The 115,343-nt window shown below is 41.4% G+C and carries 96 protein-coding genes, 1 tRNA gene and 2 pseudogenes (2 of these 99 running past the window's edge); 33 read left to right on the top strand and 66 right to left on the bottom strand.

What is annotated here, in order from left to right:
- Positions 1–2,124, top strand: the 3' portion of a protein-coding gene (lacZ, locus tag GKD17_RS00905) for a beta-galactosidase, LacZ type (RefSeq protein ID WP_007834651.1). It extends 1,053 nt beyond the left edge of the window; the window shows 2,124 of its 3,177 coding nt (coding positions 1,054–3,177); the start codon falls outside the window, past its left edge; its stop codon occupies positions 2,122–2,124.
- 120 nt (positions 2,125–2,244) lie between these two features.
- Positions 2,245–4,179, top strand: coding sequence for an MGH1-like glycoside hydrolase domain-containing protein (locus GKD17_RS00900; protein WP_007834647.1), 1,935 nt, complete (start codon positions 2,245–2,247; stop codon positions 4,177–4,179).
- Positions 4,180–4,580: 401 nt separating this feature from the next.
- Here the strand turns inward: GKD17_RS00900 and GKD17_RS00895 are convergent, their stop codons facing one another.
- The 9 genes from GKD17_RS00895 to rimP form a co-directional block, all read right to left on the bottom strand.
- Positions 4,581–5,042 (bottom strand): hypothetical protein, encoded by a 462-nt coding sequence (locus tag GKD17_RS00895; protein WP_227414143.1) that lies wholly within the window; start codon positions 5,040–5,042, stop codon positions 4,581–4,583.
- A gap of 47 nt (positions 5,043–5,089) precedes the next feature.
- The gene (locus tag GKD17_RS00890) at positions 5,090–6,304 is read right to left on the bottom strand and encodes an aminotransferase class V-fold PLP-dependent enzyme (RefSeq protein ID WP_007834642.1); all 1,215 of its coding nucleotides are present in this window, start codon (positions 6,302–6,304) and stop codon (positions 5,090–5,092) included.
- A gap of 6 nt (positions 6,305–6,310) precedes the next feature.
- Complete coding sequence (gene sufD / locus GKD17_RS00885; RefSeq protein WP_007834641.1) at positions 6,311–7,654, bottom strand: Fe-S cluster assembly protein SufD; 1,344 nt, start codon at positions 7,652–7,654, stop codon at positions 6,311–6,313.
- 28 nt (positions 7,655–7,682) lie between these two features.
- On the bottom strand, positions 7,683–8,435 hold the full coding sequence (sufC, locus tag GKD17_RS00880) for a Fe-S cluster assembly ATPase SufC (RefSeq protein WP_007834640.1): 753 nt from the start codon (positions 8,433–8,435) through the stop codon (positions 7,683–7,685).
- Between the two features lie 27 nt (positions 8,436–8,462).
- Positions 8,463–9,914 carry a Fe-S cluster assembly protein SufB gene (gene sufB, locus GKD17_RS00875; RefSeq protein ID WP_005838858.1) on the bottom strand — a complete coding sequence of 484 codons (1,452 nt, stop codon included), beginning with the start codon at positions 9,912–9,914 and terminating at the stop codon, positions 8,463–8,465.
- Between the two features lie 7 nt (positions 9,915–9,921).
- Positions 9,922–10,425, bottom strand: coding sequence for a CvpA family protein (locus GKD17_RS00870; protein ID WP_032936000.1), 504 nt, complete (start codon positions 10,423–10,425; stop codon positions 9,922–9,924).
- A 138-nt stretch (positions 10,426–10,563) separates the two neighbouring features.
- Complete coding sequence (gene infB / locus GKD17_RS00865) at positions 10,564–13,575, bottom strand: translation initiation factor IF-2 (RefSeq protein ID WP_007834638.1); 3,012 nt, start codon at positions 13,573–13,575, stop codon at positions 10,564–10,566.
- Between the two features lie 41 nt (positions 13,576–13,616).
- Positions 13,617–14,873, bottom strand: a complete 1,257-nt coding sequence (gene nusA / locus GKD17_RS00860) for a transcription termination factor NusA (protein ID WP_005838852.1) — start codon at positions 14,871–14,873, stop codon at positions 13,617–13,619.
- A gap of 2 nt (positions 14,874–14,875) precedes the next feature.
- Complete coding sequence (rimP, locus tag GKD17_RS00855; RefSeq protein ID WP_005838850.1) at positions 14,876–15,343, bottom strand: ribosome assembly cofactor RimP; 468 nt, start codon at positions 15,341–15,343, stop codon at positions 14,876–14,878.
- A 138-nt stretch (positions 15,344–15,481) separates the two neighbouring features.
- Here rimP and GKD17_RS00850 point away from each other — a divergent pair, with 138 nt between their 5' ends.
- Positions 15,482–15,901 (top strand): hypothetical protein, encoded by a 420-nt coding sequence (locus tag GKD17_RS00850; protein WP_005838848.1) that lies wholly within the window; start codon positions 15,482–15,484, stop codon positions 15,899–15,901.
- Here GKD17_RS00850 and araJ read toward each other — a convergent pair.
- The 11 genes from araJ to GKD17_RS00795 all read right to left on the bottom strand — a co-directional run bounded on the left by araJ (position 15,862) and on the right by GKD17_RS00795 (position 27,299).
- Positions 15,862–17,022, bottom strand: coding sequence for an MFS transporter AraJ (araJ, locus tag GKD17_RS00845; RefSeq protein ID WP_008655497.1), 1,161 nt, complete (start codon positions 17,020–17,022; stop codon positions 15,862–15,864). The genes GKD17_RS00850 and araJ overlap by 40 nt on opposite strands.
- Positions 17,023–17,234: 212 nt before the next feature.
- A complete protein-coding gene (locus tag GKD17_RS00840) occupies positions 17,235–17,483 on the bottom strand; it encodes a hypothetical protein (protein WP_007841950.1) in 249 nt (82 codons plus the stop codon).
- 2 nt (positions 17,484–17,485) lie between these two features.
- A complete protein-coding gene (locus GKD17_RS00835) occupies positions 17,486–18,574 on the bottom strand; it encodes a radical SAM protein (RefSeq protein WP_007834635.1) in 1,089 nt (362 codons plus the stop codon).
- Positions 18,571–19,527: a hypothetical protein gene (locus GKD17_RS00830; protein WP_007834633.1), complete on the bottom strand. Its 957-nt coding sequence runs from the start codon at positions 19,525–19,527 to the stop codon at positions 18,571–18,573. The genes GKD17_RS00835 and GKD17_RS00830 overlap by 4 nt, the downstream gene beginning before the upstream one ends.
- Positions 19,517–19,678 carry a hypothetical protein gene (locus tag GKD17_RS00825; protein ID WP_005849674.1) on the bottom strand — a complete coding sequence of 54 codons (162 nt, stop codon included), beginning with the start codon at positions 19,676–19,678 and terminating at the stop codon, positions 19,517–19,519. Before GKD17_RS00825 ends, GKD17_RS00830 begins: the two co-directional genes overlap by 11 nt.
- A 217-nt stretch (positions 19,679–19,895) precedes the next feature.
- Complete coding sequence (locus GKD17_RS00820; RefSeq protein ID WP_007834629.1) at positions 19,896–22,907, bottom strand: PL29 family lyase N-terminal domain-containing protein; 3,012 nt, start codon at positions 22,905–22,907, stop codon at positions 19,896–19,898.
- 66 nt (positions 22,908–22,973) lie between these two features.
- Positions 22,974–23,474, bottom strand: a complete 501-nt coding sequence (locus GKD17_RS00815) for a helix-turn-helix domain-containing protein (RefSeq protein WP_032936083.1) — start codon at positions 23,472–23,474, stop codon at positions 22,974–22,976.
- Between the two features lie 608 nt (positions 23,475–24,082).
- Positions 24,083–24,364: a PD-(D/E)XK nuclease family transposase gene (locus tag GKD17_RS00810; RefSeq protein ID WP_080549524.1), complete on the bottom strand. Its 282-nt coding sequence runs from the start codon at positions 24,362–24,364 to the stop codon at positions 24,083–24,085.
- Between the two features lie 144 nt (positions 24,365–24,508).
- Positions 24,509–25,159, bottom strand: coding sequence for a YbjN domain-containing protein (locus GKD17_RS00805; RefSeq protein WP_007834623.1), 651 nt, complete (start codon positions 25,157–25,159; stop codon positions 24,509–24,511).
- A gap of 104 nt (positions 25,160–25,263) precedes the next feature.
- Positions 25,264–26,574 carry an acetylxylan esterase gene (locus tag GKD17_RS00800; protein WP_007834621.1) on the bottom strand — a complete coding sequence of 437 codons (1,311 nt, stop codon included), beginning with the start codon at positions 26,572–26,574 and terminating at the stop codon, positions 25,264–25,266.
- Between the two features lie 20 nt (positions 26,575–26,594).
- Entirely contained in the window at positions 26,595–27,299 is a 705-nt protein-coding gene (locus GKD17_RS00795) for a M48 family metallopeptidase (RefSeq protein ID WP_007834620.1), read from the bottom strand.
- Positions 27,300–27,405: 106 nt separating this feature from the next.
- Between GKD17_RS00795 and GKD17_RS00790 the strand changes: the two genes are divergently transcribed.
- Positions 27,406–28,137: a head GIN domain-containing protein gene (locus GKD17_RS00790; RefSeq protein ID WP_007834619.1), complete on the top strand. Its 732-nt coding sequence runs from the start codon at positions 27,406–27,408 to the stop codon at positions 28,135–28,137.
- Positions 28,138–28,334: 197 nt separating this feature from the next.
- On the opposite strand, the gene GKD17_RS00785 is transcribed toward GKD17_RS00790, so the two are convergent.
- From GKD17_RS00785 to GKD17_RS00745, 9 genes are all read right to left on the bottom strand, one after another.
- Complete coding sequence (locus tag GKD17_RS00785) at positions 28,335–28,808, bottom strand: hypothetical protein (protein ID WP_007834618.1); 474 nt, start codon at positions 28,806–28,808, stop codon at positions 28,335–28,337.
- On the bottom strand, positions 28,798–29,307 hold the full coding sequence (locus GKD17_RS00780) for an RNA polymerase sigma factor (RefSeq protein WP_007834617.1): 510 nt from the start codon (positions 29,305–29,307) through the stop codon (positions 28,798–28,800). Before GKD17_RS00780 ends, GKD17_RS00785 begins: the two co-directional genes overlap by 11 nt.
- Before the next feature lie 62 nt (positions 29,308–29,369).
- Positions 29,370–30,143: an acetylglutamate kinase gene (gene argB / locus GKD17_RS00775; protein ID WP_007834611.1), complete on the bottom strand. Its 774-nt coding sequence runs from the start codon at positions 30,141–30,143 to the stop codon at positions 29,370–29,372.
- A gap of 4 nt (positions 30,144–30,147) precedes the next feature.
- Entirely contained in the window at positions 30,148–32,040 is a 1,893-nt protein-coding gene (speA, locus tag GKD17_RS00770) for a biosynthetic arginine decarboxylase (protein ID WP_005838815.1), read from the bottom strand.
- 40 nt (positions 32,041–32,080) lie between these two features.
- Positions 32,081–32,608 carry a shikimate kinase gene (locus tag GKD17_RS00765; protein WP_007834609.1) on the bottom strand — a complete coding sequence of 176 codons (528 nt, stop codon included), beginning with the start codon at positions 32,606–32,608 and terminating at the stop codon, positions 32,081–32,083.
- The gene (gene topA, locus GKD17_RS00760; protein ID WP_007834608.1) at positions 32,605–35,043 is read right to left on the bottom strand and encodes a type I DNA topoisomerase; all 2,439 of its coding nucleotides are present in this window, start codon (positions 35,041–35,043) and stop codon (positions 32,605–32,607) included. The genes GKD17_RS00765 and topA overlap by 4 nt, the downstream gene beginning before the upstream one ends.
- Before the next feature lie 121 nt (positions 35,044–35,164).
- Positions 35,165–36,862 carry a TonB-dependent receptor gene (locus tag GKD17_RS00755; protein WP_007834607.1) on the bottom strand — a complete coding sequence of 566 codons (1,698 nt, stop codon included), beginning with the start codon at positions 36,860–36,862 and terminating at the stop codon, positions 35,165–35,167.
- Positions 36,863–36,885: 23 nt separating this feature from the next.
- Positions 36,886–39,789, bottom strand: coding sequence for a tetratricopeptide repeat protein (locus tag GKD17_RS00750; protein ID WP_007834606.1), 2,904 nt, complete (start codon positions 39,787–39,789; stop codon positions 36,886–36,888).
- 9 nt (positions 39,790–39,798) lie between these two features.
- A complete protein-coding gene (locus GKD17_RS00745) occupies positions 39,799–40,323 on the bottom strand; it encodes an NUDIX domain-containing protein (protein WP_007834605.1) in 525 nt (174 codons plus the stop codon).
- Positions 40,324–40,457: 134 nt separating this feature from the next.
- Between GKD17_RS00745 and GKD17_RS00740 the strand changes: the two genes are divergently transcribed.
- From GKD17_RS00740 to GKD17_RS00720, 5 genes are all read left to right on the top strand, one after another.
- Complete coding sequence (locus tag GKD17_RS00740; RefSeq protein WP_007834604.1) at positions 40,458–41,744, top strand: hemolysin family protein; 1,287 nt, start codon at positions 40,458–40,460, stop codon at positions 41,742–41,744.
- Positions 41,745–41,766: 22 nt separating this feature from the next.
- The gene (locus GKD17_RS00735; protein WP_005838801.1) at positions 41,767–42,150 is read left to right on the top strand and encodes a hypothetical protein; all 384 of its coding nucleotides are present in this window, start codon (positions 41,767–41,769) and stop codon (positions 42,148–42,150) included.
- Between the two features lie 116 nt (positions 42,151–42,266).
- Positions 42,267–42,725: an Lrp/AsnC family transcriptional regulator gene (locus tag GKD17_RS00730; protein ID WP_005838800.1), complete on the top strand. Its 459-nt coding sequence runs from the start codon at positions 42,267–42,269 to the stop codon at positions 42,723–42,725.
- Positions 42,726–42,731: 6 nt separating this feature from the next.
- Complete coding sequence (locus GKD17_RS00725) at positions 42,732–43,046, top strand: DUF4491 family protein (protein WP_005838797.1); 315 nt, start codon at positions 42,732–42,734, stop codon at positions 43,044–43,046.
- A 169-nt stretch (positions 43,047–43,215) separates the two neighbouring features.
- Positions 43,216–45,216 carry an outer membrane beta-barrel family protein gene (locus GKD17_RS00720; protein WP_007834595.1) on the top strand — a complete coding sequence of 667 codons (2,001 nt, stop codon included), beginning with the start codon at positions 43,216–43,218 and terminating at the stop codon, positions 45,214–45,216.
- Between the two features lie 119 nt (positions 45,217–45,335).
- Here GKD17_RS00720 and GKD17_RS00715 read toward each other — a convergent pair whose 3' ends face one another.
- Positions 45,336–46,550: an IS256 family transposase gene (locus tag GKD17_RS00715; RefSeq protein ID WP_007839275.1), complete on the bottom strand. Its 1,215-nt coding sequence runs from the start codon at positions 46,548–46,550 to the stop codon at positions 45,336–45,338.
- A gap of 171 nt (positions 46,551–46,721) precedes the next feature.
- On the opposite strand from GKD17_RS00715, the gene GKD17_RS00710 reads away from it, so the two are divergent.
- The gene (locus GKD17_RS00710; protein WP_007834593.1) at positions 46,722–47,120 is read left to right on the top strand and encodes a hypothetical protein; all 399 of its coding nucleotides are present in this window, start codon (positions 46,722–46,724) and stop codon (positions 47,118–47,120) included.
- Positions 47,121–47,957: 837 nt separating this feature from the next.
- Positions 47,958–49,208, top strand: a complete 1,251-nt coding sequence (locus tag GKD17_RS00705; protein ID WP_007834587.1) for a DUF3874 domain-containing protein — start codon at positions 47,958–47,960, stop codon at positions 49,206–49,208.
- Between the two features lie 137 nt (positions 49,209–49,345).
- Here the strand turns inward: GKD17_RS00705 and buk are convergent, their stop codons facing one another.
- Both buk and GKD17_RS00695 read right to left on the bottom strand, forming a co-directional pair.
- On the bottom strand, positions 49,346–50,410 hold the full coding sequence (buk, locus tag GKD17_RS00700; protein WP_007834585.1) for a butyrate kinase: 1,065 nt from the start codon (positions 50,408–50,410) through the stop codon (positions 49,346–49,348).
- A gap of 12 nt (positions 50,411–50,422) precedes the next feature.
- On the bottom strand, positions 50,423–51,331 hold the full coding sequence (locus tag GKD17_RS00695; protein ID WP_007854935.1) for a phosphate acyltransferase: 909 nt from the start codon (positions 51,329–51,331) through the stop codon (positions 50,423–50,425).
- Positions 51,332–51,413: 82 nt separating this feature from the next.
- Here GKD17_RS00695 and GKD17_RS00690 point away from each other — a divergent pair, with 82 nt between their 5' ends.
- From GKD17_RS00690 to GKD17_RS00680, 3 genes are all read left to right on the top strand, one after another.
- Positions 51,414–53,171, top strand: coding sequence for a gamma-glutamyl-gamma-aminobutyrate hydrolase family protein (locus GKD17_RS00690; RefSeq protein ID WP_007834581.1), 1,758 nt, complete (start codon positions 51,414–51,416; stop codon positions 53,169–53,171).
- A 75-nt stretch (positions 53,172–53,246) separates the two neighbouring features.
- Entirely contained in the window at positions 53,247–54,251 is a 1,005-nt protein-coding gene (locus GKD17_RS00685) for a M20 family metallopeptidase (protein WP_007834579.1), read from the top strand.
- 11 nt (positions 54,252–54,262) lie between these two features.
- Entirely contained in the window at positions 54,263–54,691 is a 429-nt protein-coding gene (locus tag GKD17_RS00680; RefSeq protein WP_007834577.1) for a SufE family protein, read from the top strand.
- Between the two features lie 36 nt (positions 54,692–54,727).
- Here the strand turns inward: GKD17_RS00680 and GKD17_RS00675 are convergent, their stop codons facing one another.
- On the bottom strand, positions 54,728–56,800 hold the full coding sequence (locus GKD17_RS00675; RefSeq protein ID WP_007834575.1) for an outer membrane beta-barrel family protein: 2,073 nt from the start codon (positions 56,798–56,800) through the stop codon (positions 54,728–54,730).
- A 51-nt stretch (positions 56,801–56,851) separates the two neighbouring features.
- Here GKD17_RS00675 and GKD17_RS00670 point away from each other — a divergent pair, with 51 nt between their 5' ends.
- Both GKD17_RS00670 and GKD17_RS00665 read left to right on the top strand, forming a co-directional pair.
- Positions 56,852–58,390, top strand: coding sequence for a sensor histidine kinase (locus GKD17_RS00670; RefSeq protein WP_032935997.1), 1,539 nt, complete (start codon positions 56,852–56,854; stop codon positions 58,388–58,390).
- Between the two features lie 4 nt (positions 58,391–58,394).
- Positions 58,395–59,078, top strand: a complete 684-nt coding sequence (locus tag GKD17_RS00665) for a response regulator transcription factor (protein WP_007834572.1) — start codon at positions 58,395–58,397, stop codon at positions 59,076–59,078.
- On the opposite strand, the gene GKD17_RS00660 is transcribed toward GKD17_RS00665, so the two are convergent.
- From GKD17_RS00660 to GKD17_RS00640, 5 genes are read right to left on the bottom strand one after another with little or no spacing between them, the layout of a single operon-like run.
- Complete coding sequence (locus GKD17_RS00660) at positions 59,075–60,259, bottom strand: class I SAM-dependent methyltransferase (protein WP_007834566.1); 1,185 nt, start codon at positions 60,257–60,259, stop codon at positions 59,075–59,077. The genes GKD17_RS00665 and GKD17_RS00660 overlap by 4 nt on opposite strands.
- 3 nt (positions 60,260–60,262) lie before the next feature.
- On the bottom strand, positions 60,263–60,928 hold the full coding sequence (locus GKD17_RS00655) for a M15 family metallopeptidase (protein WP_007834564.1): 666 nt from the start codon (positions 60,926–60,928) through the stop codon (positions 60,263–60,265).
- Positions 60,929–60,951: 23 nt separating this feature from the next.
- A complete protein-coding gene (locus GKD17_RS00650; RefSeq protein WP_007834563.1) occupies positions 60,952–61,299 on the bottom strand; it encodes a winged helix DNA-binding protein in 348 nt (115 codons plus the stop codon).
- Between the two features lie 38 nt (positions 61,300–61,337).
- Entirely contained in the window at positions 61,338–61,817 is a 480-nt protein-coding gene (gene trxA, locus GKD17_RS00645) for a thioredoxin (protein ID WP_007834561.1), read from the bottom strand.
- A 2-nt stretch (positions 61,818–61,819) separates the two neighbouring features.
- Complete coding sequence (locus GKD17_RS00640) at positions 61,820–62,038, bottom strand: DUF6132 family protein (protein WP_007834555.1); 219 nt, start codon at positions 62,036–62,038, stop codon at positions 61,820–61,822.
- Positions 62,039–62,394: 356 nt separating this feature from the next.
- On the opposite strand from GKD17_RS00640, the gene GKD17_RS00635 reads away from it, so the two are divergent.
- Entirely contained in the window at positions 62,395–63,042 is a 648-nt protein-coding gene (locus tag GKD17_RS00635) for an outer membrane beta-barrel protein (protein WP_022185134.1), read from the top strand.
- 12 nt (positions 63,043–63,054) lie between these two features.
- Complete coding sequence (locus GKD17_RS00630; RefSeq protein WP_007854916.1) at positions 63,055–63,552, top strand: hypothetical protein; 498 nt, start codon at positions 63,055–63,057, stop codon at positions 63,550–63,552.
- Between the two features lie 144 nt (positions 63,553–63,696).
- On the opposite strand, the gene GKD17_RS00625 is transcribed toward GKD17_RS00630, so the two are convergent.
- The 3 genes from GKD17_RS00625 to GKD17_RS00615 form a co-directional block, all read right to left on the bottom strand.
- Positions 63,697–64,995 (bottom strand): glycoside hydrolase family 88/105 protein, encoded by a 1,299-nt coding sequence (locus GKD17_RS00625; protein WP_007834547.1) that lies wholly within the window; start codon positions 64,993–64,995, stop codon positions 63,697–63,699.
- Between the two features lie 622 nt (positions 64,996–65,617).
- On the bottom strand, positions 65,618–66,733 hold the full coding sequence (locus GKD17_RS00620) for a HigA family addiction module antitoxin (RefSeq protein WP_007834545.1): 1,116 nt from the start codon (positions 66,731–66,733) through the stop codon (positions 65,618–65,620).
- Entirely contained in the window at positions 66,723–67,046 is a 324-nt protein-coding gene (locus GKD17_RS00615; protein ID WP_007834544.1) for a type II toxin-antitoxin system RelE/ParE family toxin, read from the bottom strand. The genes GKD17_RS00620 and GKD17_RS00615 overlap by 11 nt, the downstream gene beginning before the upstream one ends.
- Positions 67,047–67,448: 402 nt before the next feature.
- Here GKD17_RS00615 and GKD17_RS00610 point away from each other — a divergent pair.
- Positions 67,449–68,671 (top strand): annotated as a pseudogene (locus GKD17_RS00610) (tyrosine-type recombinase/integrase).
- A gap of 759 nt (positions 68,672–69,430) precedes the next feature.
- Positions 69,431–69,610, top strand: coding sequence for a hypothetical protein (locus GKD17_RS23670; protein WP_080549523.1), 180 nt, complete (start codon positions 69,431–69,433; stop codon positions 69,608–69,610).
- A gap of 547 nt (positions 69,611–70,157) precedes the next feature.
- Here GKD17_RS23670 and GKD17_RS00595 read toward each other — a convergent pair.
- Positions 70,158–73,862: a hypothetical protein gene (locus GKD17_RS00595; RefSeq protein WP_007834536.1), complete on the bottom strand. Its 3,705-nt coding sequence runs from the start codon at positions 73,860–73,862 to the stop codon at positions 70,158–70,160.
- Between the two features lie 272 nt (positions 73,863–74,134).
- On the opposite strand from GKD17_RS00595, the gene GKD17_RS00590 reads away from it, so the two are divergent.
- Both GKD17_RS00590 and GKD17_RS00585 read left to right on the top strand, forming a co-directional pair.
- The gene (locus tag GKD17_RS00590) at positions 74,135–74,350 is read left to right on the top strand and encodes a helix-turn-helix transcriptional regulator (RefSeq protein WP_008767280.1); all 216 of its coding nucleotides are present in this window, start codon (positions 74,135–74,137) and stop codon (positions 74,348–74,350) included.
- Positions 74,347–76,014 (top strand): RNA-binding domain-containing protein, encoded by a 1,668-nt coding sequence (locus tag GKD17_RS00585; protein ID WP_007834534.1) that lies wholly within the window; start codon positions 74,347–74,349, stop codon positions 76,012–76,014. Before GKD17_RS00590 ends, GKD17_RS00585 begins: the two co-directional genes overlap by 4 nt.
- A gap of 73 nt (positions 76,015–76,087) precedes the next feature.
- Here GKD17_RS00585 and GKD17_RS00580 read toward each other — a convergent pair whose 3' ends face one another.
- The 19 genes and pseudogenes from GKD17_RS00580 to GKD17_RS00495 all read right to left on the bottom strand — a co-directional run bounded on the left by GKD17_RS00580 (position 76,088) and on the right by GKD17_RS00495 (position 97,092).
- Positions 76,088–78,154, bottom strand: a complete 2,067-nt coding sequence (locus GKD17_RS00580; protein WP_007834533.1) for an AAA family ATPase — start codon at positions 78,152–78,154, stop codon at positions 76,088–76,090.
- 3 nt (positions 78,155–78,157) lie between these two features.
- Positions 78,158–78,664 carry a hypothetical protein gene (locus tag GKD17_RS00575; RefSeq protein WP_007834529.1) on the bottom strand — a complete coding sequence of 169 codons (507 nt, stop codon included), beginning with the start codon at positions 78,662–78,664 and terminating at the stop codon, positions 78,158–78,160.
- Between the two features lie 56 nt (positions 78,665–78,720).
- Positions 78,721–79,164 carry a hypothetical protein gene (locus GKD17_RS00570; protein WP_007834528.1) on the bottom strand — a complete coding sequence of 148 codons (444 nt, stop codon included), beginning with the start codon at positions 79,162–79,164 and terminating at the stop codon, positions 78,721–78,723.
- 185 nt (positions 79,165–79,349) lie between these two features.
- Positions 79,350–79,766, bottom strand: coding sequence for a hypothetical protein (locus GKD17_RS00565; protein WP_007834526.1), 417 nt, complete (start codon positions 79,764–79,766; stop codon positions 79,350–79,352).
- Positions 79,767–79,917: 151 nt separating this feature from the next.
- A complete protein-coding gene (locus tag GKD17_RS00560) occupies positions 79,918–81,021 on the bottom strand; it encodes a helix-turn-helix transcriptional regulator (RefSeq protein ID WP_007834524.1) in 1,104 nt (367 codons plus the stop codon).
- Between the two features lie 2 nt (positions 81,022–81,023).
- On the bottom strand, positions 81,024–82,661 hold the full coding sequence (locus GKD17_RS00555) for an ATP-binding protein (RefSeq protein ID WP_007834517.1): 1,638 nt from the start codon (positions 82,659–82,661) through the stop codon (positions 81,024–81,026).
- Complete coding sequence (locus tag GKD17_RS00550; RefSeq protein ID WP_007834515.1) at positions 82,643–87,748, bottom strand: ATP-binding protein; 5,106 nt, start codon at positions 87,746–87,748, stop codon at positions 82,643–82,645. The genes GKD17_RS00555 and GKD17_RS00550 overlap by 19 nt, the downstream gene beginning before the upstream one ends.
- A gap of 27 nt (positions 87,749–87,775) precedes the next feature.
- Positions 87,776–87,982: a helix-turn-helix transcriptional regulator gene (locus GKD17_RS00545; RefSeq protein ID WP_007834513.1), complete on the bottom strand. Its 207-nt coding sequence runs from the start codon at positions 87,980–87,982 to the stop codon at positions 87,776–87,778.
- A gap of 214 nt (positions 87,983–88,196) precedes the next feature.
- Positions 88,197–88,738, bottom strand: a pseudogene (locus GKD17_RS00540) (hypothetical protein).
- A gap of 24 nt (positions 88,739–88,762) precedes the next feature.
- A complete protein-coding gene (locus tag GKD17_RS00535) occupies positions 88,763–89,956 on the bottom strand; it encodes a relaxase/mobilization nuclease domain-containing protein (protein WP_007834510.1) in 1,194 nt (397 codons plus the stop codon).
- A gap of 15 nt (positions 89,957–89,971) precedes the next feature.
- The gene (locus GKD17_RS00530) at positions 89,972–90,370 is read right to left on the bottom strand and encodes a plasmid mobilization protein (RefSeq protein WP_007834508.1); all 399 of its coding nucleotides are present in this window, start codon (positions 90,368–90,370) and stop codon (positions 89,972–89,974) included.
- Between the two features lie 174 nt (positions 90,371–90,544).
- Positions 90,545–90,673 (bottom strand): hypothetical protein, encoded by a 129-nt coding sequence (locus GKD17_RS23110; protein ID WP_007834506.1) that lies wholly within the window; start codon positions 90,671–90,673, stop codon positions 90,545–90,547.
- 33 nt (positions 90,674–90,706) lie between these two features.
- On the bottom strand, positions 90,707–91,240 hold the full coding sequence (locus GKD17_RS00525; protein WP_007834505.1) for a hypothetical protein: 534 nt from the start codon (positions 91,238–91,240) through the stop codon (positions 90,707–90,709).
- A gap of 51 nt (positions 91,241–91,291) precedes the next feature.
- Complete coding sequence (locus GKD17_RS00520) at positions 91,292–91,639, bottom strand: hypothetical protein (RefSeq protein ID WP_007834502.1); 348 nt, start codon at positions 91,637–91,639, stop codon at positions 91,292–91,294.
- 133 nt (positions 91,640–91,772) lie between these two features.
- Positions 91,773–93,149, bottom strand: a complete 1,377-nt coding sequence (locus GKD17_RS00515) for a virulence-associated E family protein (RefSeq protein WP_007834500.1) — start codon at positions 93,147–93,149, stop codon at positions 91,773–91,775.
- A gap of 4 nt (positions 93,150–93,153) precedes the next feature.
- Complete coding sequence (locus GKD17_RS00510; RefSeq protein ID WP_007834499.1) at positions 93,154–93,471, bottom strand: DUF3853 family protein; 318 nt, start codon at positions 93,469–93,471, stop codon at positions 93,154–93,156.
- A 176-nt stretch (positions 93,472–93,647) separates the two neighbouring features.
- Entirely contained in the window at positions 93,648–94,892 is a 1,245-nt protein-coding gene (locus tag GKD17_RS00505; protein ID WP_032936077.1) for a DUF6043 family protein, read from the bottom strand.
- Positions 94,893–94,904: 12 nt separating this feature from the next.
- A complete protein-coding gene (locus tag GKD17_RS00500; protein WP_170272821.1) occupies positions 94,905–96,398 on the bottom strand; it encodes a tyrosine-type recombinase/integrase in 1,494 nt (497 codons plus the stop codon).
- Positions 96,399–97,018: 620 nt separating this feature from the next.
- Positions 97,019–97,092 (bottom strand) — tRNA-Ile (locus GKD17_RS00495).
- Between the two features lie 156 nt (positions 97,093–97,248).
- On the opposite strand from GKD17_RS00495, the gene GKD17_RS00490 reads away from it, so the two are divergent.
- The 10 genes from GKD17_RS00490 (at position 97,249) to GKD17_RS00445 (ending at position 107,086) form a co-directional block, all read left to right on the top strand.
- Positions 97,249–99,879, top strand: coding sequence for a calcium-translocating P-type ATPase, PMCA-type (locus GKD17_RS00490; protein WP_007834495.1), 2,631 nt, complete (start codon positions 97,249–97,251; stop codon positions 99,877–99,879).
- Between the two features lie 27 nt (positions 99,880–99,906).
- A complete protein-coding gene (locus GKD17_RS00485; RefSeq protein WP_007834493.1) occupies positions 99,907–100,521 on the top strand; it encodes an HAD family hydrolase in 615 nt (204 codons plus the stop codon).
- Positions 100,521–101,441, top strand: coding sequence for a bifunctional riboflavin kinase/FAD synthetase (locus tag GKD17_RS00480; protein ID WP_007834490.1), 921 nt, complete (start codon positions 100,521–100,523; stop codon positions 101,439–101,441). Before GKD17_RS00485 ends, GKD17_RS00480 begins: the two co-directional genes overlap by 1 nt.
- Positions 101,442–101,737: 296 nt before the next feature.
- The gene (locus tag GKD17_RS00475) at positions 101,738–102,160 is read left to right on the top strand and encodes a DUF3836 domain-containing protein (protein ID WP_007834486.1); all 423 of its coding nucleotides are present in this window, start codon (positions 101,738–101,740) and stop codon (positions 102,158–102,160) included.
- Positions 102,160–102,447, top strand: coding sequence for a hypothetical protein (locus tag GKD17_RS00470; RefSeq protein WP_007834485.1), 288 nt, complete (start codon positions 102,160–102,162; stop codon positions 102,445–102,447). Before GKD17_RS00475 ends, GKD17_RS00470 begins: the two co-directional genes overlap by 1 nt.
- Before the next feature lie 28 nt (positions 102,448–102,475).
- A complete protein-coding gene (locus tag GKD17_RS00465; protein WP_007834484.1) occupies positions 102,476–104,371 on the top strand; it encodes a S9 family peptidase in 1,896 nt (631 codons plus the stop codon).
- Between the two features lie 90 nt (positions 104,372–104,461).
- Complete coding sequence (locus GKD17_RS00460; RefSeq protein WP_007834483.1) at positions 104,462–105,289, top strand: CPBP family intramembrane glutamic endopeptidase; 828 nt, start codon at positions 104,462–104,464, stop codon at positions 105,287–105,289.
- A gap of 15 nt (positions 105,290–105,304) precedes the next feature.
- The gene (locus tag GKD17_RS00455; RefSeq protein WP_007834482.1) at positions 105,305–105,952 is read left to right on the top strand and encodes a DUF2975 domain-containing protein; all 648 of its coding nucleotides are present in this window, start codon (positions 105,305–105,307) and stop codon (positions 105,950–105,952) included.
- A gap of 12 nt (positions 105,953–105,964) precedes the next feature.
- Positions 105,965–106,600, top strand: coding sequence for a DUF2975 domain-containing protein (locus tag GKD17_RS00450; RefSeq protein ID WP_007834481.1), 636 nt, complete (start codon positions 105,965–105,967; stop codon positions 106,598–106,600).
- 273 nt (positions 106,601–106,873) lie between these two features.
- Positions 106,874–107,086 carry a helix-turn-helix domain-containing protein gene (locus tag GKD17_RS00445; protein ID WP_007834480.1) on the top strand — a complete coding sequence of 71 codons (213 nt, stop codon included), beginning with the start codon at positions 106,874–106,876 and terminating at the stop codon, positions 107,084–107,086.
- Positions 107,087–107,384: 298 nt separating this feature from the next.
- On the opposite strand, the gene GKD17_RS00440 is transcribed toward GKD17_RS00445, so the two are convergent.
- The 3 genes from GKD17_RS00440 to GKD17_RS00430 all read right to left on the bottom strand — a co-directional run bounded on the left by GKD17_RS00440 (position 107,385) and on the right by GKD17_RS00430 (position 110,505).
- Positions 107,385–107,750, bottom strand: coding sequence for a cation transporter (locus tag GKD17_RS00440; protein WP_007834478.1), 366 nt, complete (start codon positions 107,748–107,750; stop codon positions 107,385–107,387).
- A 28-nt stretch (positions 107,751–107,778) separates the two neighbouring features.
- Positions 107,779–110,010: a TonB-dependent receptor gene (locus GKD17_RS00435; protein ID WP_007834476.1), complete on the bottom strand. Its 2,232-nt coding sequence runs from the start codon at positions 110,008–110,010 to the stop codon at positions 107,779–107,781.
- A 72-nt stretch (positions 110,011–110,082) separates the two neighbouring features.
- Complete coding sequence (locus GKD17_RS00430; protein ID WP_229037604.1) at positions 110,083–110,505, bottom strand: hypothetical protein; 423 nt, start codon at positions 110,503–110,505, stop codon at positions 110,083–110,085.
- A gap of 250 nt (positions 110,506–110,755) precedes the next feature.
- Here GKD17_RS00430 and GKD17_RS00425 point away from each other — a divergent pair, with 250 nt between their 5' ends.
- Complete coding sequence (locus tag GKD17_RS00425; protein WP_007834472.1) at positions 110,756–112,630, top strand: DEAD/DEAH box helicase; 1,875 nt, start codon at positions 110,756–110,758, stop codon at positions 112,628–112,630.
- A gap of 289 nt (positions 112,631–112,919) precedes the next feature.
- Here GKD17_RS00425 and GKD17_RS00420 read toward each other — a convergent pair whose 3' ends face one another.
- Together GKD17_RS00420 and GKD17_RS00415 are read right to left on the bottom strand one after the other, a co-directional pair.
- Positions 112,920–115,046 carry a S46 family peptidase gene (locus tag GKD17_RS00420; protein ID WP_007834470.1) on the bottom strand — a complete coding sequence of 709 codons (2,127 nt, stop codon included), beginning with the start codon at positions 115,044–115,046 and terminating at the stop codon, positions 112,920–112,922.
- 4 nt (positions 115,047–115,050) lie between these two features.
- Positions 115,051–115,343 carry the 3' end of a TIGR00341 family protein gene (locus GKD17_RS00415; protein ID WP_007834468.1) on the bottom strand. It continues 1,072 nt past the right edge of the window, so 293 of the gene's 1,365 nt are visible here — the last part of the coding sequence; its start codon lies off the right edge, out of view — the gene reads right to left on this strand; its stop codon occupies positions 115,051–115,053.

Here is a 115,343-nt window from a genome sequence, read left to right as displayed (position 1 = left end):
ATGCGTAACGGCATGCAACTGATAAATGGGGTAGCCGTATTGTTTAAAGGAGTAAACCGCCATGAACACGATCCGCATCATGGGCGTACCATCACCGTAGAGAGCATGATAAAAGACATTCAGTTGATGAAACAATTCAACCTGAATGCTGTACGCACTTGCCATTACCCCAACCGCTATGAATGGTATGCATTGTGTAACGAATACGGTTTGTATCTGGTAGATGAAGCAAACATTGAAAGCCATGGTATGCAGGCGCATAAAGATGGCACACTGGCTAATAATCCCGATTGGGAAGTACCGTTTATGCAACGCATGAGCCGCATGGTGCTGCGAGACCGCAATATCACCGCCATTGTCACTTGGTCAATGGGAAATGAGTCCGGCTACGGAAAACACTTTGAAACGTTATATGACTGGACCAAGAAGTTCGATCCTACTCGCCCTGTACAATATGAGGGAGGTGGTTATGATGCCAAATCTGACATCTACTGTCCGATGTATGCACGCATCTGGTCCCTGCGCCGCCATGTAAACCAGCGTGATGCCCGCCCGATGATTCTATGTGAATATGCCCACGCTATGGGTAACAGTGTAGGTAATCTACAAGACTATTGGGATTTGATTTATAAATATGACCAGCTGCAAGGTGGCTTCATATGGGACTGGGTTGACGCCACCTTTGATATCAAAGACAAGAACGGTAATAAGATTTGGGCTTACGGAGGCGACATGGGCTTTGTAGGTGTCCCTAATGACTCCAACTTCTGTGCCAACGGACTGGTAGCTGCAGACCGTTCACTTCATCCACACATCTGGGAAGTAAAAAAAGTATATCAATACATTCATTTTGAGCCGGTTGCCTTTACCACCAAGCAAATCAAAGTGACTAACTGGCATGATTTTATCGGTTTGGAAGATTACAAACTACACTGGACTGTAGAAACAGACGGAAAAGCTGTACAAAGCGGTGAAATGGATTTCCCGACAATGACTGCCCGTTCTTCTGCCTTCATCACTATCCCGATGAACTTGATTCCTAACGATGGAAAAGAATATTTCCTGAAATTGGAAGCATTTACCAAAAAGGAAGCCCCATTAGTTCCAAAGGGACATCAGGTAGCCATGGAGCAATGGCAACTGAATCCGGAAGGAGAACGGCTGCTGAATGCTACATGGACTGCCCGGGAACTAGTAGACAAAACTATAAATACCGAACGTACTCCGGATGCTATCACCTTGACAGGGGAGAACTTCCGTATCGCATTCTCTACTGCTGATGGTGAAATGACAGAACTCTTATACAACGGAAAGAATCTGATAAAAGAAGGATTACAACCCAATTTCTGGCGTGCATTAACCGACAATGATGTTGCCAACAACCATCTGGAGCGTTGCGGCATCTGGAAATTTGCAGGCAAGAACGCCAAGTTACAAAGTATCGATTTAAAAGAAGATTCAAACAAGAAACTGGCAACCGTTACTGTAAATTATAAACTGGAAGCACAAGAATCAACTTTGCAGACCATCTATCAGGTACGCCCCAATGGAGCTGTCAAAGTAAGTATGCACTTTGTACCCGGCAACAAAGCCCTTCCTGAAATGCCACGTCTGGGTATGCGTATGATTCTTCCGGCAGAATATGATGTGATGACCTGGCTGGGCCGCGGACCACAAGAAAACTATGCAGACCGCAAGACGGGTTATCCTATCGGACTCTATACCGCTACAGTATGGGAACAATTCCATCCGTATGTCCGTGCACAGGAAACCGGCAACAAAACCGATGTACGATGGGTTGCATTGCGTAATAAAGCAGGGGAAGGCCTGTTAATCACAGGTGAGGAACCGCTGAATGTCAGCGCATGGAATTTCCCGTTGGAGGATATTGACTATGTAGCATTCAATACAGAACGCCGTCATGGTGGAAGTATTATGAAGAAAGACATGGTATGGTTAAACATCGACCACCGTCACATGGGGGTAGGTGGAGATAATACTTGGGGAGCGCAAGTACATCCGGAATATACCATCACTCCGCACGAATGGCAATACAGCTTTACCATGCAACCTTTGAGCAATCAAGACGATGCTGCTGAAAAAGCGCATAAGAAATGGTTTTAAAAATTCTGATTCACTACAGATTATACAGATTCTCGCAGATTGAATTTCAATTCGTGAATGATTGCATCTGTATTAATCTGAATAATCTGTGATGAAACGATCTTCAAATAACGAAATAACATGAAACATAAATTTACCAAAATCATTCTTCTCACAGCAGTAGTTGCAGGCTTCACAGCCGCCTGTAACCCTGCCAGTGAGAACATCCCCACAGGCAAAAGATATGAATTCAATAACATACTGGATATAGCCTATACTCCCGATACACTGACACGTTGCCGGGGTTGGTTCACAGACGCCGGTTCCTGGATGGGATTTACCCTTCCGCAGAAAGATCACTGGGTGAACGGTTTCTGTGGCCCGTTCAGTCTGGATATGAACCGACGCCAATGGATGGCACAATCGGCTGTCACGGTAGGATATGCCGATCAGGCGAATGTTATATTTACTCCGGATTCCACTTGTTATTTCCCGGGAGAGTTATATCTTTCGGCAAGTTCAGAGGAAGGTAAAATCATTCAACGCCTGAATTTTTTAGATGCTTCTACCGCATTGCTCCGCATTCACTCCGATGCAGGGAAGGAACTCTCCTTAACTGCCAGCCAATGGGGAAAAGAGATACAAGTCCAAACAGACCAAAATACCGTCATCGCCCGTCATCCCTCCGGTGAGATTGTAGCATTAACTTTTACCCCGGATGTTAGCGTAAAGGGCACTGACAATAATTACCAAGCAAAAATCAATGGCAGCGAACACGACACCTACGTAGCCATTTCTTTCTATACCGGAGAAAAAGAACTTTCTGCCGGATTACAAAAAGCACAATTGGCTCTCAGCAATCCGCAGGAAGGACTCAAAGCCAACAAAGAACGCTGGGAAGGTTATCTCACCAAGATTCTGCGCAAAGATATGAAACCTGAGTATGACCGTATCGCCGTGAAAGCAGTTGTTACACTTATCAGCAACTGGCGTACCCACCGCGGCGGATTGCTCCACGAAGGAATTGTTCCGAGCCATGCCGCATACTACTTCGTAGGATTCTGGGCCTGGGACACTTGGCGTTTCTCTGCTGCTCTGGCAAAATTCGATCCGGAATTGGCCAAGGACAACATTCGTGCCATGTTTGACTACCAGCAGCCTGACGGTATGATTATAGACTGTATCTATACCGATCCTGCCGAAAATAATGCACGCGACAGCAAACCTCCTCTCGTATCATGGGCGGTAGACGAAATATTCACCCATACCAATGATACGGCGTTCATCAGTGAAATGTATCCACAATTGATGGCCTATTACAAATGGTGGTACAACAAGCGTGACCATAACCGCAACGGTATGTGTGAATACGGTTCTACCGATGGCACATTGGAAGCAGCAGCCTGGGAAAGCGGTATGGATAATGCCATCCGTTTTGATGATGCCAAGATGCTGAAAAATAACGGGGCTGAGGATGCATGGAGCATGGATCAGGAAAGTGTTGATTTAAATGCTTATCTGGCTTTGGAATGTAAACTATTAAAGAAATTTGCAAGTATTCTGGGAGTTACTTTTGACGGTCCGGATTACAGTAGCCAAGTAGCCGATTATTTCTTCGACAAAGAAAAAGGTTTCTTCTTCGATCGCCGTTTAAAGGACGGAAGCTTTATACAGGAACCGGGATGCGAAGCATATACTCCGTTATGGACAGAAGTAGCTACTGCCGATCAGGTAAAAGCCATGTTGCCCCTGCTGACCGATACAGCCAAGTTCTCTACCTACATTCCCTTCCCCACAGTAGCAGCAGACAACCCGAAGTATAACCCACGTGGCTATTGGCGTGGCCCTATCTGGTTGGATCAGACTTATTTCGCTATCCGCGGTCTGCGCAACTATGGATATAACAAGATGGCGGATGAATATACCCTCCAGGTATTCGACCGTCTGCAAGGCTTGAAAGAAGGAGCACCGATACATGAAAACTATGGCACACACACCGGTGAATTGTTAAAAGCTCCCCATTTCAGTTGGAGTTCATCACATTTGCTGATGTTATATGATGATTATGGCAAATAAACTCTCTCTTTTTACCTTAATATAAATAATACCAAAAGGGGGCCGCACTCGTGATGAATGTAGCCCCCTGCTTTTATATCGTATTACCTGTTACCCCCAATACACTCTTTTCAGAAGTGATAAAAATTCTCCAATGAATGAATAGAATGTTACAGGTGTAAGATTATATATCTTCCGGCTGAAACATGATATATCTTTCAGCCTATACATCAGTATATGTTCACACTTCACAACAGGAAACTTCAAAACATCTGCCCCTTTTTTAAAAACAACAGGACATATTAAAAAAACATCAAGAGCTTTTATTAATACGTCCCGTTGTTTCTCCTGTTTCTTTATATACACATAGCAAAACACTTATTTTTCCTTCAGAAGTTTCAGCCTCTCCGCAAACGCTTTGTTCATCGGCATTCCGGCTGAAGAATTGATACCTCGAAATCTTTCAGACTGAAAAAAAATCCTTCAGCGTGCCCAATGGCCGGAAGGTGAAAAGCACGCAGGTACATAGGGAAAACTCCGAAGATGCCGGAAAGTACACAGCCATAGCTGAAAAAACGTATATGCCGGCTGAAAGAATAAATACCCGGCTGAAGAATTTTAAAAGCCAATCCTTCAGCCGGAAATCCCATGAACAGGGAGTTTGCGGAGAGGCTGAAACTTCTGAAGGATTTTTGGGGCAATTCTTCGGGAGGGGCATATTTTCTACCGGAAGAGGAATATGCCCACAGAAAAGAACATAAAAAGACGCAAGAAACCGGGATGCCTGATATCTTGTTACAAGATGCGGCAAATCTTGTGAGAAGTTTCTCCCAATCTTGTGGGAAGTTCCGCTGATTCTTGTTATACAAAAAAAAGCCTGCCATTAATATAATGTTTATCAATGGCAGGCGACTTATTTCGTTTGGAGAAATCAAAACATCCTGCTGACGCGCTCAATGCCGGCAGCCAGCATATCTATCTCCTCCTTGGTATTATACAAACCGAAAGAAGCACGCACGGTTCCTTCAATCCCCATATGAATCATCAAAGGCTGAGCACAATGATGCCCGGTACGTACGGCAATGCCCAGACGGTCAAGCAACGTACCCATATCCAAATGATGAATATTTCCTACCAAGAAAGAAATGACACTGCTCTTATGCTCAGCCTCTCCGAAGATACGCATTCCGTTTATTTCTTTCAGACGCTGCATGGCATATAGGGTCAGTTCATGCTCATGGGCGGCAATGTTCTCCATACCAATGGCAGATACATAATCCAACGCTTTTGCCAAGGCGGTAGTGCCGATATAATCGGGAGTTCCCGCTTCAAACTTAAACGGTAATTCATTAAAAGTCGTTTTCTCGAAGCTGACACTTTGTATCATCTCGCCTCCCCCTTGGTAAGGTGGAAGTTTATCCAGCCACTCTTCTTTTCCATAAAGCACTCCCACACCGGTAGGTCCATATATCTTATGTCCGCTGAAAGCAAAAAAGTCAGCATCCAAATCCTGAACATCCACTTTCATGTGAGGAACACTCTGCGCCCCGTCAATCAAAACGGGAACACTGTGTGTATGGGCAGTCGCAATCATCTCTTTCGCCGGATTGACAGTGCCCAACACATTACTTACATGAGCGAAACTCACCAGCTTGGTCCGTTCCGAAAAGAGTTTCTCATATTCATCCAACAACAGTTCTCCCCTGTCATTCATGGGAATCACTTTCAGCACGATTCCTTTACGCGCAGCCTGTAACTGCCAAGGTACAATATTGCTATGATGCTCCATGACAGAAACAATCACTTCATCACCTTCCTTCATCTGACTGTCGGCAAAAGAAGAAGCCAACAGGTTGATACTCTCCGTCGTGCCCCGTGTAAACACGATTTCATTGCTACTGCGTGCATTGATAAAACGACGTACAGTCTCACGAGAAGCTTCATGCAACTCGGTAGCCTGCTGAGACAAGAAATGCACACCACGATGCACATTGGCATTGACCGAATAATATTCATCGGTTATGGCTTCAACCACTTGGCGCGGTTTCTGAGTGGTAGCCCCATTATCCAGATAAATAAGCGGCTTTCCATACACCTCCCGATCTAATATCGGAAAATCTTCTCTTACTTTTTGTATATCGTACATGACGTCCTATTTACATATCGCACATCCCTGACATTTATTCAACTCACCACGGAAGCGTTTTTCCACCAACAGATGCAAACGGTCTTTCAATGCATCCATGCGGATGGTATCTATTACTTCATTGACAAAAGCAAACATGAGCAACAAACGCGCTTCTTTCAAACTGATGCCACGTTGCTGCATATAAAACAAGGCATTTTCATCTAGCTGACCGACAGTTGCTCCGTGAGAGCACTTCACATCATCCGCATAAATTTCCAGTTGCGGCTGAGTGTACATATGGGCATCACGAGTAGCACAGAGGTTGCGGTTGGTTTGTTGGGAATTAGTATGTTGTGCTCCTTCACGTACCAATACTTTTCCGGCAAACGCACCTGTCGCCTGATCATCCAATACATATTTAAACAGCTCATTACTAGCGCAATCAGCAACCTTGTGGTCAATGAAAGTATGATTGTCCACCTGTTCATTCTTATCGGCAATGACCATACCACACAAATTGATCTCAGCTCCACGTCCGGCCAAAGTTACTTCAGTTGTATTACGCGTAGTACCGTTATGCAAAGTCATACCATTCAAAAGCACATTACTGTCTGCCTCCTGGTTCACATAGAGGTTACTGAAACGCACTGTGCTGGTATGGGTTTCTTCCAGTTCATAAAGATCGAAAGTAGCATTTTCTTTTGCAAAGACCTCAATAACCTGAGTAGAAAGGAAATTTACATTATCCATGGCATGATCACAAATCAACAGACGAGCCTGCGCACTTTCTTCCAGCACAACCAGCACACGGCGGTTCACCATAAAATTAACATCAGCACGCAATATATTCACCAGTTGAATGGGTTTGTCCACCACCACGCCTTTCGGCACATACAGCATAAAGCCATCCTGGGCAAAAGTAGTATTGAAGGCGGTCACACCATCCTTGGAAGTATCTGCCAACTTGCCATAATACTGCTTGACCAAAGCCGGATATTGTTCAGACAGCTCTTTCAAGCTGCCAAGCAACACTCCTTCCGGCAATTGCGCCTTCGGCAAAACTTTACGATAAAAAGCATCATTTACTACAAAATAAAGAGCGGTACTCATATTAGGTACATCGCACTTGAACACTTCATACGGATTCACCGGAATGTCGAGTCTGTTCAAATTCAAACCATAATCCGGCTCGAACAATTTGCTCACATCCGTGTATTTATACTTTTCCTGCTTGCGGGTAGGGAAACCTAATTTTTCGAAATCTGCGAAAGCTTGCGCACGGGGAGCGTTCAGCACCTCGGCACTATGCTGGCAAATCATCGCCTCACATTGAGAAAAGAGATCAATATATTGTTGTTCTGCTCTCATAATCACTTTCTTCTTTAGGCATCCAATATTATTCTCCCAACTCGGCTTTTATCCAGTCGTAACCACGCTCTTCCAGTTCCAAAGCCAATTCGGGACCCGCAGTTTTTACAATACGTCCTTTATACAATACATGTACAATATCCGGTTTGATATAATCCAGCAACCGTTGATAGTGTGTAATGACGATACAACTTGTTTCGGGAGTCTTCAGTTTGTTCACACCCTCGGCTACAATACGCAACGCATCAATATCAAGACCGGAATCCGTTTCATCCAAAATACTCAACTTAGGCTCCAGCATAGCCATCTGGAAGATCTCATTGCGCTTCTTCTCACCACCGCTGAATCCCTCGTTTACCGAACGGTTTGCCAATTTATTATCCAATTCTACCACAGCCCGTTTCTCGCGCATCAGCTTCAAGAACTCACTGGCTGTTAATGCAGGAAGGCCTTTATATTTACGCTGCTCGTTTACCGCCGCACGCATAAAGTTCACCATACTGACTCCGGGAATCTCCACCGGATATTGGAAAGACAAAAACAGACCCTCATGGCTGCGATCCTCAGGATTCAAAGCCAACAAATCTTTTCCTTCAAAGGTCACCGAACCTTTCGTTACCTCAAAAGCCGGATTGCCTACCAACACAGACGAAAGGGTACTCTTTCCGGAACCGTTGGGTCCCATAATAGCATGAACTTCACCTTTCTTTATGCTTAGATTAATACCTTTCAATATTTCTTTGCCATTGACACTGGCATGTAAGTCTTTTATCTCTAACATAATTCTATTAAATTCTTAGTTCTTCATTTATCCTACACTTCCCTCTAAAGAAATAGCCAGCAGCTTCTGTGCCTCTACCGCAAACTCCATTGGAAGTTTATTCAGTACTTCTTTTGCATATCCATTGACAATCAACCCAATAGCGTCTTCCGTAGGAATACCGCGCTGATTGCAATAAAACAACTGGTCTTCGCTGATCTTGCTGGTTGTCGCCTCATGTTCCACCACAGCAGTTTCATTATGAATATCCATATATGGGAATGTATGAGCACCGCACTGGCTCCCCAGCAACAAAGAGTCACACTGACTGTAATTACGGGCATTGTCTGCTTTCTGAGCCACACGTACCAGACCACGATAAGAGTTCTGGCTCTTTCCGGCACTGATTCCTTTACTAACAATGGTACTACGGGTATTTCTACCTAAATGAATCATTTTAGTCCCCGTATCAGCCTGCTGATAGTTATTCGTTACTGCCACCGAATAGAATTCAGCAGTAGAATTATCTCCACTCAAGATGCAACTGGGATATTTCCAAGTAATGGCCGATCCGGTTTCCACCTGTGTCCAGCTCAATTTGCTATCCACTCCTTTGCAATGGCCACGTTTTGTCACAAAGTTATATACTCCTCCTTTGCCTTCGGCATCTCCCGGATACCAGTTCTGTACGGTAGAATATTTCACTTCCGCACGGTCATGCACCACAATCTCCACTATGGCCGCATGTAATTGGTTCTCATCCCGCATAGGGGCCGTACATCCTTCCAGATAAGAAACATAACTATCATCATCCGCAACAATCAGTGTACGTTCAAACTGACCGGTATTAGCCGCATTGATACGGAAATAGGTGGAGAGTTCCATAGGACAACGCACTCCTTTCGGAATATATACAAACGATCCGTCACTGAACACTGCCGAGTTCAAGGCTGCAAAAAAATTATCCCGCGGTCCAACCACCGAACCCAGATATTTCTTCACCAAATCGGGATGTTCACGCACCGCTTCACTGAACGAACAAAAAATAATCCCTTTTTCCAACAAGGTTTCTTTAAATGTAGTCTTGACGGATACAGAGTCCATGACAGCATCTACTGCCATACCACTCAACGCCATTTGTTCCTCCAAGGGAATACCTAATTTATTGAAAGTTTTAATCAACTCAGGATCTACCTCATCCATACTTTTCGGTCCTTCTTTTTTCTTTGTAGGATCCGCATAATAGGATATAGCCTGATAATCTATTTCAGGGATAGTGAGGTGTGCCCATGCAGGCATCTCCATTGTCAGCCAGTAGCGGTATGCTTTCAGGCGAAACTCCAGTAACCACTCCGGCTCGTTTTTCTTTGCAGAAATCAAGCGGATAACATCCTCATTCAATCCCCTTTCTATAATATCTGTGTGAACTTCTGTGGTGAAGCCATATTTGTACTTCTCCTGCGTCAGTTCTTTCACATATTTATTGGGTTCTTCTTGCATATCTATCTTATATTTCTATTAATTGTTCTGTTACATTCTTAAATACCGGAAAAAAGATACCGGACAAGTCCCTCATAGGATAATATAACACTGATTCCTTCTTTTTTGTTGCACTAATCAGCTCATTGTTCGGGTCTATATATTCTATCACATGAATAACTAACCCTATCAGTATCATATACTTCAATGCTCCCAATCCGCTGCCTAACCAACGGTTCAGCCATCCCAGGTGCACAGCATCCAATGCTTTTGTCAACAAAGAGGCGACGAACGCAAAACCTAAAGGTACAGCTACCCAGATCAATATAAAAGCTAAAACCTGTGCTACAGTCGTCGAAGTACCTAAAACCGGTGCCAACCTTTCAGCAACAATGCCAAACAAGGCACGAGCCATCAGCAATCCGGCTATCAACCCTACAATAGACGCCATCTGCTTCACAAATCCCTTCATTAATCCCATAATGACACCCACACCAATCATAGCCAATATAATAATATCTATTGTCGCCATCTTTATCGTTATTACAAAAAGCAGTAATGCCATTCTGAACAAAGCGAAGAATCTGCCAGCCCACGCGCTGGGCGAGGTGCCAGATCCTTCGCTATGCTCAGGATGACATTACCATCTATATTCTCAGACTTCAGTATATTACAAAGTCTGTTTAACCTCTACTTCTTCGTAAGCTTCAATAATATCACCGACCTTGATATCGTTACAGTTTGTCAGACTGATACCACATTCAAAGTTAGTACCTACTTCTTTCACATCATCCTTGAAACGCTTCAAAGCATTGATAGCACCGGTAAAGACTACAATACCATCACGAATCAAGCGTGCCTTATCAGAACGTTTCACCTTACCTGTCTTCACCATAGCACCGGCAACCAAACCGACCTTGGTAATATTGAAGACTTCACGCACTTCGATGGTTGCAGTAATCTGTTCCTTCAAAGTAGGTGCCAGCATACCTTCCATAGCAGCCTTCACTTCTTCAATCGCATCATAGATAACAGAATATTTGCGGATATCCACACCCTCCTGCTCAGCCAGTTTGCCGGCAGAACTTGAAGGACGAACCTGGAAACCTACAATAATCGCATCTGATGCAGCAGCCAAAGTCACATCCGACTCGGAAATCTGACCGACACCTTTGTGGATCACATTAACCTGTACCTGTTCTGTAGACAGTTTTATCAATGAATCGCTCAACGCTTCGACAGAACCGTCCACGTCACCTTTAACAATCACATTCAGCTCATGGAAATCACCCAAAGCCAAACGACGGCCCACTTCATCCAATGTCAGCAGTTTCTGAGTACGCAAGCCCTGCTCACGCTGCAACTGTTCACGCTTGTTGGCAATGTCACGAGCCTCTTGTTCCGTATCAATCACATGGAAAGTATCACCTGCCGCAGGAGCACCGTTCAGCCCCAGAATCAATACCGGTTCGGAAGGACCGGCCTCCTTGATGCGCTGGTTACGTTCATTAAACATGGCTTTCACCTTACCATAACTAGTACCAGCCAAGACTATATCGCCCATTTTCAGCGTACCGTTTGCCACCAACATAGTAGCCACATAACCGCGTCCCTTGTCCAACGACGATTCAATGATAGAACCGGTTGCCTTGCGGTCGGGATTAGCCTTCAAATCCAACATTTCAGCTTCCAGCAATACTTTTTCCAACAAATCATGTACACCTGTACCTTTCTTTGCCGAAATATCTTGCGACTGATACTTACCACCCCACTCTTCCACCAGGAAGTTCATGGCAGCCAGTTCTTCCTTAATCTTATCCGGATTGGCGTGCGGCTTATCCACCTTATTAATAGCAAATACGATAGGCACACCGGCAGCCATAGCATGATTAATCGCCTCTTTGGTCTGCGGCATCACATTATCATCGGCAGCTACAATAATAATAGCAATATCCGTCACTTTCGCACCACGGGCACGCATAGCGGTAAATGCCTCGTGACCCGGAGTATCCAAGAATGTAATATGACGTCCGTCTTCCAATTTCACATTGTAAGCACCGATATGCTGGGTGATACCCCCTGCCTCACCGGCAATTACATTTGCTTTACGAATATAGTCCAGTAATGAAGTCTTACCATGGTCAACATGTCCCATTACTGTCACAATCGGAGCACGCGGCTGCAAATCTTCTTCGTTATCTTCCTCTTCTGTAATAGCCTGTGCTACCTCAGCACTTACATATTCTGTCTTGTATCCGAATTCTTCTGCTACCAAGTTAATTGTCTCGGCATCCAGACGCTGATTGATAGAAACCATGATACCGATACTCATACAAGTAGCAATAACCTGAGTAACAGGGATATCCATCATACTTGCCAATTCGTTCGCAGTAACGAACTCGGTCAGTTTCAATATTTTGCTATCTTCCTGTTCCATCTCCTCCTGTTCCATCAGGCGGTTCTGAACATTTTCACGTTTCTCCTTACGATACTTGGCAGCCTTGTTCTTAGTCTTGTTAGTCAGACGTGCCAATGTTTCCTTAACCTGCTTTGCCACATCTTCATCACTAACTTCCGCTTTTACAACAGGTTTCTTGAAACGGTCTTTATTAAATTTGCCTCCACCCTGATTGTTATTACTATTAGGTTTGGAGTTATTGTTCCTATTCGGTCTGTTAGCGTTATCGTTACGTTGGTTATTATTAGATGCTCCTCCAACATTCGTTGTACCGGCAGCATTTATATCCACACGTTCCTTATTTATTCTATTGCGCTTTTTCTTCTTTGCGGCATCATCGTTAACCAAGTTTTTAGAAATCTTATCGTCTCCCTTACGGATCTCTTTGATAATAGCATCCTTCATCAGTTTACGCTGTTCCTGACGCTGCTTATCTTTCTCTTCTCTCTCTTTCCGTTTTTCTTCCTTCGATTTCTTTTTCGGACGGGTAGACTGATTCAATGCAGCCAGATCAATCTGACCTACTACATTAATTTTCGATTTAAATTCAGTAGGACGAATTTTAAATACATCGTCTTCTTCTTTTTCCTGAACGGGTGCTGCTTCGGGTGTTTCTTTTTCCATCTCTTTCACCTGGGGTGTCTTTTCTTCCGTCTTTTCAATTTTAGGCTCTTTCTTCTCTTCCAAAACTGGAGCAGGAGCAGGTTGAGGAGTCGATTCCGGTTTCTTTTCCTCTACCACCACAGGCTTCGGCGTTTCCTTCTGGGGCTGGGGAGTTTCCTTCCTCTCAACCACCTTTTCCACCACGGGTTCTGCTTTCGGAGTTTGTTCAATAACTTTCGCAGCTGGTTCTACAACCTTTGACGCAGTTTTCTTGTTCAAATTGTCCAGATCTATTTTACCCACTTGCTTCAGTTTGGGGCGTGCCTCTTCAGGAATAACAGTTTTCACCACCTCTTCTTTCTCTTTCTTAGATTCAAAACCTTCGATAGAGATAGAAGCTTTGTTGCGATCCTTATTCTGTCTTTCCTGACTAAATTTTTCAGACTCTATTTTTAAATTTTTATCTGTGCTGAACTCTTTCACAAGTACAGCATATTGTTCTTCGGTAATTTTCGCATTAGGACTAGCCTCAATGGTATAGCCCTTCTTCTGCAAGAATTCAACTACCGTCGTTATTCCTACATTTAAATCTCTTGTTACTTTGTTCAGTCTAATCGTCATACTCGTTTTTTAATTATTAACTACGAGCCGGGACTGAAGAGTTACTCTTCAAATTCAGCTCTTAAAACTCTCAACACGTCATCAACCGTGTTTTCTTCCAGGTCCGCTTTTTCTATCAACATCTCGCGCGGAGCATTCAGTACAGCCTTAGCTGTATCCAATCCAATATTCTTGATGGCTGTGATAACCCACTCATCAATTTCATCCTTGAATTCATCAAGGTAGATATCCTCATCCATCGCGCTCTCATCCAATTCGCGGTACACATCAATCGTATATTCGGTAAGCATACTAGCGAGTTTGATATTCATTCCCCCCTTACCGATTGCCAAAGACACTTCTTCCGGTTTCAGATATACTTCTGCTTTTTTCTCCTCTTCGTGCAGCACAATAGAAGAAATCTTAGCCGGACTCAACGCACGCTGAATGAACAACTGAATGTTAGAAGTATAGTTGATCACGTCGATATTTTCATTACGCAACTCGCGCACAATACCGTGAATACGTGATCCTTTTACACCTACGCAGGCACCTACCGGGTCTATACGGTCGTCATACGACTCAACAGCTATCTTAGCACGTTCTCCGGGAATGCGCGCAATCTTCTTGATAGTGATCAACCCGTCATTGATTTCGGGTACTTCCATTTCAAACAGGCGTTGCAAGAACACAGGTGAAGTACGGCTCAGAATAATCTTCGGATTATTATTTTTATTATCTACACGGGCCACTACGGCACGGGCAGTTTCGCCTTTACGGTAGAAGTCACTCGGAATCTGTTCAGTCTTGGGCAAAAGCAGTTCGTTACCTTCATCATCCAGCAACAACATTTCTTTCTTCCATATCTGATAAACTTCCGCACTGATTACAGTACCCACCCTATCAATATATTTATTATACAAGCTATCTTTCTCCAGTTCTAAAATCTTCGATGCCAGTGTCTGACGCAAGTTCAGAATGGCACGGCGGCCAAACTTGGCAAAGATTACTTCATCGGTCACTTCCTCACCCACCTCATAAGAAGCATCAATTTTCTGTGCCTCGGTCAATGAGATCTGCATATTGGGATTCGTCAAATCCTCATCTGCTACAACTTCACGGTTACGCCATATTTCAAAATCTCCCTTGTCAGGGTTCACAATAACGTCGTAATTTTCATCAGTGCCAAACATTTTCGCGATCACACTACGGAAAGACTCTTCGAGTACACTCACCATAGTTGTTCTATCAATATTCTTTAATTCCTTAAATTCCGAAAATGTATCAATCAAGCTGATTGTTTCTTCTTTTTTGGCCATAATTATTTAAAACTAATTAAGTATTTAGTGTATTTTATCTCATCATATGCAAAAGTAATATCCTCCTCTACCAGTTTGGGGCGTTTGGCTCCTTCCGGTTTCACTTTCTTTTCAATGGTTACGGTAAAGTTCTCTTCATTTGCATCCTTCAATACACCTTCCAGCTTCTTTCCCTCTTTAGTCAGGATTTCCACCTCCTTACCAATGTGTATCAAGTACTGTTGCAATACCTTGAAAGGTTGTCCTATACCGGCCGAACCCACTTCCAGTTCATAATCCTCTTCTTCACGGTCCAGTTTAGACTCAATATAGCGGCTAAGTTCTACACAATCGTCAATCCATACTCCCTCGGCATGGTCAATTTCTACCACAATTTTGTCATCCGGGCTCACCGTGACATCTACCAAAAAGTAATCTTTACCTTCCAGCCACTCGTCAACAATCCGGGTTACTACATTTTTATCTATCATTTATTCACTATTAAGAACAAAAAAAGGGCTTAATCAAGCCCCACCATTCATCCATTTCGGTGCAAAGATACAAATTATCTACCAGTGCTACAAAATATTCTATTAAAAAATTGTAGTTTTGCAGAAACTTATAACACTATGGATAAAAACAGTTTAAATACGAACAAGCAATTCATGATAGGTAACGGTATGCTGGCTTTTGGAGTCTTTGCCGTTATTATCATTTTTTTGTATATGTCCTTCCGTTTCCAACGCAAGGCTGACAAAGTACAGACTTATGAAGGAGTCTACAACATAGAACTAACTAATAGTTTTGCCGGAGATAGTATAGCGGTATATCTAAATGACAGTCTGCTGCTGGACCAAACCATGCCCGACGCCAACCTGAAAGTGGAAATAAAGCGCTTTGCCGAAGATAATGTACTGATGGTCGTAGATAACAAAACAGACAAGACCACACCTTTCAACCTGAATCCGGAAGGTAGCCGGGTAGAGGTTAAAAAGAGTGGAGATGTGATTTATATCTTGGAAAGAGAAGCCGATTCCCTTTTGGAATAAAGGGAAACAGCGACAAAGCCGGTCAATACGATAAAAACTCCTACCAAAGCCGGATACCGATAACCCAATCCGGCATCTATGGGTAGCCCACCGGCATAGGCACCAATGGCATTGCCCAAATTAAAAGCGACTTGCACACAGGCCGCTCCCATCATTTCTCCTCCGCGTGAATTTTGGAGTAACAATAATTGTTGTGGAGCCGAAACAGCAAATAATCCTGCCGTACATACACACATCAATATCACTGCCAGCCAAGAGATAGAAGCTGCAAAGAAAATGGCAAGCAAACCGGAGGCCATAATAATCTGTGTATATTTCACCACACGGGCTGCTCCATACTGATCAGAAAACTTTCCACCCATCAAGTTTCCTACAGTCATGCTAAGACCTGCCAGCACCATAATGAAAGTCATACTGTTCTCACTGAAACCTGCCACATGTGTCATCAAAGGAGTAACATAACTATACCAACAAAAGATACCTCCATTCCCAAACATAGTCGTAAATATCAACAACCATGGAGCTAGATTCTTCAAAAAACGGAACTGTCCTTTCAAACCTGTATCCGGCAAAGCAGGCAGTGAAGGAACCCATTTCCAAATATAGAACAAGGTAATCAGTCCCCATACTCCATTAAAGAGAAAAGGAATACGCCAGGACATTATATTACTCATGAACGTACCCAAAGGTACACCAAAAAGATTGGCAATCGTCATACCCGACACCATCAATGCCACTGCCTGCGAACTTTTTCCTTTATCAGCCACTCTTTCCGCCACAATGGAACCAACCCCAAAGAAGGCGCCATGAGGCAATCCGGAAATAAAACGCATCATCAACATCATCCAATAATTCACTGAAACGGCAGCACACAAATTACCACAAATATAAATAACCATCAAGCCTAACAGAATATGTTTCAGCGGACGGGTACGAGCCACCAAAACCATCCCCGGTGCTCCTACGCACACACCTAGTGCATAAGCCGAAATAAAATGTCCTGCTTGCGGAATACTTATATGCAAGTCCTTCGCTACATCGGGCAAAATGCCCATCATTACAAACTCGGCAATGCCCAATCCTAATGTGCCGAACGCCAAAGCCGTCAAACTCTTCTTCATACCTGAATAAAAACAATCCATTAATTAAAAAACGTACAAAAATAATTGTTATGTTTTCAGATATAAGTGTTTTTAGCACACTTTTATAAGAAAAGGAATGATTACTTGCTTTATGTCAATTTATTGTTGCCACATGCAAAAGAGGTCAAACATTTTAGCTTCATGTTCAGAAGTTAAAAAGACAAACAAACTTCTCTACAAAGCCATGCTTACTAATCAACATTCACACTAAACAAACCTTTGCTTCCTGCTCCATTATCAACATCCCGTAAACTCTGATTGATTTTACATTCAGCACTTTTCAGCTTAGTACTTTTATACGAAAACAAGCCTTTGCTTCCTGCTCCGCTAGCGACAGCATTTGAACTTTTCGTTATTATACACTTATCACTCAATTCATAACCGTGATCCGGCTGAGTGCTTTCACCCACCCGAACATCTACAAATTCTTGTGTTTTCATAATTATAAACATTTAGTATATTGAGATAATTCTTTGTCTAAATAACACAAAATAAATTCGTTTCTCGCTTGCAATATTTCTGCAAAACTGTTTTTTACTATATTCACGTTCGGTAAAGCGATCTTATCAAGATACTTATAATGAATATCATCTGCACAGGATATAATGTAACCATCATGAGTAACGACCAATTCATTAAGGAATGGAATGCTGAGTAAAGGATAACTAAACTCCAACACCTTATTCCCCCTCTGATATTTCATTTTATTGCCTCTGTATATATATTCCTCTATTTTTCCGGTTAATATATTTTCTTTCAAAAACAGTTCATACGCCATTGCTTTCGTCATACAAATCCTTATATCAATAGCATCCGAACTGTTATCATTATTCATAAAATCAAGACAGAGCGAAACAAAACCAAGCAAGGATTCACACGACAAACTTTTCAATGGTTTCATTTCAAATGGTGAATAATACATGATAGGAGCAAAATTAAATTTATCAACTCCTAATTTCCAATATGCAAGCAACATGGATAATAAATCAGCTCCATTATCATCAAAAATAGTAGAAGTAATATTTATTTTATCTCGATGCTCCACATTTTCAATCAACTCATAAACCGTATTGTATCCATTCTCACCCCTTATCAAATCATTGTATTTTCCAGAGCCCTCAAGACTAATTTCAAGGTATGAGATGTTGGTTGCAAGAACTTCGTCATACCCCTGAATATCCATACTCATTCCATTTGAAACAACTCCATAAAATATTCTCCTATCTTCCTTATATTCCGCTAAAAGATTCAGGATATCAAAGATTCTATTATCCAAAAAAGATTCTTTACCCGAAAAATGAAAATGTTTCATACCCATTCCAATAGCTTCATCAAGAAAACTTCTCCATCTTGCCAAAGAAACCGACTCTGATATGGGCCGGGCATCTCCAAAATAACAATGTCTACATTTCAGATTACATTTATTACTGACGAATGAATCTATAATCATAGGTTCATTCTGCCGCAGCTTGGCATCTATATGTTCCATAAAAGATGCCTTATCTATATATTTTTTCAGATTTCCAATCATCTGGCAACTTCGTAATACAATATATAAGTAGAATTCATTAACGGATTATCTTCTTCATAAGATATCGTATCTATGATTTCGGACATATCAACGTCCAAAATCAACTGGGCCTTATCCATACCGACTTTATATTTATATATACTTGCCGATTTAAAATCTATATCTTCTTTACATTCCAAAGACATCTTCAGGTTTTTCACCGTACCAGCCAAAAAATTAGGCAATGTAGTATAATCGCAATCTGTAATATTCAACATGTTAGGCCAGCACCATTCAATCATCAAATCAACAATACTACCAGGACTTTTTACTTTGTCATAAGAAACAACAACCTGCTTCAGCAAAGAATCCTGCCCGTTATCAGCAATTCTTGCACATAATTTTTTCAGCTTTCCACCAACACGCTCGAACGCTTGTATATTTATATCTTCAAAATTAACAATGGTATCACCTGCCACCAGCAAATGAAATGTACTGATTTTATGCGAGACAACACCTCTTACATTTAGTCGGACAAAGGAATCTCTCTTATTTCCCATCCCTTTTTTTTCTATTGTGTTCTTTATCTCTATTGAATCAATATCAATGTTATTCTGTATATATTCCCCTAATTCATTGTACAAATACTCGGTGGTCAAAAAAAAACGTCCTTTAAATGGCACAATTTTCATCATTTCCTGCAACGAACGAACCATTGCAGTTTGCTCGTTTAATTTAACATTCAATAGTTCCACTTCTTGATTCATAGATTTGTACCGTTTCCTCAACATGGCAAGAATAATAGTCAGACATACAAATACATATACTACCCACGCAGGAAACGAAAGCAGAATAGTTTTAATATCAAGCTCTGGCTGCGTAAATATTTGCAAAGTCTGTATGACTCCACCTAGTGTTGCAAAACCACCAAATATCTTCATACCTAAATTATACAGGCGTAATCTATTTTCCATATTGTGGTTTGTCTGTTTCTAGTTGCTTTAACTCATTATTCAAAATGTCTATTTCTCTCTGTATATCGTTCCATTCCAAACGCCCAGTTGTCATCTTTTGCTTTAACTTCAAATCCCTGATTTTTTTCTTTATCTCTTCTATTTTATTCATGGTATATACAATTTATTGATTACAAATTCAATGAACAGACCCTAACCGGGAAAGAATCAAACTATTCTTCAGAGTCATTTCCTTTAAAAAAAAGCGGGGAAAGAAACGCCCGTTGCCGGATACGTATGCTTTCCCCGCTTGAAAGAATTTATAATTTCTACTTTAGGCAGAAGCTGCTTCTCACGAAGGAGAAGCGGACTTTTACTTTATAGTATGATTATTTCTTAATAGTAACAGTATAAGTCTTGGTCATTACCATGCCCCACTTGTCTGTTACCTTCATGTTTACTTTCAGCTCAGCCTTACCGTTAACCAAATCAGATGCTTTGATTTCAGTTTCTGCTTTAGCTTTAAATTTACCGTCAGTACCGATTGTGGTTGATGTCACAAATTTCTCAGCCAATTTTGCATCGTCCCATGCAAATGTTACAGACTTGATTTCATCAGAAGCCGGTTTAGGTTGAGTTGTTACAGTTTTTTTCTTGGTATCGTATGCCAACTTATCTTTGTAAGCTTTGAACAAAGCAACTTCAGCACTGGCATCTCTTGCAGCTTTCTCCTCTGCTGACAAATCTGCTTTGTCACCCCATGTTCCGTTGTTATAAGTATAATACTTGTTAACTTCAGTCATGATAATGTTCCAGCCTTTCAAAGTGCTATTATGGGCTCCTACTGTTACATCATTGTTTTTAACAGTCAAGAAGAATTTATCGTCTGCTCCCAATGCGGTATAAGCATCAACTGACATACCGAACTTAATCAAGTCAGCCTTCGCAATTTCAACAGGAGTAGCATCAGCATTCACTACATACTTACCAGCAGTATCTTTCTTAGGAGCGTCATAGTCAGTAACATCTTTTTCAGTAGAACCGCCTGCATTTCCGAATAATGTCAGAGCCTTGCCCTTGTTGATACCCAAAGCATAAACAGCAGAGATATTAGAAGTCATATTAACTTCTTTACCAAAGGCGCCAGTAATAGCTTTTACTGTTACATTAGAACCATCAGCAGTATAAACCGAGCTCTTAACAATAACCTTGAAGTCATAGTCAATAGTGTTTTCAGCATTGCCATACAAGGTATAAGTAGCACGGATATTACGTTCCTTGTTCAACATATATTGGTTAGCAGGAGTAGCAGCACCCTTCCAAGCATTCTGGTATACATTCAAACGGTTGTTAGTAATCCAGTCTTCTGCGCCCATTTCTGTAGCAGCACCCATCGCTTCTTCCCAAGCTTTGTGATCCAAGTCGATATAAGTTACCTCACTACCAGCGAAATCAGGAGCCAAGATACCGTCTTCCAAATCGTAAACCACCTTATTAGCTACCGTAGCGTAGTTACCGATAACTTGCAATACACCGGCTGTAGTAAAGTCAGGTACCAACTTGAAGATATCTTCTGCCTTCGGATTAGAAACAATCATAGTAGCTTCAGATTTCACAATTGTTGCAGCACCGTCTGTTGCTTCAAATACAATTGCATAAGTTCCAGGTACATATTCTGCAGCATCCAAGCTAAAGCCGAACTTAGCGAAGTCATTGTATGATGTAGCTGTGGTTGTGCCATCGCTCTTGTACTGAACAAGACCTTCCCCTGTTACATAAGTGTATGTTGCTGTTTCAGGCTTGTCACCATTTTCGTCCAACAGATAAACACTCATTGTCTTATTAGCTTTGAAGAATGCATCCTTCTGAGTTGCAGTAGTAAACTGGAAGTCAGCAACATTCCAAAGAACATTCTGTGTATAAGCACCACTTACTTTTTTAGTAGACAATGTCACATTCTTATCGTTCAAACCACCAGCTACTTGAATATCTTGATTAACTGTCACATCAATATCCTGATCAACAGCAGAACCATTCAAACCAAGTGCTATAATGTTCAATTTAACAGTAATACTAGATACATTGGCAGGCATATTGGCAATAGTCAATACATTTCCGTCCAAAGACAAACCATATTGTTCAATATTCAACTGGTCGCGGAGTTTTACAATAGCCTTACCTTTGTATTCATTTGCATAGATAATACCGGCTTTTGTAGTCTTAGCATCAACAGCTGTCAAATCAATAGTAGGAGCATAAGTTACAGTACCAGCTGCTACACTAACGTTACTTTCCACTTTGTCTGCAGAAACATTATATGCAAAAGCAGTCTTGACAACTGTACCCTTTTCATTTTTTATAACCAGAGATGCAGATTCTTTTTTGGTAGTTGCATAAGTCTTGGCCTTTTCATCGTATGCAGGTTCCACATCCAATGTCCAGAAGCAATCTTCAGTGCTGGCAGCTCTATTCATTGTTCCGTTCTGAACACTCCAATCATCTGCAATACCTTTGACGGGGTTAGACAATGCAATATCAGGAGTTGTACCGTTAGTCAGTTGCAAAGAGAATTCAAACTTATCAGTCAATTCCACATTAGCGGGATTTACCAATACCGGCAATTCACCACCTTGTTTTACTGTAGCATTTGCAGCAATACCGACAAGGTCAGTGAATTTCTCAGTCAATGCCTTATATGCCTTCTTTGCTTTTTCTGTAGTATTCTTTGCAGCAGGTTGCCACTTTGCAGTTTGGAATTTAACATGTACGATAGCAGCCGGAGCTTCAGCTACAAATGCATCAGAAGTAGCAGGTAAAGCGATAGCCTTATCGAATACACCAGCTTCATTGGCGATATTCAAATAAATCACACCGTCTTTTTCTACATAGTAAGCGCCTGTGCCTTGTGCGGAAATTCCGGTGTCTTTCTTTTCGAACTCACCAGTTTCAGCATTCCATGAGTAAACTACCCATTTGCCATCCACAATTTCAGGAGAAGGAGCAGTCTGACCGTTTGCACCCGGCTTGCCGTCAACACCATCTTTGGCTACAGCTTTGGCGTCAGTCTTTTCACCGTCCTTGTACCAGAAACCATCTTCACCGATAGTCCATTCAGTACCATTCTTTCCATCTACACCATCCTTACCGTTGATGCCGGTTACAGTCTGGGTAGTACCATCACTCATTGTAATAGTAAAACCGTTTTCAATCGGAGAAATAGCAGCTACCCACTTACCTTCTCCCACCAACTTCTGCAATGCAGCAATGGCGTCTTTGTTTGAGTTAATCTGGCCCTGCAAATTCTCGATGTCATCATCGTAGTCTTTACAAGACACAAATGTTCCCGTTGACGAAACCATCAAAGCTCCGAACAGGATTGCACTTAAAAACTTTTTGTTCATAATAGAAAAACTTTAAATTTATAAATTTAAAAAAACTAAAATTGATTATACATATTAATCTCATTATTAATATCTTAGTTCGTTTATTACCTGTAACTCCCGTTTCCTCCTTTCCCGTGACTGATAAGACAAAGGTGACACACCCACAACCTTACTGAAAGCTGAATAGAAAGCACTTTTAGAAGCGAAACCGCAACTACGAGGCAAGTCATTCAATGCACAACGACCGAAACTAAGAAGCTCCTTGGCATATTCCACACGATAGCCGTTCACAAGCTCCTTCAAGTTACAGCCAAAGTATTTGTTTACTACATTACTTAGGTAGGTCTGGTTTGTTTCAAGCAAATCGCTCAGTTTTTTCAGCGAAAGCGAAGTGTCAAGGAATATCTGACGTATCTCAAGCTGGTACAATATAGCTTTATATATACGGCAGTCCACTTTACGAATATTCGCTTCCTTGCCGACAAACTCCTCCTCCCAATGCCGCTGGGCGGCCTTGAAAAGCAAGTTCTTCTGCCGCTCGGAAACGGCGCTACTTCGTTTACGTCTTAGAAATAGATATTCCATCTGCTCTATGTTAATTTCATTCATTCTCATCGCTTCAAAGACATACTTTATCATATAATAAAGGAACTTAAAAACGACATTTTCTATAGATCTCTTACCAAGAGATCTATAGAAAGTAACTAACAAACAATATATCAACATATTATATCCTATTTCAAATAGGATAAAGGAGTATAAAAATGGACTTGGAAGCTTATTTTTTATATAAATTCCTATTTTTTTTGCCAAAAATGTATTAGTTCTCAAAACTTTGCTTATTTTTGCACAGAAAATGTATATCTCTTGGTAAGAGATATACAAATAAGCATATATAAAAGAAGGAAACAATCAATTGTTAATCAATTGATTACTATCACAAAAAAGAGATTCTCTCCTTAAAAAAGATTCACCGAAATAATTTGAACAAACTCTTTGAACGGAAATCGGTCAACAAGTTTCAGGCATCAAGCCAACTTAATCACTTTACGAAGTCAATTTCTCCAGAAAAGAACTTAAAGAAACATTATTTCCTGAGCCGATAAACCGGTAACCTAGGCAATTTACATCAAATGCAATACCGCCCTGTTTCATTTTTAGCATTCTTCCTTACGACCTGTTTCAAATCCTTCCTAAAGACCTTTTTCGAGTTCCTCTTTAGGGTCCTCCTCACGTCCTTTCTTCAATTGAGTAGACATTACGCTATACCAATCACGGAAGCTCTTCAAATTTTCCCAATGTTCACCAAACTCCCTAGAGGTGAATTTCGCAATCTCGGCAGCCTCGAAAAAATGGTCGAATACACGGCTCTGCAACGCACACAGACGCTCAAGAAGGGAAGATAGATTACGCAGAACGAACAGGCATTTGTCAAACATGCCCTCCACCTTATCTTCCTTCTTGTTGAACTTCAGGATTCCAAGAAAAAAGAACTTAAAGATAAGAAAAAAAATACTTAAGAGAAAAAGGATTTAGCATAAGTATAAACACAAATAAAGTTGCTTTGAACCATACATCAAAGCAACTTTCATAAAAGCCGGAACGAATGAAAACATTCCTTATTTTTTCTCTTCTTCGACAGAAGACAGTGGCGTACTGTTCTCTTTATAAGCAGCAAATCCTTTCACCTTTGTCCGTTCCTTATTAACACTTTCCGAAGCGGCACTACCCAGTTGCTGCAAATTTTGCTTGATAGCATCGTGAGTAACAAAGAAATGATCGAGCATAGCTTTCAGATATTCGTCCAACTGGCCTTCTTTGGGAGTAAAGACCGTATGGCACTTGGAATGAAGCCCCACGTTTTTCTCATCCTCATCCGCCGTAAAGACAGTGGTCACCAACGAATCCACATTGACCAGATTGACAATCTCTTTTAAGTAAGGTAAAGCCGGATTATCCACACTGATAGACGCCCACCACGGATTCCATATCATGATGAACCGGGCCTCATCCTCCACCGCAATATAAAAATCATCACCTTGATATTTAAAGACAATATGTCCTTCCTCATTGGTTTCCGGCTGACAGCCTATCTTTTTGAGCACAGCTATAACCAGCTCTTCCGTACCGATATCCTCCAAGTCTTCCTTTGTCATACGGTCCAAACGGTCTCTACGTTTTTTACGCTCATGACGGATGCGAAGAACTAAAAATGCAAGCGGCCACAATGCCAATGCAATAACAGCGATTAGAATGGTGAGGTCGGTCATATCTGTTTGCGATTTAAGGGTTCAACATCAAAATACAGATAGTTGCTACACTATGCTAAACAAATATAGCAATTATAATCTTAAAAACATCTATTTCCATCGATTTATTTCAAGTGTTTCTTTATCCAAAGCAAATGCCCGTATTCTGTGTCTTCAGAAGTCCAGTGCTCGTTGACTGGAGTAATCAACGCCTCTTTCGGACAGTTCAGTACATTATAGACAATGTAACTGGTAGTAGGAGGACAAGTATTGTCATTGAATCCCCATGTCATATAAACAGGAACAGTAATCTGTTTGGCAAAATTCACCACATCATAATATGCAAGGGTCTTCATCTTGGCAGGTGTATCCATATCTACCGTATTCTTAAAAAGATGAGGATATCCCCCGGCACGGCCGGCTTTGTAACCTGCCATATCACTTAAAGCGGGATGGTTTGCCACACATGCCGTAACACGCTTGTCAAGTCCTGCCGTAATCAAAGCCAAAGCTCCCCCTTGGCTCCCCCCCTGCACAATAACATTTTTACCATCCCATTCAGGTAATGAAGTCAGCAAATCAATACTGCGGACACAAGCCAGATAAACCCGTTTCATATAATAATTCTCGCGACTATCCAGGCCGTTTACCAAGTAGCCGTTTTCCCGGCTGCTGAAAGCGCGGCTTATCTCGCCGAAAGTATCCTCATCCAACTCCGGATTCAATCCGTGGATTTCTATCTCAAAGCGGATACAGCCTTCTTCCGCATAATATTTATGCCGCATAGGCCCTTTGATCGTCTTGATGCCAGCCCCTGGAGGACACAGTACTACCGGATACTTTCCTTCCGCTTTAGGATAGAACAAATAACCATAAATACACTGGTTCTGCTTATTCAGCTGAAGCCTGATCAAGTAACAGTCCATTTTGTCCGTAGAATATTTCTTTACATACTCTTTGGTATAAGTCAGAGGGAACTGAGCCGCTTCCGCCTTAGTCTTATTCCAGAATTCATTAAAATCAGAAGGCAACTGGGTATAAGGTCGAAGCTTCTCAGGAGAGAAACCGACTTTGATATGGTGGGAATAAGTTTTACCTCCTACTTTAGCCGTCAGACGACAATCACGGAAACCTGGCTCTTTCATTGTCCCCATAGAAATAACCGCTTTTCCATTCTTCAGTTTTACAGTTCCCTTGGTATCCGAAGGCATCATGTCGCCTCCCAGCTCATATAAAACCTCCACACCATCTTGCGGAACACCATATTTATAGAACTGAACCTCAATCTTCGCTTTCTCGCCTGTCTTGTACAACCAGTCGGCATGATCGGGTACAGTTACCCAAAGCACATCACTCCGATAAGGATAATTTTCGGCCGCTACTGAAAGAACGAACAAGACAGCCCCAATAAGCATGCTTAAAAATCTGTTTTTCATTGTAATTCTATTTAATAGTTCTAAAAATCAGTATTAAATCTACGTAACTCCGCACGTAAGGCACGAGCTCTCCCTCCTGTCATACTATCCAGCAACTCCCAAAAACGAGGGCCGTGATTCATTTCCTTGGTATGAGACAATTCGTGTAACAGTACATAATCCATCAAATGGGGAGGCAACAACATCAAATAACAGGAAAGATTGATACTGCCTGTTCCCGAACAACTTCCCCATCTTCCCTTGCTGCCGGTAATCTTCACACGTTTAAATGGCAAATGATACTGTTCGGACAAAGCAGATAAAAGAGGTGGCAGATATTCTTGCGCATTTTTCTTCATGGCACGGATGATGGCATTACGTACCAGCCTTTGTACTTCAGGTAAAGAAAAATCCACATTCCGCGGACAGATAATCTTGACTCCCTCCTCGGTAAAACGTACGGAAAAGCAAGTAAAGTTACCTTGCTCCAGCCATAAACGGAAACAGGGAGTATGAATACGAAAATTTAAATCAATCGGTTTCTTACTCACTTTCCTCCAGTCCTCCAACAGACGTTGCTTGTATTGCTCCACCACCTCCAGCACTTTACTGCTTAAACTATAAGGAGGAACAGTAACATGCAGTCCGTCGGGCTTTACCCGCATAGTAACATTACGCGCCAGCTTGTGTGTACGCACTATAATACGGTCAAAATCTTTATCCGGAAGTACTCTTTTAGTTGCCATACGGATACAAAGATACAGCTTTCCAATAAAAAAAGGCAGAGATTTGCAACTTTCCAGGAATCTTCACCGTCTAATTAACAGAAACCAATTAAATATATATATTACCATGAGAACAAAAACTATTTATTTTTTCAGTCTTTTTCTGGCAATCACAATGATGACAGGCTGTTTCCACATATCATCAGGTCCGAAACCCAGCAAGAGTAAAATGACCAAAAAATATAGCGTAACTCCTTTCAATAAGATAGAGAACAAAGCACCTGCCAACATTGTCTTTACTCAAGGGAATGTGACCAAAGTAGAAGCCGACGGTCCGGATAATTACATCCCCCAACTCATTGTCATGGTCAAAGACAGTACGCTGAGTATCAGTATGGATAAAGACAAATTCAAAAACTTCAAGAGTTCAAAAATCAATATCTCAATTACCAGTCCGGTCTTATGTAGTATCAAGCAAAGAGGTGTAGGAAGTATTTATCTGAAAGACAGCGTGAAAGTAACAGATCTTTCTATCAGTGCTGAAGGTGTGGGGAGTATTGAAGCAAATGCATTAATGGCACGTTCCATCAAAGTATCCCAAGAAGGAGTAGGCAGTATCAATTTAAAGGGGCAGGCCGGTCATGCGACATATTATTTGGAAGGAGTAGGTAGCCTGAAAGCAAAAGACATGATTGTTTCTGATGTTGTAGTTGAACAAAACGGTGTGGGAAGTGTTTCTTGTTATGCATCCGGGACGATAAATATCAGTGCCCAGGGAGTAGGAAGTGTAAACTACTACGGTGACCCTCAGGTTACCGGACTAAAAAAATCCGGAATTGGAAGCGTTAAGAGCAAATAACTCATTTCATAACTCTCTCTTTACATTAAATTATCTACCAAACAAAAAAGGATTACTGCTCACGCGGTAATCCTTTTTAAAATTATTTAGTTAGTTAATTTAAAATTTGAGAGAATTGAAACTTCACAGCCTCGAATTAAAAAGTTGTTTTAATAAGCACTAACTATCATATTTATATAAAAGCAAATGAAAATGTTCTAGTTTGTTTTCCCTGTACCGGTATCATCAACGGTAATCTTTGCCACCGTATCTGTAGGCAATACAGGTTCGTATGCCACTTGGGGGTCGGTAGTAGAATTCTGATACTCATCGTGTACCGATACCGTATCACTATCACCACCTTCCATAGTGTGTTGCATCACTGTACCCATAAGAAACAACACGGCAATCATTGCAGCCGCTTTAAACAGAGGCATAAAGCGCGTACGCATAGTCAGACGTTGTGCTTTTACCACCGGTCTTTCTATCCGGGTCAGAATTCTGGTATCAAAATCATCTCCCAAACCTTTCTCCTTCTCCACATCCTGATAAGCAAACAACTGCTTGTACCGGAGTAAATGAGCAGGCACTTCCTTCTGACGAAAGAATGAACGTAATATTTGCTCTTCCTCCAATGAAGTTTCGCAATTCCAATAACGTTCCAAAAGCTGTTCAATATATTTATAATCCATAATCCTCTATTTCAGTGTATCTTTGTTTTATTTTCTGCCGGGCACGGAAAAGGGTTACTTTCACCTGTTCTTCCGTAATCTGCAAAATATCTGCAATCTCTTTATAACTCTTTCCTTCAACATCCCTCAACTGCATAATTGTACGCTGCCTTTCGGGAAGCTCATTGACCAGACGGTGAACCAACTGTATTTGTTCGTTCTGCGCCAACCGATCATAAGGCGTCAATGTATCAGGCATCTCCCGCACTTCAGAGGTCAGTTCCAAATTTTGCGCTTCCATCTTCTGACTGCGGTCAATTGCCAAGTTACGAGCAATGGTCAGGCAATATGCCTCAATGGATTCAAACTGCGGCCATTCATCCCGCTTGTTCCATACTCTGATCATCGTATCCTGCACCACATCCTCCGCTTCAGCACTATTCAGCGTAATACGAAGCGCCAACCTGTAGAGTTTGTCTTTCAGGGGCAGAATATCGTTTCGGAAACTGATCTCTCGCATTGCTCTGTAATAATGACGGGTGAGTTACACTAAAGTTACACTCACCCGCCTGTTTTTTTGAATTATTTTTTAATTACGGTTCCACTTCCTTCACTAATGGCTGATGCTAAGGTTATTACCACCTGACTGACGCCTGCATCAATAGCAGAAAAAGAATTTTCCAGCTTAGGAATCATCCCTCCTTGAATGATACCTTGCGCTACAAATTCTTTAAACTCCTCAGGAGTAATGACAGGAATTACACTGTCATCATCATTCTCGTCACGCAATACACCCTTTTTCTCAAAACAATAAACCAATGTCACATCAAACAAGGAGGCCAATGCTTTAGCGGTTTCTCCGGCAATGGTATCAGCATTGGTATTCAGCATGCTTCCTTTGCCGTCATGGGTCAATGGAGCCATAACAGGCACAATGCCCTGACGGATCAATGCCGCCAAAAAATTGGCATTTACTTTCTCTACATCACCAACAAAGCCATAGTCCACGTCTTTTACCGGACGCTTTACTGAACAGATCACATTCATATCAGCTCCGGTCAGTCCAATGGCATTCACACCTTTTGCCTGAAGACCGGCTACGATACTCTTATTCACCAGTCCGCCATATACCATGGTTACCACTTTCAGCGTTTCTGCATCCGTAATGCGGCGACCATTCACCATCTTGCTTTCAATCCCTAGTTGTGCCGCCAGTCTGGTAGCAGAGCGCCCGCCACCGTGTACCAACAACTTATAACCTCCTATAGCAGAAAAATCAGCCAATAACTGATTAAGTGTAGACTCTTCCTCTACAATTTTTCCACCTACTTTTATGATAGTCAGTTTCTCTTTCATGTTATTATTCCAAATAAGTATATCCGTACAACCCGGAACGATAATTAGAGAGGAATTCTTTTCCTTCCTCTACAGAAATTCGTCCTTCTTTTACTGATTTGGTCACCCACGTTTCCAGTGTACGCACCAGTTTCTTCGGATTATACTGTACATAATCCAAAACCTCGGCCACCGTTTCACCATCAATTACCTGATCAATGGAATATCCTTTGTCATCCACCGTGACATGCACCGCATTGGTATCTCCAAACAAATTGTGCATATCACCCAAAATCTCCTGATAAGCACCAACCAGAAACACACCTATATAATAAGCGTCTTTTCCTTTCAACGAATGTACCGGCAGGTCATGCGATACATAACGGGTAGAGATAAAATTGGCAATCTTTCCATCCGAATCACAAGTAATATCCTGCAAGGTAGCATTTCTGTCGGGCTTCTCGTCCAGACGCTGGATAGGCATGATAGGGAATATCTGATCTATCGCCCACGAGTCCGGCAACGACTGGAACAACGAGAAATTACAGAAATATTTATCAGCCAGCAGTTTGTCCAGTTTGCGGAATTCATCGGGCGCATGTTTCAACCCCGAAGCAATCTGATTGATCTCACGGGTCACCGACCAGTACAGACGCTCTATCTGGGCACGGGTCTTCAAATCCACAATACCGTGGCTGAATAAATCAAGTGCTTCCTCACGTATCTGCTGTGCATCGTGCCACGCCTCCACCATACGGCTCTGATTCAGATTATCCCATATCTCATAAAGTTCATGTACCAATTCATGGTCATTTTCACCTACTTCGAAATCCTCATCCATTTCGGGCAAAGTCGCCGTTTCCAGCACCTCGAAAATCAGCACGGAGTGATGGGCAGTCAGTGAACGTCCGCTTTCAGTAATAATATTCGGATGAGGAATTCCATTCTTGTCACTGGCATCCACCAGCGTAGAAATAGAGTCATTCACATACTCCTGAATAGAGTAGTTCACACTGCTTTCACTATTGGCAGAACGAGTTCCGTCGTAATCCACCCCCAAACCACCACCGATATCCACAAATTCCACATTAAATCCCATCACATGCAACTGCACATAGAATTGCGATGCCTCACGCAGAGCAGTCTTGATACGACGTATTTTAGTAACCTGACTGCCGATATGAAAATGAATCAGTTTCAAACAGTCCTTCATGTCTTTCTTTTCCAAGAAGTCAAGCGCTTCCAGCAATTCACTGGATGTCAAGCCAAACTTACTGGCGTCTCCTCCGCTATCTTCCCATTTACCACTTCCCGAAGAAGCCAGCTTGATGCGGATACCTATGTTAGGCCGCACATTCAGCTGCTTTGCCATTTTGGCTATCAGGCGTAATTCATTCATTTTCTCCACCACCAGAAAAATGCGTTTCCCCATCTTCTGTGCCAGCAGAGCCAACTCAATATAACTTTCGTCCTTATATCCGTTACAGATAATCAATGAATCCGAATCTGTATTCACAGCTATCACCGCATGGAGTTCGGGTTTGGAACCGGCTTCCAGTCCCAAATTGAATTTCTTACCATGACTAATGATTTCTTCTACTACAGGACGCATCTGGTTTACCTTGATAGGATAAATGATAAAATTCTGGGCCTTATACCCATACTCATCAGATGCCTGCTTAAAGCAGTTCGCGATTTTTTCAATACGATTATCCAGAATATCCGGAAAACGGACCAGCATAGGAGCTGCCACATCCCGCAATTGCAACTCATCGACCAACTCTTTCAAGTCGACCTCAACGCCGTCCTTACGAGGAGTTACCACTACATGACCTTTGTCATTGATACCAAAGTACGAAGTTCCCCACCCGGTTATGTTGTAGAGTTCTTCCGAATCTTCAATACGCCATTTTCTCATTTCTTCTTCTGTACAAAGAGTGTGTATTTACTATATATAATTATTTATTCAATTGCTTTCTCAAGCTGTCAACAGAGGCTTGAATTTGTTTTTTATCCTCCAGCTCATCAGCTTTAAACAGATGTTTTGCCTTGGAATAAAACGGATGTCTTTTCTGTAACGCCTCACAGATAAAATCCATCAGTTCCTCATCACTTTTATTTGCTAACAATGGACGTTGCTGCTTGGCCACTCTCAGACGGCGAAACAACACAGCAGGTTCCACATCCAGAAATACCGTATCACCACAGTCATTCATATACTCCATGTTATCAAAAAAACAAGGTGTTCCTCCACCGGCCGAAACAACCACATCTTCAAATTCGGCCACCTCATGCAACATTTTCCGTTCCAGTTCCCGGAATCCGTCTTCTCCACGCTCCAAGAACAACTGTTGAACGGTTTTATGGAAACGTTCCTCGATATACCAGTCCAAATCAATGAAATTCAGACTCATTTCACAGGCAAACGCTTTACCTAGAGTCGTTTTGCCCGCACCCATATATCCTATTAGAAATATACGTGTCATTTTTTTGCTTTTGCAGTGCCCTTTACCTTGGGAGCCGCCTTACTTTTAGCGGATTCTTCGGTTTTTTCGGACTCCTCTTCCATATTTACGGTTCCCCTGTTTCTTGAAGCCGCTTTCGTTTTACGGGTTTCCGCCTTGCTTTTCTGCAATTCAATCACCTTAAAACAAGCCTCCAGACTTAAATCCGCCGGTTCTACATTCTCAGGGATCTTATAATTCTTTTTCTGATAGCTGATGTATGGGCCGTAACGTCCGTTCAAGACCTGCATATCAGGGTCAGCATCGAATACTTTAATAAACTTCTTCTCCTGCGCTTCTATCTTATTCTTGATCAGTTCGACCGCTTCATCCAAAGAAATCTCCATCGGGTCCGTTCCTTTAGGAATAGAAACAAACAGTTTGTCATAACGCACGTATGGTCCGAAACGCCCTACTCCTACCGTCACCGTGTGACCGTCATAATCCCCCAACGTACGGGGAAGCTTGAACGCATCCAACGCTTCTTCCAACGTAATGGTTTCCATAGACAATCCCTTTGCCAACTGCGCAAAACGCGGTTTCTCTTCATCATCGGCAGTACCAATCTGAATAACCGGACCGAAACGACCTATCTTAACCGATACCGGCTTACCGCTTACAGGATCTGTCCCCAATACTCTTTCACCCACCTTATGCTCAGTCTTAGAGTGAATGGTCTTATCTACCAACGGATGGAAACCTTTATAGAAACTGTCCATCATACCAGTCCATTCCTTTTCTCCTTCAGCCACTTCATCGAACTCTTTCTCCACATTCGCTGTAAAGTTAAAGTCCATGATTTCAGGGAAGTACTCCATCAGGAAATCGTTTACCACGATACCGGTATCAGTAGGTAACAACTTGGCCTTTTCATTTCCCGTAATCTCTGTCTTGGTAATTTCCGTAATCTTGCCGCCTTTCAGTTTCAAGGTATCATACGGACGTTTCACACCTTCACTGTTTCCTTTTTCTACATAACCGCGTTGTTGCACAGTAGAAATGGTAGGTGCGTATGTAGATGGACGACCGATGCCCAACTCTTCCAGTTTGCGTACCAGGCTGGCTTCCGTATAACGGGGCGGACATTGGGTAAAGCGTTGAGTTGCCAAAATTTCTTTTCTTATCAGTTTTTCCCCTTTGCTTAGAGGCGGCAACAGACGACCCTCATCCTCCTGCTCATTGTCATCATCATATGATTCCTTATATACACGCAGGAAACCGTCAAAAGTAATCACCTCGCCGGTAGCGATAAATTTCTCGCTGCTGTTACTAATTACAATAGTAGCCGTTGTTTTCTCCAGTTCCGCATCTGCCATCTGTGAAGCGATGGTACGTTTCCAGATCAGTTCATACAATTTCTGTTCCTGACCGGTTCCGCTCACCGTCTCATTCTCCATATAGGTAGGACGGATAGCCTCATGCGCTTCCTGTGCTCCTTTAGTCTTGGTGGCAAACTTACGGACTTTGACATATCTTTCTCCCATCAGGGACAAAATAGTCTGCTTGCTAGTATTCAAAGCCAAATCCGAAAGGTTCACCGAATCCGTACGCATATAAGTAATTTGTCCGTTTTCATACAGACGCTGTGCCACCATCATGGTCTGCGCTACTGTAAATCCCAACTTACGGGCAGCTTCCTGCTGCAACGTAGAAGTAGTAAACGGTGCCGCCGGCGATTTCTTCACAGGGCGGGTTATTATATCTTCAATAGAGAACTGCGCATCCTTACAAATTTCAAGGAAAGCCTGTGCTTCCTCCTTGGTCTTGAAACGGTTGGACAATTCTGCTTTCACTTCAACTTCATTTCCATCAACATCAGGAACTTCAAACACTGCTGTAACGCGATAAGACGGTTCACTGACAAAAGCATGTACCTCACGTTCACGTTCCACAATCAAACGAACGGCAACAGATTGCACACGTCCGGCAGAAAGAGCAGGCTTTACCTTCTTCCACAATACCGGTGAAAGTTCAAAACCTACAATTCTATCCAGAATACGGCGTGCTTGCTGGGCATTTACCAGATTTACATCAATGTCACGCGGATTTTCGATGGCCTTTAGTATCGCTGTTTTGGTTATCTCGTGGAATACAATGCGCTTGGTCTTCTCAGGGTCCAGCCCCAAGACTTCAAACAAGTGCCATGAAATAGCTTCTCCTTCACGATCCTCATCGGATGCAAGCCATACCATATCAGCTTTCTTTGCCTCCGCTTTCAATTCGGCTACCAATTTCTTTTTGTCTGCCGGTATCTCGTAAGTCGGCTCAAACCCATTCTCTACATCGATACTAAACTCCTTCTTTTTCAAATCCCGGATATGCCCGTAACTGGAAAGGACTTTATAATCATTACCCAAGAATTTCTCAATGGTTTTAGCCTTAGCGGGTGACTCAACTATTACTAGATTTTTTTGCATAATACTATGTATTCCATTTTATTTTGGGGCAAAAGTAGAAAAAAAGCAGAAGCACACCTATATAATAAGGTATGTTTCTGCTTTTTTTTCTTAAAAAAGTCCTTTCCGAATGTCTATTTAACTAAAAAACCAGAGAAAGCCCGGCTAGAACATTCAGTTTTTCAGCAGGATAGCCGTACTCATAATAATATTGTTTATTCAACAGATTATTCACACGCCCAAAAACAGACAAGTCTTTCAGGAAGGTATAACTGGCTCCCACACTCAAATTGCTGATATTGCCCAAACCAAAATCCCTGCTGCTATTCCCTTCTTCTATTACATACTCTTTCCTCTGTACATATTCATAGCCCAAATAAACCTTCAATCCTTCAAAAACCTTAGCCTCAGCATAAAAATTCAATTCAAACTTAGGCTTGGTCATTAAATACAGCTCTTCATTTTCATTGTCTGTCTTCCAGCTATAAAATGTACCTTTCAATGAAGCGTCAAACCAGTCCTTATAACCATATTTCAGTTCAGCACCTCCATATGCGGTTTTTGCTTTATCCTGCAAGAAATGAGTAAAATAATACCCGTCCGCATCCACCAGATTGCAAAATAACTCATCTTTACTGATCCGATATCCACCAAAGATATTAAACCACAAACCATTTACCGGAGATGCTTTAAAACCCAATGTAGCATTCAGTGGCACATAGGTAGAAGGCATCCGGGCGTTTAAAGACCAATAAGGTGAAAAAGCATTCAACCGGCGATAATCATTCAGTTCACGCCCTCCCAACGCATGTAAATAAAGCACATAACTATCCGAGAACAAGTATTCGGCTTTCACGTCAGGAGACACATCAATGCCACTGTCCTCCCCCGACTGCCAATCCACATGAGCACCGACACGGACCCGCCAGTCATCACTTTCCAACATATAATAAGGATTCAAACCCAGTGAAGTATAGTTGCCCATTAAACTGTCCGAAGAATAAAACAGATTATCCATCTCGAAACGGATGCCTACCCGTTGCTCATTATCCAGCTTGCCCCATACATCTCCTTCGGTGTGTACAATCTTCTCCTTACCTGTAGATGCATTATCTGAATAATCCAGCGGATATTTGATACCAAAATACTTCAATCCGGTCTGCAAAGTGAATTGCAAAGGAAGCGATTCATCTCTGGAAGAAACACCGATGTGAAAATCGCCTAAAGTATGATGCTGTTTATCAGCAGCTCTGGCAGAAGCCGTATGTACTTCGGAATCAGGCATATAGTTAAACACTTGTGATTGCAGGCCGCCACCTAAATTCAAAGTTACCTTGCTGAAATCATGAGAATAGTCCAAACGGAACTCAGTAGAATAAAAACGTGATTTCCAATCCTCAGCATTCCAATGCTTCAGCTTTCCGTTCATGCCATCCAGAGATACTCCGACTTTCAGGCGGTCCTTTCCGGTGATATCCCACAGATACCCAGCCTTAAAATCCACATTCCCATAATTTCCATATCCGGCACGGACATACCCACGTTTCGCGCGGTTCATAGCCCATTCACGGGTTATAGGAGACATACTTTCATACGTCCAGGCCAAAACAGGGCGCAAGGCTGTAGCATATTCTATGCCTTTCTTCATTACAGCCGGCTCCTCCACCTTAGGCAGGACATTAATCTTTGAGGCATCCATGATATTGGGATTATACTCATTCTCTACCACCACAGTGCGGTTCAACGTACTATCTTGCTGCGCATATGCAACAGACAGAGGCAAAAAAGCCAATATAATGGACAATTGACAATGGACAATTGACAATTTCTTACTTATCATATTCAGCACTTATTTTTTAATTTTTAATTCTCAGTTTTCAATTTCTCAAGTCTGCTTTCAATCATTCCGGCAATATCATCATCAGCCTGATAGTTCTGCTTCAATGAAAGCAAATATTGTTTAGCATCCAAGTTACGTCCCAACTTCATATACACATCAGCCAATAACACAAAGCTGCGTGCCAGCCAATAGGTATGCGGTGTACTTACCTCGATGTAATTCAGCACCTCCTGCTCCGCCTTATCCGTTTGTCCGCCGTCAAAGTAAATCTGGGCGACTTTATATTTGGCCTCCGCTCCATATACATTACGGGTGTCTTTTGCCAAGATCTTCAGATCTTCCATAGCTCTATCCGTCTTGCCGGCATCCAAATAAGCTTTTGCACGGTAATAATGTGCCTCGTTAGACAATTCCGGCGCCAGTTTAGTATCGGCCAGCAAATCTGTTGCGGTAAAGATAATCTCTTCCTCATTTCCCAGCATATGCGCACTGCGTAACATTCCGGTTTTTGCAAGCTGGCGACGCTCCATAGAAGCAGCTTTATCTTTCAATTGCTTGTAAATATGCAAAGCTTTTTCATAATCCTTCGCCGTATAAGCCATTTCGGCACCCATCAACATGGCATCTTCAGAATATTTGTTGTTGGGATATTCCAATACTTTATCCAAATGCCGAGCTGCACTTTCATAGGCTTTCTGGTTATAGTCTATCAAACCGATATAATAGTTGGCATTCAGGCTGAAAGCACCTTCGGGGAAAGTCTGTAAATAACGGGTAAAGCTGTTGCGGGCTTCGGTGACCTCTCCTCGCATATATACCCTTTCGGCAGCCACATAAGTCAATGAATCACGCTCATTTACATCAAAGTTGGCACCGCCGGGGATAGTTGAAGCAAAGTTGGCATACTCATCCACCTTGTTCAAATCAATATAGATAGATTTCAAATCACGCTGCGCCAAACGAGCCTCCTCACTGCCCGGATAACTGGCTATGACCTGCTTATAAGCCTGAATGGCTTCAGGATACTTGTCATCCTGATAGTACAGCAAACCGATCTCGTTAGCTGCCCGCCGTGCGACATTGCTCTCCGGGAATTTCTTCACCAAAATATTGAAACGGGCAATGGCATTGGCATTATCTTCCATCTGCACAAAAGCACGTCCCTGCTCGTAAAGGGCATCATCCATGTATTGTGATTCCGGATAATCCGAAATCAAGCGGTTCAACGTCTGCACTTTTCCATTATAATCACGTTGCAAACCACGTACAAACGCCTCCTGATACAAAGAGTAATCCCCCAGTGACGGATCAATCTCCACCGCACGGGCATAATCCTGACGAGCCTGTTCAAAACGGCGGTCATAGAAGTTACAGTCACCTATACGGTTATAGGCATCTGCCTGCATGGCACGTTCATTGGCACTTCCCCTGTCCACAAAACGGGTAAACCAAGTGCCCGCATTTCCATAATTTTTCTGTTTGAAATAAGTATATCCCAAGTTATAGAGAGCCAGACCGTATTCCTGTCCGTCCTTGCTGGTGGCAAATTCCAGATACAAGCGGTAATCGTTACCCGCCTGCGGAAAACGGTCCAAACGATAATTGGATTCCCCTCTCCAGAAATAAGCGTCCGCCTTTGTCGCCTGATTGTATTGCCCCATAGCAAGCGATTGGTTGAAGAACTCCAGAGCCTCCTGGAAACGAGCATTCACAAACGCTTGTGTGCCCAGCCGGAACAAAATCTTCTGCTTGGCCTCCATAATACGTGTGCCCGGATGTTCAATCTTTGCTATAGATTTTAAAGCAGCTTCATAACTGCGGGTATTCATATACACTTCTATCAAATAATCATTGACACGCTCCGTATAAGGCGAGTTCGGGAACTCGTTCAGAAAACGCTCAAACACGGTAACCGACTCGGCAAATGGAGAATAAGAGGTTTCATGAATACACAAAGCATAATTATAAAGAGCCTGTTCCTTTACTTTCGGGTCAAAACTGAAATTGGCTGCCTGCTCGAATGCCATGCGTGCCCTGTTCCTCTCCTTCAAGTTCAAATAAGCCAGCCCCATGTGGAGATAAGCATTCTGTGACAAGGCATCATGTACCGAAGCCATTTCCCCCAAAGTAGCGGCAGCCTTGGAATAAACACCAGTATAATAATAACTCATACCGAGTTCATACAAAGGCTTACGCTGCGGGTGGGAGACACTTTCACGGTATCTTTCCAAAGGAGGTATCGCCGCTTGGTAATCATTCAATCCGAAACAAGCCTCTCCCCAAATCCGTTCCATCTGAGGAACATCCTTTTTAGCTGGATATTGCTCCAGATACGCTTTTGCCACAGTACGGGCCTGCTGATAATTTCCTTTCACCAAATAAATCTCTCCTATATAATAAGGAACCAATGCTGCATATACGGCATCATTCTGCAAAGACTGGAAACTTTTCAGCGCCTTGTCATAGCGTTTCTCCACATAATCAATATAAGCCAGATTATAGACAGCGTCATCCTGATACAATGGGCTTACCTCTTTCAGCAAGGTAAACCATACAGCCGCTTCACGCAGATTATCTTCTTTCAGATAAGAGGTGGCCAGACGCATGGCACAATCATCTCTTTCCTTATCAGGCAAAGCCTCCAGATCACACGACCGGAACAGGGCAATGGCCTCCTTGTATTTTCCCTCCATAAAATAAGCAGAGGCAATCAGTGACAGCACCCTGTTTTTATGACGGGAGTCAGGATATTTGTCCAGATAAGCCTGTAACAGTTCCATGCTGTCCCCGCCTTTCAACTCATATTCCCGGCATACCCGGTTATATTCCTTGTCACCTGCCACATCCTTGGGAGTTATCTGCTGCGCCATTCCCTGCAAGGAACAGCCTCCCATCAATGCGGCCATCAATAAGGTTTTTCTTTTCATATCTTATCATTAAAGTTTATGTTCTTTCAAAAAACGCCGGACTCCTTCACGCACAGAATCCAGCCCGAATTCTTCGGGATTCACTTCATCCAACGGAAGCCAGAAAGATTCCGCCACATCATCCATCGCCTTTATCCGACTGGTATCTTTCACTTTACAAAGAAAGAACTGATCCAATGTATGTACCAGAAATCCTGAATAAAGATAAGTGTTGGGCAATGAGAACTGATAAACAGCCTCCTCCACCTGCAAGCCGGTTTCCTCCAGCACCTCGCGTGCCACACCTTCCTCGCCGGTTTCATACATATCAATAAACCCACCGGACAGGTCCAATGTTCCCTTTGCCGGTTCTTTTCCTCTGCGGCACACCAACAACTCATTCTTATCATTCAAGATAAAAGCTACAGTAGCGGCACTGGAATTGAAATAATACACAAAGCCACAATCGGCGCAACGCTTTGATTTCTCATTGTTCACTTCAAAGTGCGGCGAACCACACTTCGGACAATATTTGAATAGTTCCAACGGATGCATAATTACTCCTTTCTAAGTATAGACACCGCAAAGATAGCGCAAATGACAGATAATTCATTAATTAAATCTAAAAGAAGAAAGAGAAAACACAATTCTTAGTACATTTGTTAGCAAAACAAAACGTAAATTCTTACATGGAAATTGCCATTATTATCGCACTTATCTTATTAAACGGGGTATTCGCTATGTCCGAAATCGCCCTGATCTCAGCGCGTAAAAGTAGTTTGTCCAATGATATCCGTCATGGAAGCTCTACAGCGCGTATCGCTTTAAAGCTTGCCAATGACCCGGACAAGTTTTTATCCACCATCCAAATCGGAATCACCCTGATTGGTATATTGACCGGTATTTACTCCGGCGACGTGCTGGCCACCGATTTTGGGAACATACTGACTGACGCCGGCGTACCCGCCACATATGCCTATTTATTGGCTCAAACCCTGATTGTCATTCTGGTCACTTACCTCACTATTATCTTTGGCGAGCTGGTGCCCAAACGCATTGGCATGAGTGCCTCCACCCGTGCTGCCAAGCTATTGGCACGTCCCATGTACTGGCTGTCCGTCATAGCCTCTCCTTTTGTATGGATACTTGCCAAAAGCACTTCACTTATCTTCAACCTGCTGCATATCAACACAGCTGAAGAAAAAGTGACTGAAGAGGAAATCAAATCCATGATAGACGAAGGGACTGAGAACGGCGAAGTGCAGGAAGTGGAACAGGATATTGTGGACCGCGTCTTCTCCCTGGGCGACCGTAGCATCAACACCATCATGACCTATCGCAGCGACATCGTATCCATTGACATAGACATGAACAACAAGCAACTGTATGACATCGTATGCCAACACCTGTACCAAGTTTATCCTGTAACTCAAGGAAACACCCTGGACAACATCATCGGAGTAGTTTACCTGAAAGACCTCTTCGGGAAGCTGAACAGTTGCGAATTCAATCTGCGTGATGTGATCCGTCCGGCACAATACTTCCACGAAAACATGGATGTATATAAAGTATTGGAACAAATACGCCAGCACAACATCAAATACGGATTAATCTGTGATGAATTCGGCAGTCTGCAAGGCATCATCACCATGAAGGACATTCTGGAAGCCCTGGTAGGCACCTTGCCCAGTGACTCGGAAGATCCCGATATCGTTCCCCGCAAGGACGGAAGCTGGCTGATAGACGGGCAATGCTCTTTCTATGACTTTCTGAGTCATTTCGAAATGGAGGATTTATACCCCGATTATAATTACAACACTTTGAGCGGCCTCATCTTGCAACAACTAGGTCACATTCCCAAGACCGGTGAAGCCATGGAATGGAATGACTTCACACTGGAAATAGTCGACATGGACGGAGCCCGGATAGATAAAGTATTAGTAACACTAACCCATAAAAACGAAGAGGACAATTAACATGCTGCAAAGAGATTACATTATGCGGTTGCTTCAACAGTTTTTCGAAGCATTGGAAAAGTTGGTAGAAGAAAGAGATAAAAAGGACGGTCCCGAGCTGCAATTGCAACTTCAAAGCATTTATCGTGCCTACTTCAATCATCCTTCCACCTTCTATTATGATCAGGATGCGGAATATATACTGAACGAGATGGGACAAAACTATGGTGGCGAGGAATTGCTCACGCGCATCGACATGTTATCCGAACTGCTCTATCAGGATGCTTTGTTGAAAGAGTCCGAAGAACAAAAATATTTGTTAAGAAAATCGCTATTCCTGTTGAACTATTTAGATACACATAGCGATACCTTCTCATTTGAAAGAAGAGGGAAAATCGGCGAAATAGAGAAGAAAATAGGTGATTAGCTCCTCTTCTTGCACTTTTTTTCAAAGAAATCCTGTTTTTTCTTGCAAAATAGTAGATAAATTAAAAAGTATTCCTATATTTGCTTACAGATTGATAACATTAAAATCGGTATATTATGGAGAAAATTGATAGTCTCGACAGACAAATTCTAGAAATTATATCCCAAAATGCCCGCATCCCGTTTAAAGATGTCGCAGCAGAATGTGGAGTTTCACGCGCAGCCATTCATCAGCGTGTGCAAAGATTAATTGATTTGGGAGTTATTATCGGTTCAGGATATCATGTGAACCCTAAGAGTTTAGGGTATAGAACCTGTACATACGTAGGGATCAAGCTGGAAAAAGGTTCCATGTACAAAAACGTAGTGGCAGAACTGAAGAAGATTCCCGAAATTGTGGAATGCCATTTCACTACAGGTCCATATACTATGCTGACCAAACTTTACTCTCGTGACAACGAACATTTGATGGACTTGCTGAACTCAAAGATTCAGGAAATTCCCGGTGTTACGGCTACCGAGACCTTGATCTCTCTGGAACAGAGCATCAAAAAAGAAATACCCATTCAAAGCTAAGAAAGAATGGAATGGCTGAATGAATACCATTTAGGCGGTATCGCCATCGGCATTTGTACCTTTTTAATAATCGGTCTTTTCCACCCCATCGTGGTCAAGGCCGAATATTATTGGGGTACACGGTGCTGGTGGATATTTTTGGTACTGGGCATAGCAGGCATTATAGGGACTGTGCTTATCAGTGACATCTTGATTTCCTCTTTATTGGGTGTCTTCTCTTTCTCTTCTTTCTGGACTATCAAGGAGATCTTCGAGCAACGCGAACGTGTGCTGAAAGGTTGGTTTCCGATGAATCCGAAACGGAAACACGAATATGAATAGAAACTATTCTTTCCGGCCAAACCCTTTGCAATTCAATTAAAGGGCTTTTATTTCTTCTTCAGGAAGCCCTGTAGCCTGTACTATGACATCAGATGACACTCTCAAGTTTCGCGCATTCCTCATGCGCTCTTCGTAAACGTTTCCGCGATTCTAATATCATACGCATCCCGTGCCTGCAACATATAAAACAAAAATTATTTCACAACTTTATCCCCTGCTCCGTACTCTGCAAACTCTTCTTATTCCTATATTTGAAATTCTTTCCTTGCATATAATTGAACTAAGGCTGAATGGAGGAACCGTGTCTAAAATATACATAAACGGCAGAGAACTTCATGACCGCACAGAATTATCAAGTCTGCAAGCCACGGACATAGAAAATGTTGAAATCCTGCCGGAAGCTGATTTACAATATAATGCCACGACTAAAGGAGGAATCATATATATATCTTTGAAAAAAAATGCAGATGGCGGAGGCAATGGTTCACCCTCTTTGCTAGGAGAAATGAGAAAAAGAAATAGTCATTGGGAACGCTTGGGTCTTCCATTAAGCCTTCGGCTTGGGAAATGGAATTTTTACAACAATCTAGTTCTTTCTAATGCAGGAGATCCTTACATCACAGAAAACATAACACATAACAGCCACCTGAATACACATATTGTAAACCAGAATATAGACCGTAAAAATATAAGAAGAATCAATGAAACATTCAGTATGTTATATGATATAACTACCCTGCAAAGCATCGGACTTAACTGTATGGTAAAACAAGCTGGAAGCACACTAAAATCTTCTTCTTTTTCCGAAATACAAGAAACAGAAAAGGAATATACCTCTTCCTACCATAGTAAAGGGAAAGGGGATGACAAAATATATCAGGCTAGTTTGAACTATAATTGGAAATCAAAAAACGGAAAGCATACTTTGCGAACAGTTCTTGATTATTTGAGAAGTGACGAAACGAAAGAACTGAATCACCATTATCTTTATCAGTATCCGGAGAAAAACGAAGAGGATAATAAATGTAGCAACACCGGAACTGTTTCTGATTTATGGAAAGCAGAGATAAATTATATCTTCTTGCTCAACAAACATTCCAGGTTGAAATGGGGTGGCGACTATTATAATAACCACACCGGCAACCAAATGTATTACGCATATCAGAGTGAAGAAGGATGGCAGAAAGAAGATAAAAGCGGGCTATTTACCTATAAAGGTATAGGTTATGCAGGCTATGCAGAATATGTATGGCAATGGAAGAAATTTACATTAAATGGCGGTATACGGGTACAAGAGGATGAAGTGAAATGTATTTCCAATAACATAGCAGGTGACAAACGCACATATCGCAATCTGTTCCCCTCCATCAAGGTGGGTTACCTTTTCTCTGAAAAGAACCAAGCCTCTTTATCCTATTCAAAAAGAATGGGAAATATCCCTTATAAGAGCATGAATCCGGCTATTGTCTATATCTCTGAATATTCTTATGCTAAAGGGAATCCGGATTTAGTACCTACTACCGAACATCGTATCAGGCTATTGTTGAGTCTGTCAAATACTTGGAGTATAAGCTACGCTTACGCAAAGTGCAAAGATGATTTATTTCCCCTAATCTATCAAGATAAAGACAATCCGATCATCACCTATACTATGCCGACCAATATAGGGAAGTCTTATCGACATGCTTTTTCAATAGGTTTCACTAAGGCCTTGTTCAGCTGGTGGACTACCAATGCCTCCCTTGATGGCGACTACACTAAAGAAGTGTCGCCCAAACAGACCTACCATATAGTCCATTGCTTATTCTTTTGTGACAACAGTCTTCGTTTCACAAATACTTTCGGTGGAAGTTTTAACTTTATGGCAGAAAGAAGAGCACGTAGAAGCGAAACAATATATCACAGTGTATACAATATGAATGCCGGCCTTTACAAATATTTCCTGGATCAAAAGTTCTGCATAAATTTATCAGTTTACGCTATTTTGAATAAAAGAAGAAATCTGACCACAATTACCAATAACAATCTAAGCAGAATAGAAGAAAATAATAAAACCCCTTATCAAGGAGCGTGCTTAAACCTTATATATAAGTTTGACTTTGGCAAGAAAGTAAAGGTAAAACGTGCGGAAAGCATACAGACAACAAGTGATAGTTATTTGCGCAAATAATTATCGAAAAGTCGGGGGCGTAAAATAAACTGTGTCATGCGCTGTTTTTCTTTCAAGCTCATCGGTCGGGGATCGGCCAGCGCCAAGGGGGTGCACCAGCACTCCCGACGAGCGTAAAATTACAACAACTTAAATCTATCTCCAAACTTTATCGCCAGTTGTTGGGCAATGGTGCCCCAATTAGCCAGTGGCATAGTCCATTTCTTGCGTATGTTGCGATAAGCGAGGTAGACAAGCTTCTCAAGGGCGGTGTCATTAGGGAACACACCCTTGTTTTTTGTAACTTTCCGTATTTGCCGGTGGTAGCCTTCAACGGTATTCGTCGTATAAATCATACGACGTATATCGGATGTGAACTGGAAGTATTCAGTGAGCTTTTCCCAGTTGTCCTGCCACGACTTGATGACGATAGGATATTTCTCTCCCCATTTCTGATCTAAATCAAGAAGCTCCGTTTCAGCGGCATCCTTGCTGACTGCACCGTAAACCCGTTTCAGATCTTTAAGAAACTCCTTCTGGTGTTTACTGCCGACGTATTTGATGGAGTTACGTATCTGATGGACGATACAAAGTTGCACTATGGTATCAGGGAATACGCTTTGGATGGCATCCGGGAAGCCCCTCAGACCATCGACACAAGCTATGAGAATGTCGTGTACACCACGGTTCTGTAAATCGGTCAGCACATTCAACCAGAAGTTTGCCCCCTCATTCTTAGAGATGTACATCCCAAGCAAATCCTTACGACCGTCCTTATCTATAGCCAATACGTTGTAGATTGCATGGGTAATGGCACAGCCTCTCTCATCCATGACTTTATAATGAATGGCATCCATCCAGACTATCGGATAAATATAATCCAGGCTACGCGAACGCCACGCTTTTATTTCCGGAAGTACCCGGTCAGTGATGGAACTGATTGTTTCGGCAGACACACGGTTACCAAGATTCTCTTCCATCCAATCGCTTATTTCACGTGTACTATTACCAAGGGCATAAAGGCCGATTATGCGGTCAGCAACACCTTCCGCGAGAATGGTCTCCCGCTTCTTTATAAACTGAGGATCGAAGGTGGAATTACGATCACGGGGGGTAGAAACGGTCACCTCACCCATAGAAGTTTGCACCTGCTTCTGCATCTTGCCATTACGACGGTTGCCACTCATGCGTTCATCCTCGGAAAGATGGGCATCCATCTCACCTTCTAAAGCTGCATTTAAAATGCTCTCCAATAACGGGGCAAAAGCTCCGTCCTTACCCAACAAGGGCTTGCCAGCCTTGAGCTGCTCGATTGCCTTGTTCTTGATCCTTTCAAAATCAAATTCTTCACTCATAAAAAAACTGTGTTAGCAAAGTTAATACTTTATTTGTTTGCTTTGCTGACACAGTTTAAATTACAGCCTCGAAAAGTCTTTAATTTTAATATGTTGTAAGCGTCTCCGCGATTCTACCTAGTCTGTCTTTTTTCGTTCTTGTATCTTTGCAGCGTATAAAAACGAAGTATTATGGATTTAGAAGAAAGTAGATTTAGAGCCACTTGGAAACGTTTTCTGGAAGTATTGAAAGTAGACCACAATTGTTCTTTAGCCGATGTTTGCCGCAAGCAACATACCACTTTGGGGGATATGAGCTCCTGGATGTCCCGACGGGGCTATAGCTTTAAACAAGCTAGGAAAGATGTGGTTCGTGATTATTATAATGGTGTTGCCCACTCCCGAACGACAACCTCCTCTCCTTCGTTCACTCAAATAGTACCCATCATGTTGTCGGAAGAAGAGTTCAGCCTTTCCGGGATCACAATCACCTTCAATAGAACCGCAGAATGCAACCGAACACACCCCTTGAAAAATACAGGGAACTACTTCCTGATAAATGGGAAAAGGAAAATAGCTAAACAAGGCTAATTAAACTTTTTATTTTACCACACTTATAGAATCGCGGAAACGCTTACTCATATGCAGCTCGCAACATCCTCTATTTTCAGAGCATAACCGTCCTTCCCTACGGTAACTAATTCAATGCGAGTATCCACTGATAAGACCTTCCCCATTTTTGCAATCAAATTATAAAGGCTATGATTTTCCATTATCGCTCCTTCCCCATAATTTACTTATTTCATCATGAGATACCATTCTATTATCAGACCGGAGCCTGATGAAAAATCTCTTGCCCACCGGTCTGTTCAAATAACTCCTGTTTCCATCTCTGTAACCGAGAACACACTCGCCGGCATAGAAAATGTAATACCGGAATTATTTCCGTCAAACCCTTCATCAGCACATTACCTACTGATTACAAGCAAGTTATTATGAATGATCCTTCTACGATTTCTTCATAATAACTTCATATTCTTTCAGCCCCGTTCCATCTCCAAAAACGCATCCCGAGGTGATGACTGTCCGGCAAAATACTCACATTTCATCAAATGACAACAACCGGACGAATAAGGTGTATCATCCGGTCGAAGTCGTTGTATCTTCCCTTCAAGTAAATTGTTTCACTTAAGTGATGATATTGTATCACCTAAGTGATGAACTTTCATCACTAGAGTGCTCAAACTTCATCACTTAAGTGAAACAACTAAATCAAAAGGAAGATATCGTGTAATCAACCGGACGAAACAGCTTGTTATTCAGGATGTTTACGTTTAGTCACTTTTCTCTAAAACCCCACGAAAAACACTTGCAAAACGCTATTTTACACAGTATCTTTGTTCCAACGGAAACCTAAAACAACAAATAATGGATAAAAAGTTATTAAACAAAGTAATGAAGAAGCTTGCTTCCTCGAATGTAGTGATAAGTCCGACAGTGAAGAGTTCATCTCCCTCATTATCAATGCAGAAGAAACCGGAAACGGAACAAGTACAGCAAAAATTGGAACAATATTTGCTGAGCCACTACCATTTTCGCTTCAACGTGCTGACGGAACAAACGGAATATTGCAAAAAAGACGATGACACACCTATATATAAGGTAATAAGCCAACGCACCCTGAACAGCCTGTGTCTGGAAGCCCGTGCACGTCACATCAACTGCTGGGACAAGGATGTAAGCCGGTTCGTGAACTCGGAGCAGATGCCGGACTATCATCCGTTACTTTCCTATATGAACACCCTTCCCGAATGGGACGGCGCGGACCGCGTGACGCCACTGGCACAACGCATATCTACGAAAGATTTCTGGGTAAACAGTTTCCACCGCTGGATGCTGGGTGTCACTGCCCAGTGGAGCGGACACATGGCGCGGTGTGCCAACGCCGTAGCTCCCATGCTGGTGAGCAGCGAACAAGGAAGATGCAAATCCACTTTCTGCGAATTGCTGATGCCCGATTCGTTGAAAGACTACTATACGGACAGCTTCGAACTGACCGGACAGGTAGGATGTGAGCAGAAGCTGGCTTTCTTCGGACTGATTAATCTGGATGAGTACGACCGTCTTTCACCACAGAAACTGCCATTGCTGAAAAATCTGATGCAGATGAAAAAACTGGATTTCCGCAAGTCGCACCGCTCGTCCTACAGCCATCTGCCCCGGATGGCCTCGTTCATCGGCACCAGCAACCGGAAAGCGCTGCTCACCGACCCCAGCGGAAGCCGCCGTTATTTCTTTGCCGAGGTAAAAGAGAAGATAGACTGCTCGCCACTGGAGCACAAACAGCTTTTCGCCCAACTGAAAGCAGAACTGGACGAGGGAAAGCGTTACTGGTTCTCGGCGGAGGAGGAGTCCGAGCTGAAACTGCGCAACCAGGCCTATTATGCCTTGCCCACCGAAGCGGAAATGATTCTCCATTGTTTCAGACTGCCGGAGAAAGGAGAAGACTTCAAACTTTACTCGGCAGTATGCTTGTTCAATATCCTACTGAAACGATATCCGGCAGCCATGCGCGGCATCACGATAAACAAAATGGGAAGAATCATGAACTCCCTGGGAGCGGAACGGATGCATACCACGACAGGAAATATGTATAAACTGGTCGCATTGGCCGGGTAAAAACATCCCTGAAGCTATTATGAAGGAATTTATAATAATTCCTTCATAATAGTCTTCTGTATATCAACACATTACCCTTCCATGAGGGATTTGAACAATTTTATCGCTTATTCTAATTCCGATGTACCACCATCTTCTTATTCCGGCCGGTAAACCTGCAAAGGCAGTTCACCTTTCAAGGCTCCCAACGCATTATAAGCCAGCGAACCCATCTCGTCTTCACCGGGCATCAACACAACCGGCGCCAGATAATCAATCTGTTCCTTGAGAATCCCTACACAGTAATCACTATGAGCAATGCCTCCCGTCAGAATAATGGCATCCACCTGCCCACGGAGAGTGACATACATGGCCCCTACCTGTTTGGCCACCGTATAGAGCATCGCATCCAATACCCCTTTATAAGGCTCCTCGCCTTCGGAAGCTTTCCGGGCGATAGTCACCACATCATTCATACCCAGATGAGCCGTCAGCCCCCCTTTGCCATTCAGCATCTTTTTAACCTGTTTCAAAGTGTATTTGCCGCTGAAACACAGCTCTGCAAATTGGTCGGCAGGAATCGTTCCGGCACGCTCGGGCGAAAACGGGCCTTCACCGTTCAAGGCATTGTTGACATCAATCACCCGGCCTTTGCAGTGGGCGCCCACCGATATGCCACCTCCCAGATGCACCACAATCAGATTCAAATCTTCATAATGTTTCCCGATGGAAGCGGCATATTTACGCGATACCGCCTTACTGTTCAAGGCATGGAAGATGGAAATGCGCTCTATCTCCGGTATTCCCGTCAAACGGGCTACCGGTTGCAGCTCGTCTACCACTTCGGGATCGGCAATGTAGGCGGGACAATGACATTCCCGGGCAATTTCATCGGCAATCAACGCTCCCAGGTTACAAGCGTGCTCCATCCGGGCGTTCAGCAAATCATGTTTCATCTGTTCGTTAATGACATACACCCCGCCGGGCGTAGGCTTCAACAAACCGCCACGGGCAATGACGGCATCAAAATCCAACGGAATATCCGCCTCGGCAAGCAGTCGCAGTATAAAATTCTTACGGTACTCATACTGTTCGTTGACGTGGTGAAACTCCGACAAGTCATCCGCAGTATGATGGGCCCCTGCCACCCATACCGGCTTTTCATCGATGAAAAGGGCTATTTTGGTAGAAGTAGAGCCCGGATTAATCACAAATATCTTCATAATTTAAAGGTTTTATCCGGCCACGCAGGCCAATGCCAGACTATAATATTTCGAATTACCGGAATCGGCACGCGAAGGAACCACTACAGGAGAAGTAGTGCCTCGCAACATGCCTGCCATGTTGGCGTCACCAAACAACGACACCGTTTTATAGAATGTATTTCCCGACTCGATATTGGGAAAGATAAGCAGATCCGCATGTCCCACCACAGGAGAACTGATTCCCTTCACCTCACCGCTATGCGCATCACATGCCGTCTTCACATCCATGGGACCATCCAAGTACATGTTTCCGTAAACACCGGCAGCCGCACGCTCCTTCAAGGTCACATAGTCCAGCGTATGGGGAAATTTCTCGTTCACTTTTTCCGTACAATGAATCAAGGCTACCCGAGGAGCTTCTATCCCCATGCGCCGGCACACCTCCAGATCATACAGCAACATCGCCTCAAATTGTTCCAAGGTGGGACGGGGAATGACCGCTGCATCCGAGAAGAATAAAAGTTTCTTGTATGTAGGAATCTGTGCTACCGTGATATGACTCAACACATTCCCTTTCGGCAGGATACCATGTTCCTTATTAAGCACGGCCCGCAATAAATTATCCGTATTGATAATCCCTTTCATCAACACGTCCGCATGTCCCTCACGTATCAGCGAAACAGCTTCCTGCGCCGCTTTGTCGGGACTTGTCGCCTCGTATACTTTCACATGGTCCGGATATTGCATCCGGATATATTCCGAATTCAATAAATGGGGCGTATCCGCTACCAATAAGAAATCGGCAAAGCCTTCGTGCAAACTACGGGTTATAACGTATTCGGTATGAGGGTCATTAGGGCAAACAACCACAACCCGTTTCCGTTCTTTCAACGAGCGTAAACGGCTTATCAAGCTGGCGAAGTCCTGTATCGGTTCCATGGTCATTAGATTTTTAGCAAATATGAAAAATAAATCTGAATTTATCCCTATCTTTGCTCAGTTTCTATGAATAATTTAACTTATGAAAACGTTTCAAACATTTGACATTTCAGCCGAGTACGATGCCATACACCGCACATTTCCATGCCACAAGGACGCTCCTGTTATCGGACTTACCGGAAACTTCCAGGAGGGAGCCTGTACTTTACTGGAAGGATATTTCACTTCCATTCTGAAAGCAGGAGGGATTCCTTTCATCATCCCTCCAGTTGACGACACTGACAGTTTGATAAACTCATTGAATGCATTGGATGGCTTACTGCTGACCGGAGGTGCGGATATCAACCCTTTGTTCCTTGGAGAAGAGCCGGTAAAGGAATTACACAGTATCAATCCTCGGAGGGATCGTCAGGAGTTATTGCTTGCCAAACTGGCCGCAGACCGGCAGATACCGATTTTAGGGATATGCCGCGGCATACAGGTAATGAACGCCGCTTTTGGAGGCAGCCTGTATCAGGATATTCATGTACAAATGGAAGGGAAACGGATCAAACACGATCAGGATTTGGGACGGGGGTATGCCTCGCATACGGTTCGGATAGAGAAAGATTCCTTACTTTACAAATTGTTTGAAACAGAAGTTTTGCCGGTCAATTCGTTTCACCACCAGGCGGTAAAAGAGGTTGCGCCGGGTTTCAGGGTAACCGCCCGTTCATCCGACGGAGTCATTGAAGCGATGGAGTCTACCGAATGCAAGTCAATGATGGGAGTGCAATGGCATCCGGAATGTTTCATATTGGAAAACAACACATGCATGATGCCACTATTCGAGTGGTTTATAAGGGAATCTTCTTCTTTCAGAGAAGCCAAAAGACTTCACAGACGCATGATAACGCTGGATTCACATTGCGACACTCCCATGTTCTTCGATCAAGGAATAAATTTTGCCACCCGTGACAAGAAAATCCTGGTAGACCTGCATAAGATGACGGAAGGACATCTGGACGCAACCATCATGGTGGCTTACCTGAAGCAATTGGAACGTACCGATGAAGCCTTATCGGCCGCTACTGCCAAAGCAGACCGCATCCTGAACGAAATAGAGGAGATGGTTGCCAAAAACTGCACAGCCGTAGATATAGCATATACTCCCACTGATCTGTCCCGTTTGAAAAAAGCAGAGAAAAAGGCTGTCATGCTGGGCATTGAAAACGGATATGCCATTGGCAAGGATATCACGAATGTAGAACGTTTCCGACATCGTGGCGTGGTGTACATGACACTTTGCCACAACGGAAATAATGATATCTGCGGCTCCGCCCGTTATAATGAGGAAGAACTGGGCGTAAGCACATTCGGCGAACAGGTGATAAAAGAAATGAACCGTGTGGGAATGATGGTAGATATTTCTCATGCCGGAGAGAAAAGTTTCTACGATGCACTGGAAATCAGCAGAAAACCGATCGTGGCCTCTCACTCTTCGGCCCGTGCCCTTTGCGACCATCCGCGCAATCTGACGGATGACCAATTGAAAGCATTGGCAGCCAAAGGGGGTGTGGCACAGGTATGTATGTATGGCGGATTCCTTCGTAAGAACGGAGAAGCTACCATCAAGGATGCCATAGAGCATCTGAACCACATGGTAAATGTCATGGGCATAGAGCATGTAGGGATAGGAACCGATTTTGACGGTGACGGCGGTATCACAGGCTGCGCTTCGGCATCAGAATTGATAAACTTTACACGCCGGCTGCTGTTGGAAAGATATAGTGAAGAAAGTATCCGCCTGATCTGGGGAGGAAACTTCCTGCGCGTTATGGAAGAAGTACAAAGAAAATAACGTAACTTTGCGGCGCAGATTCTCTATCTTGATAAGGACAATGCACAATATGTACTTAAATAACAAGGAATAAGTATGAAGATAAAAAACGTTTTAGTAATCCCGGTCTTGCTGCTTGTATTGACGGCTGTAGCCTGTGGAAACAGTAAAAGCAGAAACGACCGGACAGAAACCGTAGACAAAGAAGTGATCAAGGCTCCCGAATTCAATGCGGACAGCGCCTACCAGTACATTCAGGTACAAGCTGATTTCGGTCCCCGTGTCCCTAACACGCAGGCGCACAAAGAATGTGGGGAATATCTGGCAGGACAATTGGAAAAATTCGGAGCCAAGGTATACAATCAATATGCTGATTTGATAGCTTATGATGGTACTATACTGAAATCACGCAACATTATCGGCGCTTACAAGCCCGAAAGTAAAAAACGCGTCCTGCTTTGCGCCCATTGGGACAGCCGCCCGTATGCCGACAATGATCCCGACCCGAAAAATCACCACACTCCTATTTTAGGAGTAAATGATGGCGCCAGTGGTGTGGGTGTGTTATTGGAAATCGCCCGTCAGATACAGAAAGAACAACCTGCTCTGGGCATAGATATCGTGTTTTTTGATTCGGAGGATTATGGAATTCCTGAATTTTATGACGGTAGATACAAACAAGACACTTGGTGCCTTGGTTCACAATACTGGGCACGTACCCCACATGTTCAGAACTATAATGCACGCTATGGAATCTTGCTGGATATGGTAGGCGGAAAAGATGCCACGTTCTATTATGAAGGTTACTCGGCCCGCACCGCCCGTTCCGAGATGAAGAAGATCTGGAAAAAGGCACATGAGCTGGGATACGGCAAATATTTTGTAAAGGAAGACGGGGGCGAAACAGTAGACGACCATATCTATGTCAACAAACTGGCCCGCATCCCGTGTGTGGATATCATTAATTATGATGCCGGTAATCCGCAAAGTTCTTTCGGCTCTTTCTGGCATACGGTAAATGATACGATGGAGAACATTGACCGTAACACGCTGAAAGCGGTAGGACAGACGGTGATGGATGTGATTTATAATGAGAAATAAATGATAAAATAATGAAAACAATAAACGAACTTCAGGACGAAGTGATAGAAGAGTTCAGTGATTTTGATGACTGGATGGACAAGTATCAACTGCTCATAGACTTAGGTAACGAGCAGGAACCACTCGCCCCCGAATATAAAACAGAACAAAACCTGATAGATGGTTGCCAAAGCCGCGTATGGCTGCAAGCCGATATGGAAGGCGGCAAAGTGGTGTTCCAGGCGGAAAGTGACGCCTTGATTGTAAAAGGTATCATTGCCCTGCTCATTAAAGTAGTCAGCGGACATACTCCTGATGAAATATTAAGCAGTGATTTATACTTTATAGAAAAGATAGGTTTGAAAGAACATTTGTCGCCCACCCGTAGCAATGGCTTGTTGGCGATGGTAAAACAGATGCGTATGTATGCGCTGGCTTTCAAGGCAAAAATGGCAAATTAGTGATTAGTGGTTAGTGATTACTAACCACTAAAAAAATCATCGCCCCAGCCGCTTGGTATCGACATCGGTACGTTTCTTCTCTTTGTATCCGCCGAATTTATAGAGGAATGAAAATGTAAAGCTACGATTGTCCCAATTCATTTCTGTCCGGTTCCGTTGCTGCCCCCACGCCAGCCGGGTGGTCATGTTCGATGTATTAAGAATATCATTTCCTTTCAATATCACCTTCGTCTTTCCATCCGGAGAAGTCCACTGAAGTGAAGTCGAAATATTACAAATAGGACTTAAGTTATACACCCCTTGTATGGCACGTGATTGGTAAAAGCCAGCCAACGTACCTATGATATTCGGTTTTTTCGATAAAATGAATGTGTTTGTGGTATTCAGGATGACGCTGAATTTATGCCGGTCGAATGCAATATCATGGAAATGGCTGTTCTTGTCATGAGAGAACAGACCGAAAGCAAAAATGCGCCCGTTCCACCATGTACTCACTTTATAAGAAGCCATAGTCTGTATGGTCCATCTTTTCTGAAAATCATAATTCACAAACTGATTCATCTCCGCCAGACGGTCGGGCAATTGATAAGGAAGCTGCACAAAGTAATCGGGTGTGTAATTGTAATTCACCCCTATCATATATTTATTCTTATACAGATAATTCAAGTCGAGCGAATAATTGGAACTTGGCTTCAGGTCGGGATTTCCATGAGCCTCGGTATAGCTGTCCACATACTGTATAATAGGTTGCAACTGCCAGTAAGCGGGATATTTGCGATTACTGGTGAAGGACATTTGCAAGGTATGACCATCTGCCGGAGTATAAGTTGTGTTTACAGTGGGATACAGCATCCAGCTATGGCGTCCCTCAGCATGATAAAGCTCTGCGGCCAAGGAAACTTCGGCAGAAAACTTCTTCCCAAAACTATGTGAAGCACCGGTGTACATATTCAGAGTATATTCTTTTCGAAGCAGTTTCTCAGAATTATCGGGAGTCAAGGCTCCAGTTTCACCATCCCGATAGAACTGGTAGCTGTTATCGTGTGTGGTAGTATACTTTACACCATAATTGATCTCGGTTCCACCTTGCAAGGAATGAAGCTGGTTGGCATAGAACAACCAGCGGTTGATACGTTGGTTGCTGTCATAATTCAATGTCTGACGGACACTTTGCATATCTTTCTGTAAGAAGGTCTGTGACGGACTGGAGAAAAAAAGGAAATCCATTCCTGCCGAAAGGCCGAAAGAAGATTGATAGTCGGCTGTCACATTATGTAACTGGCGGCTGCCGTCATCCGTTTTATCACTGTGGGCTGTTCCACGCATTTTTGTACAGTCCTGTCCATAGCGGTATTGTGTATTGTAAACCACACTCAACAAGTTCTTCTTCCCGAAATCATAATCCGCCCCCAAGCGGAGGTTATGCCGGCCGCCATACCCTTTAGCCTCTGTTTTCAAATCCAACTCGTGTACTTCCCCCGCCATAGTGTGCCATGACTGTTTGTCCAATCCGAAAGTGGTATGTTTGAACCCGTATGAATACATCACATCCGCCGAAAAGCGCCGGGAAGTGTAAAGCAAATTTCCACGGCCTGCAATGTCCTCCCTGCGAGACTGTTCATACATAGCCACTACTTCGCCGGACAAAGCAGGTTTCTGTCCAATATTCGATTTTAGAATCACATTCACCATGGCTCCACGAATCCGGTAACGGGCCGGAGCAGCATACATGATTTCCGCTTTCTCCAAACGACTGACAGGGGTATTTTCGAGTACTGTCCGTAGATCTTCCTTATCCAATGTACTGACCTTTCCGTTTATTACCACCGTTATACCGCGACCGCCCAATGTCAGATTACCGTCTTGTTCCACGATGCCGGGCAGTTCCTTTACCGCCTCGTAGGCGTTATTCACCGGAAGCCGTTCTACCATTCGGGGCAAATCGTAAATCAGTTTTCCCCGTTCTGCTTTTACTACAGGACGTTCACCTTTCACCAACACTTCCGGCAGCTGCTGAAAAAGACTATCCATATAGGTATAATTCACATCGTCCTGCGCCTGTACCGTGAATGTAAACAAGCATAAACAAAAGATAATCACTGTCCTCATCGTCGTTTTATTTTTAAGGTCTATGCAAAGTAAAGGCTAAAAGTGTTCCGTATGTGTTACCACCAGCTTACGAAGTCTTATTTAGTGTTATCAAAAGAAAGAAAATACTTATTTTGTGCCTATTTTTGCCTCACCATGAAGATACCGTTTAAAGCCATAGCCGCATTGATTATCCTTTCGCTGATAGGCGTCTTTGCCTATCAGGCATATTGGTTGACAGGACTATATACCTCGATGAAGAAGGATATGGACAATTGCCTGATAGAAACCTTACAGGTGAGCGACTACAATGAAATGATGGAACGATGCGACTCCGTAAAGCGGAGCAACGCAACCGTAAACGGTTACATTGAATCCAGTATCAATCTGGACAGCAGTGCATTGGTTACCAAGACTGTAGAAACCGAAGCCTTCAAACAGCAAAGAAAATTCGGATTGGAAATAAAAGAACCGGTATCTACCACCATCGACAAGAACGGTACACTGGAACTGCTCACCAAATACTTCCAACGGGGGATTCACAGCCAGCTGGATCTTTTCACGGAAATAAATCTGCATACTTTCGACAGCCTTTTCACAAGGACACTTGCCATGCGCGGCATCATCTATCTGCCTCACCGCATAGAAATTGTGAACTTGCACCGGGACAGTACTCTGGTACAGGGATTCAGCTCACCTCAAAAGTACAAGCCAAGCAAGGAAGCAGTGAGCTATTATTACAATTATGACTTGTACAACAAAATGGCATACCGGTTATGGGTAGAACCGACAAACACCATCGTCCTGCAGCAAATGAAAGGAATACTTTATACTTCTTTCCTTATCATTATTATATTAGGTCTGTCATTCTGGTTTCTTATCCGCATCATCTTAAGGCAGAAAAGCGTAGAAGAAATGAAAGAGGACTTCACGCATAACATTACTCACGAGCTGAAAACTCCGATAGCTGTAGCTTACGCCGCCAACGATGCGTTGCTGAACTTCAACGGAGCAGAGAATCTGACAAAACGACAGAACTATCTTCAGATTATCCAAGCCCAGCTGAAACAGCTCAGCGGATTGGTGGAACAGATCCTTTCCATGAGTATGGAACAACGGAAGAATTTCCGTCTGAACTATGAGCTTGTCGAACTGAGGCCTATGTTGGAAAATCTGATCAGCCAACATAGGCTGAAAGCTGATAAGCCGGCTGAGTTCAAACTTATTATGAAAGAAGACATAATCCTACGCGCAGACCGCTTGCACTTGTACAACGTGATCAGCAACCTGATAGACAATGCTATAAAATATTCCGATGAAAAGGCGTATATTTGCATTTCTGCAACACGCTGTAACGGTTCTTGTAACAGTAGTTGTAACGCTCATGTAACGCTAAAGATTCAAGACAAAGGAATAGGTATCCCTACCGACAAGCAGAAACACCTGTTTAATAAGTTTTATCGGGTTCCTACCGGCAATCTGCATAATGTAAAAGGATATGGACTAGGACTTTATTATGTAAAAACAATGATAGAACAACACAAAGGAACTGTTTCCGTGGAAAGCATCACAGGAAAAGGCAGTACCTTTACACTTCAAATTCCTGAATAAGCAAATGGAGAAGATACGCGTTTTATTAGTAGAGGATGAACAGACACTTGCCATGATTATCAAGGATACGCTGGAAGAACAAGAGTTCATCATCACTACCGCCGGAAATGGCGAAGAAGGCTTAAGGAAGTTCTTTGAACAGAAACCGGATGTGTTGGTGGCTGATGTCATGATGCCCCGTATGGATGGTTTTGAAATGGTACGACGTATCCGCCAGTCCGATAAAGTGACTCCGATCCTCTTTCTCACTGCCCGGTCCGCCATCAATGATGTGGTGGAGGGGTTTGAACTGGGAGCAAATGACTATCTGAAAAAACCGTTCGGAATGCAAGAACTGATTGTACGCCTTAAAGCCTTGATGCACAAAGCTTTTGTAGAAAAGGAAATTACAAATACCTATACCATTGGAGGATATCAGTTCAACTCCGTTACCCAACAGCTTGACTTTGCAGGAAACACACAAGAACTATCCCACCGGGAATCGGAAATATTAAAACGCCTGTGTGAGAACCGGAATGAAGTGGTGAGCAGCCAAAGCATCTTGTTGGAGCTTTGGGGAGATGACAGCTTCTTCAACTCACGCAGCTTGCATGTATTTATTACGAAGTTACGCCATAAACTATCCAAAGACAATAAAATACGGATTGTGAATGTCAGGGGAATAGGCTATAAGTTGATTATAAACTAGCACTTCCTCGCCCTAATCAAGACTTTCCGCTCGTCGGACAAGGTCGTGGCAAAGATATAATCATCTCCTCCCTCCTTCAGTTTCAGGCGTTTGCGCAGTTCCGCAACCGATAATGGAAAGTTGCGGATCGTAATATTCGCCTTGTCCATATCCTTCAAAAACGCTTTCAATTCCTTTTTTCCAAAGCCCGATACGGACTCAACCCGGAAACGGCGTCCCGGAAAATCCGGAACCAAAGAAGCAGAGGTATATAAATGGCTGCTGAGGTGAAGTTTCATCACAGGATAGGTTTGTGTGAGGGAACGAAAAGCACCGGCTTTCAGTATAGCAACATTCGGTTCATATAAATAAGTTCCGACTTGATCAGTCAAGGGACAGGCCGATGCCTTTTCCTGCTTCAAGGTAAAGGTGTAATGCTGGCTCGCACCGTTGCCTGCAATATGCTCACAATGGATGCTTATTTCCGATGAAACGGCCTCTTTTTGCAATATCAACAATAACTCCTTACACTCGTTATTCACAGCGACAATGTGCACCGAACGAACTGTTTTCAGCTCGTTCAATGCTAATGACATATCCAGCATAGGCGATAATTTCACCATCACCTTCTTTGCCTTGTCAACCAGCAAAGACTCCAAAGCACTTATATCCGGCTCGCAATCAGAGATGGCAACCGTCTTGCCACCGTGTCCGTCCCTTCTGGCAGGGTCTAGAAACAGGCAATCTACCGGAAGCATTTCCTGCAAATAAGCCACCCCATCCCGGTTATGTATCCGGATATGTCCCAACCCCAATAAAGGGAAATTATGCAAAGCCAGCTCACAGAGCTCCGTCTGCCTCTCCACATAATCAGCTTGCTTGAAATTCCGGGAGATAAAACTGCAATCAATACCGAAACCTCCGGTTAAATCGGCAAAAGTATCGCCTTCCAACAAAGAGGCCTTATACAAAGCAGTTGCTTCGGAAGAACATTGCTCCATAGACAAATGAGGAGGATACCACAATGCGGAAACCAGATGCCATGAAGGCAACTTGCGGGCCGCTACCTGCCGTCCGGCAATTTGTGTGACAGCTGCCGCCATGTCTACATCGGGATATTTCTTACTTTGCAAAGCCAGTGTACGCGTATCGTCCTCCTTATGTTCTTCGATGAAATGGAGTGTTTTTGCTGATATTTCCATCCTTTATCTAATTACTTTATAGTTCCGTTTTGCCTCTTCACGACTGCGGAAGTTAAAATGCCACCATTCACTGCGCAAAGGTTTATAACCCACATCCGTCATGACCCGACGCAACAACAAGCGGTTTCTCCGTTCCTGTGCTGTAATGACTCCCTGCTGTACCATTGCCGCCTCAGTATCTATATGGGCTTCCTTGCCCAAATGATCCACCTTGGTTCCCATAGGCAAAGGATTTCCTTTTTCATCTGCAATACTTACGTCTACCGCCAAACCATAGTTATGCAATCCTCCTCCCCGAGCCGGATTGGATACATATATATTTTGGGAAGTACCTTTTACCACATTCCACATTTTCTGCTGCACGGACATGGGACGGGCGGCATCATAAATAATCAAAGAATAACCTGGATACAACTCTTTCAACCGCTTTTGCGCTTGCAATAAGGCCTTGGCGGCCTCGGGATGAAGATAAGCCTCCTGCAAATCCTCATAAAGGACTTTCCCGGTAAAATTGTCGGCACGGGTATACATCAAATCTATTTTCAATGTCGGGTCCATCCGGCCTACATTCACCAGTCCCAAGGAGTCAAGATAATGCTCCATCCTGCTTTGCGAGAAAGCGGGACAGAGCATTATCAGCAATGATATAAAAATAAAAACGGGCTTCATCTACAGCGGTATCTTGTTTACTATTACAAAACAGACCTCAGTAACTCAGGAATCTCAATATTACAGCATTCCATCTCCTTCAGAATTTTCTTTCCTTCTGCCGTAAGCGAGAAATACATCTGTCGTTTGTCACTATCTCCCAGATTACGCTCTACATAGCCTTTATCTTCCACAGATCTGATGACTTTAGAAGTATTTGAATTAGTAAGGCCTAACAGTTCTGCAATCTCTCCCGAAGACAGGCGTTTCTTCTTGGAGAGACAGCATAACAACATTCCTTCGTTCAGACAAAGGTGATGCACCTTTTCAAACCGGGTTTCAAATTCTGCAATAGCGCGATAGAGGTCTCTTATTTTACATAAAGTTTCCATATTGATGCTTCTTCTTGAATGCTATTGCACAAAATTACTTATTTTTTCAATAAAAACTCATCAATAGCCTTTTTAAAAGATGCTTTGGGCATAGCTCCCTGTGCCATCTCCGGCTTTCCTTCCATGGGGATGAACAGAATGGACGGAATACTCCGTATACCGAATACGCCTGCCAGTTCCTGTTCTTTCTCTGTATCCACTTTATAAATCACAATCTGTCCATCGTATTCTTTTGCCAATTCATCCAGAATAGGAGCTACCATTTTGCAAGGACCACACCAATCAGCATAGAAATCCACAATAGCCGGTTTGTCACCTTCATATTTCCACTCTTTCGGGTTTTTCTCGAAATTATATACTTTCGCCAAAAAATCAGCTTTAGTCAAATGTATGACTTTTCCATCTCCTTCTGTTGTCATAGTTTCTTCTTTTACAGGGTTATTATTACTGTTTCCTCTGCCGCAAGCTGTAGTGGTAACCAGCATAAGGGCTAGAAAAAATAAAATTGTCTTATTCATACTTATTCCTCCTTCTTTATTTCTTTACGTTCCGGTATAAATGAACTGAGCAATAATCCTCCCATTGCCGCCCCCCAAATGGAACTGTTGACAGGAGAAGAAGTGATAGGGCAAGTTCCCGTGGAACAACCCACATAACGCCAATATAAGTATCCTCCTACCATTCCTGCCACAATGCCAAGCAATGTCCATCCATACCTTCTTATAAACTCTTTTTTCATAATCTTCTCTTTTTATGATTAAAACCAGACTCTGTTACATCATCTTCTTTAATTATTTCCCTAGGAAACTTTTTCCAAATGTATTCATATTTTCCTTTATAACAAATTTCCATAGGAAAATGTTCAAACAATAACTTTCGTTCACGATTCGGTACCTATATTTACATAATATTCAGTAGCAAAAGAAGTCAAATCATTACATAACAGTTATTTTCCACCCTAAGACAGATTCGGATAAGCGTTAATCTATCACATTTTTCATGCTCGGTTTAAAATAAATAGGCTAATAAGATCATTATATTCAATGATTTACTATTTTTGTATTTATAATGCTTAACTAGACAAACACAACTATTATGAAATGTAAATTATGTTTTTTACCAACAGCCATGCTGCTGTATTCATCAGTGCTATACGCACAATTCGGCACTAGCGAACGTTCTATCCTGTCCCTCCAAACAGGGCCTACCTTTTACACCGGAAAGCTGATAGGAGTAGCTGTACACTCTTCAAGTTTACGCAATGGCATAGGCTGGTCAGGAAGTTATACTTATCTGATAGGAAACAAGCCTGCCATACGGGTGGGATTCGGAGTACTTTATCAAGGCAGCCGGTATACTAACGACATGCCAAACAGCAGTGATAAAATTCAAACACATTATTTTGCTCCACAGTTCTCCCTGCATTGGCTGAAACAGCAATTCAGCTTGTATTTTACTACCGGAACCGGATATCAGTTATATCAAGATAACAGTACGGTATATGATAAGCCACGGAAAGTATCCATGAATAAATGGGCGGCGAACTTTGGCATAGGTGGAGAATACCGTGCTTTCACCCATTGGGGAGTCAGTGCAAGGATAAACTATATCCTGGCATATTCCGGCGAGTATTCTGTTCGTTATCATGATAAGGAATGGATGGTGCAGCCACACTATCCAATGAAGGGGGCGGACGACATTTCACAATTAGGATTCTCAGTAGGTATCAATTATCATTTTTAAAAAATTCAAGCCATGATTAAATATCTTATTACAATAGTATTAACAATCGCATTATGCTGTTCCTGTGATAGAGAAGACTTTTCAGCAGATCCTACCATCATGCCCCCTGCCACTCAAACAGGAGCCAATACCTTTGGTTGCCTGATAGATGGCTGGGTATATACGGGACAGCGCTATGACTCAGATGATAAGGCTTCTTATTATCCTGCCCGCAACGAAGACGAGAAAGCGATAGTCAGCATAGATGTCCGAGTGGACAACAATGCTTCCATTTCTTTCAACATCATTGACCCCAAAGAGAAAGACATCACTATTTACAGTATCTCAGAAGGAGCGAGTGACGATCAGACTATCTATACTGATGTTATATTCAAAAATGAAAATAATCAAGAAGAAAAACTGGAAGATGGAATAATCAATATCACCCGTTTCGATTTAAATAACAGAATAATCAGTGGCACTTTCGAGGGAGAAAGAATAAAAGAGGGTCGATTGGATTTAAAGTTCTGATATAGCCAAAAGACTGAAAAAAATATTTTTCATTATCATCAGGTTTACTGTAGGGGCGGAATGTTTCCGTCTGGCACCACAAAGAAGTGTATCCAGGCGAATCCAGTCCACCCCTACGGCAATTGTATTTTCTTGGTTCTATCTTTATTTTATCTTATCATACTGATCATTCGCACTAATTTCCGTATATTTAGGTGCATCAATCATTTCTACCAAAGCACGTAACACAGGCCCTTCACCCATCGGATCATTTTCCTGAGTAGGACGATTATAATAAAATACGGTGGAAGGCATGATACCTGTACCGACACAAATGGCCGTCACATCACCATTCTCTGAAATCTTTGACAACATACCTTTTAATCCCTGCCATGCTACATAAATGAAATCCGGATGCAGCCATCCTTCCTTCACACCTTTAGCTATACCAAATACAAACATGGAAGTACCGGTGATTTCTTCATAAGAATCTGCTTTATCCAATAGCTGATGCCACAAACCGTTTTTCCCTTGATACCGGGCTACCCCACTGGCCTGCATCTGGAAATTCTTTATCACATCATCACGCATGGGGTGATCTTCCGGCATTCTGGCCAGCAAATCGGCTGTCGCCATAAAAATCCATCCATTGGCCCGCGACCAATGCGCCACTCCATGCTCTTTATTATCCGTATGATAGCAATGATAATAAATCTGTTTCTCAGGACACCATAAATACCTTGTATAATTCAATATCTGATTGGCCGCATCATCAAAATACTTCTTTTCACCGGTAACCTCTCCCATTCTAGAAATAAAAGATACCGCCATAAACGCATCATCTGCCCAAACAGTATTTTCATGAGGCCACAAGCGAGCTATGGTTCCATCGGCCAAGCGGGGTTCCGAAACCATAAGATGATGATTTGTTGTTTCAACATATTGTTGGAAAGCCTCATCCGGATGACGCTGGTTCAAAGTTATCAGACTAGCCCCCATAGGACCGTTGTCATCCAAGCGCTTGTTTCTATAAATCATATGCCAAGTAAGACGGGGAACCGCCCTCCATCCTCCTTCACGGAAAGTTTTATCATACAGACGATGAAAATAAGACTGATTAGTCTTGTCAAAAATAAACTTCATATTTTTCAGCACATAATCCTCATATTTCCGGTTCTGTATTTTATCACCCAACTCCATCAAAGCCATATTCGTTACTCCGTTTGTATAATGCCAATTCAAATATTTACTATTGACACGTATATCCGGATTTAAAGCAACATTGTCCAAAGAAGTGTATACTTTACCTGTTTTTACATCTTTGAACTCATAAACCGTAGAAGCAATAATACGATCGGCTATCTTTATAGCCATCTCTTTGGCCACAGTGTTGTCCTGTGCCATTAAGGGGAATAATCCTATCGCAAACAATAAAATGCCTGCACAAGCATAACTTTTAACCATAAAACCTAAATTTAATCTTTTATTTTTATACTAACAATCTCTGTATTCCGTCAAAATAAAAAGTCCGGCCAGCTTTAATATTCTTCAAAGATAAAGTCATCTTTCTATTTCGTACAAATTTCCATCCTGTTTTTTTAAGGTAAAACCCACATTTGCAGTTTTAGAGTATATAATGTGCTCATGATTTTATACTAAGAGAAAGAAATTCTGTTCATGATTCCTATAACAAGAGCAACAAATGTAAAGCTACCTCGTTATCAATACATTAATTATCTCTGTGTAAATTCTGAAGCCAACAACTACCTTGATTAAATTCCAATGTTATCTAAAGCAACGGATTTATACCTGGAGAGTTTACAAATAAAAAAGGCTGTATTCCCTTAGGAATCAGCCTTTTTTATTTGTGGACCAGCCTGGGCTTGAACCAGGGACCTCCAGATTATGAGTCGCAAATAATTGATTTTCAGTAATTTGCTCTTCATTTCTTTTCAGGTTCATACTCCTTGATTTTCAAGCCTAAAGGTAGTATTTCTTTTTCAAATAATCTTTCTTGTTTTCTTCTATTTTCTGAAGATGCGTGCAAATTGCGTGCAATTAGATTTGCACGGTACATATAATTGGACTATTTTATTTCTCTTGATATTGAACTTTTAATAGAGTACAAATTAATATCGTGTTGATAAAATCCTAAAACAATAGCTTCATTGATATTATGTTGATGAGCAAATTGTTTTATTTTCATTTGCATTGCATGTGGAGAAATCATAGAATGTTGTTTTAAGAATGCACTCCATAAGTCTTTGCTAATTAAAGAATACTTGGCGAATTTATTTGCTTCTTCTTCACATTTATTTATTTCAGCTCCTTCGATGGAAATATATTTTTGTTCTCTATTGTTGAAAAGATGCATATAAACATGATATATTTCATGCAATAAAGCAAAGGCATAATTGTCAATTCTGTTTAATCGTAATGTTAATACAATAGTTGGGTTTTCTCCTTGCCAAAAAGAAAATCCATCAATGGGAGTTTTGTCAAATTTGGGCACTATGATAAATTTAATTCCATATCGTGATAGAATTTTTTTTGTTGTATCTATAGTATCCTTATTTATAACAAATAAATGATTTAATTCATCAATAAGATTATTTAAATTGTCGTTACTAAACTTCGTATCACACTGAATTTTCGAACTTTCATAAAAAACATAGTATTTCCATGAAAAAATATTTATAGGCTCACTTTTCAAACGCTCAGATTTCTTAAAATAAGAAACTTCTTTCTCTTGAGAGTATAATGTTATTAGTTCTTCAACAGAGGTAACACCAAAAATTGAATATATAGTTTTTATATTCTCTGATATTTTAGTTCCTATAATATTTAATTTCTCAAAACATTTAATAGAACAATATTGAGAAATGATTTTCCAAATCTCAATATTTCTTTTCCGTTCTATTATTTTTGTATTGATATTTGCTTTGTCTATATCATATTGATTTTGTAATGATAACCAATAAGAAGCGTCTATACTTAAAATTTCCTGTAACAAAACAGCAACTTCAGGAGTTATAGCACGACGCCCCTTTATTATATCATTGAGTACGGAAGTAGGCATACCCATAAATGAAGCTAATTCTTTTTGCTTCATCTCTCTTGCATCTAATTCATCCTTAATGATTTCTCCCGGATGAATTGCTATGCAAGGTACACAATCGTTTAATTTAAATTTAGTCGCCATAATGGTTGGATATTTCTATTAATTCTATATCTGTAATTATCAATGAACTGTCTATGGTAGAACTTTTAAATATTAGCCTCCAACGTCCAGTACATCTAACCGATTCAAAGTCCTTTAAATCTCCTTTTAACCGTTCATAATGCAAACTTCCAATTCTGAATAAATCTTCTATTCGTTTGGCTGCCCTTAAATGATTATATGCTTTTATATAACCTTTAATAACATCCTTAGGAAGTCTTTTGTATCTTTTGTCATTGGTGCAACCCACTTCCAACAACTCTATTAATGCTTCATCTTCTGTATAGATATTCATGCAATTTCATTATCTTTCTGCAAAGATAAGAATTTTATTTTTTGTGATAACAAATTTCATGGTATAAATTATCAAATTTGATAATTATACAGTATTGTATTATACATTAAATAAACGATAGAAAAGACATATTGTTTATTTATAAACGCTTTTTCAAATCATTAATGTACGAATTATTGAGAGGATATTGATTTTCTATTTCTTGAAAATAAGAATTTAGTTTCTTTGATAAAAAGTGTAGTATTATATCATATAATTTGCATCTTTGCTTAAACCTCTTGAAGAAAATATCTAAACTATTCAAAAGGCTTCAAAACGTTTCAAACCCGTCTATATTTCCCTCAAAAAATAGATATATAGATTATTGCAAGCAATTCCACTTGCATGTAATTACTAAAAATCATGTTCAATTATTCTAAAGATGGTGTCGTAGTTTCTACGGTACTGGGTGCACGTACAATCAACAAGGAGGGTAAATATCCTGTTAAAATCAAGGGTTATTATCAGAAGAGGCCAAAATATGATTCCATTGGCATTTGTATGACAAAAGAAGAATGGAACAAGCTGCCGGGCAGTAAATCGTTTGAATACAGAAAAATCAAACAAGCCATTGAAAGCTGTTTTTCTTTAGTCCGGATGAATGTTGAAGCACTGGCAGAAAAGGGAATATTCTCTTTCAATACGCTTAATTTACGTTTGGGAAAGGCAACCGGAGACACTCTAAATAGTGTCATAAGAGCAAAAATTGAGGAATTGAAAAGCGAAGATAGAATCGGAACAATGCAATTCTTCAAATGTACTTTAGTTATGGTTGAAGAAGTTGGAGGAAAAGATATTCCGTTCAGTGCCATTACTGTTGAATGGTTGCAGAAATGTGAGAAACTTTGGTCAAAGACAAGAAGCGTTTCTACAATCGGTATGCACATGAGGAATATTCGTACTTTGATGAATGAAGCAAAGAGAGCCGGAGTTATCAAAGAGTCGCAATACCCATTTGGAAAAGGCTTGTTTGAGATAAAGACCGGTATTGGAAGAAAGAAAGGCTTGACAAAGAAACAGTTGAAAGCTATTTTCGATTATAAGAGCGGAAATGAAACGACTAATAGGTATAAAGACCTTTGGATATTCATTTACTTGTGTAACGGTATCAATCCGACAGACATGCTGAAACTAAAGTTCTCGGATATTGTGGACGGTGAGATATGCTTTGTAAGGCAGAAAACAGAGCGCACAACAAAAAACAGAAAAGAGATACGAGCAACTATTTCAGTACAAATGCAGGCTGTCATTGATAAATGGGGAAATAAGCCTCTACCTGACAATTATATATTTCCATATATGAAAGGGAATGAAACGGCAATTGAAGCTAAAGCCATAACTCGTGATGTAGTAAAACGAATAAACAAGCGTATGAAGTTGATAGGTGAAGAATTGGGAATCGGCAACATTACCACATACACCGCAAGACACTCATACGCAACCGTATTGAAACGAAGCGGAGTCAATATCTCGTATATAAGCGAGTCTTTGGGGCATACCGACTAAGAACTACAGAAGCATATCTGGCGAGCTTTGAGAAAGAAGAGCGAACTAAGAACACCAACCTTTTGACCTCGTTTTTATAGCCTATATAGCTTATATGAGCTGTCTTCTCTCTTTGCCCGGTAATACCTACTCATTAGGATAACCGAGCTTTCTTTGTGCTAAATTACTGGTGCGAGGGCTTAATAATATAGTTAAAATACCCTATTCCCTTATATTCTGACAATATCGTGGATATATGTATTAACCGAAAATTCAATTACTCGGAAAATTATTAATGTCAAAATAAATAAAGTTATGACACGTAAGAAAAGAACCCAAGAAGAACAACCTTTGACTACTGAGGTTGTAGGAGCTAAAAAGAAATCTCCAAAGAAAAAGAAAGCAGTAGAAGAAAAGCCTGTTGTTGTTCAAGAACAGGAAGCGAGCGTAAACGAGCCTACTACCCAAGAAGACGTTGCGGAGAATACTCCAGAAAAAAGAGAGTATACCATTGACGAGCTTATCGATATGTTAGGGCCGGATATTGAGTGCGAGGATGAAACAGAGGTTGAAGATACTTCTTCACCAGAGAAAGAAGATAACGGGGAAGATATATTTGCCACTTTGGATGATTGGACCGAAGATGACGATGAAGAAGAATTTTCAGATGAAATCATTGATATGTTTGATAAAACACTTGAAGAGAAAGGACTCGGTGACGCTTACTTTGAGCGGTTGGAAAGGAATATCAAAGAACATGAGGAAGCTCAAAGGGAACGCGAACTTTATATTGATGAAGTCAAGTGGATATTACTTATTATTACAACGATTGGATTGCTATTGGCAATATCATTAAGAATATGTTTGATGAGGAAGGTAGGGCTTTATTCCATAAGGTTAGTAGTTTTTATCCCAATTATGACTATGATGAAACTGATAGTGAATATTCCGCTATGATAGTGGGGCAGTATCGATATAACAGTGACCGCTTATTTGAAATAGCCGCAAAATACGGGCTCATTCCTCCTATCAAAAAGTGATTTTGAGAATAAAAGGGATAACTATCGGTGTGTAGCTTATCCCTTTTATTTGTATTATACTATCGGTGAAAAACCTCAACCGGTAAGGCAATAGTTATGAAAGAAAGAAACGAGATGAAATGCGATGTAATTTACCGGTGTGTTTCGTTTATCATTGATTATCAGTACTTCTCGGAAGCTGTGTGCAAATTGTGTGCAATGAACTTTTGTGTGCAAAGAAAAAAGCCGCTACAAATCTCTTTGTAACGGCTTGATTTCCTTTGTTTTATGCTTTGTGGACCAGCCTGGGCTTGAACCAGGGACCTCCAGATTATGAGAACGATAAAATGATATTCTGCGATAGTTTATTTTATCAATATTTGCTGAATATCAAGTAGTTATAAATTTCACTATTTCTTATAAAACTCATTAAATACCCATAACTGAAACCGTTTGTTTACGCATTGTTTACGCAGAATTTGAGAGATTGTATATTGCCGTTAAATTCATTAGGGATACAGCACTATTACTTTATATTAATAGTCAATGTTAAATATCGCATCATATTTTAGTACCCAATTTTTGCCAATTCAGCTTGATTGTCCATACGATATGCATCAAATTCATGATCTCGGCTCAATGAGTCGAAGATTGATGCGACATCTGGGTACGTGTAGCGTGTCTTATCTGCATATTTCTTGTATTTCTCACTTCGTGTTCTTTCAATTCGTCCTCCATCGTAGGGCAGACGTGAGGTCATACCACGATTGTTAAAGAACTGGCATCGAAAAGAATTTAGGATTGATTTGTCACGACCATGTTCACTATATTTTGTCAATAGTTTACAGAGAACATTCTGTGGGTAGTCTTCCCTGTCAGGAATGTTGCCTAACAATTGACCAAACACTATCTTTGCAGCATGAAAATACTTCTCTCTTTTTGCAAGAGACATAAATTCATCGGCATATTTCATCAAAGCATCTTCATCTAATGTCCCGTTTTTTGTCAATCCAGGGCAACTTTTTACATGGCCTTTGATAAAACGCAGTGAAAGCAACCCGATGTTTCTCTCTGAATCAGAATAAGTCTTATCGTCAAAATCTTCATCTCCACGGTATGCAAATGATATTAGTTCTAACAAATTTTTTGGCTCTGTGTAAATAGAATGATACAGGCGACAATCAGAATCCAGATGGAAAATTTCGCTAAGTAAAAGTTCTAAACTAACTATTTGTTCATCTTTGACATTTGGATTTTTATCAAGATATTCCAGTATTTCTTCTGCATCATGCCTGTACTGCTCAAATTCTGGTGTTTTAATATTGTTCAACCATCCTTGTAAGGCATTAAAGGCTGGTGCAACAGGAATGTCCTTCCCACCATAACTAACATGACGTAGCAAAGATAATACATCGCCATACCTACCCACTTTAAGCAGTTGCTCTGTCATTATGTTCAGCGTATCGTCAGAATAGCACCAAACAGATACGGTCTTCCAATAATTTTCCTTAGCTTCTTCTGGTAGAGTTTCGACAAATCTGGTTAATTCTTCATTTGTTCCGATGCTAATAAGAATATCATTCCGATTATTGTATTTCTTCACTACTTTCCAATAGCGTTCCTTGTTTGTGTTGAATAAAGAGACAAAGAATCCTGCTAAAAGTTGATTGTCAAAACCTTCGTTTAAAACAAAATCAATCATCGGGTATGTGGTCTTGAATTTTGCAAATGCAAGGCCTGTTTGATATTTGTCTTCAGATTTCTCGACAATCTTTCTTAAACCATCGAATCCTATCCGCTTGTACAGTTCTTTCACGGCAGCTACTCTGAAACTCAACTGCTTTTCTGTCCACTTACGTATATCATCCTCTCTCCGATGTAGTTCATGTACAGGCAAAAATGCCTTGAATTTCCACAAGTTAGCCTCAATAATATCATCTGGCAATATGGCTTCTAAGAGATTTTTTAGCCAGTTCATCTCATCATCACTTATACACCAATCTGAATCACGGGCTTCTTCAAAATGATATATTTTTTCTCTTATTTTGTCACAGAACTTATTTTTACCTTTCAGAAAATCTATATTTGAAGAAATCGCATCTTGGACTTCTTTCCTAAGATGAGCAGGCAAGTCAGGAGCAGTCGCTGTTTCCAACATGCATTCAATAGCATCATTGCTATAATCGCAATTTTGTATCAACATCCTCACTGTAGCTGTTAATGCTGTCAAAAACTCATCCATTGTCACGGCTTTAACGTCTTCTCCGAAATATCTCCACCGCATTATGCGGCCATTAATGCTTTGTGATTGACGACTATAGTTCACTAAACATCTACAAAGTCTAAAAACAAATGGTCTAAACTCCTCTGCCATGGATTCAAGTACCATAAAACATTGCTCTATGGTTGCTTTTGTTTTAGGCATCCAGAGACAATATATTTTGCACAACGACTCAAAAGGATTTCCAGCATACCCTTCTTTCTTCCCTAAAGGCGAGAGTTCAAACAGGATTCGGCTAATTCTGGAAAGATTCTCTGCAGGCCAGGCCAAGTCTTCCAATGCAGATAAAACATATCCATAGTGCGAGCTATTACCCCACAAGGAGGTATGCTCAAAATTGATTCGGAACATCTCACGGATGATAGAATTATCGCTCATCACATCATCTTCAATTCTCTGAATAAAAACCTGAGGCGAAGCTTCTGCCAAGAGAGATATCAGATTATGTTTGCAATAGCTAAACCACCATTCTAAAGTGTTTATATTTAATATTGCTCTAACCTTTTCGTCAACCCACGGAATCAGTTGAGCATTTTTGTCACCTCGAAGAGCCAATAACACCAATGTCAAGAATACCCCTTCTTTAGCATAATAGCTATACTTCGTATTATGTTTTTGCCAGAATAAGGAATCAGTCGTGGCTGCCTTTTTGTCATCAAGGTCAATATCATTTGCGACTTTGTCAATAATAGCAGAGAATCTATCCAAGTATTGGGGTGTGATAAAATCTATTGCATAATTTATAGCGTCAAATGGAGATATAACATACCATAGACTATCAATAAGTCCCAAAGGACTATCGTTGCCTTTAGCAAATGTCTGAATAAGATTTTCGAATTGGCAATATTCGATCCCTGAAAGCTCCTCAATTAATTTTTTGTCTCCTTCCTGATTATTCAGCCAACGCCCAATCAGAAAAGCCGGAAGTAATCGGCTGATATTTTCAGGCTTCGCCCAATCAGGATTATTGCGTTCAAAACCAAGTTTTCTTCTCAAGATAGCTGTGCTTCGCCCTGTATCAGAACAAAGCTGCCTTGCTTGCGTTTCATTAAATCCGCTTTCTTTTAAAGCATTAATAAAATCGTCTGGCTCTGGTGTCTGTAGAGTGATAGACACTCCACTTTTACTTCTTGAAGATGGATGTGCAACATAGACCAAACAATTCTCGTTTGGATCAATGTTTTTATCATCTCCACTAGAGATAATAACCATATTGGAACATTGTGAAGCCAATAAGCCTGTGGTTTCATTGTCTTTCGCAAAAAGCACTCTATTTTTAAGGCTGTCATCTCCGTATTGTAATATAGCAGCCACGACAAATGCAAGCGATTCTTCTATAGAATGGGAACAAACATCTATCGCAATATGATTTTCTGTTTTCTCCAAAAGTTCTTTGACAGATTCCTTACGTCCTCCAATGGCAACACTATAACAAAGTTGCTGCCCTTTGTCGTTGGTTGACCATTGGTGCCAATATGATTCTATGCTCTGAATCTTCACCCTATGGGAGATGTTAAGTTTTTCTGTCAGCCATAAAGCAACAGAAGGATAATAAGACAACCAATCTTCCAATTCTACAGCTGTTATCACTTTAACCTTTTTCCACTCATTCAGTTTGTTTTTGTCTGTTTCCCAAGATGGAGCTTTTGGCCATTCGCGAGGAGTGATGAAAACGAAAGTACATTCTTCTTTCTCAAATCCTAAAGAGTCTTTTGTACGTTTTGTATAATCGTCATTAGCTTTTGCCGCAACATTCTCATTTGTTCCCATTTCAATAAGACATGTACCAGCTGGCAGATAAGTGTCATTATCTTCAGAAATAACAATGCCATCCCATCCGGCAGAATGAGTGCTTTCTTCAGTCGGTATGTACACCTTTGAAAGATGCGGCTTGGTTACATGCACCAATCGGCGTATTAACTCAGAAAGCAAACCCCGGATTTCCAACGTGTCTGCCCATCGTTTGAGATTATTGGCCTTAATGAGTTTCATTATGCTTTAATATTATATATTTTGCCCATACGTTTATTTTTAACAGTAGTGTTTCTTTAAGTGTGTCTGAAACGAGTTTTTCTCAGGAGTGAACATACAAAATTAATTTAAATTTTTATCAACTCAATCATCCTTTCACATATAAATCAATAAGTAAGGGGATTTGATTGGTGCTATAGCCAATTATTTGTCGTATAAATACTCTTTTTTGATATATTTCATCTTGATTCTCTGGGTTTATTTGTACCTTTACACCGAAAGGAATGTCTTTTATGGAAAAAGAAATGATTAACAGGCTGAAGATTGTGCTTGCTGAAGAACAAAAAAGTAGTAAGTGGCTGGCAGAGCAATTAGGAAAAGACAGGGCTACTGTCTCCAAATGGGTGACGAATACCATGCAGCCTGACGCAAGAAACCTCCTGCGAATAGCAGAAGCTTTGAATATTGATGCAGGTAGACTACTCAACCAAAAACATTTGAAAAAATGAATGAAATAGATATTATCCAACAGATAAAGTCTGGCGAGGTCAGTAAGATGCAGTTCAAAGAACGGCTCCTTGACAGCTACGACATCGGCTGCGAATTGGTGGCATTCAGCAATGTACGTGGTGGAACATTGGTCGTTGGTGTGAAGGACAAAACCGGCAGTCTCAATCCTTTGTCATATCTGGAAGTACAGGAAACCACGAACACACTTAGCAACATCGCATCAGAGAATGTTGTTCCTGCCATCCTTGTTGATGTAGAAACTATTTCCGTGGATGGCGGAAGCCTTGTTGTGGCTCATATTAAAGAAGGGGTGAATAAGCCTTACCACGACAATCGGGGTATTGTGTGGGTGAAGAACGGTGCCGACAAGCGCAAGGTGTTCGATAATGCCGAACTTGCCGAGATGATGACCGACTGCGGCAGTTTCTCGCCTGATGAAGCTGGGGTTCGGGATGCTACGATTAAGGACTTGGACGAGAATACCATCAAAAATTTCCTAAGCAACAAGTTTGAAAAAGCATTGGTGAGAAAGGGTTGGGTAGGCGATGCTTTACGTGAAGCCTCTTTAAATACTGTCTGCTCTGCAATTGCCAGTGGGCACGATGGGGAGAAACTGCTGCGTAATCTACGTTTCATCCGGCCCGATGGAAAAATTACAGTGGCTGCAATGTTACTGTTTGGCAAGTACACCCAGCGTTGGCTTCCAGCCATGACAGCAAAGTGTATCTGCTTTGTGGGCAACAATCTTGGCGGTACACAGTTCCGCGATAAGGTGAATGATGCCGACATTGAGGGTAATCTGCTTCATCAGTTTGAAACCATTATGGATTTCTTCAACCGAAACTTACGTCATATACAAGTCGGGCATGAGTTTAACTCGCAAGGAGCATTGGAGATTCCATACATCAGCCTTGTTGAATTTACCGTAAATGCTTTAGTGCATCGCTCACTGAATGCGACTGCTCCTATCCGCATCTTCATTTTTGATGATAGGGTGGAGATACACAGTCCCGGAACTCTTCCCAATGGGCTTACCATAGATGACATTGTTGTGGGAACTTCCATGCCACGCAATATGTTCCTCTTCACAAATGCCATCCACTTGCTTCCCTACACAGGAGCAGGTAGCGGTATGCTTCGTGCCTTATCTGAGGATATGAATGTTTCGTTCAACAACAATGACAGGACTAATGAGTTCGTGATTACGATAAATAGGCCAAGAGGTAACCAAGTTAGCAAAGGAAGTGACCAAGTTGGCGAAAATAGTAACCAAGCAACCGAAGAAAGTAACCAAGTAAATGGCAACTTAGTTACTAAACTTGGACACTCTGACACCAACTTAGATACCAACTCTGACACTTTTAATACAGACTCTGACACTAAACTTAGACACTCTGACACTGACTTAGATTCCGACTCTGACACTTTCAATGCCGACTCTGACACTAAACGTCCTAAAATAACAAATAAGCAGAAGGATATAGTAAACTTTTGTAGTGTACCACGTAGCAGCAAGGAAATTCTCGAAAGAGCGGGTGTGACATATCATAGCAAGAACATACAGACATACATCATGGCCCTTGTCGAAGCTGGCTATCTTGAAATGACCAATCCTGAGCACCCTAATGCCAGCAATCAAAAATATAGGAGAAATAAAAAATAGCCACATATATTTACAGGAAAACGCGCCTTAGTTTTTCTATGTTTCTATTTTGAGGTATGAGAAGAGTTTCCCGTCACTCATCGACGGGTTGCTCTTCGTTGAATACCTGCTTCTTGATTCGACGAATCAGGTAAGTAATTGCTTTAGGTGCTTTCTCGCGGCACACCTTCAGTTCGGCAAGGAATTCCTCTTCTGTAGCATCAGAATTGAAAAGGTCCACTAACTCACAGTTATTGTCCGACAACTTGTCGAGTTGTAAACCATGTCTCTGCATCAATGTGCGCAAGGCGAGGATGCCGAGGTCGTACTTTGGTCGTGCTTCCACCAACTTTCGCATAAGGTCAAGTCCAGGGTCTCCTATGTGCATCTCATTGAGTATGGCAATCATGAAAAGAACCTTTGCATCAGGTGTTGCCATTTCAAACACATTCGCCAACTGGCAGTTGGTATCGTCTGCTTCTGTGTAGCGTTCAAGTTTTGCCAAGGCACGCGATTTAATGTATAGTGCCTCTGCACATTGATGTCTTTCAAGAACCTCGCCGATAAGAATCAAGGCATCCTTGTACTTCTGAGCGTAAAGACTCAGCAAGGCTGCAATGAACTTCGGAGCCCAATGGCTCGTATGAAGAAGATTTTCCGGAATGTCCTCTATCAAACCATACAGATGCTCGTCACATACTAGTATGTCCAGGAAACGTTTTGCCTGCTGCATCGCCTCCTTGAAGTCGCCATTCTCAGCTTTCTTTGTCACGAGCATCAGATACTGCTTTGCTGCTTCGTCGTAGTCATTCTGCTGAAGAGCACTATAAACTGCCTTTCCGCTCTCAATCTCGTTATCGATCTGCTGTTCGTTATTGTACTCGCTTGCGTAAGTAAGGACTTCACGGCTAGTGTGAGCATACTGAGGAATAATGTTTTTTGAGAGATAAAGACCTTCCAGTGTACGTACACGGCTGAGTGCCACATAGAGTTGGCCAGCTGCGAACATCCCTCGGCTCAGATCAAGCGAAAGCTTGTCGAAAGTCATGCCCTGGCTCTTGTGTATTGTAATTGCCCATGCCAGTTTCAGAGGATATTGGGTGAAGGTACCTGTCAACTCCTTCTTCATCTTACGTTCTTCCTTGTTATAGTCGTAGCTATACGATTCCCAAGAGCAGCAAGGCACAACATACGTCTCGCCATTGTTGAGCGTGACGCTTATCTCGTCCTTGGTGAGTTTGGTCACCTTTCCGAGCGTACCGTTTGCCCAACGTTTTTGCAGATCGTTGCGTGTGAACATCACCTGTGCACCAACTTTCAAGCGAAGTTTCAGTTCTACAGGAAAACGTTTCTCCTCGAAAGTTCCGTCAACAGTACCTTCGTACACGAACTCCTCTGCTTCAATCTCCTCCAGTCGCTGAAGGTTAATCTTGTCAGCAGTCTTGTTGATGGAAGCTAAGGTGATGACAGCACCGTCTTCCTCATTTGGCACGCGTACGCGATCATTAAGATGCGTGATGTCCTCTGGAGTTACCTTATTCATGCGCACATTCTCCAAAATGTGAAGAAAGTGTGCATCATCCTGACGATACACCTTCTGAAACTCAATCTTTACGAGTCGCATGCGCTTAATGGCATTCGACTTATAAAAGAAGAAGTCTTCCGTGTGATACAAGTCTTTCAACAGATCTTTTTCTGGTCCTTGCCTTACGACAGGAGGCAACTGGAACATGTCGCCAACAAAAATCATTTGCTTGCCTCCGAATGGAGTGTTGTTTCTGAGAGCCTTGCGCATGGTATAGTCGATAGCATCCATCACATCACATTTTACCATTGATACCTCGTCAATGATGATGCTATCTGCATGGATAAGAGTGAGGATTTTTGCCTCGTTCATCTTTCCGCATGTTCCAGGAGTACAAATCTCCATCGGAAGACCGAAAAAAGAGTGAATGGTGTCACCCCCGGCAAGGATGGCTGCTACACCTGTTGGGGCAAGAGTGATGAACTGCTTCCCAACCAACTTCTGAACGTTGTGGAGGAAGGTTGTCTTACCACTACCAGCACGTCCCGTTAGGAAGAAACTGGAATTTGTGTTGGCAACAAGTTCATACGCAAGTTGCTGTTCGTGATTCAGTGGGTCTATCTGGGTATTCTGCATGTTCTATTTCTGTTCAAGTTGTGGAAGGATTTGGGTGAGGCGTGTGTTGAAGTCGTTATCGAGAAAACTCTTGTAGCACCCTTCGATGATGCTTTTGGCTTGTGCTTCGAGCTGTTCCTTTGGCATAGCTGACCTCTGTGCTTTCAGAACGCCTTCGAAGTAGTTGCATACCATGGTTTCCGACTCTTGACGGATGAATTCTTCGTTACGGAACGTCTTGTCGTAGTCACGTTTCTGCACAAGTTCCAGTCTTGTACCGTTGAAGGCATAGACCTCAATGCTGTCGATGTAAGTCCAAGTGTGGTAAAGCCCCACTTTCTCCACAATGACAATACGGTCGCAGAATCGTACGCCTTTGTAGTAGCGATGTCCGTTACCACTTTCATATTCCTCGCAAAGGAACATTTTCTGACCTTCATCCCACACAGGGACGTGAACTCTTGGGTTGCCAAATGTTGGCAGAATCTTGTCGAACAAGTCTTTGTTGATTGCTTTTGCAAGTGATGCCATCTCTTGTTAGTTTTTCTTAGTTTATGGACTTGGTTACTTTTTTCTTGCTTATCAGCTTATTGGAGCAACTTCTGCTGCGTTTCTTCAATCATGTTTCTGGAGAAGGCGAGTAGCTGGCTGTCAGCAATGATACTTCCCATAGCCTTTGCCTGTCCTGCAAGGAAGTCCTTCAGCATGACAATGCTTTCCTCTTTGGCCGTTCGCTCGTTGAAGCATCTCCAATTGCAGCCGCCCCAAAATTTTTGTGCAATGATATTCGCTTTCTGCCCGTTCCATGCGAAAAGCGTAATGCCGTTCAAGAAGGTGTGAGCATATCCTTCACCTATGTGGTAATATACGGCCAGTCGGTTAGAGAACCGGATTGCTTTGTAGTAGGTATTTCCTGCTGCGCTGGTATAACCAAGGGTGAGGAACACGTTCTTCTCTGGGTTGTAGGTGAGGGAACTGCCCGAGAGGGCTGGGAGTGCCTTTGCGGCAACGAGTGCGAGTGATGTATTCATATTCTTTCGATTTTGTCTGTTTAGCGGAATGGGCCGCCACCTCTGTTTTGATAAATAATGTAAAACAAAACCAACTCTCTCGGAATTGCAGTGCGAAGTTATATGGTTTTTATGTACCGACCTAAACCTTTTTCAAGAGTATTGGTTCCTTTGTACTTGGAACCAATACGTTGTTTCTTGTTAGGTTATGCGGCAACCCGTTTCTTACGAATGGCTTCCATGCAGCGGCTTGTGCAGATTATGGAAACGTACATCAAGGTGAGATCATTTGTGCGTCCATGTTTCTTGTGATTTGCTTGTGCCTGACGCTTTTCGATTATACGTCTCAGTATGCGGTTCTGTACATTTGGAGTCTTAGCCTGACTCCTGATGTTTAGATTGAGGAGTATTCCGTTTAGGACTTCTATTTCTATTTTCTTGGTGATAGTTTCACACACTTCTTTTGCTAATGCAGAGCGATATCGAGGGGTATTCTTTATCAACTCCCATTTCTTGTTGACCTTATGGTGAGCATTTGCTTCTGCCTTCCTGTTTGTTGCGAATTGCTTTTGGCTTGCTTTCTTGTTCATAGAGTTCTTGCTGCTGTTTGTTGCTTGTTTCATAGTGTGCAGATTTTGTTGTACCCCACCAACGATTTGCAGCGTCAACTCCGAGGTGGTGTCGAAGTTTGACGCTGCAAAAGTAACGCGTTTTTAGTTAATAAAATCAAGTGGAAGTGAGTATAATGGTTCCTCTTATTTTGGAACCATTCCGCTATTTTTCGTGAGGATACAAATTGGCTAAATCACGTACTCGTTGCGCAATTTCTTTCCGAACGGAATCTGGTGAAACAACCTCTAATCCTGCTCCCATCTGAAGTATGCGTCCGTAGAATTCGTTGTTCGGTTCTACATCAATGGAGAACTCCGCATACTCTCCATCGTCATACGTGCCGAAAGATTTCACAACGGCATAACTCTGATGAAGAGGTTTTGTGTCCATTAATTTATAAATATATAATGAACGCGCACGTATAACAATATGTTCCTTATGGGCATCTTTTCTATGACTTACGCCAACTATGTCCTTGAAAAACGCATCATAGAAGTGCTTCGGAGCTGGCACATATTCAACTTTGCCCCTTTCACGAGGCTTTGATTGTATTCTGTCGAGAGCTATGTTATAACCATATTCTGGAACTCGTCCGTCTGCATGACCGAAAAGATGCCATCTGCCATTATATTCCTTCAAGTAATGTGGATGGAACATTAGTGTGATTACTTCTTCTTCAAATGGCTTATAGTCTATCTCCATAACCATTTTGTTCGTGATGGCTTCATACAGAGAAGGCAAGTACTCTATGTTGGTTAGAATGCGGTCAAGACTTGCGCTTATTACTTGTTCTCCTTTTTGTCGTTTAACTTTTATGTCAAGCAGATCTTGGCAATCCTTGAAGAAGTACTCCAACCATGATTTTGGAAAGAAACCTGCAGAACCTTGACAGAACTTCCAGTATTGACGAAGGTTGTTGATAACCTTAGCATTACGCATTTCTGCGAGAGGATCATTATCCTTGCCTATGTAACGGAATCGCCTGTTCTTATTATTGCCGTCTTCCTCAAAGCAATCGTCAACATTCTTATTGTGAACACCCAGTTTGTCGCGGATGGCTTTCTTTACAATACAAACTATCTTCTTTAGTTCGCCATAACCATCACAATTGGATAAATTTGCTGGTAGTTCTTCTATAGAGCACCCTAACCTATCTGCCATAATATCTGCATTAGTAACCCATCGACGGCTCATCAGCCACCGATAGGTTATTATAGCAAATTCAGCCTTATAGCTCTCGCCATCAAAGAGGTTTTTACGTTGCATGTTTAAATAATAATCCCACGTATAGATAAAAATGACTCTATTCTTTCATTTACTTCATGGCAGTATTTCTTTGCGAGTTCAATGCGGACTTGAGGAACCCCTTGATTATTATGCAATTTTATATTGCGGATTTCATTCATAGTTGCAAATTTTTCTCGCCACTCATCCCAAGTTTTTGAGAATATTTGTTGAAACCATGACCATTCACGCTTGAAGAATATCTCTGGCAAGTCAGATGGGTCACTATAGTCAATAATAGAAGATGACATGTCGGGATACTTGTTAATAGCCTTACTCATTTTATTCTTCATAGCATCAAAGCGGCCTTTTGCTGTGAATCTTGGATCAACATTCTTTTCAAGCGTATTTGCATTCTTAGTTTCTAAATGACTAATCATCTTAGATTCATATCCTTGATACATATCATCACAAAAACACTTGACGATCTTTCTCATATTTCCTTCTGCTTTTGACCATTCGTCGCCAAAAGGCAAAACATATCGTTTAAGATTCATCCATTCGGTAAAATAACGAGAAATAGCAATTCGTATCGGACCACTTGATTCGGAAAGAAACTGAGATTTGTCAATAATGCCATAACGTTCCAATTCTGATAATTCGCTGTTTGGAATTTCATCATCAGGTCCCCATGTAGACAAGATAAGAGAACGCAATAATTGCCATTTTTCCATATCTCTCCATACTGCCCAATTAAAAGAATCATGTAATTTGTTTATTAATTCTTCGCTAAGTTTTAAATTCGAATCATCATCACAAATGTAATCTTTTGTTTCTTTTTCAGCCCAAAAGCTTCCGTTTAGTAAATTTAGTAAGCAGGGATGAGTTCCAACATAATAATCGGTCTCTTCCTTGTATCTATTTGACACAGCGACACCAATTTTCTCTTCAATCGATACCCAATAATCTTTCATGTCATCTTCATTGAAGGCTTTTAGCTTATAACCATTAACAAAAGTTGATGCAAGAATAGAAACGTTAGAATTTAAAGCTCCTTCTACCTCTTTTTCAATTCTTTCTACCATTCGTCTCGATGCAACAACTGCCCGAAGTCCATATTCAGAACCACTAAACAGAGTTCTTACCTGTCCAACAGTTCCTTTTGTTGCTATCGTAGAAAAGTTATCAAACTCATCTATCAAGATTAACCCCAAGAAACCAGATGCTTTCATACATCTAGCAACGGAGCATACATATTCGTAATCAATATTATTCTCGTCAACATCCTCAAAATCCAATTCGTCAATAAAGTTAGTGTATTTATCACTCGAATGAAATTGTTTTTTTAGTTCTTTGCGAATGCCCTTTCCAATTATTCTCCACATGTCATTTGAATTATCACACTCGTCTAATGATATATAGAGAACAACCAAATCATGTGAATAATGATTCTCTTGAATCATTGTTTTGAAGGCTTTCAAGAGAGATGACTTTCCGATTCTTGGCAAGCCAACAATATGGTAATTGGAAATTTTATCTGCATTAATAATATATTCATGCATTTTCTTTAATACAGATTTTCTACCAATAAAATCAGTTCCTATTGCTTCCTCTGTGGGAGAAGCAAAAGGATTTCTATAAAGATTCATAGTCTTAAAACCATTTAATTGTTGAGTATCCATTTTACAAATAGTTTAACATTTATAGAATAATCTTCACCTTGTTTAGAAATGACTCTACGTGAATACAAATTGTTTAGTACCTCTTTAATGTGTTCTTGTGGCATATCAACATCAAGATCTTCCATGTTAACATGTCCGCCCGCCCTAGTTTGCTCAGCGATTGCTTTAAGGATCCTTTTGTTGTCGCTCTCATAAAAATCCGAGCCATCGGCTTCTTTAGTTAAACACTCAAACGTAGAAGGTTCAAGTCTGTCAGTTCCTGTACATAGACGATTGGCAACAGTTTCAATTTCTTCTTTCCCTACAGTACGAGATTTCTTGAAGTTAAGATAATCCACTAACCTAGTACAGAAAATCTGTGTAAAGAATGCACTTCCAGATGTGTATTCATAAATTAGTTCTTCTGCATGATTAAGAAATACAACATTCTTGATTGGGTCTTTAATAAGCTGAATAGCTTCCTCTCTAGACAGATATGACAGAGGCTCTTTGCTGAATTTGTTGAAATAATTTGAAGCATAGCTTTCATTCATGAAATGTGGTAGGGTATCTTGTGCAGCAACAATTGTCTGTAGATTGATATCAGGAGTTTCTATGAGAGCAATCCACCTTCTCATAAAGTCTTCACTGACTTTCCCGTCCTTAATTAGTTGGTAAAGGTAAGTGAATTCGTCAATTAGAATTACAAAGTGACTATTTTGCAATTCGACAATCGTGTTTATGTATTCTATAAATTCCCTTAAAGCAGTAAACGCATCAGACTCAGTCTTGAATAATTCTAAAATAGACTTATCGATGTTTTTGATACGAGATTTTCTTATCCCACGTAATAACGAATATGCAATATTTCTCAGTATCCAATTAACAGGATTAGACTCTTCGTCTGGGAGTCCTTGTAAACTAAATTTACCACATATTACAGAACCATTCTCAGTAGACTCAAGCCTACCAATAATCTGATTAAGCAACGAACTTTTTCCAGAACGTTTCTGTCCATATATTGCGATCTGATTTTTAGAACCGTTTAATATGGCATTTTGAATGTTAACAATAAGTGATTCTCTACCATAGAACATTGAATCGCCAGCCTCAAGTTCTTCTCCACCTGATGCATGGCGGAACTTATTATCAATTTCAGTAAATGTTTCTTTATTGAATCTTATAGTTCGTCCTTCAATCTTTGTTTCGTGTACACGCTGATCTGTTGCGATGAAAATATCATCGTAATCTATTTCAAACTCTACCTCTGCAGCGTTCTCATTGAAAACCCTATCACACATATGTAGTTCTATGCTTATGGTTTTTTCTTCATCCGCAGAAAGCCTTACATCAATGTTTACAGTATTAGCCTCTGTCAGATCGCCTCCAAATGCTTTAAGCCTATTTATATGTACATCACGAGCACTATCGCTAGAATTCCTAATTTCAACTTTTAATTCTGCTGATTGGGAATCTTCCAACACTACTGATTCCAAAATCGAGATGGTGATTGTAGGATTTACCCTTTGCTCTATTTCTACAAATTTTGAGTAAATATTATTTTTCAAAAGACTCAAAGACGGCAAAAGAGTTTCGTATCCTATTTCAGTGGGGTTAGAAGATAGTTTTGATGTGATATTAGCAATCTTTTGATCAATATTCTTATAAGCATTAAGTATTGAAGTATATTTTTGACCTATATTAAAATCTGTAACCAAAGATACTATCTTGTCAAAATCATTTTCAATAATATTCATTTCGCTATTCAGTAATATTGTACTCGTCTGAAGATACGAAATAAAAGACATGAAATTAATTCTAGGATCGGTGGAATATTGTATGTATCTATTATTTAACTCTTTAAGTAACGAAGGAAACTCGTCGATGCTATCGAAGTTTTTACCTAAGCTTTCATATTCTTTCAAAATTCGTTGTCTAATCGCAGGATTAGAATAAGACAGCATAGCAAGGTCTAACTTATTGTCAACATCACTCTCAACAGCCTTCTTGAACAAGTCTGCAAGTTTGTATCCAGCTCGTACTTCTCGCACCCTCCACATACTCGTATACATTTCAATGTCAGATGGAGTATATTCACCTAAAGTCATAAGGTACAGGCCAACTGTATAGTCCAAGTTGGTATCAAAGTTTCTATTACGATAATATAATCTAAGGAGATATCTAACTTCACTATACAACTTTTCATCTCCAATAGCTAAAATGTTCTTGGCTCGGCTTAAAAGAAAATTGAGAACATCTTCCATTGGGTTATACCCAACAATGTGGAAAGCTAATTGAAGCTTGATTAAAGTAAGATATGCTAAATCATCTGCATTGTTTTGTTTTATATAATCCTTTACCTCATCAATATACTCTTCTTTATACAATCCGGTTCTAATTGTTTCCTGATCTGGGGTGATTCCGTTAAAATCTTTGTGATTCAGAATAGCATTTTTTACATATAAAGGTAAATGTACGGATGATTGACCAATAGAATTGATGATGTTATCTATTGATTTCTCGGTTATCTCAATTCTATTTGACAAGGTATTAATAGTCTTAAGCAATCCCTTAAAATATTTTGTTTTACCATCTTGCTTTTTAAATACAACAAGAGCCTTTTTTATAAGAGACTCTGACACATCATACATTTTATGCGATTTGGTATAGCTAAAGGATCTTAAAAAAAGATTATAACTTTTTGACGGATCAGTTTTTATAACTTCATCTATCAACAAGTTTATTCCCTTCGCGTATTCTTCAGCAGAAAGTTTTTCGGCAAATAGTTTCTCTGCATCATTTGGAGAAAATGGCATTTTAATGTTTACTCCAATCCTATTTAGGTAATATGTAAGATTCTCGTTAGTCTCAATCGTATTTGTAAACAAGTTGTCGAAATCTTCGATATATTTTTTTAGACGAGCACAAGTTTTGGGGTCATATCGTTGAGTTTTTTCAATTAGTTCTTCAATAGTTTCACGGGCACATTGTTTATGGATACATACAGCCATTGCACCTCGAGCATTTTGCCCCAGTGTAAATATGACTTCATCACCTACACAAGGAGCCTCAATAATACCTGCATAAGAAACTAGTTCTGTTGTATTGAAATACAAGTTGTCTTCTTGATTATTCTGGCTTATCCATCCATACATGGGACCCATCCTTAGAATTTTGCCCATAGATGGTAGCATTTCGCTCTTGGAGTCAACCATAACAGTATCTTTAGTCTTTTCTTCTTCAGATGCATTTTTGTTTTTCTTCTTTGGATCCCGGATTTCGTCAAGGTTAATATATCCTATAACCTTTGGTCCCTCTAATGATGTTGATTCCGGCTTATATATTTCCACATTTGAAGTTTCTGACTGTCTTTTATTGGGTTCTTTATCAATCATTTCTTCAATGTTGTTATTAGCTGCCTGAACCTCTGCAGAATCATCTTCTTGGTTATTAGTAGATGTTATCACAGAGGCAATAGTATCAGATGTGTCATCGTCAGCATAACTATCTAATGACAAAGATGGTGACGAAATAAATGATTTAAGTTGTTTTTTTAGCTGTTTAATCTTAGTTTGATTCTCAGGAGCATTAGTATTCTCCAAAATGAATCTCAAAAGACTAAATATCTGGGCTCTTTGTATATCCTTACTATTATCTTTCTTTTGCGAAATTAACTTTTTAAAGCATTCAAAGACTTCATAATATGTCATCTCCATTAGTACACAATATGCCTTTTCGCCTTTAAATGGAAATGCAAATACTCGCTGACCTTTTATAAGATTTTCTTTATTAATTCCTATAAGACTTACTTTTGAACAAGAAGCATTCTTTCCATCGTCGGTTACTAACCATATTCTTCGACTTTCTGCCATTGTTATGGTAGCATTCGTCCTGATTAATGATGATGTATATAATCCTTCTGACAAAAGAACGTTTTTAATAATGTCGTTGGCAAAAGAAAGGTCAATAAGGTTATTAAATAAAAACGCAGACTCTATACTGTCTATTGAATCACATTTAATTCTAATAGAACGACCACCTTTTAATTCAAGTTGAACAAAATGTTTGTTTAGAACACTAATTATACCAGCTTTTATGTTCCCAAAACTATTTATTTCAACATTATCGCCCACCTGAACTCCACTCAGAATATCGTAACAATCTTGATTATTATCCACTTTTTTTAATATACATTGTGAGTTGGAGTTAGCTTGACTGTTATTCAAAGGGAATTTTAAATATACCATAGTTCCTTCATTTCTTCTTTGCATAGAATTCTCAAATACAGCTTCTAAAAATAAAGTCAACTTCTTAAAGCCATATTCTGTGTAATCAATGCCATTATTCTTGAGCTTTGGAGCAATTTCGACTAAGTCGTACCATCCTTCTGAATCTGGAGAACAATATGAATCAATAGTAGAAAGTACGCGTTGTTTTATTGTGTTTTTTTCGATTGCTGTAAGAACGTTCTTCCGTTGAGCACTAACCGAAACAATACCATTATCTTCTGTAGCATTATTTTCGTTATTGAAGATTTTTTCAGAATTAAAGCCATTTACAGAAGAAGAATCAACAACTTCGTCTATTATTACATCATTTATGTCCATGGGCGTTGTCTCTATTTCGTTATTCATTGAGAGAGCATAGTTTAACAGAGGCTGCGCTATTCTTTGAAGTCGAATGCCAGGCCATTTAATAAGGGGCGCGAAACTTGCTTTTAAAACGTCAGTTGTTAATGGTACATGATGAAAACTAAATACAATACTTCCAAGCTTGATATATAAACAATATTCCTCTTTACTATAATAGTATGAGATTTCATCGTTTTTTAATACATCAACTGTCTTAATCAGTCTAGCTGCGTTTGATTTGATCAAGTCATTAGACAATTTATTTTTGAATGCTTCTGTTTTTATAACAGCATTCAAAAAGTTCAAAGCACATAGTTGTAAAAATAAAGAATCTTCATTATCTTGATGGGGATAAAGTACAATACCAATTGCTTTTTCTACCAATTTGCCATCTGTAAATTGTAGAGATTCAATAGAGGAATTCTGAAGCCACTTTGTGATTAACGAAGATATCTCGTTGAAATTAATACAACTCATGCCTTTTTATTTTGATTTTGTCAGCAATTAATAAATGTTACGATTGACCAACAAATCTTTAATGTTGACCTTTAACAAATCCGAAATCTTTGCCAGTGTCTGCAAATCGGGCTGTGTGGTGTTTGTGCACCACTTTGAAACCGTTACGGGGTCTTTTCCTAATTGACTTGCAAGCCAAACACCTGTTTTGCCAGCATCAGCCAATGCTCCTTTAATTCTATTTAAATTCTCCATGCAAATTTCTTAATGTTGAATGCAAAGATATAAAAATCTTCTGAAAAGACTTGTGAAATTGCAATAATACTGACTGCTTGTCGAAAATTAATCTATTATTGCCCCCCTGATTTTATTATTTCCATAAAAGGAGGGTAAACCATATAAATCATACTATAGCTAAATTTTGGTGTAGGAACTATGTAAAATTGATAGTATCATCATGTGCGATGCTTCATGTGACACAATATACAACCAGTCCCAACCCCATTGTATAAACAAGCAGGGATATCACCAAGACTTTCATCCAGAAGTCCGAGTACCAAACGCCTTCATTCTGTCTGAGAATTTTGCGCATATTGGATTCATGCTCGGTGATAAGCCTCGTTTGTTCGGCACGGTGATTTGCCAACACCGAATTCCAACTTTCTATAGAACGGTCTATGAGTTGTCTAAGTTGGGCAAGTTGCTCAGGAGTGCCGGGTGCCTTAAAGTTCGTGTCCCGTTCTGCTTTTACTATAGCATTGCGATGCAGTTGACTATATTATCACAACTGCCAACAGCAGCTTTGAGCTCACCCTCAATGTGGCTTTCTGCAGCGATGGCCTTCTCTAAATCCTCATTGAACTTTATCAGTGTTTCTTTTGCCTCTCTTATCTCTACGAGAAGTTTATCCACTTCTGATTTTTCAGTCTCAATTTGCTGGTTGATTTCAACCTTCTCCAGCATGTCATTGACATTTATGGGCGATGTGCCCCTTGATTTTCCTATACCCATGTTCTTGTATTTATAAAAGGTGAATTATCTGTGAAGTCCTCTCCTGCGTTTGCACATGCTGTTTGCCATTCGTGCGCAGCGGCGTGCCCATTTAAGTCCGTCTTCGTCCTTGTCTCTTCCCCAGCCTCCTGTATCAGAACCGCCACCGCCACTTGAAACCGCCATGCTTGTGGCTGCATCCAAATACCCGGCAAAGAGTAAAAGAGCCGTGTGTTGTATCTCTTCAATCTTGGCCAACGGATGAGCTTCCTCCAAAGAACACTCCTGCTGGATAATATTGTCAGCGGCTTCGGGAATATCCACATGATAACTGTGATATTCGTCTGTCGCAATATCGTAATGCTTTATAACAGGCTGTGAAATAAAAGTAATATCTGCTGACCGTATTTGTTGAGGAATAGATTTTGTTGACTCAGACTTCCTTTCCTGCTGATACAGTTTTGCCCAAGTAGCCTCAATCTTTGATGGAGTCAAGTTTCGACCGACACCCAACACGGATGACTTATAATTGGAGCTGCCACGTTTGATGGAATAACCATAAACCTTGCCTTTATCATCTTCTTGTAGATGCACTTTATAGCCTCGTTTTGTCAGTTCCATTGCATATTGTTGCCAACTGAACTTATCCATCTCACGGAGTATCTTCATGCAGTAATTTGTGATTTCCTGTCTGTGCTGTATGCCGATTTCTTCAGACTGTACCCAACCACGCTTTTCGTTGATGATATTCGCAGCCATGACAGCCCTCTTACCAATCTTATGACTATCGTTGATTTTGCCATCCATGTCCACACGGTTGGCATCAATGTGCAGATGGAGTATACCACTTTTGGAATCCCGATGCAAGGCAACGATGTACTGCGAACCTTTGAGGTTTGTCTGTTTTGATGATGCTCGCTTGGTCTTCTCGGAAAGGTCTATGGAGTCAAATACATGGATGAACTCGTTTGCTAAATGTACCCAATCATCCATCTTCCAGTTCCGGCTTTCTTCCTCGGCTGGGGAAATCTCAATTCTTATCACGTTCCTGCCAAGAGGTCTGCCCTTGTTGATTTTCTCGGCAAACATCTTCTGCACGAGCATCATCCGACCGTACATCGCTTCCGGTGAAATGTCATCGGGCAACAGGTTGGCTTTGACTGTATCCGCTCTGTCTTTATTGACGGAATACCTTATGGCATTTGCGCCATGCGGTATGGTACTGGCTTTTGCTATCATGACGGGTAAGGAATTTTATTCGGTAAGATAATTCTCTATTTGGCTCCAGCGGTTGATTAGTTGCGTAGCAGCTCTCACCCATTGTTCCACAAACCGGGTATCGCTGAAATACATTGCACGTTTATCCGCTTGAATGGACTTTACTGCTGCCGCAATACGGATAAGGTCGCCCCTTGCATCCGTCAGACTGCATAAGGCTTCTACCTCACGCTCAGATAACCGTTGCCGTGGATGCTGCCCTAAAGCAGTGCGGCGCACATAGTTGCTCATGGATAAACCGCAGGTCTTGGCAAGTTCTTTCGCTCTGGCGTATTCCTGTTCCGTTACTCTGGCTTCAAGTCGCAGGGTACGCTTTATAACTTTCTTGTCATTTTCTTCGTCAGCTTCATTGCTGATATTCTTTTTCTTCTTCATGTTTTGTTATGTTATGAGTGAGACATCAATCTAAAAAGGAACAGCACGGTGGGAGCTTGCGACTGCCGGAATACGCCTATGTGGTACGAATAAGCGCAGCAAATTTGTGCGACATAGGAACTTCTTGCAAGACCCCACACAAAAATATAGGCATCATCGCCATATCCAATATGACTAAATCTGACTATCTGCCGAAATATCCTCATTAGATTCTTCCCCTGCCGTAGGCTGTGGAGGAGCCGAATTGGTAGGAACAGAAGAAAATGGAGAGAGCAGTTCGCCTTCGTCTGATATAATAGGCATTTTGCCTACGAAGGAAAAAACTGCATCAGAAACTTAGGTTTCATTCATTACTTCTGTTTGTCTACACTCATTCGAGTTGGGTAAATTTCCCTCCATACGGCTATCCGAATCCTCCTGTGGAGTCATTGGTAAGACGGTTACCATATCATCAGATTGTGCGTAATCATTTGCTCCTTTTTCTTGCCGGTCTTTTAGTCGAACATAGAAAGGATTGTCTATTCGGTTGCCATCCAACATCCATGCCGATATACATTTCAGGGTATGAACGCTTGTTCGGTTGCTCTGCGTGGATGCGACAATTCCCAATTGGTTCATCTTGTCAAGTACACGGGATATGGTCTTCTTGTCATAGCCTAACTTGCAGGATAAATCCACTTCCGAAAGGATGGCTTGCCCCACTTGTAAGGTTGTGGAAAATCCTTTTATGGCATAATCGTTTTCTTTCAGCACTGCCGCTTCGATAAGTTGGTGCAGAATTTTCATGCGGTCAATGCCATACTTGCTCCCTGCCAGATATGCAAGTTGCTCTGACGAAAGCACTATACAATAATTCAAGTTTGTTTTCATCGTCTGTCAATTTTGAAGATGGTTTATAAATGGTGCAGCCAAAAGAGAAAGTCATCGGTGCATTCCGCATCCTCTCTCCGGCATATAATACTCCTTGTCGTATGCTATGTGGTCAAGCACGTTTTGCAACCTATCAAGTTGATAACTATCCAATACACGGATGGCAGCAATAGTAATGTTTTGTGAAGCGATACGGCGGTGTTCACAGTTCCGTTCCGACATACTTCCGTCCCCGTCGGCATAGACGCTCCGCAGGTAGTCGTTCACAGCTTCGGTCTGTGCCTTGCTTGGATATGCCGCAGGGTAACGGTCTTGAATATACTCCACCATGTGGCTGACCGCATTTGCCAGCAGCAGGTCACGTTCTTGTAGCTGTTTAATAAGTTCTTCTTTCCTCATATTGTTGGCTTATATTGTCCCGTGTCCCAAGCATTTCTTATAACTTCTTGTTTTGCTTACTTCCTATTTTTATTCTTTTTTCGAGGGCAAAAGGGACATTGGGACATTCGTTTTTTTTCCCTTTATTTTGAAATTAGAATGGCAACCTTGGCAGTGTCGCGCAGGACTCTTCACTTGGAGCGTCCACCCTCACCCATGGGTATTTCGTCCGTCCCGTCTTATCGCAGTAGGCTGGATGCAGCCCCTTGACCTTCTCCTGTTCACTTCGCTTCCAGTTCGGAATCATGGCCATCAGGCGGTTGATGTATTGCGAAGTGTATTTGGACGAATTTCGTCTGACCAAATCATTGGGCAGTTCCTCTATAATTTGCCGGGCACAAACCATATTGAGTGAGGTCATTGTGGAATTTGGCTCTGAGTAGGCTCCTTTCTGATAAGCCAGTCGTGTCGGAATCATCCAGCTTGCATATTGGATTGGAACCTCACGTTCCAGATACATTTCAATATCTTCCATAATGGGGTCAACAAGAATGTTGGAATGTTGCATCTGCACCTCATTGGCCTCATTCTCCATGTCCGGCGACAAATAGAGTTTCATTCCTTGCTTATAATAGGTATATGCCTCTGCCCATAGTTGAGGAACGGAACGCTGCAAACTTTCCAACCAATCTGACACATGACCGTTACCTTTGACCGGAATAATCCACCATCGGCGGTTTCCATTGTCTCCTTGCAGAAAGTTCATTTCATTAGTAGTCGCTGCAAAGACATTGTGCCGCATGAACTCCACCACCTTATGCCCATAAGCCGGACGCATATAGTCGCTGCATCGGCTCAGAAAAGCTTTGGCTGCTTCCGCATCATTCGCCCGTTTTAAACCGTTCAATTCACTGATTTCTATAATCCAACCATTGGTTATGGTTTCCACTTTCTCCTTATCACCACTGGCAAAAGAGAACGAGTCGTTGAACCATCTTCCACTGATGGCTTTGAAAAAGGTGCTTTTCCCAATACCTTGTGGCCCGGGTAAGGTCAGTACGTTATCGAACTTGCAACCAGGATTGAATACCCGTGCTACCGCAGCCACAAACCAAAGCTTTGTCTGTTCTCTGACAAGCGGTATGTCCTCCGCTCCCAAATAATCAATGATGGTTGTAGCTATCCGAGGTTGTCCGTCCCATGCCTCTTGGGTGATGAAATCCTGCACGGGATTGAAACTGCGTTCCGAAGAAGTGGTCTTCAGTATTTCAAACACTTTGTTCTGTGTCAGACGTAATCTGTATGTCCTTTCCAGATAGTCCTGTATCTTTCCGGCAGATTCCTCATCAATCTTGTTACCGTTGACATTACGGAACAAAGGGCTGAAACACACATCATCCTGACAAAAGGTATTGTACCTTATCTGACCGAGATTCTCGTCCATTGTGAAAATGAGTCGGAGATTGCTGATGGAACGTGCAAGATTCCCGTAACTGTCAGTCGCCAGTTTCTGCTTCCAATCGTCTTCCATACCACTACTCCTTTATATGAATGCCACCTGCTTCTTTTGCCAAAGACAGCGCAAGGTCTGCATCCACCACTATCTTGCGTCCTATCTGCGTGATGGCCTTGTCTATGATTCCGCTTTTCTTGATGCGGTTTGCGGTGGGTACGCTACAACCGAATACACGGGCGATTCCTTCGATGCCATAGTAGTTGCCTTTGGATGCCATCTGGGGAGTGGCTACTTCTGTGTTCTCCATGCTTTTGGTGATGAGAAAACATAGCTCCTCGCCTGTCATCATGGCGATGGGCTTTTGGAGTAGTTGGTTGAGATTGAGTTTTTCTTCCATACCTTTACTTGTTTGGTGATTAAATACTTTAAGCCTCGGTTCAACTCTGTGAAACCGATTTCGCAAGCAAAGGTAGTGTGTGAAACTCTGTGGGTTGGTCGGTTTATTTATACCTTAAATTTACCGACCGAATTACAACAGATGTTTGCAGAAAAACGGATAGCTGAATTTCCCAACTACCCGTTATTGATAAAATAGTCCGTCCATCGGTCTATTATTCGTTTAGCCTTGGTATAACTGTTTCCTCTTTGGGGCGAATTCAAAATGAGTTCCTTGATTTCTCCGTATCGCTTCTGCGGTATATCGTGCCCATAATGTCGTTGGAAGAATTGTTCGATGGCACGGTGAAATGTCATGTACCTTGTGGATGCTTTTATCTTGCCGGACTTTACCAATGATTTCAATAAATATGCAAGGCTTATATTCTCGGTATTCTCTTCAAGGAACAAATGAATACCCTGCTTGATACGTTCCTTGTCGCCCAAAAGAATATCATCCAATGACTGTATCACTTTCTTGTTTCCACGGCTGCCTTTTACTTTTCGTAAGGCGAACATCACTTCTTTCCAGATTTCTGGGTTACACCTCTCAACGGTGTTTTCCCAATCCGCTTTGGTTTCTGTACCTATCTCTACACTTCTATTGACAAGAAGTGTAACACATGACTTTATCAAAAGCATATCGCCATGATCAACCTCTTCACTGTTCAGCAGACGATTAAGCAACTTTGCCATACGGGACAGACCATGGTCAAACACTACAAAATAATACATGCAATAAGCCAAATCCTCTTTCTTTTCCATTACACGGTCATACAGGTTAGCCATGAACCCGCCAATGAATACCGCATGAGAGAGGAAAACAATTTGAGAGATATAGGTCAGGAACTGATAAACCATTTTTCTTTCCAGTTTGCTCAACAGATAGCATCCTTTGCTGTTTCTCATGAACATATCTAATTGCCCAATCAAGTAGGACCTCAACTCTTGTGGCAGATGATTCCATATTTCAATAGGCGTTTCAGAATGAATCATCAGCAGCCCTGATTTCGGAGAAGTAATCAGTTCTACAGTACCCGTTTTTACATTGATGCCTATCCACAAACGCTTGTTGGTGATACATTTGGCGATGGTCTCGGTATATTGGCCAGCCCATTGTTGGTTCATGATGGCTGTTACATCTTTGCCGTTCGCAAAATCAGAGAGCCAGTTATACATCAATAAGGCTTCGGGTGGTACGCAATCCCGCATCATCAGATACATGTCCATCAGAACTGATATGTCACCTTTAGCCACAGCATCTATGCGCTTACAAAAGTTGGCATACACGTCTTCGTTAGCTGATATCCATGCACGGATAGCCATATCAGCCGCATCCTTCCTTTTGGAATAGGATTTTATCCTTTCTATGAAATTTATCATCAGCATTACGGATTAAGGTTGTCTGAATAATTTGAGCAGTTCTTCTGTGGACATGCTTGCCAACTTTGCCAATAGAGCATCCCTTTCAGAAGTGTTATCCAAGTTTAGCAGTTTTGAATTGTTCTGCATCTGTATGTCGAGAGGATAATGCTCAATGTAGATTTGCGTAATGGCATGGTCAGAAGAAGCGTGCCCCATGCTTTCAGAGATATAATCCATATCCACTCCAGCATTATGCAGGTTGGTTGCAAACGAGTGTCGGCACCATGTACCTGACGGACAGATGGATTCGTCCCAATGCAGTACCTCGTGACAAATCTTGATAACGCGGTCTTTTACGTTGGAATTTTCTTGCATGGTGTACTTACGGCGTAACTCTTCTGTCTCTGCACCTTTCAATATCTCTGGAAATACTAGCCCATCCCTGGTAGGTGGTGCGGCTATTTCGTCCAATATATATTGTAAAGGAGTAATGATGGGAACTATTACCTCTGAACCGTCAGCGCTTCTTCGGGAAGTTTTCTTTCGGTTGAAACGGAAAGCCCTGCCCTTTGTCTGGTAATAATAACTATTATAGGTCAAGCGACCTGCATCAGCCATATTGAAACCGTTGCAAAGGTATTGGGCAAGGAAAAGCCCTAATGAATAATGTGCACGTTGTGTATATTCTTTCGTCCAGTGTTCGGGATATTTCTTTGAGACAAAAAGGTTATAAAGTTCTGTCATCTGACTAACATTCAAGAAGCTCTGCTTACGCTTTGCACTCTTGGGAATACTTACAAGCCCTTTTTCTTTCTTGTTGGAGAAAGGATAAGGAACATCTTTAAGGAAGCCTTCATGTACGCACCGATTCCATACGGCACGACAACAACGCAAATAGATACCGGCCGTAGTGTCGCTGATTTTACCAACAATTGCACCATTTTCGTCTTTTACCCCATTGTGCATCCCCTCTTTCCATTTCTGGATTTCTGCCGCACTGATGCAAAATCCCATAATTGTATTTGCTCCAAGTATTTTCCTGAATGATTTGAGCGCACATTCATAACTTTCAGCCGTGGTAAAACGTGCTCCATCATCATCTGTTTTGAAACCATTGATGACTTGTTCCCATATACTGATAAACGATTGTGATTTGGTTGTTTTCTCTTCAGATAGTACCACATCCTCACCTATAATACGTTGGCGCACCATCTCAAATGTTAGAATGCCACCCTTGTTCAGATTACTCAAAACTTCCTTGTATTTGGGGACAAAGGTCTCTTTCCACTCTTTTTGAAGCTTGTAGTTTTCGCTCTTGCATTTAGTCGCATTGCAGATGTCCGAAAACTTTTTCTCAGTAAAAGAACTTCCGATTGTCAGATAAAAGAATTTGCGGTCTATCGTGAAACGAAGAGATAATGGAAACTCGCACGCATTCTTCCTGCGAGTACGTAAATCCAACACGATAGAGACAGAACAATTTCGTTCTTTAAAAAGGGGCATGGATTTTGTCAGTTTTTCCATTGCATTCATTGTTTATGTTCAACATAACCTCTGAATACAGCCGTTTTGCAATGTGAGGCGTACATACACAAAACGCTGCATATAACCACGGAGTCTCTATCCTTAGAAGGATAAAACATTGTCGTTATATGCAGCGGTGCAATCTCGTTGTCTTCCGTCGCTGACTGGTAACCGGGCTTATGCTAATCGGTCTCAACCCCTGAAGCAACTCTCGCGTTTCGTTTGTCATAGAGTGCCTTCCGACTAACACTCCCTTTACGCTTCGATTCATCGGAATGGGATGACCCTCCCACGAAGGTTAGGCAAACTCACTTTTCTTTTTCAAGAAAGAGCACCATTGAGGTCATGGCTTACCATAAATGCGTTACACTTACAAAATTACAATATTTTTTCTTGCAAATATGCAAATGGAATATATTTGAGCTTATTTAACAGGCAAATGAGTGGAAAACAACGCAATCTTATGCTGCTGCCCCGTATATAGAGAAATTAGGATTGCATGGAGTTTCATAGAAATTCTATGCGTAAACATAATCAACTCAAACAGTTTGTTTACGCATTGTTTACGCAAAGGCAAGAAAAAAGGAGTTGCGAAATTCGTAACTCCTTGATTTTCTTCGTGGACCAGCCTGGGCTTGAACCAGGGACCTCCAGATTATGAGTCTGTTGCTCTAACCAACTGAGCTACAAGTCCGTGCTCACAATTTCTTGTTAGCAGTTGCAAAAGTAGTATATTCTCCTGAAACTTGCAAGATTTAGCGCCCAAATTTTGATAAAAAGATTTAATTCCCTAATTCGTAAGGATATAAATTGTATTTTTGTGCTCCATTAATTAATTCTGCAAAGCCATATGGCACAAAAAAAACAGGAAACAGCCCTAACAGGGCTTTCGGACAAAGAAGTCCTTATCAGTAGGGAGAAACATGGGACTAACCTCCTGACACCTCCCAAACGTCCCTCCATGTGGAAACTTTATCTGGAAAAGTTCCGCGACCCGGTTATACGTATTCTTTTAGTCGCAGCATTCTTTTCTTTAGTGATTTCCATTATTGAAAATGAGTATGCGGAAACAATCGGTATTTTCTTTGCTATCTTTCTGGCAACTGGTATCGGATTCTACTTTGAATACGACGCAAACAAGAAGTTCGACTTACTGAATGCTGTAGGTGAAGAAACACCAGTCACAGTTATCAGAAATGGGAAAGTACGGGAAATTCCTCGTAAAGAGATTGTAGTGGGTGATATTGTAGTGCTGAATACAGGTGAAGAGATCCCTGCCGACGGAATCTTGCTGGAAGCTATTTCCCTGCAAGTGAATGAATCCAATTTGACAGGAGAATTGATGGTCAACAAAACTATCAATGAAGAACTATTTGATGAAGAGACCACTTACCCCAGCAATGAGGTGATGCGTGGCACCACAGTGGTTGACGGACATGGAATAATGAAGGTAGAACGTGTGGGAGATTCCACCGAAATAGGAAAAGTAGCACGTCAGGCTACCGAACAAAGTGAAGAAGAAACTCCATTGAATATCCAATTAACCAAATTGGCCGGTTTCATCGGAAAAATTGGTTTTACTATCGCCACGCTCACCTTTATTGTTTTTACAGCAAAAGATCTTTACTCCTACCTCAACGTAAATGAAATAACTGACTGGCATGGGTGGATGGCAATTGCCCGCATTGTACTGAAATACTTCATGATGGCTGTCACTTTAATTGTAGTAGCCGTTCCTGAAGGCTTACCGATGAGTGTCACTTTAAGTCTTGCACTGAATATGCGCCGTATGCTGAAAACCAATAACCTGGTACGTAAAATGCATGCTTGCGAAACAATGGGTGCCATTACTGTGATTTGTACCGACAAGACAGGTACATTGACACAAAACCTGATGCAGGTACATGAAGCGAAGCTTGATGCTACCAAAGCAGATTTAATAGCCGAAGGTATCAGTGCCAACTCTACAGCTTTCCTTGAAGAAACAGGAGAAAGCAAAAAACCATCCGGAGTGGGTAACCCTACTGAAATAGCCTTATTGCTTTGGCTAAATGAACAAGGCAAGAACTATTTGGAACTACGTGAAAATGCAAAAGTAATCAATCAACTTACTTTCTCTACAGAACGTAAGTACATGGCTACATTAGTAGATTCACCTATTCAACAGAAAAAGGTACTCTATATAAAAGGAGCTCCCGAAATTGTAATGGGAAAATGTAACCTCTCTCCTGAGGAACTGACTCATTACAATGCCGATTTGCTGGCCTACCAGAACAAGGCAATGCGTACCTTAGGGTTGGCTTACAAATTTATTCCTGAAAACTCCGGCAATGATTGTGCCGAGCTTGTCAATGAAGGAAATATGATTTTCCTAGGTATCGTAGCTATTAGCGACCCTATTCGTCCAGATGTACCGGAAGCCGTACAAAAATGTCAATCGGCAGGTATTGGTGTGAAAATTGTTACAGGAGACACTCCGGGAACAGCTACTGAAATTGCTCGCCAAATAGGGCTATGGAAACCTGAAGATACAGACCGGAACCGCATAACAGGGGTAGAATTCGCCGCATTAAGCGATGAAGAAGCTTTGGACCGCGTACTTGACTTGAAAGTTATGAGTCGTGCACGTCCTATGGACAAGCAACGTTTGGTCCAACTATTGCAACAAAAAGGAGCCGTAGTAGCAGTAACCGGAGACGGAACAAACGATGCCCCGGCACTGAATCATGCTCAAGTAGGTCTTTCCATGGGAACCGGTACATCAGTGGCCAAAGAAGCAAGTGATATCACCCTACTGGATGACTCGTTCCATAGTATTGCCACCGCAGTAATGTGGGGACGCTCTCTTTATAAAAACATTCAGCGCTTCATCGTATTCCAGCTGACTATCAACGTGGTCGCTTTAGCCAGTGTTTTATTAGGAGCTTTCTTTGGTACAGAACTACCATTAACAGTAACACAGATGCTTTGGGTAAATCTTATCATGGATACTTTTGCCGCCATGGCTTTGGCATCTATCCCCCCCAGTGCCGATGTCATGAATGAAAAGCCACGCAAGACCGACGACTTCATCATCACTAAGGTCATGCGCAAAAATATACTAGGCGTAGGCTTCTGTTTCCTTGCTATACTGATGACATTAATTGTCATTATCAAACAGATGCCAGCAGATTTAGTAGGACAAGCTTTAACACAATTTTTCACAATCTTCGTGATGCTACAATTCTGGAATCTGTTCAACGCCAGTGTTTTCGGGACCAACCATTCTGTATTTAAGGATTCCCGTCATGCATTGGGTATGCTGAGTGTAGCTATCATTATTTTGGTCGGACAAATTCTGATTGTCGAATTCGGAGGTAAAGTATTCCGTACCGAACCTATGGATTTTATTACTTGGATTTATATTATCGCAGGAACGTCATTCGTATTGTGGATTGGTGAAATTCACCGTTGGATAAAACGAATACAGAAGAAAAACTAAGAAAGAGAATTAAGCACATAAAGAGTTATGGACAGTAAGATTAAAAATGTCGTTTTTGATTTAGGAGGAGTATTAATAAATCTGGATTTTGACAATTGCCTGAATGCTTTTCGCAAAGCAGGATTCCAAGATATCGAGAAACAGGTATGCCAGTTCAAGGGGAAAGGTTTCTTTTCCCTATTTGAATTAGGTGAGATCAGTCCGGAAGAATTCCGGTCAGCCATTCGCAAGGAGGCCAGCGAATCGCTGACCGATCGTAAAATTGATGATATGTGGAACCTGATGCTACTTGATATTCCTCGTGAGAAGCTGGACTTATTACTAGAATTGCGCGAACACTATATGGTTTATCTGCTTAGTAATACTAATCGGATACATTGGGAGTATGCCTGCGAGCAGATGTTCAGTTATCGAGGTTTCCGCGTAAATGATTTTTTTGAAGATACTTTTCTGTCTTTCGAGATGCATAAAGCCAAGCCTGAAAAAAACATTTATGAGCAAATGATGAAAGAGGCAAACATCCTGCCTGAAGAAACGTTCTTTATAGACGACTCGGAAGCTAATTGCCAGGCAGCTATGTCACTTGGTATACAATCCCATCACTATCATATTGGAGAAAATTTAAGTTCACTTTTTGAATAATGGAAATAATATCAGATATAAACCATCAAGCATTACCCCCTTCAGTTGCCACTATCGGCTTCTTTGACGGGGTGCATCGTGGACACCGCTTTCTTATCAATCAAGTAAAAGAGGTCGCAGACAAGGATGGATTATATTCTGCATTGGTCACTTTTCCTATGCATCCCAGACAAGTGATACAAACCACTTATCATCCACAACTGCTCTCTTCACCCAAGGAGAAACTTGAGTTACTGGAAACAACGCAAGTAGATTACTGCCTCCTTCTTCCTTTTACACAAGAACTTTCGCTGCTTTCGGCCCGGGAATTCATGCAGTTACTACGTAACAAATTCAATATTCACACCTTAGTTATAGGCTATGACCATCGTTTCGGCCACAACCGCAGTGAAAGTTTTGAAGATTATTGCCGTTATGGCGAGGAATTAAATATATATATGGTACGCGCGCGAGCTTATACAGACGGAGAGGATAAAATCAGCTCCTCAGTCATCCGTCAGCTGTTAAAAGAAGGCAAAGTAAGTCAGGCTGCCCAATTTCTAGGGTACAACTATTATCTGGATGGAACGGTGGTAGATGGCTACAAAGTAGGCAGAAAAATAGGGTTCCCCACAGCTAACTTGCAAGTGGATTGTAGCGACAAATTAATTCCCTCGGAAGGTGTTTATGCAGTATACGTGTATGTGGAGGGGAAAAAATGGGCAGGAATGTTGAACATAGGACACCGCCCTACTATCAATAATGGCAACAATGTAAGTATCGAGGTAAACATCCTCAATTTCTCGGAGGATATCTACCACAAAGAAATGCGCATAGAGTTCGTAAAGTATCTTCGCCCTGAAGAAAAATATGGCACAATAGACGAGCTCATTGCCCAAATGCACAAAGACAGGGAGAAAACCGCTAAAATTCTTCTTTAATATGACGGAAAAAAGCAAGTGCACTTACTTTTCTGAAAGAAATATATAAATGGTTTTCTTCCCGAAATATGCAACCTCCCCTTCCACCCTCTCTCTTCTCGCATAAAAAACGTTTCTTCATTCATTTTTGTCTTATAAAGTATGATAAAGGATATATTTTTATCGTTTTTCGATAATTTTTTCTTGTTTTTCTTTTGTAGTATCAAAATAAGATGTACATTTGCATATCGATAAACGATAAATGAATATCGAAAAACAAGAAAGAACAAACACAAACATTTAAAACACAAAGTAAAATGAAAAAGTCAGTATTTAAATCAGGTTTAGTAGCAGCAATCACAGTAGTAATGATGAGTTGTACAACAACAGCAAACGCACAAACAGGAAACACGAAGTACATCTACGGTCAAGACGACACAAACACAACAGTGTATACACTGAATGAAGACGGCAAAACATTGACACGCAAATTGAAGTATGAGTACAAACACGATGAAAATGGTCAGGTAATTGAGAAAAAAGCCTATCGCTGGGATGCTTATCGGGAACTGTGGAAACCGGCTTATTTACTTACAGTAACTCCCGGAGCGTATGAAACCAAACTCAACTATGCCGAATGGAACGTCAAGGAAAGCACCTTCAACAACAACAAACAACAAAGTATTTACCGTGAAGACAGCAACATAAATTTGCTGGCCGACACACAAGACAAGAAATAATGGAAGCACAAACTCAAAAGAACAGTATAACCAACCGATGGCAAACCATCGGAGTGTGTACTGGAATGATTATCGGATTTGTATATCCATCAATCGGTCTAGCTCTGGGTATGCTCATGGGAATAGTTTTTGGAAAACTCATTCTGGTTGAAATTCCATTAAATACTCCTCTGGCACAAAGAGCACAACAAAAGTCCGAGATTATCTTTCTTTTAATATTATTCATCCTATTCATTGAACATTGGTACGTTCCTTGTAAACAAGCCATTGAAAATTTAATAAACTGATAAAATAACAACTTTAAAATACATCAAGATGAAAACATTAAAACACATTTTAGCCGCAACAACCTTACTGGTAACACTCGGTTTCGCCTCCGAAGCCAATGCACAAGTTCCTTTAGAAAACTTCTTCAAGAATCCTGAAAAAGCGGGATACCAAATCTCACCGGATGGCAAATACTTCTCATATATGGCTCCGTATGAAAACCGCCTGAACTTATTCGTACAAGAAGTCGGTTCAGACAAAGCAACCCGAATCACTTCAGAAACGGTACGGGACCTTGCAGGAAGCATGTGGGCAAACGGTCATCGGATACTTTATATAAAAGATACTGCCGGCGATGAAAACTTTCAGCTCTACGGAGTCAATGTAGACGGTACTGACCCCAAAGCATATACCGCATTCCCCAAGGTAAGGACTACTATCATTGATCCGTTGGAAAATATCGACTCACTGGTCATCATCGGTCTGAACAAGCGTAATCCACAAGTATTTGATCCTTATCGCTTGAATCTCAATAACGGTGAACTGACCCAATTAGCTGAGAACCCCGGAAACATACAAGGATGGATGACTGACCATAACGGAAAACTGCGTGTAGCCTTAGCTATTGTAGACGGAGTAAATACCCAAATTCTCTATCGCGAAACGGAAGAGCAGCCCTTCCGTCCGGTACTAACTACCAATTTCAAGGAAACGGTAAGCTTTGCCACCTTCACCCCCGACAATAAAATGGTTTATGCCCTGACCAACATCGGACGGGACAAGACCGCCCTCGTCCTAATGGATCCGGCTACTTGTGAGGAAAAAGAAGTACTTTACACCAATGATAAATATGATATTTCCGGATTAGGCTATTCTGAACTGAAAAAGAAATTAATCTCTGTATCCTGTACCGGACACAAAGGTACTATCCGTCATTACTTCGATAAAAACGAAGAAGCTATCCGCACCAAGTTGGAACAGAAACTGGAAGGTTATGATATCAACACCACCAGCGAAGATAAAAGCGAAAATATCCGTATTATTTATGCTGGAGGCGACCGCACTTATGGAACTTATTATACCTATAATGTAAAAGAAGACAAACTAACTAAAATAGCTGACTTGGCTCCCTGGATTAAAGAAGAAGATATGGTCCCGATGCATCCCATCACCTATACCAGCCGGGATGGTCTGACCATTGAAGGATACCTCACTCTCCCGAAAGGATACACCATGGAGAATGCCAAAAATCTGCCTGTAGTAGTCAATCCGCATGGGGGGCCGTGGGCACGTGACAGCTGGGGATATAATCCGGAAGTACAGTTCCTTGCCAACCGTGGCTATGCTGTTCTTCAAATGAATTTCCGAGCCTCAACCGGCTATGGACGCAAATTCACCGAACTGGGCTACAAACAATGGGGACAAACCATGCAGAACGACATCACCGACGGCGTAGAGTGGTTGATAAAAAAAGGAATCGCCGACCCGAAACGTGTAGCCATCTACGGCGGAAGCTATGGCGGATATGCAACATTGGCAGGGGTCACCTTTACTCCTGATCTTTATGCATGTGCCATCGACTATGTGGGTGTATCCAACTTGTTCACCTTCATGCAGACTATCCCACCCTATTGGAAACCCTTATTGGACATGATGTATGAAATGGTAGGTGATCCTGTGAAAGATAAAGAAATGATGGAAAAATATTCACCTGTATTTCATGTAGACCAAATCAAAGCTCCTCTCTTTATCGCACAAGGCGCTAACGACCCGCGTGTGAATAAAGCAGAATCCGACCAAATGGTGGAAGCGCTGAAAAAACGCGGTATAGAAGTAGAATACATGGTAAAAGACAACGAAGGACACGGTTTCCATAACGAAGAGAACAAATTCGATTTCTATCGTGCCATGGAGAAATTCCTGGATGCTCACCTGAAAAAATAAATATCATTGAGAGTGTGTCAAAATGAAAACGACCTATCATTTTGACACACTTCCAACCCAATAAAATTTTAAACCAATAAACAGATTATTATGGGACGTGCAATTAAATTGATACTTTACTATCTGGCTTATCAATTACTATTCATTTTTCTGGCAACCGGGACCGATGCCACCATTGCTCTTATCGGCGGAGCAGATATTACAGCCAACTTCCGCCCCGGGACAATAGCAATATCCATCGGTATGTTACTCTCCGCATTAGCCATGACATGGCACTTGGTACATTTCCACTATGTCAAGTTCAATAAAGAGAGTATGTATGAAGTTTCAAAAAAAATCATTCTCTTGTGCATCCCTCTCCTGCTATCCGCACAGTTCATAGCAGGAATATTAAATGAAGCGCTCGATCTGACAGACACTAATCAAGAACTATTTATTTCGATGAGCCATAATATCTTCGGTGTTCTCAGCATTGCTATCGTCGTCCCTATTTTGGAAGAAGTTTTATTTCGTGGAGCTATAGAAGGACATTTACTAAGAAAAGGATGGTCACCTAAATGGGCCATACTGGTTTCCGCACTCATATTCGGGATCATACACGGCAATCCTGCACAAATACCTTTTGCATTTCTCATCGGTCTGCTCTTCGGATGGTTATATTATCGCACCGGAAGTTTAGTTCCAGGTATTGTGGGACACATTATCAACAACTCATTCGGCGCATGGACCATGTTCACAGCCACCCGAGAGGAACTCAGCCAAACGACTATGGAGACCTTGGGCACAACAATCACTTACATTCTCTTAGTACTAGCCATAATCGTTTTTATAGGTATGTATCTCTACCTGAACAAATACTTGCCGAAACCTACCAACATACAAGTCAAAGCTATTAATGAACAAGATATAACCATTTAACAAACACAACCAATCATGAAAAAGAGACTCAATCTTCTCTGTGCCTGCGTACTTATCGGCCTGCTCCTTTCTACTTCCACGGTAATCAGTCTGATGGTTCAAGCCGTCAGTGCCGGGTTTAAAGCCGGATATGAAAGTGTAGAAAAAGGGAAGGAGCTTAACATATCCGACTACAAAATAGTTTGTACGATACCTTCTGACCTATTTGCAGAAACAGGAAGCGTGACAAATCTGAAAAATTCCTCACAGGCTTCCATCAAACCAATCATAAGTTTGATAGAAGCCCCGACAACAGGAAGCAGCCTATCCCGAACGGCGAATGGAATCACTACCTTAATTTCGGTCCTAGCAAGTATCTTCTGCCTGATACAATTTTTCTATTTGATCCGAAATATCAACCGTGGTGACATTTTCAGTTGGAAGAACGTCAAATTTCTCCGCAAGCTGGGTGTGTCACTGATACTTCTATTCATTTGTTCTTTTACCACCATCATGATCGGGAACTATGAAGCGGCACAAGTTTTGGAACTCAAGGGATGTGAATACTCTAATATATTTGCGTTTTCCGAACCAACCTTCATATTGGGATTCATCGCATTGCTGGTTGCTGAAGTATTCGCTGTTGGATTGAAAATGAAAGAAGAACAAGATTTAACCATATAAAAATCATACGGTATGAAGAAGTTCAGGATATTAGGTATTATAGCCATTATTGCAATACTTGCAAATTTCATCGGAGGATTGGATGAAGATTGGAAAGATTTCAAAAAGGGATTTGAAGAAGGACAAAGCGGTGCAACAGAGATGTATGAATCCGGACACCACATGATAACCCGTGTCAAACTAAATGTAAAGCCATTATCTGGAACGACAGTCGATTCACTGAACAACAACCGTGTAGATAGTCCACTTCCTTATACAGTAACTGAAATAGAAACGTATGCCAAGCCATCGGCCTGGTATATCCTTGTCATAGGGTTAGCCATACCCGGACTATTCTTTTTTCTAATCGGTTTTTACTCATTAATCCGGCTGCTCATCTCCATCTCACGCCGCAAAGTATTTACACCAGCCAATGTGCTACGCCTACGTTGGTTTGCATATACCAGCGCAAGTTTAAAAATTCTCACAGCCATCGGAGAATGGCTAACAGGAAGCGCAGCTATGAATCAAATTAGCATACCGGGTTACAAAATCATCAGCTATGTTGGTTATTCCCCCGACTGGGTGGCAATAATCCTCCCTATCCTCTTTGCCGAGATATTTGCTATCGGAGTAAAAATGAAAGAGGAACAAGACCTAACCATTTAAAAAAGAAAAGTTATGAAAGAAAAGAATACTCTACCCTCAAAAGGGAAAAGCATTTTTTATTTAATGCTTTCCTTGACAACCACTCTGTTTGTAAGTTCATTCATCTATTTCCTTGTGTTGCATCCATCGTTGGACAACAAAGCAGTGAGGATATCAATCAACATTGGATGGACTTGCTTCTGTCTGTATGCCTTTAAAAGACTAACACAACGCTACACCTTTTGGTGGCACGCATTAGATGAGAACCCGAATAAATCCCAAAATAACTAACCTATGCCGATTATAGTAAACTTAGACGTAATGATGGCGAAACGAAAGATTTCGCTAGGAGATTTAGCCGAAAAGATAGATCTGACGCCTGCCAACCTCTCCATACTGAAAACCGGGAAGGCAAAAGCCATCCGCTTCTCAACCTTAGAGGCTATCTGCAGGGAACTAGACTGTCAACCTGGAGATATTCTAGAATATAGGGAAGAAGATGAATGATATAAACAGTCACATACACAAACACTCGAACACTATAAAATTCTCTCATCTTCACCCATACCCCCCGCAATGAAGCAATTAAAGATTAATTGCTTCATGCGGAGTCTTTTTATGATGCAGTTATAATAAAGTTTTTAACCAAGATTGATATTTCCTCTTTTTCCACTAGGTGGTTAAACCCCTTTCCACTCTGATATAGCATCTTATTTATCAGTCATTTAAAGCCACGAAGTGGTGCAAAAGAGTTCCCAAAATATCCATTCCATCGTTTTTTCCCTCTTATCACATAGCATCTCATCTATTTTCCTCTTTCTTGTTTACAACCATCCTCATCTGCTTTCGGCTGTTTGCCACGGAGATCATCCTTCTGCTTACTCTCATTTTCAACAACAGTAGCTGTATAATGAATCTTGGCAAATCCAGCAATTATTTTTTCTACCGTGGTTTTATCAGCATCATACTTAATAGTAACCGTTTTATCCGCCAAATTTGTTTCAATTTCTTTTATACCCTTCTCAAAACGAATATTGTTCTTAATCTTGCTCTCACAGTTGGCACAGTGCATCTGAGGATCAGTGTTTAAAACTACAATTTTAATGTCTTTTGCAAAGCAAGTGGCAGTAAAGCAGACAGCTGCCATAATAGCGATTAATTTTGTTCTCATAATCCATTTCTATTTGATTATCAATATATTAGTTTCTATCCCAATTGAAGCGAAAGCCTACATAATACATCGCTCCGTGTACAGGTCCCCAAATCATGGTTGAATCAAAATTTGTCCCCCAAGGATTCGAAGCTCCTACAATCGGATTCTTTTGCTTAAAGTTCGTCATATTCTCTCCTCCCACATAAATAGACCAATGCCGGAACCAGCGAGTAATCTGAGCACTTAACAATTGATAAGACTGGTATCGGGTATTCCACGAAGGAGCACCGTCCGGCAATGTATAAGGGGAGGGCATTCTACCACCACCATTCATCTGCAAAGTCACATCAAATTGCCATAGGCCCAGTGGTGTTTGGTAAGAAGCAGTCAAAAGTCCCTTATATTTTCCGGTAAGAGGACGCTCCAATAATTTCTTATTATAAGTAGTTTTCACATCTGTCAAGCGATAAGCTGCAGTTAATGTAAAACCCTTAAAAAAAGGATAAGTTGCCTCGGCTTGAAAAGTATGAGAATAAGACTTCCCTTCCAAGTTAGCAAAATGTACAATGTGGGGGTCCGTATCCAAATCAATAATCATTTGACGCCTAAAATCAGTGTAATAGTATTCGGTATTCACATTCAAGGTTTTACCGAATACCGGAATATAAAATGAAGAGCTGAAACCATAATTCCATGCTTCTTCCTGATCCAAATCATTATCTATCTTTACTTTACGACTGCTGGCAAGTAAATAATTGTTCTCCGCCAACACATGATTAGTGCGATATCCTTTGCCTACAGACACACGTAGGTTCACCCAATCATCAGGAGCATATTTGATATGAGCACGCGGAGTAACAAAGGTACCATATATATCACTATGATCAGCACGAATCCCTCCCATAAGAATAATTTTATCCTTCCAATTATACGTATACTGCACATAAGCACCAGGCACGGTCTCTTTCTCCTTTCCATATAATAAACCTGTATCATCATTTTCTAAACGATAGGTCTGATTGAAATAATCATAGTTCAAACTTAACCCTGCAGAAATACTGTTACGCTCATCGAAATTCGTTTCGAACATTAATGAAGTATACAAATTCTTCTGGTCCACATTATATAATTTATAACCGTATCCTGCATCCTGCTTATGCAAAGATCCCGAGAGAATCAAAGCCAAGTTAGTTCCCTTTTCCTTATCAAAAATATAAGCATTTTTAGTAAATGCCTCATAACGATCCGTATGGATACCTATTTTATAAAGTTCCCTACCTACAAAGCCACCAACAGAATTATCCACATGTAAATGAGTAGCTTGTCCGCTTGTACGATCCTCTTTCATTGCTTTGACAGAAGCCTGAAATACATACTGATCTCCCATCCAAGCCCAACGGTTCTGAAGATTATATTGCTCTACTTTAGGCATATCCAAGAATCCATCTCCATTATCATCATGCGACCTAGTACTATTTTCATAATGTGCCAATACTCCAGTACTCAGTCGGCTATTCAAATGTACATTAGCATCAAAATTAGCCTCATACTTCTCTTTACTGCTAGCAAAAAGATTGACATTCAAGGACTGGGTAGTTTGAGGCTTCTTAAATTCAACATTTATCTGTCCGGTAATCGCCTCATAACCATTCTTTACAGATGAACTACCCTTGGACACCTGTATGCTTTGCATCCATGGGCCGGGAATATACCCCAAAGCAAAAGGAGCGGATGCTCCACGATAATTAGGAATATTCTCTGTCAGCATTTGTACATAAGTTCCCGAGAGCCCCAACAATTTAATTTGTCTGGCCCCTGTGGCAGCATCAGCATAGCTTACATCTACAGAAGGGTTTGTTGTGAAACTTTCACCCAAGTTACAACAAGCCGCCCGAGCCAGTTCCGCACTTGAAATCATATCCTGATTCAACACACTGGAACGGGATTTTACAACTCCTATCTTACGTTCCACCACTTGGACCTCATCCATCATTACACTACCTTGTAATATGATAGCCAGCTCCTTATGATCATTTTCAACCACAATCGTATCATTCTCATATCCTATAAAACTTACGACCAATTTTTTTGCACCAACAGGCTGTTCAATAGTAAATGCCCCATTCTCATCTGTGACAGTTCCATTTGTTGTATTTATCCAAAAGACATTGGCAGCAACAACAGGTTCACCTTGGTTGTCCTTCACCATTCCTTTTACTTGAGCGCTTACAGGCATCAAATGCCACAGAAAAGCACCTAAGAAAACTATAAATTTCATGTTTTTATTTTTCTTTATCTGTTACACACTTATACAATTTAGCAATTCTTCCCTACCCAAAGAGTTATCTTACTAAATCAAAAGTGTACAAATAAGATTCAAATATCCTCTTGGAGGCTGTCGACACAATGAGGTATCCGTATAGCAGCTCTCCTTTTTTACAGAAGACAACAGATCGAAGTTTACACTGTATGCATTGAATATCAAATGAATAACGGACAGTGTTACGTTGTCCAAATGAAGTGATGTACCTAAAACAGGCAAGTTAATTTTCTGGATTTTCACGCTAGAACAAGGAACATCTGATGACTTCCGCTCCATCATCTTGTCATGATGGCAAGAACATCCCGAACCAGATTTCACGTTTTTATTTCCAACATCACCACATCCGCAAGTACATCCATAATTGGAAATATCCACCACTGTCAATAATGCCGCATCCTTATCAGCGCACTGATAGCAACGGGACTGCACAATAGGTATTCCGACTCCCATATATATAATCATGGAAGAAAGAAAGATTGAGAATAATATGTAATGAAACTCTTTCATTGTTCAAATTGCAGTCCACCAATGTCATATACTACATTCGGGTACAAAGATAACGACTTTTTTCTTTTGCTCCCAAACGGCATTTAGCCAATATTCCCTAAATTCTATCCCTGAAGAAAACAAATATTGTATAAATACTATATAATCCCGTGATTATCCGTATCTTTGTAACGAATTAGATATTTGAAAATAAATGAAGACATTTGAAGAGTTAGGCGTTTCCCCGGAAATACTAAAAGCAATTAAAGAAATGGGGTATGAAAACCCCATGCCGGTACAAGAAGAAGTAATACCGTATTTATTGGGGAACGGCAACGACGTAGTAGCCCTAGCACAAACAGGGACTGGAAAAACAGCCGCATTTGGTCTGCCGCTTATCCAAAAAATTGAAGTAAAAAAACGTGTGCCTCAAGCACTTATATTATGCCCCACACGTGAGTTATGCTTGCAGATCGCAGGTGATCTGAATGATTATTCCAAGTATATTGATGGACTGAAAGTCCTTCCTGTATACGGTGGCTCATCCATCGAAAGCCAGATACGCATGTTGAAGGCAGGTGTACACATTATTGTAGCCACTCCCGGACGACTGATTGACCTGATGGAAAGAAAAGTCGCCAAACTGGAGACCATTGCCGATGTAGTAATGGACGAAGCTGACGAGATGCTGAATATGGGATTTACCGACAGCATCAATGCTATTCTTGAAAAGGTTCCCGAAGACCGGAACACTTTGATGTTCTCAGCTACCATGAGTCCCGAAATCTCGCGTATTGCAAAAAAATACCTGCACGATGCGAAAGAGATTACAATCGGTACTAAGAATGAAGGCAGCAAGAACGTAAACCACATTGCCTATCTGGTACACGCCAAAGATAAATATGCTGCATTGAAGCGTATCGCGGATTATTACCCACAAATTTACGGTATCATTTTCTGCCGTACCCGTAAGGAAACTCAGGAAATAGCTGATAAATTGATTCAAGATGGTTATAATGCAGATTCTCTACACGGCGAGCTTTCACAAGCACAACGTGACTTGGTGATGCAGAAATTCCGTCAACGTCATTTACAGCTTCTGGTTGCTACAGATGTAGCTGCCCGCGGTTTGGATGTAAATGATTTGACACATGTCATTAATTATGGCCTGCCCGATGATATAGAAAGCTATACTCACCGTAGCGGACGTACAGGACGTGCCGGCAAAACCGGTATTTCTATCGCTATCATCAATCTGCGTGAAAAAGGAAAAATGCGCGAGATAGAACGTATCATCAACAAGAAATTTATCATGGGTGAAATGCCTAGCGGTAAACAAATCTGCGAACAACAATTAATCAAACTGATCGATGATATAGAAAAGGTAAAAGTGAACGACGAGGAAATCGAGTCCTTCCTACCCGGTATCTATCGCAAACTGGAATGGCTTTCGAAGGAAGACCTGATAAAGCGTGTAGTATCGATGGAGTTCAACCGCTTCTTGGAATATTACAGCAACGCTCCGGAAATAGAAACTCCCAGCATGAACGACCGCCGTAGCGAACGTGAACCGAAAGGACGCAAAGACCATGGTAGCGCCCGTGAAAAGACAGAACGCAAGGCCGAGAAAGGATATACCCGCCTGTTCCTGAATGTGGGAAAGACAGATGGTTTTTATGCCAATCAAATCATTGAACTGATTAACCGCAACATGAAGAAGCAACGTACCACCATCGGGCGAATAGATCTGATGCAGAATTTCTCTTTCTTCGAAGTAGCAGAAAATCAGGCACAGGATGTTATCAAGGCGTTAAACAAGGTCAATCTGAATGGCGGCCGGAAAATTGTAGTAGAAGTTGCCGGTGACAATAATGGCAAAAACGACAATGGCGAACGCAGGAGCAGTGCGGCAAGGAATGCTTCATTCGGCAAAAAAGGTGACAGGTCCAATAAAAAAACGACCTCAAAAGAAGGAAAAACTAGCCGTGCGGAACGTGGCTACATTGAAGAACGAGGCCCCAAAACGAAAGACGACTGGAAACAATTCTTTAACAGCGATAACAATAAGAAAAAGAAATCCAAGAAATAAGGAATCCAACTTAATGAAAGAGGATTGGACATAGTAGAAATATGCAAATAACATCCACTTCTCTTGAATAATAGCGGAGTATGCGGAATTGAAACAACCTGTCATTTCAAGGATATTCGGCAAATAATATAAAAACCCAACAGATTTATTATATTATTTGCCGAATATCCTTGTTTACATCGAATTTATATTAACAGATTTTTTACTATCTTCCAGATGAAAGATTATATGATAAGCTATCTATCGGAACTTTGACATACTCAGCTCCCTATCATTTCATACTTTTCCTTTAGTCTTTCAATTTCAGTTCATCGATTAAACAGGAAGCTTTCCCATATTTTTCAATCATGTAAAGAACATAGCGGATATCCACCCCGATACAACGCTGCAAATTAGGTTCAAAAACAATATCTCCACTCATTGCTTCCCAATTCCCGTCAAAAGCAAGACCTATTAATTCCCCTTTTCCATTAAACATTCCACTACCGGAATTCCCTCCTGTAATATCATTATCCGAAATAAAGCAAACATTCATATTACCATCCCCAGCAGCATAACGTCCGAAATCCTTCCTTCTCAAGCATTCGACTACAGAAGGAAGCACATCGAAATCACTATCTCCCTTATACTGCCTTATCTTGTCAAAAATTCCTTTTGTCGTCGTAAAATAAGAATACTCAATAGCATCTTTCGGTGAGTAACCACCCACCATGCCAAAACTCAGACGCATAGTAGAATTAGCATCCGGATAAAACACCCTATCTGCCTCCATCTCACGCATTGCTTCATTCAGCAAACGTTCATTTTTCTCAATATTCATACTAGCTTCTTCCACCGACTGATTGAATTCATAAAATTTCACCAACATATCGATGGCAAAAGAAGCCGCAGGGTCATCAAACAAGACATAAGTGGTATCTCCTCTCACTACCTGTTCAAAACCATGTGGTGTCTTTAAAGAGGAACGAGTATACAAATCATCTACATAAGCTTGGTAATCACCTTTAAAATCTTTCTCTATCAATGAATAAACATCAGGTAAAAATTCCTTGCCTACCTCAGTTGCATATTCTTTCAACATAGCCACAAAGACTTGTTTATCCACACTTATATCCATATTGGCATAAATCTCCAACAATTGCCGCATATTACGCTCCAAATCACTCTCCTCTGCCTCAAAATCAAAATTCAGTACAGCTAAGGCTGCCGTAATCAACTCCGGTCCATTGGCAAATGTTTCTCCAAAATATGCCATAGCCCGTGCCGCATTTCTACGATTACGATAATTTAACTCCAGTTCAGTCAAAACCCTTGCATATTTGCTTCGTTTATCAGGTTCCCGACGAACCCATTCTTGCAATTGGCACTCCAAAGCTTGTTTTTTCTCTATCACTTTCAATTCTTTTACCGCTTGATTCATCCCTATACTATTCTTCCAATAGTTAGAGCTTTGTGCATACTTGGAAGCATATTTAATGCGGATATCATCACTTTTTTCCATTGCATTTTTCCAAATAGCTTGCTTGATGGTACGAACATTAATCATGGCGGCATTATCCGTATTGACTCTTTCGTCTATCCCAAATGAAGATAAATATCTGCTGGTAGAACCGGGATATCCCATAGTCATGCAAAATGATCCCTGTTCATACCCTCCCAAAGAAACAGGAGCAAAATAATCCGGATGATAAGGCACATTCTCCGGAGAATAAGCTGCCGGTTGATTATTCTGATCAGCATAAATACGGAAGACAGAGAAATCCCCGGTATGGCGGGGCCATACCCAATTATCTGTATCTCCGCCAAACTTGCCTACAGAAGAGGGAGGAGCAAATACCAAACGAACATCATAATAATCCTTATACACAGATAGATAAAACTCATTGCCACCATAAAAAGGAGTTATCTCAGCACGCAGCAACGTATCATTCGCCACAGCTTCCTGAGCAATCAATGTGGAAATAGAATCTACAATCAGTGCACGGTCATTTTCCTTTGTTCCGACTGGAATAGCTTGCAACACACGCTCCGTCACATCCTCTGTGCGTATCAGAAAACTGACAAATAAATCCGGATTAGGAAGCTCCTTACTTAAGGAATCGGCTACAAAACCATCTCGCAAATAATCATGCTCCACAGAACTATGCTGCTGAATGGCATCATACCCACAATGGTGGTTAGTAAAAACCAAACCATCCGGAGATACAACAACACCCGAACAAAAACCTCCAAAACTAACAACAGCATTAGCCAATGCTTTTCCACCAGGATTATACAATTGTTCAGATGAAAGTTCCAACCCCATTTCTTTCATCACTTGTTGAGTTTGTTTGCTAAGACAACAAGGAAGCCACATTCCTTCACTACCCCATATATATAAAGGTAGGAAGACTAGCAGCAACAGTAGTTTTTTCATGGTTTTATTCTACAATTAATTTAAGTTTTTTTGCTCCGACACGTGCTTTCAACCATTCGGATATTTTTTCTTGTTCTTTCTCAATGGGTCTTTTACTGAATTTCATCAAGACTATTGTCAATGTATCCGTTTTAGTTGAGTCCACCTGTAATTCCACAGTCTTTGCCATAGCTATGGCTTCTACTGTAGGATAAAGTACTTTAAGTTCAGGAATTATTTTTTTATCTACAGTATTATATGCAGCATATACTTTAAGCTCGTTTTCCAAAGACTTAATTCTCTCCTGCTGCTCCAGTA

This window comes from Phocaeicola dorei, assembly GCF_013009555.1.
Lineage (GTDB): Bacteria > Bacteroidota > Bacteroidia > Bacteroidales > Bacteroidaceae > Phocaeicola > Phocaeicola dorei.
This window is presented reverse-complemented; position numbering and strand designations above follow the sequence as displayed.

Excerpts from the sequence above, each read along its gene's own strand:
- GKD17_RS00805 (WP_007834623.1), bottom strand. The coding sequence starts at position 25,159 with ATGACCGACCTCACCATTCTAATCGCTGTTATTGCATTGGCATTGTGG.
- GKD17_RS00470 (WP_007834485.1), top strand. The coding sequence starts at position 102,160 with ATGGAAGCACAAACTCAAAAGAACAGTATAACCAACCGATGGCAAACC.
- GKD17_RS00445 (WP_007834480.1), top strand. The coding sequence starts at position 106,874 with ATGCCGATTATAGTAAACTTAGACGTAATGATGGCGAAACGAAAGATT.
- GKD17_RS00590 (WP_008767280.1), top strand. The coding sequence starts at position 74,135 with ATGGAAAAAGAAATGATTAACAGGCTGAAGATTGTGCTTGCTGAAGAA.
- GKD17_RS00655 (WP_007834564.1), bottom strand. The coding sequence starts at position 60,928 with ATGAAGCCCGTTTTTATTTTTATATCATTGCTGATAATGCTCTGTCCC.
- GKD17_RS00595 (WP_007834536.1), bottom strand. The coding sequence starts at position 73,862 with ATGAAACTCATTAAGGCCAATAATCTCAAACGATGGGCAGACACGTTG.
- GKD17_RS00835 (WP_007834635.1), bottom strand. The coding sequence starts at position 18,574 with ATGATTGGAAATCTGAAAAAATATATAGATAAGGCATCTTTTATGGAA.
- GKD17_RS00580 (WP_007834533.1), bottom strand. The coding sequence starts at position 78,154 with ATGCAGAATACCCAGATAGACCCACTGAATCACGAACAGCAACTTGCG.
- GKD17_RS00555 (WP_007834517.1), bottom strand. The coding sequence starts at position 82,661 with ATGGATACTCAACAATTAAATGGTTTTAAGACTATGAATCTTTATAGA.
- GKD17_RS00465 (WP_007834484.1), top strand. The coding sequence starts at position 102,476 with ATGAAAACATTAAAACACATTTTAGCCGCAACAACCTTACTGGTAACA.
- GKD17_RS00640 (WP_007834555.1), bottom strand. The coding sequence starts at position 62,038 with ATGAAAAAAGAGTTTATAAGAAGGTATGGATGGACATTGCTTGGCATT.
- GKD17_RS00660 (WP_007834566.1), bottom strand. The coding sequence starts at position 60,259 with ATGGAAATATCAGCAAAAACACTCCATTTCATCGAAGAACATAAGGAG.
- GKD17_RS00615 (WP_007834544.1), bottom strand. The coding sequence starts at position 67,046 with ATGAATATCTATACAGAAGATGAAGCATTAATAGAGTTGTTGGAAGTG.
- GKD17_RS00630 (WP_007854916.1), top strand. The coding sequence starts at position 63,055 with ATGATTAAATATCTTATTACAATAGTATTAACAATCGCATTATGCTGT.
- GKD17_RS00635 (WP_022185134.1), top strand. The coding sequence starts at position 62,395 with ATGAAATGTAAATTATGTTTTTTACCAACAGCCATGCTGCTGTATTCA.
- GKD17_RS00715 (WP_007839275.1), bottom strand. The coding sequence starts at position 46,550 with ATGAGTGAAGAATTTGATTTTGAAAGGATCAAGAACAAGGCAATCGAG.
- GKD17_RS00525 (WP_007834505.1), bottom strand. The coding sequence starts at position 91,240 with ATGAAAACAAACTTGAATTATTGTATAGTGCTTTCGTCAGAGCAACTT.
- GKD17_RS00480 (WP_007834490.1), top strand. The coding sequence starts at position 100,521 with ATGGAAATAATATCAGATATAAACCATCAAGCATTACCCCCTTCAGTT.
- GKD17_RS00490 (WP_007834495.1), top strand. The coding sequence starts at position 97,249 with ATGGCACAAAAAAAACAGGAAACAGCCCTAACAGGGCTTTCGGACAAA.
- GKD17_RS00785 (WP_007834618.1), bottom strand. The coding sequence starts at position 28,808 with ATGGATTATAAATATATTGAACAGCTTTTGGAACGTTATTGGAATTGC.
- GKD17_RS00550 (WP_007834515.1), bottom strand. The coding sequence starts at position 87,748 with ATGAGTTGTATTAATTTCAACGAGATATCTTCGTTAATCACAAAGTGG.
- GKD17_RS00825 (WP_005849674.1), bottom strand. The coding sequence starts at position 19,678 with ATGAATAAAATAGAAGAGATAAAGAAAAAAATCAGGGATTTGAAGTTA.
- GKD17_RS00840 (WP_007841950.1), bottom strand. The coding sequence starts at position 17,483 with ATGAAAACACAAGAATTTGTAGATGTTCGGGTGGGTGAAAGCACTCAG.
- GKD17_RS00500 (WP_170272821.1), bottom strand. The coding sequence starts at position 96,398 with ATGGAAAAACTGACAAAATCCATGCCCCTTTTTAAAGAACGAAATTGT.
- GKD17_RS00870 (WP_032936000.1), bottom strand. The coding sequence starts at position 10,425 with ATGGCGACAATAGATATTATTATATTGGCTATGATTGGTGTGGGTGTC.
- GKD17_RS00900 (WP_007834647.1), top strand. The coding sequence starts at position 2,245 with ATGAAACATAAATTTACCAAAATCATTCTTCTCACAGCAGTAGTTGCA.
- GKD17_RS00545 (WP_007834513.1), bottom strand. The coding sequence starts at position 87,982 with ATGGAGAATTTAAATAGAATTAAAGGAGCATTGGCTGATGCTGGCAAA.
- topA (WP_007834608.1), bottom strand. The coding sequence starts at position 35,043 with ATGCAAAAAAATCTAGTAATAGTTGAGTCACCCGCTAAGGCTAAAACC.
- GKD17_RS00670 (WP_032935997.1), top strand. The coding sequence starts at position 56,852 with ATGTGTTACCACCAGCTTACGAAGTCTTATTTAGTGTTATCAAAAGAA.
- GKD17_RS00665 (WP_007834572.1), top strand. The coding sequence starts at position 58,395 with ATGGAGAAGATACGCGTTTTATTAGTAGAGGATGAACAGACACTTGCC.
- argB (WP_007834611.1), bottom strand. The coding sequence starts at position 30,143 with ATGAAAGAGAAACTGACTATCATAAAAGTAGGTGGAAAAATTGTAGAG.
- GKD17_RS00890 (WP_007834642.1), bottom strand. The coding sequence starts at position 6,304 with ATGTACGATATACAAAAAGTAAGAGAAGATTTTCCGATATTAGATCGG.
- GKD17_RS00680 (WP_007834577.1), top strand. The coding sequence starts at position 54,263 with ATGAAAACAATAAACGAACTTCAGGACGAAGTGATAGAAGAGTTCAGT.
- GKD17_RS00625 (WP_007834547.1), bottom strand. The coding sequence starts at position 64,995 with ATGGTTAAAAGTTATGCTTGTGCAGGCATTTTATTGTTTGCGATAGGA.
- GKD17_RS00425 (WP_007834472.1), top strand. The coding sequence starts at position 110,756 with ATGAAGACATTTGAAGAGTTAGGCGTTTCCCCGGAAATACTAAAAGCA.
- GKD17_RS00690 (WP_007834581.1), top strand. The coding sequence starts at position 51,414 with ATGAAAACGTTTCAAACATTTGACATTTCAGCCGAGTACGATGCCATA.
- GKD17_RS00450 (WP_007834481.1), top strand. The coding sequence starts at position 105,965 with ATGAAGAAGTTCAGGATATTAGGTATTATAGCCATTATTGCAATACTT.
- GKD17_RS00685 (WP_007834579.1), top strand. The coding sequence starts at position 53,247 with ATGAAGATAAAAAACGTTTTAGTAATCCCGGTCTTGCTGCTTGTATTG.
- GKD17_RS00895 (WP_227414143.1), bottom strand. The coding sequence starts at position 5,042 with ATGGCAGGCTTTTTTTTGTATAACAAGAATCAGCGGAACTTCCCACAA.
- buk (WP_007834585.1), bottom strand. The coding sequence starts at position 50,410 with ATGAAGATATTTGTGATTAATCCGGGCTCTACTTCTACCAAAATAGCC.
- GKD17_RS00755 (WP_007834607.1), bottom strand. The coding sequence starts at position 36,862 with ATGATAAGTAAGAAATTGTCAATTGTCCATTGTCAATTGTCCATTATA.
- speA (WP_005838815.1), bottom strand. The coding sequence starts at position 32,040 with ATGAGAAAATGGCGTATTGAAGATTCGGAAGAACTCTACAACATAACC.
- GKD17_RS00815 (WP_032936083.1), bottom strand. The coding sequence starts at position 23,474 with ATGGAATATCTATTTCTAAGACGTAAACGAAGTAGCGCCGTTTCCGAG.
- sufC (WP_007834640.1), bottom strand. The coding sequence starts at position 8,435 with ATGTTAGAGATAAAAGACTTACATGCCAGTGTCAATGGCAAAGAAATA.
- GKD17_RS00650 (WP_007834563.1), bottom strand. The coding sequence starts at position 61,299 with ATGGAAACTTTATGTAAAATAAGAGACCTCTATCGCGCTATTGCAGAA.
- GKD17_RS00565 (WP_007834526.1), bottom strand. The coding sequence starts at position 79,766 with ATGAAACAAGCAACAAACAGCAGCAAGAACTCTATGAACAAGAAAGCA.
- GKD17_RS00730 (WP_005838800.1), top strand. The coding sequence starts at position 42,267 with ATGGAGAAAATTGATAGTCTCGACAGACAAATTCTAGAAATTATATCC.
- sufD (WP_007834641.1), bottom strand. The coding sequence starts at position 7,654 with ATGAGAGCAGAACAACAATATATTGATCTCTTTTCTCAATGTGAGGCG.
- GKD17_RS00535 (WP_007834510.1), bottom strand. The coding sequence starts at position 89,956 with ATGATAGCAAAAGCCAGTACCATACCGCATGGCGCAAATGCCATAAGG.
- GKD17_RS00570 (WP_007834528.1), bottom strand. The coding sequence starts at position 79,164 with ATGAATACATCACTCGCACTCGTTGCCGCAAAGGCACTCCCAGCCCTC.
- GKD17_RS23110 (WP_007834506.1), bottom strand. The coding sequence starts at position 90,673 with ATGCCTATTATATCAGACGAAGGCGAACTGCTCTCTCCATTTTCTTCT.
- GKD17_RS00560 (WP_007834524.1), bottom strand. The coding sequence starts at position 81,021 with ATGCAACGTAAAAACCTCTTTGATGGCGAGAGCTATAAGGCTGAATTT.
- GKD17_RS00765 (WP_007834609.1), bottom strand. The coding sequence starts at position 32,608 with ATGACACGTATATTTCTAATAGGATATATGGGTGCGGGCAAAACGACT.
- GKD17_RS00740 (WP_007834604.1), top strand. The coding sequence starts at position 40,458 with ATGGAAATTGCCATTATTATCGCACTTATCTTATTAAACGGGGTATTC.
- GKD17_RS00735 (WP_005838801.1), top strand. The coding sequence starts at position 41,767 with ATGCGGTTGCTTCAACAGTTTTTCGAAGCATTGGAAAAGTTGGTAGAA.
- GKD17_RS00710 (WP_007834593.1), top strand. The coding sequence starts at position 46,722 with ATGGATTTAGAAGAAAGTAGATTTAGAGCCACTTGGAAACGTTTTCTG.
- GKD17_RS00795 (WP_007834620.1), bottom strand. The coding sequence starts at position 27,299 with ATGGCAACTAAAAGAGTACTTCCGGATAAAGATTTTGACCGTATTATA.
- GKD17_RS00455 (WP_007834482.1), top strand. The coding sequence starts at position 105,305 with ATGAAAAAGAGACTCAATCTTCTCTGTGCCTGCGTACTTATCGGCCTG.
- GKD17_RS00575 (WP_007834529.1), bottom strand. The coding sequence starts at position 78,664 with ATGGCATCACTTGCAAAAGCAATCAACAAAGACTTGTTCGACAAGATT.
- rimP (WP_005838850.1), bottom strand. The coding sequence starts at position 15,343 with ATGATAGATAAAAATGTAGTAACCCGGATTGTTGACGAGTGGCTGGAA.
- GKD17_RS00510 (WP_007834499.1), bottom strand. The coding sequence starts at position 93,471 with ATGGAAGAAAAACTCAATCTCAACCAACTACTCCAAAAGCCCATCGCC.
- GKD17_RS23670 (WP_080549523.1), top strand. The coding sequence starts at position 69,431 with ATGTTTGATGAGGAAGGTAGGGCTTTATTCCATAAGGTTAGTAGTTTT.
- GKD17_RS00440 (WP_007834478.1), bottom strand. The coding sequence starts at position 107,750 with ATGAGAACAAAATTAATCGCTATTATGGCAGCTGTCTGCTTTACTGCC.
- GKD17_RS00750 (WP_007834606.1), bottom strand. The coding sequence starts at position 39,789 with ATGAAAAGAAAAACCTTATTGATGGCCGCATTGATGGGAGGCTGTTCC.
- GKD17_RS00705 (WP_007834587.1), top strand. The coding sequence starts at position 47,958 with ATGGATAAAAAGTTATTAAACAAAGTAATGAAGAAGCTTGCTTCCTCG.
- GKD17_RS00420 (WP_007834470.1), bottom strand. The coding sequence starts at position 115,046 with ATGAAAAAACTACTGTTGCTGCTAGTCTTCCTACCTTTATATATATGG.
- GKD17_RS00585 (WP_007834534.1), top strand. The coding sequence starts at position 74,347 with ATGAATGAAATAGATATTATCCAACAGATAAAGTCTGGCGAGGTCAGT.
- GKD17_RS00780 (WP_007834617.1), bottom strand. The coding sequence starts at position 29,307 with ATGCGAGAGATCAGTTTCCGAAACGATATTCTGCCCCTGAAAGACAAA.
- GKD17_RS00435 (WP_007834476.1), bottom strand. The coding sequence starts at position 110,010 with ATGAAATTTATAGTTTTCTTAGGTGCTTTTCTGTGGCATTTGATGCCT.
- GKD17_RS00475 (WP_007834486.1), top strand. The coding sequence starts at position 101,738 with ATGAAAAAGTCAGTATTTAAATCAGGTTTAGTAGCAGCAATCACAGTA.
- GKD17_RS00725 (WP_005838797.1), top strand. The coding sequence starts at position 42,732 with ATGGAATGGCTGAATGAATACCATTTAGGCGGTATCGCCATCGGCATT.
- GKD17_RS00430 (WP_229037604.1), bottom strand. The coding sequence starts at position 110,505 with ATGGGAGTCGGAATACCTATTGTGCAGTCCCGTTGCTATCAGTGCGCT.
- nusA (WP_005838852.1), bottom strand. The coding sequence starts at position 14,873 with ATGGCCAAAAAAGAAGAAACAATCAGCTTGATTGATACATTTTCGGAA.
- GKD17_RS00515 (WP_007834500.1), bottom strand. The coding sequence starts at position 93,149 with ATGGAAGACGATTGGAAGCAGAAACTGGCGACTGACAGTTACGGGAAT.
- GKD17_RS00530 (WP_007834508.1), bottom strand. The coding sequence starts at position 90,370 with ATGAAGAAGAAAAAGAATATCAGCAATGAAGCTGACGAAGAAAATGAC.
- GKD17_RS00850 (WP_005838848.1), top strand. The coding sequence starts at position 15,482 with ATGGATAAAAACAGTTTAAATACGAACAAGCAATTCATGATAGGTAAC.
- GKD17_RS00790 (WP_007834619.1), top strand. The coding sequence starts at position 27,406 with ATGAGAACAAAAACTATTTATTTTTTCAGTCTTTTTCTGGCAATCACA.
- GKD17_RS00695 (WP_007854935.1), bottom strand. The coding sequence starts at position 51,331 with ATGGAACCGATACAGGACTTCGCCAGCTTGATAAGCCGTTTACGCTCG.
- GKD17_RS00460 (WP_007834483.1), top strand. The coding sequence starts at position 104,462 with ATGGGACGTGCAATTAAATTGATACTTTACTATCTGGCTTATCAATTA.
- GKD17_RS00620 (WP_007834545.1), bottom strand. The coding sequence starts at position 66,733 with ATGGCGACTAAATTTAAATTAAACGATTGTGTACCTTGCATAGCAATT.
- GKD17_RS00520 (WP_007834502.1), bottom strand. The coding sequence starts at position 91,639 with ATGAGGAAAGAAGAACTTATTAAACAGCTACAAGAACGTGACCTGCTG.
- GKD17_RS00505 (WP_032936077.1), bottom strand. The coding sequence starts at position 94,892 with ATGATAAATTTCATAGAAAGGATAAAATCCTATTCCAAAAGGAAGGAT.
- GKD17_RS00830 (WP_007834633.1), bottom strand. The coding sequence starts at position 19,527 with ATGGAAAATAGATTACGCCTGTATAATTTAGGTATGAAGATATTTGGT.
- GKD17_RS00675 (WP_007834575.1), bottom strand. The coding sequence starts at position 56,800 with ATGAGGACAGTGATTATCTTTTGTTTATGCTTGTTTACATTCACGGTA.
- infB (WP_007834638.1), bottom strand. The coding sequence starts at position 13,575 with ATGACGATTAGACTGAACAAAGTAACAAGAGATTTAAATGTAGGAATA.
- GKD17_RS00745 (WP_007834605.1), bottom strand. The coding sequence starts at position 40,323 with ATGCATCCGTTGGAACTATTCAAATATTGTCCGAAGTGTGGTTCGCCG.
- GKD17_RS00800 (WP_007834621.1), bottom strand. The coding sequence starts at position 26,574 with ATGAAAAACAGATTTTTAAGCATGCTTATTGGGGCTGTCTTGTTCGTT.
- GKD17_RS00485 (WP_007834493.1), top strand. The coding sequence starts at position 99,907 with ATGGACAGTAAGATTAAAAATGTCGTTTTTGATTTAGGAGGAGTATTA.
- sufB (WP_005838858.1), bottom strand. The coding sequence starts at position 9,914 with ATGCAAGAAGAACCCAATAAATATGTGAAAGAACTGACGCAGGAGAAG.
- GKD17_RS00820 (WP_007834629.1), bottom strand. The coding sequence starts at position 22,907 with ATGAACAAAAAGTTTTTAAGTGCAATCCTGTTCGGAGCTTTGATGGTT.
- trxA (WP_007834561.1), bottom strand. The coding sequence starts at position 61,817 with ATGAATAAGACAATTTTATTTTTTCTAGCCCTTATGCTGGTTACCACT.
- araJ (WP_008655497.1), bottom strand. The coding sequence starts at position 17,022 with ATGAAGAAGAGTTTGACGGCTTTGGCGTTCGGCACATTAGGATTGGGC.